Annotated in this window: 146 protein-coding genes and 2 pseudogenes (2 of these 148 cut by a window edge); 126 read left to right on the top strand and 22 right to left on the bottom strand. The window is 67.4% G+C overall.

All coding sequences use genetic code 11. The features are described from left to right. The 34 genes from LR394_RS08405 to LR394_RS08245 form a co-directional block, all read left to right on the top strand. Window positions 1-287, top strand: partial view of a GIY-YIG nuclease family protein gene (locus tag LR394_RS08405; protein WP_231440090.1) — the 3' end only. 310 nt of this gene lie to the left of the window's left edge; the window shows 287 of its 597 coding nt (coding positions 311-597); the start codon falls outside the window, past its left edge; the stop codon is at window positions 285-287. Then, window positions 284-1,252, top strand: coding sequence for a hypothetical protein (locus tag LR394_RS08400; protein ID WP_231440089.1), 969 nt, complete (start codon window positions 284-286; stop codon window positions 1,250-1,252). Before LR394_RS08405 ends, LR394_RS08400 begins: the two co-directional genes overlap by 4 nt. Continuing rightward, window positions 1,249-2,583, top strand: coding sequence for a replicative DNA helicase (locus LR394_RS08395; protein ID WP_231440088.1), 1,335 nt, complete (start codon window positions 1,249-1,251; stop codon window positions 2,581-2,583). Before LR394_RS08400 ends, LR394_RS08395 begins: the two co-directional genes overlap by 4 nt. Next, window positions 2,580-2,936 carry a hypothetical protein gene (locus LR394_RS08390; protein WP_231440087.1) on the top strand — a complete coding sequence of 119 codons (357 nt, stop codon included), beginning with the start codon at window positions 2,580-2,582 and terminating at the stop codon, window positions 2,934-2,936. Before LR394_RS08395 ends, LR394_RS08390 begins: the two co-directional genes overlap by 4 nt. An 86-nt stretch (window positions 2,937-3,022) precedes the next feature. Continuing rightward, on the top strand, window positions 3,023-3,160 hold the full coding sequence (locus LR394_RS08385; RefSeq protein WP_231440086.1) for a hypothetical protein: 138 nt from the start codon (window positions 3,023-3,025) through the stop codon (window positions 3,158-3,160). Then, window positions 3,157-3,483 carry a hypothetical protein gene (locus tag LR394_RS08380; protein WP_231440085.1) on the top strand — a complete coding sequence of 109 codons (327 nt, stop codon included), beginning with the start codon at window positions 3,157-3,159 and terminating at the stop codon, window positions 3,481-3,483. The genes LR394_RS08385 and LR394_RS08380 overlap by 4 nt, the downstream gene beginning before the upstream one ends. 274 nt (window positions 3,484-3,757) lie before the next feature. After that, window positions 3,758-4,111, top strand: coding sequence for an SLOG family protein (locus LR394_RS08375; protein WP_231440084.1), 354 nt, complete (start codon window positions 3,758-3,760; stop codon window positions 4,109-4,111). A 145-nt stretch (window positions 4,112-4,256) separates the two neighbouring features. Further along, the gene (locus LR394_RS08370; protein WP_231440083.1) at window positions 4,257-4,778 is read left to right on the top strand and encodes a hypothetical protein; all 522 of its coding nucleotides are present in this window, start codon (window positions 4,257-4,259) and stop codon (window positions 4,776-4,778) included. Window positions 4,779-5,012: 234 nt separating this feature from the next. After that, on the top strand, window positions 5,013-5,168 hold the full coding sequence (locus tag LR394_RS08365) for a hypothetical protein (RefSeq protein WP_231440082.1): 156 nt from the start codon (window positions 5,013-5,015) through the stop codon (window positions 5,166-5,168). Then, on the top strand, window positions 5,168-5,452 hold the full coding sequence (locus tag LR394_RS08360) for a hypothetical protein (protein WP_231440081.1): 285 nt from the start codon (window positions 5,168-5,170) through the stop codon (window positions 5,450-5,452). Before LR394_RS08365 ends, LR394_RS08360 begins: the two co-directional genes overlap by 1 nt. Further along, window positions 5,449-5,847 carry a hypothetical protein gene (locus tag LR394_RS08355; protein ID WP_231440080.1) on the top strand — a complete coding sequence of 133 codons (399 nt, stop codon included), beginning with the start codon at window positions 5,449-5,451 and terminating at the stop codon, window positions 5,845-5,847. The genes LR394_RS08360 and LR394_RS08355 overlap by 4 nt, the downstream gene beginning before the upstream one ends. Then, window positions 5,844-6,299, top strand: coding sequence for a LexA family protein (locus LR394_RS42780; RefSeq protein WP_231440079.1), 456 nt, complete (start codon window positions 5,844-5,846; stop codon window positions 6,297-6,299). Before LR394_RS08355 ends, LR394_RS42780 begins: the two co-directional genes overlap by 4 nt. Continuing rightward, on the top strand, window positions 6,296-6,418 hold the full coding sequence (locus LR394_RS41350; protein WP_269328786.1) for a hypothetical protein: 123 nt from the start codon (window positions 6,296-6,298) through the stop codon (window positions 6,416-6,418). Before LR394_RS42780 ends, LR394_RS41350 begins: the two co-directional genes overlap by 4 nt. 16 nt (window positions 6,419-6,434) lie before the next feature. Beyond that, window positions 6,435-6,920 (top strand): hypothetical protein, encoded by a 486-nt coding sequence (locus LR394_RS08345; RefSeq protein ID WP_231440078.1) that lies wholly within the window; start codon window positions 6,435-6,437, stop codon window positions 6,918-6,920. 89 nt (window positions 6,921-7,009) lie between these two features. Further along, window positions 7,010-7,285 (top strand): hypothetical protein, encoded by a 276-nt coding sequence (locus LR394_RS08340; RefSeq protein WP_231440077.1) that lies wholly within the window; start codon window positions 7,010-7,012, stop codon window positions 7,283-7,285. Continuing rightward, complete coding sequence (locus LR394_RS08335; protein ID WP_231440076.1) at window positions 7,285-7,818, top strand: DUF7448 domain-containing protein; 534 nt, start codon at window positions 7,285-7,287, stop codon at window positions 7,816-7,818. The genes LR394_RS08340 and LR394_RS08335 overlap by 1 nt, the downstream gene beginning before the upstream one ends. Beyond that, window positions 7,815-8,075: a hypothetical protein gene (locus LR394_RS08330; RefSeq protein ID WP_231440075.1), complete on the top strand. Its 261-nt coding sequence runs from the start codon at window positions 7,815-7,817 to the stop codon at window positions 8,073-8,075. Before LR394_RS08335 ends, LR394_RS08330 begins: the two co-directional genes overlap by 4 nt. Then, entirely contained in the window at window positions 8,072-8,401 is a 330-nt protein-coding gene (locus LR394_RS08325) for a hypothetical protein (RefSeq protein ID WP_231440074.1), read from the top strand. Before LR394_RS08330 ends, LR394_RS08325 begins: the two co-directional genes overlap by 4 nt. Continuing rightward, window positions 8,394-8,600: a hypothetical protein gene (locus LR394_RS08320; RefSeq protein ID WP_231440073.1), complete on the top strand. Its 207-nt coding sequence runs from the start codon at window positions 8,394-8,396 to the stop codon at window positions 8,598-8,600. The genes LR394_RS08325 and LR394_RS08320 overlap by 8 nt, the downstream gene beginning before the upstream one ends. Next, window positions 8,593-8,853, top strand: coding sequence for a hypothetical protein (locus tag LR394_RS08315; RefSeq protein WP_231440072.1), 261 nt, complete (start codon window positions 8,593-8,595; stop codon window positions 8,851-8,853). Before LR394_RS08320 ends, LR394_RS08315 begins: the two co-directional genes overlap by 8 nt. Further along, the gene (locus tag LR394_RS08310; protein WP_231440071.1) at window positions 8,850-9,206 is read left to right on the top strand and encodes a hypothetical protein; all 357 of its coding nucleotides are present in this window, start codon (window positions 8,850-8,852) and stop codon (window positions 9,204-9,206) included. The genes LR394_RS08315 and LR394_RS08310 overlap by 4 nt, the downstream gene beginning before the upstream one ends. Window positions 9,207-9,582: 376 nt before the next feature. Further along, the gene (locus LR394_RS08305) at window positions 9,583-9,783 is read left to right on the top strand and encodes a hypothetical protein (protein ID WP_231440070.1); all 201 of its coding nucleotides are present in this window, start codon (window positions 9,583-9,585) and stop codon (window positions 9,781-9,783) included. Next, complete coding sequence (locus LR394_RS08300) at window positions 9,780-9,986, top strand: hypothetical protein (protein ID WP_231440069.1); 207 nt, start codon at window positions 9,780-9,782, stop codon at window positions 9,984-9,986. The genes LR394_RS08305 and LR394_RS08300 overlap by 4 nt, the downstream gene beginning before the upstream one ends. A gap of 112 nt (window positions 9,987-10,098) precedes the next feature. After that, complete coding sequence (locus LR394_RS08295) at window positions 10,099-10,461, top strand: hypothetical protein (RefSeq protein WP_231440068.1); 363 nt, start codon at window positions 10,099-10,101, stop codon at window positions 10,459-10,461. Continuing rightward, on the top strand, window positions 10,458-10,766 hold the full coding sequence (locus tag LR394_RS08290) for a hypothetical protein (protein WP_231440067.1): 309 nt from the start codon (window positions 10,458-10,460) through the stop codon (window positions 10,764-10,766). The genes LR394_RS08295 and LR394_RS08290 overlap by 4 nt, the downstream gene beginning before the upstream one ends. Next, a complete protein-coding gene (locus LR394_RS08285) occupies window positions 10,756-11,070 on the top strand; it encodes a hypothetical protein (protein WP_231440066.1) in 315 nt (104 codons plus the stop codon). Before LR394_RS08290 ends, LR394_RS08285 begins: the two co-directional genes overlap by 11 nt. Next, window positions 11,070-12,356: an SPFH domain-containing protein gene (locus LR394_RS08280; protein WP_231440065.1), complete on the top strand. Its 1,287-nt coding sequence runs from the start codon at window positions 11,070-11,072 to the stop codon at window positions 12,354-12,356. The genes LR394_RS08285 and LR394_RS08280 overlap by 1 nt, the downstream gene beginning before the upstream one ends. Window positions 12,357-12,358: 2 nt before the next feature. After that, window positions 12,359-12,607 (top strand): hypothetical protein, encoded by a 249-nt coding sequence (locus tag LR394_RS08275; protein WP_231440064.1) that lies wholly within the window; start codon window positions 12,359-12,361, stop codon window positions 12,605-12,607. A gap of 79 nt (window positions 12,608-12,686) precedes the next feature. Then, window positions 12,687-12,875, top strand: coding sequence for a hypothetical protein (locus LR394_RS08270; RefSeq protein WP_231440063.1), 189 nt, complete (start codon window positions 12,687-12,689; stop codon window positions 12,873-12,875). Next, window positions 12,872-13,090, top strand: a complete 219-nt coding sequence (locus LR394_RS08265) for a hypothetical protein (protein WP_231440062.1) — start codon at window positions 12,872-12,874, stop codon at window positions 13,088-13,090. Before LR394_RS08270 ends, LR394_RS08265 begins: the two co-directional genes overlap by 4 nt. Beyond that, window positions 13,087-13,410: a hypothetical protein gene (locus LR394_RS08260; RefSeq protein WP_231440061.1), complete on the top strand. Its 324-nt coding sequence runs from the start codon at window positions 13,087-13,089 to the stop codon at window positions 13,408-13,410. The genes LR394_RS08265 and LR394_RS08260 overlap by 4 nt, the downstream gene beginning before the upstream one ends. Continuing rightward, entirely contained in the window at window positions 13,403-13,789 is a 387-nt protein-coding gene (locus tag LR394_RS08255; protein WP_231440060.1) for a hypothetical protein, read from the top strand. Before LR394_RS08260 ends, LR394_RS08255 begins: the two co-directional genes overlap by 8 nt. Then, a complete protein-coding gene (locus tag LR394_RS08250; protein WP_231440059.1) occupies window positions 13,786-14,202 on the top strand; it encodes a hypothetical protein in 417 nt (138 codons plus the stop codon). Before LR394_RS08255 ends, LR394_RS08250 begins: the two co-directional genes overlap by 4 nt. Beyond that, a complete protein-coding gene (locus LR394_RS08245; protein ID WP_231440058.1) occupies window positions 14,199-14,492 on the top strand; it encodes a hypothetical protein in 294 nt (97 codons plus the stop codon). Before LR394_RS08250 ends, LR394_RS08245 begins: the two co-directional genes overlap by 4 nt. Before the next feature lie 31 nt (window positions 14,493-14,523). Here LR394_RS08245 and LR394_RS08240 read toward each other — a convergent pair whose 3' ends face one another. Continuing rightward, window positions 14,524-14,757 (bottom strand): hypothetical protein, encoded by a 234-nt coding sequence (locus tag LR394_RS08240; protein ID WP_231440057.1) that lies wholly within the window; start codon window positions 14,755-14,757, stop codon window positions 14,524-14,526. 98 nt (window positions 14,758-14,855) lie between these two features. Here LR394_RS08240 and LR394_RS08235 point away from each other — a divergent pair, with 98 nt between their 5' ends. Genes LR394_RS08235 through LR394_RS08190 form a run of 10 tightly spaced genes read left to right on the top strand, consistent with a single transcriptional unit; the run spans window position 14,856 to window position 17,948 of the window. Continuing rightward, window positions 14,856-15,014: a hypothetical protein gene (locus tag LR394_RS08235; protein ID WP_231440056.1), complete on the top strand. Its 159-nt coding sequence runs from the start codon at window positions 14,856-14,858 to the stop codon at window positions 15,012-15,014. Between the two features lie 38 nt (window positions 15,015-15,052). After that, the gene (locus LR394_RS08230; RefSeq protein WP_231440055.1) at window positions 15,053-15,313 is read left to right on the top strand and encodes a hypothetical protein; all 261 of its coding nucleotides are present in this window, start codon (window positions 15,053-15,055) and stop codon (window positions 15,311-15,313) included. 25 nt (window positions 15,314-15,338) lie between these two features. Next, window positions 15,339-15,854, top strand: a complete 516-nt coding sequence (locus LR394_RS08225) for a hypothetical protein (protein ID WP_231440054.1) — start codon at window positions 15,339-15,341, stop codon at window positions 15,852-15,854. 37 nt (window positions 15,855-15,891) lie between these two features. After that, window positions 15,892-16,107, top strand: a complete 216-nt coding sequence (locus LR394_RS08220) for a hypothetical protein (protein ID WP_231440053.1) — start codon at window positions 15,892-15,894, stop codon at window positions 16,105-16,107. Between the two features lie 10 nt (window positions 16,108-16,117). Continuing rightward, window positions 16,118-16,684, top strand: a complete 567-nt coding sequence (locus LR394_RS08215) for a hypothetical protein (RefSeq protein ID WP_231440052.1) — start codon at window positions 16,118-16,120, stop codon at window positions 16,682-16,684. Continuing rightward, window positions 16,681-16,971 (top strand): hypothetical protein, encoded by a 291-nt coding sequence (locus LR394_RS08210; protein WP_231440051.1) that lies wholly within the window; start codon window positions 16,681-16,683, stop codon window positions 16,969-16,971. Before LR394_RS08215 ends, LR394_RS08210 begins: the two co-directional genes overlap by 4 nt. Then, window positions 16,968-17,249, top strand: coding sequence for a hypothetical protein (locus LR394_RS08205; protein ID WP_231440050.1), 282 nt, complete (start codon window positions 16,968-16,970; stop codon window positions 17,247-17,249). The genes LR394_RS08210 and LR394_RS08205 overlap by 4 nt, the downstream gene beginning before the upstream one ends. Continuing rightward, complete coding sequence (locus tag LR394_RS08200) at window positions 17,246-17,596, top strand: hypothetical protein (protein ID WP_231440049.1); 351 nt, start codon at window positions 17,246-17,248, stop codon at window positions 17,594-17,596. Before LR394_RS08205 ends, LR394_RS08200 begins: the two co-directional genes overlap by 4 nt. Continuing rightward, a complete protein-coding gene (locus LR394_RS08195; RefSeq protein ID WP_231440048.1) occupies window positions 17,593-17,745 on the top strand; it encodes a hypothetical protein in 153 nt (50 codons plus the stop codon). The genes LR394_RS08200 and LR394_RS08195 overlap by 4 nt, the downstream gene beginning before the upstream one ends. Further along, complete coding sequence (locus tag LR394_RS08190) at window positions 17,742-17,948, top strand: hypothetical protein (protein WP_231440047.1); 207 nt, start codon at window positions 17,742-17,744, stop codon at window positions 17,946-17,948. Before LR394_RS08195 ends, LR394_RS08190 begins: the two co-directional genes overlap by 4 nt. A 56-nt stretch (window positions 17,949-18,004) precedes the next feature. On the opposite strand, the gene LR394_RS08185 is transcribed toward LR394_RS08190, so the two are convergent. Then, the gene (locus tag LR394_RS08185; protein ID WP_231440046.1) at window positions 18,005-18,307 is read right to left on the bottom strand and encodes a hypothetical protein; all 303 of its coding nucleotides are present in this window, start codon (window positions 18,305-18,307) and stop codon (window positions 18,005-18,007) included. 321 nt (window positions 18,308-18,628) lie between these two features. On the opposite strand from LR394_RS08185, the gene LR394_RS08180 reads away from it, so the two are divergent. Continuing rightward, window positions 18,629-18,877, top strand: coding sequence for a helix-turn-helix domain-containing protein (locus tag LR394_RS08180; protein ID WP_231440045.1), 249 nt, complete (start codon window positions 18,629-18,631; stop codon window positions 18,875-18,877). On the opposite strand, the gene LR394_RS08175 is transcribed toward LR394_RS08180, so the two are convergent. After that, a complete protein-coding gene (locus LR394_RS08175) occupies window positions 18,863-19,111 on the bottom strand; it encodes a helix-turn-helix domain-containing protein (protein WP_231440044.1) in 249 nt (82 codons plus the stop codon). The two genes, LR394_RS08180 and LR394_RS08175, sit on opposite strands and share 15 nt — an antisense overlap. 280 nt (window positions 19,112-19,391) lie before the next feature. Between LR394_RS08175 and LR394_RS08170 the strand changes: the two genes are divergently transcribed. After that, window positions 19,392-19,571 carry a hypothetical protein gene (locus tag LR394_RS08170; protein ID WP_231440043.1) on the top strand — a complete coding sequence of 60 codons (180 nt, stop codon included), beginning with the start codon at window positions 19,392-19,394 and terminating at the stop codon, window positions 19,569-19,571. Window positions 19,572-19,731: 160 nt separating this feature from the next. Here the strand turns inward: LR394_RS08170 and LR394_RS08165 are convergent, their stop codons facing one another. Beyond that, window positions 19,732-20,445 carry a helix-turn-helix transcriptional regulator gene (locus tag LR394_RS08165; protein WP_231440042.1) on the bottom strand — a complete coding sequence of 238 codons (714 nt, stop codon included), beginning with the start codon at window positions 20,443-20,445 and terminating at the stop codon, window positions 19,732-19,734. 171 nt (window positions 20,446-20,616) lie between these two features. Between LR394_RS08165 and LR394_RS08160 the strand changes: the two genes are divergently transcribed. Then, the gene (locus tag LR394_RS08160) at window positions 20,617-20,976 is read left to right on the top strand and encodes a hypothetical protein (protein WP_231440041.1); all 360 of its coding nucleotides are present in this window, start codon (window positions 20,617-20,619) and stop codon (window positions 20,974-20,976) included. Here LR394_RS08160 and LR394_RS08155 read toward each other — a convergent pair. The 3 genes from LR394_RS08155 to LR394_RS08145 all read right to left on the bottom strand — a co-directional run bounded on the left by LR394_RS08155 (window position 20,970) and on the right by LR394_RS08145 (window position 22,247). Further along, window positions 20,970-21,317, bottom strand: a complete 348-nt coding sequence (locus LR394_RS08155; protein ID WP_231440040.1) for a hypothetical protein — start codon at window positions 21,315-21,317, stop codon at window positions 20,970-20,972. The two genes, LR394_RS08160 and LR394_RS08155, sit on opposite strands and share 7 nt — an antisense overlap. Window positions 21,318-21,408: 91 nt before the next feature. Then, complete coding sequence (locus LR394_RS08150; RefSeq protein WP_231440039.1) at window positions 21,409-21,708, bottom strand: hypothetical protein; 300 nt, start codon at window positions 21,706-21,708, stop codon at window positions 21,409-21,411. Window positions 21,709-22,067: 359 nt separating this feature from the next. Beyond that, a complete protein-coding gene (locus LR394_RS08145) occupies window positions 22,068-22,247 on the bottom strand; it encodes a hypothetical protein (RefSeq protein ID WP_231440038.1) in 180 nt (59 codons plus the stop codon). Between the two features lie 439 nt (window positions 22,248-22,686). Between LR394_RS08145 and LR394_RS08140 the strand changes: the two genes are divergently transcribed. Next, window positions 22,687-23,523, top strand: a complete 837-nt coding sequence (locus LR394_RS08140) for a hypothetical protein (protein WP_231440037.1) — start codon at window positions 22,687-22,689, stop codon at window positions 23,521-23,523. 46 nt (window positions 23,524-23,569) lie between these two features. Here the strand turns inward: LR394_RS08140 and LR394_RS08135 are convergent, their stop codons facing one another. Both LR394_RS08135 and LR394_RS08130 read right to left on the bottom strand, forming a co-directional pair. Next, window positions 23,570-23,929, bottom strand: a complete 360-nt coding sequence (locus LR394_RS08135) for a hypothetical protein (RefSeq protein WP_231440036.1) — start codon at window positions 23,927-23,929, stop codon at window positions 23,570-23,572. A 48-nt stretch (window positions 23,930-23,977) separates the two neighbouring features. Continuing rightward, window positions 23,978-24,745 carry a GntR family transcriptional regulator gene (locus tag LR394_RS08130; RefSeq protein ID WP_231440035.1) on the bottom strand — a complete coding sequence of 256 codons (768 nt, stop codon included), beginning with the start codon at window positions 24,743-24,745 and terminating at the stop codon, window positions 23,978-23,980. 173 nt (window positions 24,746-24,918) lie between these two features. Here LR394_RS08130 and LR394_RS08125 point away from each other — a divergent pair, with 173 nt between their 5' ends. The 25 genes from LR394_RS08125 to LR394_RS08005 all read left to right on the top strand — a co-directional run bounded on the left by LR394_RS08125 (window position 24,919) and on the right by LR394_RS08005 (window position 38,057). Beyond that, the gene (locus LR394_RS08125; RefSeq protein ID WP_231440034.1) at window positions 24,919-25,110 is read left to right on the top strand and encodes a helix-turn-helix domain-containing protein; all 192 of its coding nucleotides are present in this window, start codon (window positions 24,919-24,921) and stop codon (window positions 25,108-25,110) included. A 68-nt stretch (window positions 25,111-25,178) separates the two neighbouring features. Continuing rightward, window positions 25,179-25,316, top strand: coding sequence for a hypothetical protein (locus LR394_RS08120; protein WP_231440033.1), 138 nt, complete (start codon window positions 25,179-25,181; stop codon window positions 25,314-25,316). 100 nt (window positions 25,317-25,416) lie between these two features. Then, entirely contained in the window at window positions 25,417-25,704 is a 288-nt protein-coding gene (locus LR394_RS08115) for a hypothetical protein (protein ID WP_231440032.1), read from the top strand. Continuing rightward, window positions 25,701-25,934: a hypothetical protein gene (locus LR394_RS08110; protein ID WP_231440031.1), complete on the top strand. Its 234-nt coding sequence runs from the start codon at window positions 25,701-25,703 to the stop codon at window positions 25,932-25,934. The genes LR394_RS08115 and LR394_RS08110 overlap by 4 nt, the downstream gene beginning before the upstream one ends. 106 nt (window positions 25,935-26,040) lie before the next feature. Then, window positions 26,041-26,532 (top strand): hypothetical protein, encoded by a 492-nt coding sequence (locus LR394_RS08105; protein WP_231440030.1) that lies wholly within the window; start codon window positions 26,041-26,043, stop codon window positions 26,530-26,532. Then, on the top strand, window positions 26,529-26,729 hold the full coding sequence (locus LR394_RS08100; protein ID WP_231440029.1) for a hypothetical protein: 201 nt from the start codon (window positions 26,529-26,531) through the stop codon (window positions 26,727-26,729). The genes LR394_RS08105 and LR394_RS08100 overlap by 4 nt, the downstream gene beginning before the upstream one ends. Beyond that, on the top strand, window positions 26,726-26,875 hold the full coding sequence (locus LR394_RS08095) for a hypothetical protein (RefSeq protein ID WP_231440028.1): 150 nt from the start codon (window positions 26,726-26,728) through the stop codon (window positions 26,873-26,875). Before LR394_RS08100 ends, LR394_RS08095 begins: the two co-directional genes overlap by 4 nt. Further along, entirely contained in the window at window positions 26,872-27,234 is a 363-nt protein-coding gene (locus LR394_RS08090; protein WP_231440027.1) for a hypothetical protein, read from the top strand. Before LR394_RS08095 ends, LR394_RS08090 begins: the two co-directional genes overlap by 4 nt. Beyond that, window positions 27,231-27,686 carry a hypothetical protein gene (locus LR394_RS08085; RefSeq protein ID WP_231440026.1) on the top strand — a complete coding sequence of 152 codons (456 nt, stop codon included), beginning with the start codon at window positions 27,231-27,233 and terminating at the stop codon, window positions 27,684-27,686. Before LR394_RS08090 ends, LR394_RS08085 begins: the two co-directional genes overlap by 4 nt. Window positions 27,687-27,743: 57 nt before the next feature. Then, window positions 27,744-27,944, top strand: coding sequence for a hypothetical protein (locus tag LR394_RS08080; protein ID WP_231440025.1), 201 nt, complete (start codon window positions 27,744-27,746; stop codon window positions 27,942-27,944). Beyond that, the gene (locus LR394_RS08075; RefSeq protein WP_231440024.1) at window positions 27,941-30,007 is read left to right on the top strand and encodes a hypothetical protein; all 2,067 of its coding nucleotides are present in this window, start codon (window positions 27,941-27,943) and stop codon (window positions 30,005-30,007) included. The genes LR394_RS08080 and LR394_RS08075 overlap by 4 nt, the downstream gene beginning before the upstream one ends. Next, entirely contained in the window at window positions 30,004-32,175 is a 2,172-nt protein-coding gene (locus LR394_RS08070; RefSeq protein WP_231440023.1) for a hypothetical protein, read from the top strand. The genes LR394_RS08075 and LR394_RS08070 overlap by 4 nt, the downstream gene beginning before the upstream one ends. A 181-nt stretch (window positions 32,176-32,356) precedes the next feature. Continuing rightward, complete coding sequence (locus tag LR394_RS08065; protein WP_231440022.1) at window positions 32,357-33,295, top strand: hypothetical protein; 939 nt, start codon at window positions 32,357-32,359, stop codon at window positions 33,293-33,295. A gap of 9 nt (window positions 33,296-33,304) precedes the next feature. After that, window positions 33,305-34,099, top strand: a complete 795-nt coding sequence (locus LR394_RS08060) for a metal-dependent hydrolase (protein WP_231440021.1) — start codon at window positions 33,305-33,307, stop codon at window positions 34,097-34,099. 85 nt (window positions 34,100-34,184) lie between these two features. Continuing rightward, window positions 34,185-34,466 carry a hypothetical protein gene (locus tag LR394_RS08055; protein WP_231440020.1) on the top strand — a complete coding sequence of 94 codons (282 nt, stop codon included), beginning with the start codon at window positions 34,185-34,187 and terminating at the stop codon, window positions 34,464-34,466. Further along, window positions 34,463-34,729, top strand: a complete 267-nt coding sequence (locus tag LR394_RS08050; protein WP_231440019.1) for a hypothetical protein — start codon at window positions 34,463-34,465, stop codon at window positions 34,727-34,729. Before LR394_RS08055 ends, LR394_RS08050 begins: the two co-directional genes overlap by 4 nt. Continuing rightward, the gene (locus tag LR394_RS08045; RefSeq protein WP_231440018.1) at window positions 34,726-35,184 is read left to right on the top strand and encodes a hypothetical protein; all 459 of its coding nucleotides are present in this window, start codon (window positions 34,726-34,728) and stop codon (window positions 35,182-35,184) included. Before LR394_RS08050 ends, LR394_RS08045 begins: the two co-directional genes overlap by 4 nt. Further along, window positions 35,181-35,426 carry a hypothetical protein gene (locus LR394_RS08040; protein WP_231440017.1) on the top strand — a complete coding sequence of 82 codons (246 nt, stop codon included), beginning with the start codon at window positions 35,181-35,183 and terminating at the stop codon, window positions 35,424-35,426. The genes LR394_RS08045 and LR394_RS08040 overlap by 4 nt, the downstream gene beginning before the upstream one ends. Beyond that, window positions 35,423-35,872: a hypothetical protein gene (locus LR394_RS08035; protein ID WP_231440016.1), complete on the top strand. Its 450-nt coding sequence runs from the start codon at window positions 35,423-35,425 to the stop codon at window positions 35,870-35,872. Before LR394_RS08040 ends, LR394_RS08035 begins: the two co-directional genes overlap by 4 nt. 31 nt (window positions 35,873-35,903) lie before the next feature. Beyond that, window positions 35,904-36,143: a hypothetical protein gene (locus LR394_RS08030; protein WP_231440015.1), complete on the top strand. Its 240-nt coding sequence runs from the start codon at window positions 35,904-35,906 to the stop codon at window positions 36,141-36,143. After that, window positions 36,143-36,436 (top strand): hypothetical protein, encoded by a 294-nt coding sequence (locus LR394_RS08025; RefSeq protein ID WP_231440014.1) that lies wholly within the window; start codon window positions 36,143-36,145, stop codon window positions 36,434-36,436. Before LR394_RS08030 ends, LR394_RS08025 begins: the two co-directional genes overlap by 1 nt. A gap of 81 nt (window positions 36,437-36,517) precedes the next feature. Further along, a complete protein-coding gene (locus LR394_RS08020; protein ID WP_231440013.1) occupies window positions 36,518-37,156 on the top strand; it encodes a hypothetical protein in 639 nt (212 codons plus the stop codon). Then, window positions 37,153-37,350, top strand: a complete 198-nt coding sequence (locus LR394_RS08015) for a hypothetical protein (RefSeq protein ID WP_231440012.1) — start codon at window positions 37,153-37,155, stop codon at window positions 37,348-37,350. The genes LR394_RS08020 and LR394_RS08015 overlap by 4 nt, the downstream gene beginning before the upstream one ends. Continuing rightward, complete coding sequence (locus LR394_RS08010; protein ID WP_231440011.1) at window positions 37,347-37,541, top strand: hypothetical protein; 195 nt, start codon at window positions 37,347-37,349, stop codon at window positions 37,539-37,541. Before LR394_RS08015 ends, LR394_RS08010 begins: the two co-directional genes overlap by 4 nt. Window positions 37,542-37,742: 201 nt before the next feature. Next, a complete protein-coding gene (locus tag LR394_RS08005) occupies window positions 37,743-38,057 on the top strand; it encodes a hypothetical protein (protein ID WP_231440010.1) in 315 nt (104 codons plus the stop codon). A 309-nt stretch (window positions 38,058-38,366) separates the two neighbouring features. On the opposite strand, the gene LR394_RS08000 is transcribed toward LR394_RS08005, so the two are convergent. Further along, a complete protein-coding gene (locus LR394_RS08000) occupies window positions 38,367-38,684 on the bottom strand; it encodes a hypothetical protein (RefSeq protein ID WP_231440009.1) in 318 nt (105 codons plus the stop codon). Between the two features lie 52 nt (window positions 38,685-38,736). Then, complete coding sequence (locus tag LR394_RS07995; protein WP_231440008.1) at window positions 38,737-38,949, bottom strand: hypothetical protein; 213 nt, start codon at window positions 38,947-38,949, stop codon at window positions 38,737-38,739. 61 nt (window positions 38,950-39,010) lie between these two features. Between LR394_RS07995 and terL the strand changes: the two genes are divergently transcribed. Continuing rightward, window positions 39,011-40,627, top strand: a complete 1,617-nt coding sequence (gene terL / locus LR394_RS07990) for a phage terminase large subunit (RefSeq protein WP_231440007.1) — start codon at window positions 39,011-39,013, stop codon at window positions 40,625-40,627. Here terL and LR394_RS07985 read toward each other — a convergent pair. After that, window positions 40,624-40,782, bottom strand: coding sequence for a hypothetical protein (locus LR394_RS07985; protein WP_231440006.1), 159 nt, complete (start codon window positions 40,780-40,782; stop codon window positions 40,624-40,626). The two genes, terL and LR394_RS07985, sit on opposite strands and share 4 nt — an antisense overlap. Window positions 40,783-41,286: 504 nt before the next feature. Between LR394_RS07985 and LR394_RS43580 the strand changes: the two are divergent. The 4 genes and pseudogenes from LR394_RS43580 to LR394_RS07970 all read left to right on the top strand — a co-directional run. Continuing rightward, window positions 41,287-41,421: pseudogene (locus LR394_RS43580) on the top strand (phage tail protein); the annotation flags it as partial. 200 nt (window positions 41,422-41,621) lie between these two features. Next, window positions 41,622-41,738 (top strand): annotated as a pseudogene (locus tag LR394_RS43970) (head decoration protein); the annotation flags it as partial. A gap of 15 nt (window positions 41,739-41,753) precedes the next feature. Further along, on the top strand, window positions 41,754-42,926 hold the full coding sequence (locus tag LR394_RS07975) for an SGNH/GDSL hydrolase family protein (RefSeq protein ID WP_456238329.1): 1,173 nt from the start codon (window positions 41,754-41,756) through the stop codon (window positions 42,924-42,926). A 315-nt stretch (window positions 42,927-43,241) separates the two neighbouring features. Next, the gene (locus tag LR394_RS07970) at window positions 43,242-44,987 is read left to right on the top strand and encodes a hypothetical protein (RefSeq protein ID WP_231440003.1); all 1,746 of its coding nucleotides are present in this window, start codon (window positions 43,242-43,244) and stop codon (window positions 44,985-44,987) included. Between the two features lie 11 nt (window positions 44,988-44,998). Here the strand turns inward: LR394_RS07970 and LR394_RS07965 are convergent, their stop codons facing one another. Continuing rightward, window positions 44,999-45,175, bottom strand: a complete 177-nt coding sequence (locus tag LR394_RS07965) for a hypothetical protein (protein ID WP_231440002.1) — start codon at window positions 45,173-45,175, stop codon at window positions 44,999-45,001. Further along, window positions 45,172-46,233 carry a hypothetical protein gene (locus LR394_RS07960; protein ID WP_231440001.1) on the bottom strand — a complete coding sequence of 354 codons (1,062 nt, stop codon included), beginning with the start codon at window positions 46,231-46,233 and terminating at the stop codon, window positions 45,172-45,174. The genes LR394_RS07965 and LR394_RS07960 overlap by 4 nt, the downstream gene beginning before the upstream one ends. A gap of 728 nt (window positions 46,234-46,961) precedes the next feature. On the opposite strand from LR394_RS07960, the gene LR394_RS07955 reads away from it, so the two are divergent. The 11 genes from LR394_RS07955 to LR394_RS07905 all read left to right on the top strand — a co-directional run bounded on the left by LR394_RS07955 (window position 46,962) and on the right by LR394_RS07905 (window position 54,569). Beyond that, a complete protein-coding gene (locus LR394_RS07955; RefSeq protein WP_231440000.1) occupies window positions 46,962-47,246 on the top strand; it encodes a hypothetical protein in 285 nt (94 codons plus the stop codon). Window positions 47,247-47,372: 126 nt separating this feature from the next. Beyond that, the gene (locus tag LR394_RS07950) at window positions 47,373-48,305 is read left to right on the top strand and encodes a tyrosine-type recombinase/integrase (RefSeq protein ID WP_231439999.1); all 933 of its coding nucleotides are present in this window, start codon (window positions 47,373-47,375) and stop codon (window positions 48,303-48,305) included. Window positions 48,306-48,478: 173 nt separating this feature from the next. Beyond that, entirely contained in the window at window positions 48,479-51,736 is a 3,258-nt protein-coding gene (locus LR394_RS07945; protein ID WP_231439998.1) for a hypothetical protein, read from the top strand. Between the two features lie 163 nt (window positions 51,737-51,899). Further along, window positions 51,900-52,190 (top strand): hypothetical protein, encoded by a 291-nt coding sequence (locus LR394_RS07940; protein WP_231439997.1) that lies wholly within the window; start codon window positions 51,900-51,902, stop codon window positions 52,188-52,190. After that, window positions 52,187-52,558, top strand: a complete 372-nt coding sequence (locus LR394_RS07935) for a hypothetical protein (protein WP_231439996.1) — start codon at window positions 52,187-52,189, stop codon at window positions 52,556-52,558. Before LR394_RS07940 ends, LR394_RS07935 begins: the two co-directional genes overlap by 4 nt. Then, a complete protein-coding gene (locus LR394_RS07930) occupies window positions 52,555-53,112 on the top strand; it encodes a DUF6221 family protein (RefSeq protein WP_231439995.1) in 558 nt (185 codons plus the stop codon). The genes LR394_RS07935 and LR394_RS07930 overlap by 4 nt, the downstream gene beginning before the upstream one ends. Continuing rightward, a complete protein-coding gene (locus LR394_RS07925) occupies window positions 53,112-53,417 on the top strand; it encodes a DUF6221 family protein (RefSeq protein ID WP_231439994.1) in 306 nt (101 codons plus the stop codon). Before LR394_RS07930 ends, LR394_RS07925 begins: the two co-directional genes overlap by 1 nt. After that, window positions 53,414-53,737 (top strand): hypothetical protein, encoded by a 324-nt coding sequence (locus LR394_RS07920; RefSeq protein WP_231439993.1) that lies wholly within the window; start codon window positions 53,414-53,416, stop codon window positions 53,735-53,737. Before LR394_RS07925 ends, LR394_RS07920 begins: the two co-directional genes overlap by 4 nt. Window positions 53,738-53,773: 36 nt before the next feature. Further along, entirely contained in the window at window positions 53,774-54,139 is a 366-nt protein-coding gene (locus LR394_RS07915) for a hypothetical protein (protein ID WP_231439992.1), read from the top strand. Beyond that, window positions 54,139-54,405, top strand: a complete 267-nt coding sequence (locus LR394_RS07910; protein WP_231439991.1) for a hypothetical protein — start codon at window positions 54,139-54,141, stop codon at window positions 54,403-54,405. The genes LR394_RS07915 and LR394_RS07910 overlap by 1 nt, the downstream gene beginning before the upstream one ends. Then, window positions 54,405-54,569 carry a hypothetical protein gene (locus LR394_RS07905; protein WP_231439990.1) on the top strand — a complete coding sequence of 55 codons (165 nt, stop codon included), beginning with the start codon at window positions 54,405-54,407 and terminating at the stop codon, window positions 54,567-54,569. The genes LR394_RS07910 and LR394_RS07905 overlap by 1 nt, the downstream gene beginning before the upstream one ends. A gap of 153 nt (window positions 54,570-54,722) precedes the next feature. On the opposite strand, the gene LR394_RS07900 is transcribed toward LR394_RS07905, so the two are convergent. Next, window positions 54,723-55,511 carry a helix-turn-helix domain-containing protein gene (locus LR394_RS07900; RefSeq protein WP_231439989.1) on the bottom strand — a complete coding sequence of 263 codons (789 nt, stop codon included), beginning with the start codon at window positions 55,509-55,511 and terminating at the stop codon, window positions 54,723-54,725. A 529-nt stretch (window positions 55,512-56,040) separates the two neighbouring features. Here LR394_RS07900 and LR394_RS42775 point away from each other — a divergent pair. Then, complete coding sequence (locus LR394_RS42775) at window positions 56,041-58,962, top strand: right-handed parallel beta-helix repeat-containing protein (RefSeq protein WP_231439988.1); 2,922 nt, start codon at window positions 56,041-56,043, stop codon at window positions 58,960-58,962. Window positions 58,963-59,491: 529 nt separating this feature from the next. On the opposite strand, the gene LR394_RS07890 is transcribed toward LR394_RS42775, so the two are convergent. Next, a complete protein-coding gene (locus tag LR394_RS07890; RefSeq protein WP_269328785.1) occupies window positions 59,492-60,157 on the bottom strand; it encodes a DUF5662 family protein in 666 nt (221 codons plus the stop codon). Between the two features lie 88 nt (window positions 60,158-60,245). Here LR394_RS07890 and LR394_RS42770 point away from each other — a divergent pair, with 88 nt between their 5' ends. From LR394_RS42770 to LR394_RS07740, 30 genes are all read left to right on the top strand, one after another. After that, a complete protein-coding gene (locus LR394_RS42770; RefSeq protein WP_231439986.1) occupies window positions 60,246-62,591 on the top strand; it encodes a phage portal protein family protein in 2,346 nt (781 codons plus the stop codon). Further along, complete coding sequence (locus tag LR394_RS07880; RefSeq protein WP_231439985.1) at window positions 62,588-62,794, top strand: hypothetical protein; 207 nt, start codon at window positions 62,588-62,590, stop codon at window positions 62,792-62,794. The genes LR394_RS42770 and LR394_RS07880 overlap by 4 nt, the downstream gene beginning before the upstream one ends. Further along, a complete protein-coding gene (locus tag LR394_RS07875) occupies window positions 62,791-63,306 on the top strand; it encodes a hypothetical protein (RefSeq protein WP_231439984.1) in 516 nt (171 codons plus the stop codon). The genes LR394_RS07880 and LR394_RS07875 overlap by 4 nt, the downstream gene beginning before the upstream one ends. Further along, window positions 63,303-63,569 carry a hypothetical protein gene (locus LR394_RS07870; protein WP_231439983.1) on the top strand — a complete coding sequence of 89 codons (267 nt, stop codon included), beginning with the start codon at window positions 63,303-63,305 and terminating at the stop codon, window positions 63,567-63,569. Before LR394_RS07875 ends, LR394_RS07870 begins: the two co-directional genes overlap by 4 nt. Next, window positions 63,569-65,389 carry a peptidoglycan-binding protein gene (locus LR394_RS07865; RefSeq protein WP_231439982.1) on the top strand — a complete coding sequence of 607 codons (1,821 nt, stop codon included), beginning with the start codon at window positions 63,569-63,571 and terminating at the stop codon, window positions 65,387-65,389. The genes LR394_RS07870 and LR394_RS07865 overlap by 1 nt, the downstream gene beginning before the upstream one ends. Beyond that, the gene (locus tag LR394_RS07860; RefSeq protein ID WP_231439981.1) at window positions 65,382-65,756 is read left to right on the top strand and encodes a capsid cement protein; all 375 of its coding nucleotides are present in this window, start codon (window positions 65,382-65,384) and stop codon (window positions 65,754-65,756) included. The genes LR394_RS07865 and LR394_RS07860 overlap by 8 nt, the downstream gene beginning before the upstream one ends. Next, complete coding sequence (locus LR394_RS07855) at window positions 65,756-66,688, top strand: phage major capsid protein (RefSeq protein WP_231439980.1); 933 nt, start codon at window positions 65,756-65,758, stop codon at window positions 66,686-66,688. Before LR394_RS07860 ends, LR394_RS07855 begins: the two co-directional genes overlap by 1 nt. Next, complete coding sequence (locus tag LR394_RS07850) at window positions 66,688-67,071, top strand: hypothetical protein (protein WP_231439979.1); 384 nt, start codon at window positions 66,688-66,690, stop codon at window positions 67,069-67,071. Before LR394_RS07855 ends, LR394_RS07850 begins: the two co-directional genes overlap by 1 nt. 143 nt (window positions 67,072-67,214) lie before the next feature. Further along, complete coding sequence (locus LR394_RS07845) at window positions 67,215-67,745, top strand: hypothetical protein (RefSeq protein ID WP_231439978.1); 531 nt, start codon at window positions 67,215-67,217, stop codon at window positions 67,743-67,745. Window positions 67,746-67,801: 56 nt separating this feature from the next. Then, window positions 67,802-68,341, top strand: coding sequence for a hypothetical protein (locus LR394_RS07840; protein ID WP_231439977.1), 540 nt, complete (start codon window positions 67,802-67,804; stop codon window positions 68,339-68,341). Between the two features lie 20 nt (window positions 68,342-68,361). Then, window positions 68,362-68,721 (top strand): hypothetical protein, encoded by a 360-nt coding sequence (locus LR394_RS07835; protein WP_231439976.1) that lies wholly within the window; start codon window positions 68,362-68,364, stop codon window positions 68,719-68,721. Window positions 68,722-68,871: 150 nt separating this feature from the next. Then, window positions 68,872-69,594, top strand: a complete 723-nt coding sequence (locus LR394_RS07830) for a hypothetical protein (RefSeq protein ID WP_231439975.1) — start codon at window positions 68,872-68,874, stop codon at window positions 69,592-69,594. 140 nt (window positions 69,595-69,734) lie between these two features. Continuing rightward, a complete protein-coding gene (locus LR394_RS07825; protein ID WP_231439974.1) occupies window positions 69,735-70,127 on the top strand; it encodes a hypothetical protein in 393 nt (130 codons plus the stop codon). Next, on the top strand, window positions 70,127-70,309 hold the full coding sequence (locus tag LR394_RS07820) for a hypothetical protein (protein WP_231439973.1): 183 nt from the start codon (window positions 70,127-70,129) through the stop codon (window positions 70,307-70,309). Before LR394_RS07825 ends, LR394_RS07820 begins: the two co-directional genes overlap by 1 nt. A gap of 2 nt (window positions 70,310-70,311) precedes the next feature. Next, window positions 70,312-70,707 carry a hypothetical protein gene (locus LR394_RS07815; protein WP_231439972.1) on the top strand — a complete coding sequence of 132 codons (396 nt, stop codon included), beginning with the start codon at window positions 70,312-70,314 and terminating at the stop codon, window positions 70,705-70,707. Between the two features lie 106 nt (window positions 70,708-70,813). Next, window positions 70,814-71,254, top strand: a complete 441-nt coding sequence (locus LR394_RS07810) for a hypothetical protein (protein ID WP_231439971.1) — start codon at window positions 70,814-70,816, stop codon at window positions 71,252-71,254. A gap of 17 nt (window positions 71,255-71,271) precedes the next feature. Then, a complete protein-coding gene (locus LR394_RS07805) occupies window positions 71,272-72,039 on the top strand; it encodes a tRNA(His) guanylyltransferase Thg1 family protein (RefSeq protein WP_231439970.1) in 768 nt (255 codons plus the stop codon). Window positions 72,040-72,306: 267 nt separating this feature from the next. Beyond that, window positions 72,307-72,753, top strand: a complete 447-nt coding sequence (locus LR394_RS07800) for a hypothetical protein (RefSeq protein ID WP_231439969.1) — start codon at window positions 72,307-72,309, stop codon at window positions 72,751-72,753. Further along, entirely contained in the window at window positions 72,717-73,355 is a 639-nt protein-coding gene (locus tag LR394_RS07795) for a hypothetical protein (RefSeq protein ID WP_231439968.1), read from the top strand. The genes LR394_RS07800 and LR394_RS07795 overlap by 37 nt, the downstream gene beginning before the upstream one ends. 167 nt (window positions 73,356-73,522) lie before the next feature. Next, window positions 73,523-77,533 carry a hypothetical protein gene (locus tag LR394_RS07790; RefSeq protein WP_231439967.1) on the top strand — a complete coding sequence of 1,337 codons (4,011 nt, stop codon included), beginning with the start codon at window positions 73,523-73,525 and terminating at the stop codon, window positions 77,531-77,533. Continuing rightward, window positions 77,530-78,981: a hypothetical protein gene (locus LR394_RS07785; RefSeq protein WP_231439966.1), complete on the top strand. Its 1,452-nt coding sequence runs from the start codon at window positions 77,530-77,532 to the stop codon at window positions 78,979-78,981. The genes LR394_RS07790 and LR394_RS07785 overlap by 4 nt, the downstream gene beginning before the upstream one ends. Window positions 78,982-78,984: 3 nt before the next feature. Beyond that, window positions 78,985-80,817, top strand: coding sequence for a hypothetical protein (locus LR394_RS07780; protein WP_231439965.1), 1,833 nt, complete (start codon window positions 78,985-78,987; stop codon window positions 80,815-80,817). Between the two features lie 73 nt (window positions 80,818-80,890). After that, window positions 80,891-81,031: a hypothetical protein gene (locus tag LR394_RS07775; protein ID WP_231439964.1), complete on the top strand. Its 141-nt coding sequence runs from the start codon at window positions 80,891-80,893 to the stop codon at window positions 81,029-81,031. Next, on the top strand, window positions 81,028-81,765 hold the full coding sequence (locus LR394_RS07770) for a peptidoglycan-binding domain-containing protein (protein ID WP_231439963.1): 738 nt from the start codon (window positions 81,028-81,030) through the stop codon (window positions 81,763-81,765). Before LR394_RS07775 ends, LR394_RS07770 begins: the two co-directional genes overlap by 4 nt. Beyond that, window positions 81,762-81,989 (top strand): hypothetical protein, encoded by a 228-nt coding sequence (locus LR394_RS07765; protein ID WP_231439962.1) that lies wholly within the window; start codon window positions 81,762-81,764, stop codon window positions 81,987-81,989. Before LR394_RS07770 ends, LR394_RS07765 begins: the two co-directional genes overlap by 4 nt. Then, the gene (locus tag LR394_RS07760; RefSeq protein WP_231439961.1) at window positions 81,982-82,566 is read left to right on the top strand and encodes a D-Ala-D-Ala carboxypeptidase family metallohydrolase; all 585 of its coding nucleotides are present in this window, start codon (window positions 81,982-81,984) and stop codon (window positions 82,564-82,566) included. The genes LR394_RS07765 and LR394_RS07760 overlap by 8 nt, the downstream gene beginning before the upstream one ends. Window positions 82,567-82,677: 111 nt before the next feature. Beyond that, a complete protein-coding gene (locus tag LR394_RS07755; RefSeq protein ID WP_231439960.1) occupies window positions 82,678-82,851 on the top strand; it encodes a hypothetical protein in 174 nt (57 codons plus the stop codon). 206 nt (window positions 82,852-83,057) lie between these two features. Next, window positions 83,058-83,396, top strand: a complete 339-nt coding sequence (locus LR394_RS07750) for a hypothetical protein (RefSeq protein ID WP_231439959.1) — start codon at window positions 83,058-83,060, stop codon at window positions 83,394-83,396. Next, window positions 83,393-83,914, top strand: coding sequence for a hypothetical protein (locus LR394_RS07745; protein WP_231439958.1), 522 nt, complete (start codon window positions 83,393-83,395; stop codon window positions 83,912-83,914). The genes LR394_RS07750 and LR394_RS07745 overlap by 4 nt, the downstream gene beginning before the upstream one ends. Next, on the top strand, window positions 83,911-84,102 hold the full coding sequence (locus tag LR394_RS07740) for a hypothetical protein (protein WP_231439957.1): 192 nt from the start codon (window positions 83,911-83,913) through the stop codon (window positions 84,100-84,102). The genes LR394_RS07745 and LR394_RS07740 overlap by 4 nt, the downstream gene beginning before the upstream one ends. A 217-nt stretch (window positions 84,103-84,319) precedes the next feature. Here the strand turns inward: LR394_RS07740 and LR394_RS07735 are convergent, their stop codons facing one another. The 5 genes from LR394_RS07735 to LR394_RS07715 form a co-directional block, all read right to left on the bottom strand. After that, window positions 84,320-86,617: a discoidin domain-containing protein gene (locus LR394_RS07735; RefSeq protein WP_231439956.1), complete on the bottom strand. Its 2,298-nt coding sequence runs from the start codon at window positions 86,615-86,617 to the stop codon at window positions 84,320-84,322. 428 nt (window positions 86,618-87,045) lie between these two features. After that, a complete protein-coding gene (locus LR394_RS07730; RefSeq protein WP_231439955.1) occupies window positions 87,046-87,921 on the bottom strand; it encodes a pyridoxal-phosphate dependent enzyme in 876 nt (291 codons plus the stop codon). Then, a complete protein-coding gene (locus tag LR394_RS07725; RefSeq protein WP_231439954.1) occupies window positions 87,921-94,730 on the bottom strand; it encodes a non-ribosomal peptide synthetase/MFS transporter in 6,810 nt (2,269 codons plus the stop codon). The genes LR394_RS07730 and LR394_RS07725 overlap by 1 nt, the downstream gene beginning before the upstream one ends. Before the next feature lie 77 nt (window positions 94,731-94,807). Further along, window positions 94,808-95,791 (bottom strand): aldo/keto reductase, encoded by a 984-nt coding sequence (locus tag LR394_RS07720; protein ID WP_231439953.1) that lies wholly within the window; start codon window positions 95,789-95,791, stop codon window positions 94,808-94,810. Between the two features lie 22 nt (window positions 95,792-95,813). Next, window positions 95,814-99,041 carry a non-ribosomal peptide synthetase gene (locus LR394_RS07715; RefSeq protein WP_231439952.1) on the bottom strand — a complete coding sequence of 1,076 codons (3,228 nt, stop codon included), beginning with the start codon at window positions 99,039-99,041 and terminating at the stop codon, window positions 95,814-95,816. Between the two features lie 199 nt (window positions 99,042-99,240). Between LR394_RS07715 and LR394_RS07710 the strand changes: the two genes are divergently transcribed. From LR394_RS07710 to LR394_RS07695, 4 genes are read left to right on the top strand one after another with little or no spacing between them, the layout of a single operon-like run. Continuing rightward, complete coding sequence (locus tag LR394_RS07710; RefSeq protein ID WP_231439951.1) at window positions 99,241-100,089, top strand: hypothetical protein; 849 nt, start codon at window positions 99,241-99,243, stop codon at window positions 100,087-100,089. Next, entirely contained in the window at window positions 100,089-101,198 is a 1,110-nt protein-coding gene (menC, locus tag LR394_RS07705; protein WP_231439950.1) for an o-succinylbenzoate synthase, read from the top strand. Before LR394_RS07710 ends, menC begins: the two co-directional genes overlap by 1 nt. Before the next feature lie 18 nt (window positions 101,199-101,216). Continuing rightward, window positions 101,217-102,926: an ABC transporter ATP-binding protein gene (locus LR394_RS07700; RefSeq protein WP_231439949.1), complete on the top strand. Its 1,710-nt coding sequence runs from the start codon at window positions 101,217-101,219 to the stop codon at window positions 102,924-102,926. Continuing rightward, window positions 102,923-104,656, top strand: a complete 1,734-nt coding sequence (locus LR394_RS07695; RefSeq protein ID WP_231439948.1) for an ABC transporter ATP-binding protein — start codon at window positions 102,923-102,925, stop codon at window positions 104,654-104,656. The genes LR394_RS07700 and LR394_RS07695 overlap by 4 nt, the downstream gene beginning before the upstream one ends. A gap of 8 nt (window positions 104,657-104,664) precedes the next feature. On the opposite strand, the gene pdxR is transcribed toward LR394_RS07695, so the two are convergent. Beyond that, entirely contained in the window at window positions 104,665-106,056 is a 1,392-nt protein-coding gene (gene pdxR / locus LR394_RS07690) for a MocR-like pyridoxine biosynthesis transcription factor PdxR (protein WP_231439947.1), read from the bottom strand. Between the two features lie 66 nt (window positions 106,057-106,122). Between pdxR and LR394_RS07685 the strand changes: the two genes are divergently transcribed. Both LR394_RS07685 and LR394_RS07680 read left to right on the top strand, forming a co-directional pair. Continuing rightward, window positions 106,123-107,178, top strand: a complete 1,056-nt coding sequence (locus LR394_RS07685) for an aldo/keto reductase (protein WP_231439946.1) — start codon at window positions 106,123-106,125, stop codon at window positions 107,176-107,178. A gap of 94 nt (window positions 107,179-107,272) precedes the next feature. Beyond that, window positions 107,273-107,323: the start of an aminotransferase class V-fold PLP-dependent enzyme gene (locus LR394_RS07680; protein ID WP_231439945.1), read on the top strand. The gene runs 1,041 nt beyond the window's last position; the window shows 51 of its 1,092 coding nt (coding positions 1-51); it begins with the start codon at window positions 107,273-107,275; the stop codon falls past the right edge of the window.

Genomic DNA, 107,323 nt, shown 5'->3' with positions numbered 1-107,323 from the left:
ACGCGGACGTCGTCGTTGGCCGTCCACCAAGCCTCCCGGGCATCCCCGGTCAGTACTTCCCGAAGGTGGTGGAGATCGAGCAGCGCGAGGAACTCGTGCGTCTTCGGGAGCGCCTGCACAAGGCCGCCGGGGAGATCATTTTCGAGATGTGCGTGCGGCAGGTAGTTGACCACCCGCACACCGGGAACGACTGGCGCCGACACTTCCTCTACCCGAACGCCCCACTGAGTGCGCGAGACAGGTCCCTTGCCGCACTGAAGAAGGCTTTCGCCGAGGCTGTGCGATGAGCCAGCGGAAGGATCGCCGGGAGTTCATCAGTGTCAGCGTGGACTTCCCCAACCACCCGAAGCTGATGCAGCTAGAGGAAGATGTCATCCCGCTGGCCGGGTGGCTTGCGGTATGCGCCTGGATCTACTGCGGGCAGAACCTCACGGACGGCGAGTTCGCGCCGTTGGCGGTGCGTCGGATCGCAGGTGTCGATAAGCAAATCGAGAAGCACTTGCTATCGGTGGGGCTATGGCATGCGCATGGGCATGGTTGCCCGAAGTGTCCTCAGCCGGGTGAGCGGATGTACGTCAGCCATGACTACCTGGAGCACCAGAGAGCCAAGGCCGACGCCGAAGCGTTGCGTGAGAAGCGGCGCCGAGCCGGTGCTGCGGGAGCGGCAAGCCGCTGGTCAAGGGCCACTTCTGGCCTCGCTGAGCCTCCGCCGAGCGATGGCATGGGAGATCCGAAGCAGATGGCATTTGCCATGGCGGGTGCTACCGACGGCGCATGGCAAACGGATGGCAAAGACATGCCAAAGGAAGAGGAAGATAAGAAGAAGACAAAGTCTTCTTCTAGGCGCCGTTCCCCGGAACGGCCTCTCCCCGAATCCTGGAAACCGATCGCCCGCCACAAGGCTGTCGCCGCCAGCCTTGGCCTTGACGTCGATCGAGAAGCCCGCCAGTTCCGGCTCCACGCTGAGGCCAAGGATCGCCGGCAGCGCGACTGGCACAAGGCGTTCGACTTGTGGCTGGAGAAGTCCCTGGACTGGGGAGGCGCCGCAATCCCGAGCCAGCGTCAGTCCACAGACCCAGCTGATCCGGACGTGGTCCTTGGACGCGACAACTGGCAGCTCCCAGCCCCGCCCGATGGCGTTCAGGCGGGCACCCGCGCCTACACCGAGTGGGCCAAGAAGACATCCGCGGACCATTTCGCCGAGCGCCGTCGCCGCGCCGCAGAGGTCCTAGCCGAAAGGAAGTCCGCATGACCGAGCTCATGGATCCCGACCTCGACTTCGGTGGGGAGGGATCAGATGCCGCTCTGTTCGACAACGACGCCGAGCGCTACGTCCTAGGAGCGATCCTCCACACGGGCGGCCGAAGCCTGGACGCCCTGGAGGGCCTGAAAGGCAGCGACTTCTACCGACCCACCCACGAGGACCTGTTCGGCCGTCTGCAGGCCATGTACGGGCGCGGAGAGCCTGTTGAGTTGGCGGCCGTCGCCCGCGGGCTCACCGACAATCCCATCCGCGGATTCCCGGTCCCCGAGATTGCAGGGCTCATGCGAGCCTGCGTCACGGCAGCGAATGCCGACTGGTACGCCCGGACCATCCGTCAGAAGGCGCGTCTCCGGAAGCTGCACAAGGCGTGCCTTGCCGGCCTGAACATTGCCGCCACTTGCTCGATTGAGCGCGTCGACGAGGCGGTCGAGCAGGTCCGCGCCGAACTGGACGCGGCTGGGGACGATCGCAGTCGCAGCGAGCTATCCACCTTCGGCGACTTGTTCCTGGCCGCCATGGACCGATGGGAGTCGAAGGAGGAGGGCATCCTCCCGACAGGCCTCCGCGACCTGGACGACATGCTCTCCGGCGGCCTCCGCCCGGGCCACCTCCTGATCATCGGTGCCCGCCCGGCGGTCGGTAAGTCAGTGGTCGCGAGCGTCATCGCCCACACGACCGCGAAGGGCGGCGTGGGCACGTTCTTCCCCTCGCTGGAAATGTCGAAGGAAGAGCTCACGGACCGGGTCGTCGCGGATATCGCAGACGTCGACCTCGAGAAGCTGACGCGCCGCTGCCTGAACGAGAACGACTGGACCAAGGTCGCCAAAGCCTACAAGCGGTCGTCGCACTGGCCGCTGGTCGTCATCGACAAGGGCAACATGACGATCAACGAGATCCGCTCCCGGGCGCGTGACGTTGCCCGTCGCGATCACAAGCTGGGGCTGATCGTCCTGGACTACCTGCAGCTCGTGAAGCCGGCCGATTCGAAAGCGCCTCGACAGGAGCAGGTGGCTTCGGTGTCCCGCGGCCTGAAGCTGTTGGCGAAGGAACTGAAGGTTCCGATCATTGCCCTGGCTCAGGTGAACCGTGCGTCCACCGCCCGGAGCGACAAGAGGCCCATGATGTCCGACCTCCGCGAGTCCGGGTCGATCGAAGCCGACGCCGACGAAATCGTCCTCCTGCACCGCGACGACAAGGAGAGCCCAGGCGAGATCGAGTTCATTATCGAGAAGAACCGCCACGGCCGGACGGGGACGGTGTCGATGGCATGGGCGCCGCATCGTTCCCGCGTCGTCTCGTTCGGCGGTGATGACAAGTGAGCCCACTCAAGTGGCGTTGCCACCGCTGTCGTTTTGAGATCGCGGACCGTGAGGGCGTCGTCTACTGCCAGACGTGGAAGATCCACAAGGCGTCGACACCTAGGAACTGGGGTGAGCGGACCTTGGCTGCGATCTTTGCGGCGGCCGATGAGGCGCGCTGGCGGGCAGCTCATGTCGCGTGCTTCGCAGAGGGCGAGGGCCAGGGCTATGCGTGGGATATCGAGCGTCTCCGGGATGTCCCGGGCTTGCTCGAGTTCCACTTTCACGTAGCGGAGAAGCCGTGGGCCGTCGGCACGGACTTGAACGAGTTCACGTATGCCGCGGTGAAGCGGTGCTGGGCGGTGGCGTCTTGACCGCCCCGATAACAGCCCGTCGCCCGCGTCATCCTGCGCCAGTACGCCGGCGTGGTCGTCGTGCCGCTGTTCGTCCGGATGGCGTGGTGTCGGTTCCGGCTCTGATGGCGGGTTTCGCGGTGGGCTTTGCGCTGCTGCTGATTGTCACTGCTGGCTGGCTTGGTTTGCTGGCGGTGCTGTCGGTGGCGGCCTTGGTCGCGGGGATGCGGGCGGTGATCCGGTGATGTTCTGGGCTCATCTCTTGTGGTTGATCCCTGCTGCGGGTATCGGTTTTCAGGCGTACGTGGAAGCGCAGCATCACCGGTGCCGTCACGGGCTGACCCATCCGTTCGGCTGGAAGTGGCATGTGTTCCGCGCCAGTGGGATTGCGTATCTGGCGATGAGCCACTTGTCGAAGGCCTACCTGGCGCCGAGTGCGGTGTGGGTGGCGGTCCTGGTGGCTGACCTGTGGATGCTGTCCCGCCACTTGCCGGAGGGCTGGCTCAGCCGGCTGCGGGATCGGGTGTCGGCGCGGTTGCCGAGGCTTGCGGTTGGGGGTGCGCAGTGAGTGATGGCGATGTGGCTGTTCTGACCCTGCTGCTGTGGGGGCTGGTTGTCGGCTACTGGTTGGGCCGTTGGCGTCCCGTGAGGTGGTCGCGGGATGTGACCGAGCGGTGGATTCGCTGGGGGTGGCCGCGGTGGATGCCGTTGTGGCTGGTGGCGTTCTGCTGGGCGGTGTTGCATCCGGTGCGGGCTGTTTCGGCTTGGCGTCACCGTCATGACCCGCCGAAGGTTCGGCCGCGAATGTCGACGGATGGCCTGTTCAAGAGGGAGGGGCCGTGATGCGGATTCTCGTGACGGGCTCCCGGTATTGGTCCGATGAGGACGCCGTGCACCGGGCGCTGGTGACGTACTCGCGGCGGGGCGACGTGATCGTCCATGGTGCGTGTCCGACGGGCGCTGATGCGATCGCCGACTGGTGGGCGATCGGGAACGGTCGCGATGTGGAGCGGCATCCGGCGTTGTGGCGGGTGCATGGGAAGGCCGCGGGCCCGATGCGGAACCGGCAGATGGTCGAGCTCGGCGCTGATCTGGTGTTGGCGTTCCCGTTGGGGCCGTCGACGGGAACTCGTGGGTGCATGGCTGTGGCAGAGGCTGCGGGGCTGCGGGTCCTGAACCTTGGCGATGCTTCATGAACCGGATCTGGGCGCGTCTGGTGTCGCCGTGGCATGCCGGCCCGCACGAGTGCGCGGTGACGAAGTGCGACCTGCCGGGGCGTGGGGCGAAGAGGGGCGTGTGCTGCGTGCATTGCCCGGCTGACTATCGACGGAAGCAGGGGGCGTGACGAGCGACATCCTGGAGGCTCTGGACGCGGTTCTCGCGGACCATGAGGCGACGTCCGAGGAACTCTGCCAGCAGTACTTCACTGAGGCGATGGCGGGCGTACGGGACGCCCTGGACGGGGACGTCAGTAGCCCATGGCGCGAGGGTGCTTCATGGCGCGCGCCGGAGAAGCCTGCGCGCAGCTTGGACTGGGGGCAGACGGGCTGGATTGAGGTCGGCTACACCCAAGAGTCGACGATCGTTCCGCCGTTCGAGTGGGCTGGCTTAGTCGAACGGCTCGCAAATGCCGTGCACCTGGCGGTGCCCGTGGAGGCTGAGCATCCGCTGCTGATGGGGGCGGACGTCCGTGACTTCACCGCTTCGGACCCGCTGGGTGGCCTCCTGGACGTGGTGGAGCCGTCGGTGGTGCACCGTCGGACGGTGGCCTTGGAGGCGCGTCCTCCGGTGATGCCGGCGACTCGGATCCCGCAGCGGGGGTCGGTGTATTCGCTTCCGGTGCAGCAGAGGCGGCGGCGGTGAGGTAGTCCGTTCGACTCATGTCCGATTGCTTCAGACAGACTGATGCGTTCCGCTAGACATCTGCGCCCCCCTCCTCTAGCGTTCATGTTGTTCAAACAAAACGAACTCTGGGGGCAGATAAGTGGACCAGCCAACCTGCGCGAGCTTCCTCCTCGTCAACGGACGCGCTACCGAACCCTGCAACCAGCCCGTCGACTACGACGGCGACAACTGCGCACAGCACGGGGGCTACTGATGACCTGGTGGGAAAAAGCCGAGCAGGCAGCGGCATACGACCCGGAACGCGACTTCATCGACGTCGACGTCCCCGACGCCCGCGACCTCGCCGAAATGAGCGCCTGGAACATCCCCGTCACCCCCGCCAACCAGCCGACCGAGGTGCCGTTCTGATGACCGCAACCACCCTGCGCCGCTGGACCAGCCTCGACGACGCCGACGACCAGTACCTGACCGACACCCTGCAGCTCCCGGCCAGCGTCCACATCAAGCGCGGCACGCACCTCGACATCGTCCACGACGGCGAGATCGTCGGCCGGGTCCGGCAGGACGCCCACCTGTCCTACGGGCACCAGTACGTGTCCGGCACCTGCTGCACCCGGTTCCTCGGAGTGCAGCAGGCCATTCAGACCCGCGGCGTCTGCCGCTGGTGCGACCCGAAAGCGAGCGTGTGGTGACCGAAACACTGGCTGGCCTGCCCGGCCTGGAGTGGTACCCCGAAGACGGGACGATGCCCCTCGGCGAAGGAACCCCGGGCGGGACCGTGATGGACGCCGAGCAGGCCGCCTCGACCATCGCCGGATGGAAGCATGTGCGCCGTACCGCGCGGGTCATCGACGCTTTCACCGTGGAGGCGGCCACACCGAGCGGGGAAAAGTCCCTGTGGCTGGCGCGTCTTCCCGAGCAGGCTGACCGCCACCGGGCCGTGAAGGTAGTCCTGGACCGGTGGGCTGACGCGCCCCTGACGGTCGTGCAGCATCGTCTCCTCGGGATCGTCCTGCGAGCCCACGCCGACGGCCTGGACGTGCGTCAGATCCTGGACCGTCTGATCGCGACGGGGGTCGAGCAGTGAGCCTCGGAGACCGCTACCTCGTGCGGCATGACGACGACACTGTCGCCGCCATGAAGTACGGGAAGCGGACGTACTACTGGCGGCTGATGGAAGCCCTGCCGGAAGACGGTCCCGGCGTCGTCGATGGTGAAGCGCTGACGGATGCTGAGAAGCAGGCGGCTGTCGAGGATTTCGTGTCGATGGGTAATCGCATGGATGGTCCTCCGCTGCCGCCTCGTCAGCGGGCTGTCCTGGATGTGATCCGCGCCTATCACACTGAGCACGGTTCGATGCCGGGGCCGACGGCAATTGCTCGCCTGTCTGGCTTTGGGGCAGGCACGGTGAACTCGTCGTTGAGAGCCCTGGCGAGCGTTGGGGCGTTGGAGGTTCCGGAGGGTGAGCCGTGGTCGACGGAGCGCCTGCGGCTTCCTGCGCCTCGGTCGGCTGAGGATCACGTGAGGGTCCCGAAGTGACCGAGCTGATTGGCCTGCTCTTGTTCGGTGTCGTCGTTTTCGGCGTGTACGCGGTTGGCTGCAAGGCAGCCAGCCTGCCCATCTTCAACGTCAAGTGGCCGTGGCTTGAGGGCCACTGAGAGAACGGGGAATCCAGTGGGTGAGGTTTGGATCAACGGTAAGCGCATCGAGATCGACGGTGACGCCGAGAACATCGTCATCAACTCCGGGAGCGGAATGATCGTCACCGGGAACAACTTTGGGTCGATCTCGATGTCCGGTGGCGGGACGTCGATCACCGTCGGCGGTGGCGAGTCGAAGGTGCACGAGAAGGGCGGCGGCAAGGTCGGCGCTCAGGCACACGTCGATGCGAGCGTGTACGTCGGCCCGGATGCCTCGGTGTCGGGTCAGGCTCACGTGACGGGCAATGTCCGCCTCGAAGGGAACGCGAAGGTATCCGGCCAGGCTCACGTCTCCGGGTCCGTCGTGATCGCGGACAACGGTCGGGTTTCTGGTCAGGCGCACGTGTCGGGACGGGCTCAGGTCCGCGGCAACGCATCCGTGTCCGGGATGGCCCGGCTCGGCGGCGACCACGTTCTTTCAGGCAACAGCAAGCTTTCGGGGATGGGGAACCTCAGCTAGCGCCGGTCTCTCGCCGCCCGGCCGATCTCCGGGCGGCGGGGGGGGGGGTGGTTCTAGACGGATTCGAAGACAAGAGAACGGGGAACGACATGAAGACCGCACGGCACATGAAGACGTTCAACGGCCCGAATCCGGGTCAGGTGAAGAAGCTTTACCGCCTGGACCCGCCCATTGAGGCGGCTGGCTCGAAGCGCCGCTACGTGATCGTGAGCGGCGTAAACGTGCCCTTCTCGGGCGACGAGACGTACATCTTCCCGGCAGACGAGAGCGGCAAGATTGTCGACTTCACCGAACTGGACGGCAGCTTCCGCGGGGCGATCGACCACGAGCGCGCCCTCGCAGGCGCCGGGTACGAGGTGGCCTGATGTACGACCCCGAGAACTACCAGGCACTGATCGGCGCCACCATCGGTGAGATCTGGATCAGCGAGGACCGTCTGACGTTCAACACGGACCGGGGCTTCGTCTCGTACTGGGTCGATGGTGACTGCTGCTCGCACAGCTACTTCTTCGACTTCCATGGCGTCTACCACCTGCTGACCAACGGTCCGGTGACAGCGTTCGAGGCGGTCGAGCTCGGCCCCGGCGATCCTGGCTACCACGTCAAGAACGTCGACAGCTACGAGGACATCAAGGTGTACGGCTACCGGTTGACGACGGATCACCAGCAGTTCGGGCCGGTGTCGTCGGTGTTCTCGTTCCGGAACTCGTCGAACGGCTACTACGGCGGCTCGATGGAGAAGGCAGAGGGTGGGCCGCAGGCGAGTCAGCGACTTCTGGTTCGTGACGTCTTGGATGTCGAGAAGTTCCTTCAGGGGAGCACGATCGCCGGGGAGCTGGCTTCCAAGTCGGTCGGTAGCGGATCGCTCGCCCTGGAGTCTGGCGAGGTGCAGTCGTGAGGGCCCGCATCCTAGTCGTGAAGGCCAGCGACGGCGACCCGTACTTCTGCCCGCATGCGATCGCTGACGAGATCACGCAGGAGAACAATCCGGCGTACCTGCTGGAGCAGGTTGAGGACTTCAAGCAGCGGTACGGGAACGACTACATCTCGCACGGTTTCATCGACATCGAGATCCCCGACAGCGCGATCGAGGCCGTGACCCGCCAGCACGTGGACGCCGGCGTGGTGGACGCGCAGGAGGTGCGGTCGTCGTGAGCGTCCGCCTGATGCAGTGGATCGAGGAGCAGTTGAAGCGTTCGGATCGGGACGCGAGCACGCCGCTGTGGGACCACGGCTACGACTGTGCGCTGAGGTCGATGGCGGGTGTTCTCCGTGAGACCGAGCGCGAGGATGCGAACTGGTCCGAGGCGGTCGACTGGGCGATCAACCATGTGGTCGCTGTCGACCAGGACGACATGGTTCGATTCAACGCTCTCGCCGCAGGTTTGGTCGACCGGAGCGACCTGTTCGGTTCGGAGCAGATCACAGCCGAAGAGTGTCACCGCCGCATTGCCGAGGCGGAGGAGAAGGATCGTGGCTGACCAGAACGAGATCGACGCCTCGCTGGACCGCCTGCGCAGCCTGCGGTCTCCCGCCTACTCGGCGACAGACAACGCGATCGACACGTGCGACGAGTGCGGCCAGGCCGTCGAGATCACTTCGGACGGCAGCGAGATCGAGGTCGGCTCCGACAACGGCAATGGGGGCATCGAGCACGAGTGCGAGGACGACGATGAGTGACCGCATCTGGCGCGCTGGTGACGCCCCTCTGGCGCCGGGCACGAGAGTTCGGGCGCTGGACGTCCCCGACGTGAAGGCTGCCGCCGGGATGTACGGCGTTGCAACCGGTGCCACGAACTGGGACGGCGGAACGGTCGTCGACTTCGGCATCGAACTGGAACCCGACGAGATGGGCTGGGACAGCCTGCTCCTGCCGGACCGGAAGTGGACCACTCACAAGCTTGAAGTTCTCGACGACGGGGGAGAGCAGTGAGCGAGATCTTGACGTGGACGGGCCTTCCGGGTGCTCACCCGCGTGATGGCTGGGAGATGACCGCGAAGGAGGCGGCCGAGATCATCCGGTCGGCGAACCCTGACGCGACGGTCACCGTGGAGGGCCGCTTCGTGAAGTTGGCTCGCCCATCGGGTGGTGGTGGGACGTGGATCGGGCAGCCGTTCCCGTCCGCCTACGGACGGCTGGCGAAGCTGGAACGGTTCGCGGAGCTGGTCGGGCCGATCGTGACCGATCCAGGGTTCATTCAGGATATGGCTTTCGGGGATATCACCGAGGCAAGCATCGACGAGATGTACGAGCTCGCGCAGGAGCTGGGGGTGAAGGCGTCGTGACCCGCGTCCGCCGGCTTGCGTCCCTGGCCCGTGACATCGCTCTGTTCCCGGTGGCTGTCGTGCTGCTGGTGGTCGCGGGCTGGCTGGATCGGAGGGCGCGGCGTGGGTGAGCAGATGGACGGCGACGAACTGTGGGAGATCGGCGTGTGGGGCACTGATGCCGACTGGTTCAAAGCCACCGGTCAGTGCGGGTACTGCGGTCAGGACTGTGGATGCGGCGGATGCGGCGAACCGTGCCGGACCTGCCCTGAGATTAGGGGAGTGTCATGACCCAGACTGCACCGGACTACCTCGACGACTTCGACGAGGACTGGGACGACAGCGACTACGACGATGACGGCGCCGACCTGGCGTACGAGGGGATGGGGTGGGACGGATGAGCGACGCGAGGACTAGCACGTCCAGCGGCGGGATCGGGTTCGTCGGCCTGCTGACGGTCGCGTTCGTGGTCTTGAAGCTGACGGACGTGATCGCGTGGTCGTGGTGGTGGGTGCTTTCGCCGATCTGGATCTCATGGGGCCTCGCGTTCCTGATCCTGATCGTCGGTGGGCTTGTCTTCTGGGCGTTGAAGTCGTGATCATCAACGGCATCGACTACGAGGCTCGCGCCGCCGAACTCATCGCGGCTGGGTCCAGCAATCCGAACGAGGACGACGACACCGTGCTCGGCCGCCTCGTCTACTGCAACCAGCACCGCCGCGTGCACACGACCGGATGGTGCACCGTCAGCAACCTCGAGAAGGTTGCAATGCCAGCCAGTTGGACGGAGGCAGCACTGTGAAGGTCTACATCGACACCAACGACTGGTGGATCGGCTACTACCGAGGCGACACGCACCACTACGTATGCCCGCTGCCAACTCTCGTGATCCGCTGGAACCGGAAGGTCGCATCGTGACCCGCCCGCTGGACCAGGCCGACGTGGATGCCGTGCTGGTGCAGGAGATGGGGCGAGGCCACTGGGATGCACTACCGGACGTCGGCAAGGACTTCGTGCGTGAGACCACCCTTGGCACCCTGAACGCTGCCGTGGCTATCGGGTGGACGCCGCCCGCATGTGACGAGGCCCGGTTCTTCTGGCGCACCCGGAGCAACAGCTACACGTCGAACGAGTGGCAGACGGCAGCGGAGCAGGCTGCCACCTTCACCGAAGCGTTCCCGGAGACAGTCGTCGAGATCGTCGACGAGAGGACCCTGCTCGTCAATAAGCGTGGCGGCACCGAGAAGACCGTGATCGAAGGATGGGAGGAGTTTTGATCACACGAAAGAAGGCTGGCGATCTGACCGTCAACGACATCGGCCAGTGGATTGCCCGCGACGGTCTGGTGCTGGGTCGTCTGAAGTCTTACACGGTGTCCGTGGCTGTGGATGCGCGTCGGGTCGTGCTCTTGGAATGCACCTCCCATGGACCGGTTCGTGCCGAACCGGACGGTGAAGCGATCTGGGCCGAGGATGCCGTCTGGGTCGCCGACGCGATCCTGGATCCTCTGATGGTCGCCGATATGACGGAAGCATTCCTCGATGCTGCACGCACAGGCGAGGAGACGGGCGATGCCCGCTGACGTCGAAACATCAGGCGAGTGCATCTGCGAGACCGATATCGGCGCGCAGGACATCGACTGCGAGAGGCACGGCTTAATGGCCGCCTATCTCGCGCAGAAGGCCGAGAGCGAGCGCCTGACTGCCGAGCGTGATACCCGGGCATCCCAGCTCGAACAGTACCGGGCGTGGCTGGTGGAGATGCTCGACGAGCTCGCGGAAGTCCAGCAGGGCGCCCAGGGAGAGGCTGCGGTCAACTGGGCGCGCGACCGTGACGTGACCAGCGCTTGTCTGGCGAAGTTCGACGAGATCACCGGGAGGAAGTGATGGACGCGGGCGAGATCATCGCGCAGCATCGAGTATGGCTGGAACGTCGCCGTGACGCTGAGAAGGTAGAGATTGCAAGGTATAAGGCCGACGGGAAGACAGCCTACGCAGAGAGCATGTCGCCGGCCGACTCGACCCGCACAAGGTCGCCCGAGTCCTCGCGCAGGTCATCGGGGACTGCAGCGAGGGCGCCTTCGACCTCATGTACGGGCAGACCGACTGACTCCCGTCGCCGTGGAGAAGCGGCGGCGGGGCAACACCTTGGGCGCGGGAAGCGTCTACAGCAGCCACGGACGGCGGCCATCACATCAACGAAAGGCACAATCATGCGCGGAAGACGCGCCATCATCGCCACCACCGTGGCAGCTGTCGCAGTCCTCGGACTCACGGCATGCTCCCCCGTTTCGACGGAGTCCGACCAGGTCGCGCTGCACTACGAGGGCGGCAGCTTCTCCAGCAAGAAGTTCAAGGACTGCGTCGCCTCCGGCATCCGGCAGACCGACGGCGCTGGCGACAAGCACTACGTGTACCCGACCAGCCAGCGCTCGTTCACGACAACACTGGAAGGCGAAGGGTCGGCTGACGCGAAGGCCTTCACTGTCGTATCCAAGGACAACGTGGAGCTGTTTGCTCCGGCGACCGTGACGTTCACGCTGAACACCGGCTGCAGCGAAACCAAGATCGGCGAGAAAACGTACGCCGGCGGCATCCTCCAGGCGTTCCACGAGCGCCTCGGGAACCGGTACAAGGCGTACTGGGGTCCCGACATGGAAGGCGATGCCCGCCCGGACGGCACGCCGGAGGGTTGGACGAGCCTGCTGAACTTCGCCATCGGTACGCCCCTCGACACGTCGTACGACCGGATCGCCCAGGGTTACGAGTGGCGCAAGCTGTGGAACGACCCGACCACGAAGACAGCCGTCGAAACACAGCTGACGAAGGACATTCAGACGTTCGTCGACCAGCAGACCGGGGCGCCTGAGGGGCAGCATTTCTTCACCGGTTTCCGGGTCCTGATCGGGAAGCCCGACCCGGTCAACCCGGAACTGAAGGACGCTGTCAGCGCGGAGCAGACGGCGGTGTCGAAGGCTCAGTCGCAGCAGAAGCAGGCCGAGGCTGACAAGCTCGCGGCGGAGGCTCAGATCGCTGTTGCCGAGGCGAAGGCCGCTGCGCTGGCCGCCGAGAAGAAGGCTGCCGGGGACGACTGGATCCGGAAGTATGCGATCGACAAGGGCATGAATCCGTTCCCGCCGCCCGTGGTCGCTGGTACGGCGGCGGGTAAGTAGTCATGTGGCGTGCACTTCCGCTGATCGTCGTCGTCGCTCTGGTCGTGGGGGGTGTGCTGTTCTGGCTGGTCGTTTCGCCCGCCCTGGATCGTCGGCGGGCTCGTCTCGCCAGGCGTGCCGCGCGTCGCGAGCAGATCGAGGACCTACAGCATGAGTGGGCCGTCGAGAACGTCACGAACACTCGCGAGGACCTGAGGCGCCACCGGGCGCGCCTCGAAGGCAGCCTCGACGACCTGCACGACCCGAAGTAGTCCACCGCTGTCCGGGCGCCCCCTCTGGCCGCCCGGACAGCACCCCATCCCTCCATCCGAAGCCAGCGAAAGGCAAGCCATGAGTGCCGTTACGTACCGCAAGCAGCCTGTCGAGATCCAGGCCATCCGTTACACCGGGACTAACCACGACGAGGTCAACGCCTTCACCGGCCAGCAGGACGGGTTCCACGCCGTCGCCCCGGAGGACCGCAGCGAGTGGGACTTCCTGCACTCGACCTGGGTCGGGGAGAGTCTGGAGCTTCGGTGACCGGGCCCGATGGCCTCGACGTGGCGCTAGGTGCGCCCACGGACGGCCTGGACGTCGCTCTGGGCAACTCCGGTCTTGCCAGGCTGGCCGCCGAGCGTGACCGGTATCGGGCCGCGCTGGTCAGGATCCGGGACCAGGGCTTGCCAACTTACGGGTCCGGCTGCGAATGGGAGCACTGGGCGGCGATCGCAGAGAAAGCTTTGGAGGCGAAGTGAGCGACATCGGCCGTATTTTCGACATCCTGATCCTGGGGCACACGGACCGCGAGCACCCGATCGAGACCGAGATCGCCGACTTCATTCACGAGGTTTGTGAGCGCCACGGGTTCGACCCGACGATCACGTCCGGTGGATACGACGGCGAGCACGGCGGGACCGCTGACCGAAAGCTCGCCGATGCTCGAGCCCAGCGGGACGCAGCCCTGGCCCTGGTCGACGAGGCCTGGCACCTGCACACGTACGGCGAGCGGTCACCGGGCGGCGTGGAGACGTGGGCCGAGTGGGAGCGAAAGGCGAGGGGGCTGAAGCGTGACTGACGAGGCTTGGATCCTTGAGGCTCTGCGCCTGACCGCTGGGGAGCCTGCAGACTCGGTCTTCTGGCGTCACAGTGAGGGTGCCCTCAAGCTGTATTTCCTATGCAACGACGTGTTCGCGTGGGGGTGCGCGGATGCCGAGGAGATCACCGAAGCTAACCTGCCCATGCTGGCCCAGGCGCGGGCCGACCTCGCGGCGAACGGCGACAAGTACGCAGACCACCTCGGCGACCTGTACTCAGCCCGGGTGCGCAAGCTCCGGCCCCAGGGCGCCTGCTACCCGTACTACCCCGAGTTGATCTGGCCGCTGTTCGATGCGTGCGGCCCGGAGCGTGAGGTGGGCATGGGGAACCCGAAACCACGGCCCGAGGAGACAAAGTGACTGACGACCTGGTCGCCCGTATCGCCGACGTCCTCCCGCCCGTCCGGGTTTCCGAGGTGGTCGCGGACTGGCCGGCGGATGAGCGGGAGATCTACCGGACGCCCGACGGGTTGTCGTTGACCGAGACCCGCGAGCGGCTGGACCGGTTGCGGCGGGAGAAGGCGGCGCGGGCGGTGCTGGATGTGCTCGGCATCCCTGTAGCGCCTCGCCAGCCAGGCGCCTGGGACATCGGCGACCCGGAACCCGAGGGCGTCACTGGCTTGGTCGACGAAACGGACGGGTGCGACGGGTGCTCGCCGCACTGGGGCAAGACCGACAGCGGCGAGTACAAGGGTTACAAGGATGGCGGGAAGGTCTACCTGTCGTGGGCTGAACTGGTCCGTCGCTGGGGCCCCCTGAAGGAGGCAGAGTGAGCGCCCTATCCGACGCGGTGGTCGCCGAACTGGCTCGCCGATACTCACCGCAGACCAAGCGGAACCCGGCATGGGATCGTAAGGCCGAGCGTGCAGCATGGGACCGCGACGAGGAGTACGAAGTCCCCGAGCAGATCCCACGCACCGCCGAGGAGATGGCGGGGGATACCTGCCATCACGTTCGCCCAGGCGCTGACGGTTACATGTCGATCTACACGCTGACGTACCGGCAGATCGCCGAGGTCGTTGAAGCGGTCGAGGCAGCACGCGCGGATAGCCCGCAGGGTTGAACGGGGCGGGCTGGCGTTCACGGATAGGTGCCTAGGGTTGAACGCCCTTGGCCGCTGCTGGGATGCCCGCCTCACGTGCAATGCGGCGCACGTAGGTGGGTGACCAGCCTGAAGCGCGGACGAGCTCGGTGGGTCCGATGCCTTGCTTGAGTCCAGCGATGACTAGTTCGCGCATGGCATCGGCGTCCTCGCCGCTTTTCTGGTCGTGGCGTTGCTTGGACTTGGCTCGGGCGGCTAGGGCGCTGAGTGTCTCGTCGGGCGTCATGAGAACAGAGTAGCGCAACCTGGTTGCGCATCGGCAGGCGGGGCGCTACGGTTCTCTTGTAGCCGCAACCTGGTGGCGCAACCTAGTGAGGTACTGACATGAGCGAGAGTAACTGCATCAACTGCACTCCCGGGTGCGCCACCAGCTACCGAGTCCGCCTCCTGATCGAGGGCGACGACTTCCCGCCCCAGAGCATGACCAGCGCCCAGATCGACGAACTCCCCGAGGGAAGCTACGAGATCATCGGCACCGACTGACAGCCTGAACCTCAAGCCAACCGAGCAGGAGGAATGCAATGCGAACTGAGAGCCTGGACGGCAAGTACAACCATCAGCGCCCCAACTTCGTGGTTGCGGGCGAGGCGGTGGGTCACCTCGAGATCAGCACCGTCTGGCTTGGTGTTGACGTTTCCACCGATGGAGACATGTTCGAAACCATGGTCTTCCACGCAGTGACCGGCGACGTGGCAAGTCAGTACACCCGCCGGTACACCACCGAGGGGAGCGCCCTCATCGGTCACGGCGAAATCGTCAAGAGCATTACGTCCACCGACTGACCGCCACCAAGCGAGGGGGAGAACGATGAGCGAGACCACCGAGGTTGAGGCGCACGCCTCCGTGGCGGGTGTCCGCGTCTTCTGGTCGGATCTCGTCTCCTCTCGCGGCTGGGACCTGAACGACGGCTACATGTTCGACCGCCGCTCGGAAGGGCTGGCGAGCTGGGACACGAAGGCTCAGGCTTCCGAGGCCGCGAAGGCTCTCGGCTGGCCCTTGCGTACGGTTCAGAAGGGCATGTGGGTGAGCCCACTCATTCGCCGTCGCCTGTGGGTGCTGCACTGCCCGGGCGGAGGCTTCGTGTCCGAGAGCGGCTATGGGCGCCTTAAGGCGGCCACCCACCGCACGTACGTGTACGACATCGCCGCGCCCGGGATTGCCGCATCCGGATGGTCTCGGCGGACCCGTAACGCGGCTCGTCAGCGCGACATCAAATGGGGCTGTCTCGACTGCGGTAGTAACGGCTACGGCCAGCGTAACGACCGCAAGGCAGCCCGCGTTGCCGGAGAACAGCACCAGGCCAGCATGGCCGCCACCCATTGACCACCCCGGAACCCCGCCCGCACAGGAGGAAACGACGATGGCTTTCGACATGAAGCTCACCATGAAGTCCGACGACACGAACGGTGTAACCCTTGGCGAGCTGGCCGAGTTCGTGCGCCGCGCTCAGGCAGCTGGCGCAAGCGAGCACGAGCGGATCACCGTGAACGCCTTCACCGACGTGAGCGCCTACGACGACGTTCGACCCGAGCACCACTACAGCCTGCTGGTCGCATCGATCAGCATCAACGACTGAGTGAGGACCGATGACCACCACCGCTGACCGTGAGAATGCCGCCAACCTGGCCACCGTGACGCCGCTGGTGTGGCGCGTCGAGAACAAGGGCCGCGTCATGTTCGGGGGAGAAGCGTTGACCCCGGCCGAGTTCGAGAAGCGCATGTGTTTCGACCCGGACGACCCGGAGCACTTCATGCACGCCACCCAAGCCGACGACGACCCGAGCATGGTCGGTATCTATCCCGACACGTGGAACGGGCGCATGAACGTCACGTGGTACCGGGGCACGACGCTCGCGCAGGACCTGGCCGGCGAATCCGAGGACGTCTACAAGGCTGGCGCGCACAGGATCCTGTACGGCGACGCGAACGGCTACCACCACGACGCTCCGACGCGCCGTGAGATCGCCATCCTTGCCGCCAAATTCACGGCGGCCGACGAGGACGGAGATGTCGCGCACATCCTCAACTGGGTCATGGGGTGGGCTGACGCACCGGAGTTGCCGGAGCGAGACGAGGACGACGAGAAGCCGGAGACGCCCGACGACCGGGAAGAGCAGGAATGGAAGATCGAGCAGATGAGGAGGCAGGCATGAGCATCGAGATCCCGGACGCCGCAGTCGAAGCGGCAAAGCAAGCCTCGTGGGGCCACAGCCGCGCCACGTACCAGGAGATCCTTGAGGCCGCCCTCCCGCACCTCCGGGCCGCGATCCTCGAGGATCTGCGGGAACGGTGCGAACAGGCCGACCGCGAGCTGAAGCAGATGGCGGTCGAGCGCAAGGAGCACGGAATCGACCGTGAAGCAGCTCGGATCCACGGCAAGGCCGAGGGCGTCAGGCTGGCGCTCTCGTACATCGGGGACGCGGAAAGGACGGGGCAGTGAGCGAGGTCTGGTCTGAGTTCACCTACGAGGGCCGCCGTCGGTCGGCCTGCTTCTTCGAGCAGCCCCAGGGCCGTGACCTCGAAGCATGGATGCTCTGGCTCGAACGACACGGCATCGACCCCGGAAACACCGCGCTGGGAGCGATCGCAGCTGACGACGAACTCTGCATGGTCGAGTACTTCCCGCGAGGCACTGGCGCCTTCTACGGACCGATCGAGCACGTCCAGCTGGAGGCGCCGGCACTTCCCTTCCCGAAACCCCAGGAGGTTTCAGCGTGAACGCCGCCGAGCACAAGGCGAAGGCCGAGGAACTGCTGGCCGATCTCGCGGAGGCTGGCGAGAAGCTGGACGGTGAACTACTGGATGCAGCATCAGCTCAAGCCTTCGGCGCGCTGATCGATCGTCAACTCGCGCTCGCCCAGGTACACGCCACGCTGGCGACGATCCCGGAGCCCGTCGAGGCCCTGCTGACGCGCGAGGAAATGGACGACTTCCGGAACAGGGACGTCTCCTGGTGGCAGTGCCGCTACTGCGGGCAAGGAAGCGTGAAGCCGCTGCGCACATTGAAAGCCGAAGCGGCGGAGTGTCTCGCACACGAGGCCTCGTGCCCGGAGCGCGAGTCGTGACCCCCGCCGAGTGGGCTGAGCGGTATCTGACCGAACGCATCCGGGGGCCGCTGGCAGGCGCAGCGATCTGGCATGAAGCCGGGGAAGAACTCAGCGAAGGCGAGTACCGCGAGTTCTACCGACTCGTGGATCGGGGGATGTCGGAATGAGCGTGCCACCGGAAGAGTTCGACGGCGGGGCAGAGGAAGACGGGCCGCAGACCGCCGAGGCCATGGCGCTCATCGTCCGCTCACACCTGCGACAGTACGACTGCACCGAGGTCGACGCCGACGGATCCTCTGGCGACTGGACCTTCAACGTCGCCATCGGCGCCAAAGTCTTCGCCATCACCGTCAGCGGGGTGAGAACCTGAGCGCACACGCAGGTACAAGGCAGCCCCGGCTCAGAGTGAGCCGGGGCTGAACTTTGTCAGGTGGTCGGTGCGGGATTCTCGGCGGACCGTCGCTGCGCCGGCACGTGCGGCGTGAAAGCTTCGAGGGATCGCTGTACGAGCTCGGTCCAGGACGCGGCGGGCATTCGGACCTGGCCGACCATCTGCATGACGGCAGGCCCGGTAGGGGAGTCGATGAGCTGCAGGGCGGTCCCGCCGTCCTCGATGACTTCGCTGATGCACCAGTCTTCGGGGAGGCCGCTGCCGTCGTCGGGGGAGCCGATGAGGGCGTGAGCGTCAGGGTCTGCGCAGTATTTGGCGTGCTCGGTCCTGATGGTCATCGGGTCGCCCCCTCGCTCGATCGGCCGGTGTCCGCAGCTCCCCGCCTGCGTCCTGGCGTACGGTGTCTCACCGTTTCGCCTGGTGAGAGACATCCTCTAGGCCGGTGACCTGCGGGTACAAGCAAACTGGTCTACCGGTGTCGAAAAGGTCCGACCGGGCAGTACGGGGCATCCACCAAAAAGACTTACATCGCCCGATGTACGGATGAGATCGACGGAAGGGGGAACTTGCAACTCCACTCTCCGTGGAGTCCGCGCCATGTGGCGCCCAGGAGCCCACTAGGGGGTTCCCCCATAGGCGGCGAACTCTAGCTTCACAGCATGGCCGTCGAAGAAGTCTTCGCACGAGCCATCGCCGCCGAGCGGGCAGCTCACGGCTGGGAGCAAAAAGATCTCGCACAAGCGACAGGCCTCTCCCCATCCATCATCGCCCGCATCGAAACAGCCAAACGGTCCGTCAGCCTCCGCGAAGCCATGCGCATCGCCGAAGCCCTCGACGTCACCATCGACCACCTCCTACGCCGCGCGGAGCCAGAAGACCGCTCCCGCTTCGGGCTACGGCATCTTTAGCTTGCGCCGATCCTCCTCCGACGCCCGCGCGAACAGATCGGCCGGCGCACAATCCAGGGCGTCACACAGTTCGGGCAGGACATCCCACGGAAACGTCCGGTCGCCCGTCTCCCACGACGAGATCGTCCGATCCGACACCTTCAGCAGGGCGCCAAGCTCGGCCTGAGTCAGGCCCGCCGCGGTCCGCTCAACCTTGATGCCACGACCGAATGCCGCCCGAAACGATGACCCCACAGTGCGACGCTGGCACCGAGACGTGAATTTCTCTCAAGAGAGTGCGCTCGCCCCACTCAGCGTGGAATTATTCCACCCATCCGGCCCAGCGGGTCTTCTGCGGAGTCGCACCCGCTGGGCCGGACGCACGATCCCGGGCCAGCCCTGCCCCGCTCGTCGGCCACGACGCCGGCGGGCGCGGCGGGGAAGCTCCAATCGAGGGGGACAGGTGCCGCTACTGCAGGACGGGCCCGCAGCAGGCCACCACATCGACGCTCGCTGGCGCGTCACCCTCGTCCGCATGGAAAACGGGAAACCCGTCCTCGGCGACGACGGCCGCCCCCTGACCGCACCTGTCCAGCCCAGCGCCGCACTCGGCCAATACGAGCCGTACGTGCACAACGCATCCACTGGCGGCTACCGGTGGGCCCGACACCGGCCCCGCCACGTCGACGCGTGGCTCACCCGCGACCCCGACTAGACGTTCCCCTCCCGGCCCGAGGATCGCCTCCCCAGGCCGGGAGGCCGCGGTTCGACCCAGCGGACACCAGCCACCAGCCCAGAGCGGCAGGACGGCCCGTGCGGGAACAGCAGAGCGCCCCGGACCTGACTTGGTCCGGGGCGCTCTGTGCGTTCGGCGGTTAGCTGCTGACGTCGTGGCGCTCCAGGATCGGGGCGAGGTCGATGCCCTCGACGATCGCGGCCAGGTCGAGGTCGCCGTCCTCGGTCACCGGGTAGCCGTCCCAGGCCCGCTCGTGCGGGGCGTGCGGGCCGTAGAACTCGTTCCCGGCGAGGCTGACGCCGTCGGGCAGCGCCTCGTTGATCGCGGCACGGTAGTCCGCAGCCATCGCATCGACGGCGCCGGACTCTTCCATGCGGGCCAGCCAGTCGATGTCGCCGCCGCTGAGATAGGAGGCGATCGACTCCTCAACGGTGAGGTTGGTGGCGTCAGCGGACACCCAGGAACCGAATGAGGTGGTGGTGGACATTGTTTCCCCCTGTGGGTCGTCGGTGTGGAGGTCGGTGCGAGCACCTTGGCCGGGGCGGTCCCAGGCGTCCAGGGTGGCCGTGGTCCAGTAGGGGCGACCGTCGCCGGAGCGTCCGTCCGGTGCAGGGGCCTGCCCTCGGGAGACATAGCCGCGCCAGGTGCCGGATGCGATGCCGAGGAGCTCGGCGACGGCCGGCCCGGGTAGGCGGTCCTCCTCAATAATGGACAGCTCTTCGCTGGCCAAGGTCCAGGCCCCGGCGACGTAGGTGGCCAGCCAGGCTCGGAGAGTCCGCCAGGCGTCATCGTGGCCAGCTTGCACGGCGGCGAGGGCCGCCTCGTGGGTGTCGTGCTCGCCGAGTGGCCGCATTGAGCTGCCGTGTCCGAGGTCGGCGGACCACCGGTGTGTGCCGACGCGGCGGATACGGGCCCGCGTGTACCGAGACGACTGAGCGTGAGGCAGGGGCGGCCGGGACCTTTCAAGGGCGATCTCTTCGTGCCGCGGGCGGTGACGGTGGCCGCGGACTCCGCCAGGTACCGAGTGGGCGATGGCCTGCTGGGCGACGGCCCGCCATTTGCCGTCCGCCTCATCGAGGAGCTGCATGGCCTGATACAGAGTCATGGGTCCGTCGTGGCGGGCTACGTCGGTGGTGTGGGTAAGTATGGACGGCTCGGACGTGACGACTCGGACGTCGTCAGGGTCTTGATTGGTCCACAGCTCGACGATGCCGTCGAGCTCGACGATCACGATTCCCTGGACGGCGTGCCCTCGGATGCTGGTGACACGCACGTATTCGGCGCCAGTGGGGCCGCCGGGGCCCTGGTGGCGGGGCAGGGACTGGGAGGCAAGGACGCGCCCGGTGAGGTGGGCCCAGTGGCTGACGCGGGTGCCCATCAGTAGCCGTCGCAGTCGTGGCCGCCGCAGGAGCTGCCGTTGCCGAAGCTGGAGCAGTTGCCGCCGGAGACGCAGGAGCGGCGGTTGCCGTACCGGTTGCGGGAGGCGTTCGACCAGCCGCTGCGGGGCTTGCTGGGGGTGCTGGTCTGAGCGGTGAGGTAGCCGTACACGTACTGGACGCTGCCCACGGCGAAGGGCTTGCCGATGCTGGCGATGGCGACGTGCTCGACGCTCTTGTTGGCCTTGACGACGGCAACGGTGCGCCCGGCGATGACCTGGCTGGCGGGGCCGTAGACGACCTTCGCGCCGTTCTTGGTGGTGCGGTAGGTGTTGTCGATCTTGTTCATTGGTTTCCCCCGTCGTTTGTGCCGATGGAAGAACCTTACAACGGACGTGCGTTGCTAGGTAGCAGTACCTGAGAGTAGTTGACCGAACGCCCTACACATCCACCGACGGCTCGCCCCACTCCCGAGGCCACACCTCAACCTCCGCCAGGACCACCTCGATCACCTCAACGCCATCCCGCAGGCTGAGACGGCCCTCCACCGACCAGTTCAAACCCAGCTCCGGCATCGGCCTCACCAACGCCCGATACCCCGGATGCCCCCGCAGCGACGACACCTGCAACTCCCACAGGGACCCGAACTCGAGGTCAACGACCGGCTGAGCGCGCGCCAACCACTCGCCGGCCGTCGGAAGACCAGAGCCATCCCGCACATCCGGCAGATCCGCGTCCACCCCGTGCAACGCCCCCAACGCCCACACCACCGGCCGCCTCACGCGCTACGCCGACCCCGCTCCTCCGCCTCAACCAACGCCTCCAGCCGAGCCAGGGACCGAGCCTGCATGCGCCTGCCGAGCTCCCGGGCCTGAGGGGGCACCGACGGGTCATCCCACGGCACCGACACGGCCGGAGGCAACGTGCGACCCGTCTCGACCTCCAGACGGGCCACCAACTCAGTCATGTTCACCGAACCATCCAGCGACGCCGCACGAGCCCGCGACAGAGCCACAGACAACTCCTCCGGCGTGATGTATTCAGGCATCCCAACCCCCTAGCTCGACTCCGGCCAGCGTACGACCGACCACCGACAGACTCACCACTCCCGCCGATCCTCCTGCCACGACCGGATCAACTCGACCCCGATCATCGCCACCGAGAACAGAAAAAAGATCGCCGCGATCCCCGTGACCGCAGCCCCCGTGTCCGGCGGCAGAAGCAACCCGGCCACGTACACGACGGCAGCGATCAGAGCAGTACCCGCGTAGATGCGCATGCGGGCATCGTCGGGGAGACCCGCCAGTAGTGGAGGGCAAACGGTGCAAGACGGCGTCACAGTGCGTCGAACGTTTGTATGCACACGGTAGGCTTAGGCCAAAAGAGCGACGCCCCCAGAGCCGCAAACTCTGAGGGCGTCCACACCGAAACTCCCCGACCAAGGACCAGTTCCGGTGACGTTGTAGAAGCAGTGTCTCACAGCGTCGGCGGTAGCGGGTCCAGACAGGACCGAAGTGCTTCACATCGTCCGCGGCGAGCGGCCCAAGTCCGGAACGACCTGGCTGCCCCGAGAGCTCATCCAAGACCCGCGCATGGACTCCAAAGCACTCGCCCTACTTGTCCGGCTATTGAGCTTCCCTGAGGACGGTTGGCGGACCGACCACCGAACCCTTGCCCGCCAATTCCCCGAAGAGGGCGAGACGGTCTACCGGAACGCCATGAAGAAGCTCAAGGCCATCGGCTACGTCAAGCAGATCAAGCGGCGAGCCGAGCGCGGCCAATGGGTCACCGACACCATCGTCTACATGACTCCCCAGGATCCGACCGTGGACGTATCACCGCCGAGTGTGGATTATCCGCACTCGGTCGACCGCGACTCGGCGCAACCGCACTCGGCCAACCCACACTCTTACAAAGCACTTACCACCAAAGACTTAGACCAGGCAGATCCTCCGGATACTGCTGCTAGCGAGCCCACGACCCACGGCCAAGCGCCGCCCCTTCCCCAACCTCGGGCAGTCGCCCCACAGCCGCAGCAGAAGGAGGAGCAAGCCAAGAAGAAGCATCCCTTCGCCAAGTACATCCGAGACGCGATCCCCGCCATCGCCTCCCGCAAGATCAGCTTCAAGACCATGAACAGCATCTGCCACAACCTCGAAGCCGACGGCTGGACCTGGAAAGGGCTGCACCTCGCCATCCGTTACGAAGAATGGGACGGCGACACCGGGGCGGGCCTCATCGTCGACTGGCTGCAGTCCGTAGAGCGCCCAGACGCAGACAATAAATGCCCTGACTGCAAGGGTTACGGGTTCGTGGCGAAGGAAGCCCACGACAGCACCTACGAACGCATTGAGCAGTGCAAGTGCGTCGACACCGTGTACCAGTACAACGTCCCCGAGGTCTGCACCAAGGAAGCGCCCCCGGAGCCGCGCACCGACGTCGCCGTCTACCAGCCCCAACCGACGGCGAACACGCAGTTCGACAGCCTCCTCGGGAGCCTGTTCGGCACCCAAGGAGACCCATGGGCAACCCAGTCCAGCAGCGCACCCTTCTGACGCCCGAAGGCCCCGCCCGGATCGCTTCCGGTGCGGGGCCGCGTCGCTACTGGGCTTGCTCCTCGGTCCTGAAGTGCCCGCGGTTGTCGTCCCACGTGACGCGGATCCCGGTCCGGTACGTCGGCGCTCCTGGCGGCTCTATGCGTGCCGTGCAGTCCACGATGTCGCCCGCGCGACCCACCAGGCCACCGTCGGGGCCCGGGATGCCCTCGTAATCGTCGCACGACACCTTCGCCGTCGCGCCGTTGGCCTCGATGACCTTCTGCACTGACCGGGCCAGGCCCTTGCCCGACGCCCTAGCCGCAGCGGTCGTCTCCGGTGCAGCAGGCTCAGGCGTCGCACTCGGGGCGCCCGGAGAAGAGCATGCAGCCAACAGGACGACGGCAGCCACCATCAGAAAACGCACCCGCACACCATTCCGGCTACCCGGGCGTAGAGGTTTGGAACGGGTGAACTAGTCGATCGGGATCATGTACTCGAGCTCGTACCGGTCCGCGGCTATCACGATGTCGCACGTCTCCACCGGCATCTCCCCGGCCGTGTACGTCCGCTGGATCACGATGACCCACACGTCCTCAGGGATCGCCAACTGACGGCGCTCCTCGACCGTTGACGGGCGCGTCCGGACGCCCTCCCACACGGTGTCGATCCGGACCCCGATCAAGTCCATCCGAGCAATCACACCCAAGCCGGCGCCCGGCCCAGTCTCTGGCTCTTCCGCCGCTGTCCCGCCGACGATCGCCATCGGTTCCCACGACTCGGAGAGTTGCACGGGCTGACCGTCTGCCACCCACCGGTAGCTGGTGTGCATGACCGGGTCGCCGGGCTCGATCTGCAGGCGGTAGGCGATCTGTTCGCTCGCCCGCTCAGTGACCGTTCGAGGTTCCGGGTCGAAAGCCGGTGCACGTCCAGCGCTGACAGCGTCCCGCCAGAGGGGCGACGTCGGTAGCCCGCCAGGCGCTCCTCGCTTGTACCTGTCCGAGCGCCGGACGATCACCGCGGGTTTCTCCCGTACGTACGTGCCTCGCCCCGGGCGCGTGTCGATGAGGCCGTTGCTGCGAAGGATGTTGAGGGCCATCCGGACGATCGGCCGCGGCCTGCCGAACTCATCCGCCAGGGCCTGCTCGGACGGTATGCGCGACCCCGGCAGTAGCTCGCCGTCCTCTATGCGCCGCTTCAGGGCGTTGGCGATGACTACATGCTGCGCGTCTTCTGGGGCCACGTCTTCAAGTTACTGGCAGTGGTGCGTGCTGGCACTAGCCGGTACTGCCCAGTCTTTGAGATCTTCCGGAGAAATCGTGCTGCCGTATTGACCGGTACTAACCGCAGCGGCTAGCTTCATCGTCACGCAGTGAATGCACTGCATCGACTGCAAGTGACGGAAGGAGGGGAACTGTGGACGACGAGCTCTCCACAACCCAGGTAGCCAGACAGCACCAGGTCCACCCGACCACCGTGCTCCGCTGGATCGCCGCCGGAGACCTCGACGCCCACTGGGTCGGCAAACGACTCCGCGTCAAAAAGTCCGACTCAGACGCCATCCGGCAACCCGTCAGCGCAACCGCCGAACCCGCCCCAGCCCCGTGACCACCAGGCGCGCAAACGCCCGGCCACGGACCACCCACCGCAACTCTCAACCAGAAACGAGACCAGCCATGCGCGGCATCTTCTGCTCCAGCCCGGACCACACCGACATCCAGTTCGCCGACGTCTCCGGAGGCGAGGCCCAGACCCTCGCCGACGCCCACAACACCGTCTGGCACGGCGGCGGCCAGTACGCCACCGGCTCCTGACAAAACGCGAACGGCCGGTCAGGCGCGCAAACACCTGACCGGCCAACGCCCCGCAACTCTCACATCGCAAGACCAGACCAGTAAACCACGGGGGAAACCAATGGCCGACACCAGCAACTGGGTCGTCACCCGCGACGACGACGGACCCGCCATCTACAACACCACCCGCGGCATCGTCGTCACCCACAAGACCGACATCACCCCGAACCAGATCGGCCTCACCGAGCCGTACAAGGTCACCCAGGACGAGATCGGCGAACTCTGGGCTCGCATGACCGTCGGCCTCCCGACCGTCTACCCGTGCTCGCGCAACGACACCATTTACTGCCCCGGCCTCTCCGACACCGAAGGCCGCCCCTGCGACGACCACCGGCAGGTGACGGCATGACCATCACCTGGACCGAGTCCCGCACCACCCCGTACGACACCGACCAGGAAACCCAGGCCGTCACCCTCGGCGCCCTCTCCGTCTTCGGCCTCCGCCGCGAGAACGGTATCCCCACCGCCCGCGCCGTCAACGGGTACACGTCGAGCGACCACACCAGCAACGAACTCCGCGCCTACGCCGCGCAACTCGGCCAGCTCGCCGACGAACTTGACAAGGCAGCCCTCCGGTGAGCGCCCAGACGAGCCCCGCGCTCACCCCCGGCAAGAACACCGTCAACACCACCGGCAAGCCACTCCCGCCCGTCCAGGGCTGGGTTTCGAAGAAAGGCAAGTAGCCGTGAACGCCACCAAGGCGCGCGACATTTCCGCGACCGGTCTCGCTATCACCGGTATCGCTTTCCTTGCTTGGACCGCCTACGACGACTACCGGCGCCGCGACCAGTACAAGGCCACCCCCAAGGAAGCAGCGCCCGTCGGACCGTACGGCGACCTTTACCGGGCTGTCGACGAGTTCTCTACCGGGAAGCCCGTCCTGAAGTATGTGCGTCCCGCCGTGCACGACGAGGCCGCCGCGTCACTGATTTCCGACCAGCGTGGCCACGGTGGCCTTTTCGGCTCGTACACGACCGACGGCGACATCTGCTACGTGATGCCCGACAACAAGGACTTCCAGGCGGGAGCACCCTCCTGGCATGTCGTTCTCGGCGCCCCCGAGGGCATCGACGTGGACGCGCTGGAGGAGGCTGTTGGCGGCAAGAACGTCGACCCTGCCACTGTGGTCCCGTACGGCTGGGACTCCACCGAATTCGATCCGGTCGGTGCGTCGTGAAGCACATCGCCGCCGCGATCGGCTTCGTCGCCGTCGCTTTCGTGTCCCTGGCCGTCCCGGTCTGGATGTGGATCCGCCCCCTCGTCTGCGTCATCCACCTCGTCATCGTTGAGTCCCGCAAGGGCAACGACGACACCGACGAAGACAGCGAAGACGACGACGCGCCAGCCGACGACAAGACCGAGGCCCCGGCATGACCATCGTCGCCGCAGCCATCACCCTCCAAACCGGGCTCGTCGCCTGGGGAATCGCCCGCCTCGTCCCCAAGACCAAGCCCCTCACCATCGGCCGCCGCGATCTACCCGACAGGTGGAGCCAAGGCGAATGGGAGCTCGCAGCATGAGCGCCACCGGACTGCTGGGCCACCTTTTGCGCGGCCATTCGGGACCGCGTCCCCCAGGGTTTTACACCGGCATCGGAGTGATCGCTCTTGTGGCCCTTATCGCGTGGGGTGACGAGATTGAGGCTTCGGCACTGGCAAATGCCGCCGAACCGCAGATCGAGAAGCCGCACGTCCAGCAGGGCCCGCCCGTCCTCGTGAAGCGCCCCGGCCCGTGCCGGGCAGAGCAGCCCGGACCCCACTGCCTCACCCGCGCCGAAGCCAAGCACCTTCTCGGCGACCAATGGCCCGCATTCCTCCAGCAGACCAGCGACCGCCCCTACTACGAGCCCGTCTTCGTCCGCCTCTGGGAGAACCAGTGAACGCCGCCCGCACCGTGACCGCAGCCATCGCAGCCGCCGCGATCACCCTGACCGGTCAGCCCGCCCACGCCAGCGACACCCACCACCTCACCCTCGCCTGCCACACCGGCGGAACCACCGTCACCGTGTCGATCGACTACGCCAGCGACGGGTACAACGCCCGCTACTGGAACGCCCACTGGACCACCACGCCCAAGACGAAGCTCGACCGGATCGACCTCGGCCAAAACCCGTGGCTCAACAACAACTCCTACACCACGTTCTGGGCCCGCGGCGGCAAACCCTCCACCCGCAACGACGTCAAAGCCAAGGGCGGCAAGAACAGCTTCATCGCCGCCGTCCAAGCCGGAAACGACGTCCCCGAAATCCGCGTCCGCCTCCGGGCCTGGGGCGGCAAAGGCAACAGCGACGACTCCTGCGCCACCTCCAAGCCCCTCAAGTTCACCTCCTGAACGTCGTGCCGTCGAACCCTCCAGCGGCGGCACGGCCCCACCCCGAAAGGACCAGCCATGATCACGCCCGGCGGAGTCGTACTCCTCGCCCTCTTCGCGTGGATGCTCTACACGGGCAGACGCGTCATCGCCGGCCTCATCCTCGGCATCTTCCTCGGCTCCACCAAAACCGGTAACTCACTCATGGGAACCGTCAACGAGGTGTGCGCCAGCCTGGCCGAGGCCATCAGCAGCATCTGGGACTCGGTGGTCCAATGACAGCCACCACCGAAACCGTCGAGACGCCCGCTTGCGGCAACCCGCAGGCCGACACTGGCATGCAGGCCGTCCCGGAGCCCGACAACGACGGCGTCCTCGACGACATCGAAGAGATGGTCGAGGGCGTCAAACGGCTCATCATCCAGGGCCCCGTCGCCGCTATCGGCGCGACCAACGCGACAACGATCGCAGGAAGCGCCGCCTGGATGACCGGGGGCCCCGCCGGTCTCGCCGTCGCGGGTGGAACAGCTGCCGCTACAGGCGCCGCCGCTTACGCCGCGCACCGTGCACGCCAGCGCGAGAAGGCCGCCCAGGCAGGCAAGCCCGACCCGAAGACCGCCACGAAGGCACTCAAGGAAGCCGAGAAAGCCCGCAAGCAGGCCGAACGCGCCCGGAAGAAGCCGACCGCCTCACGCGCTGGTGGACGCCCGACGAACGGGGGCCGACACGCGACCCCTGGCCGTGGAGCGTTCACTGGCTTGTCAATGCCGTCCCGGGGAGCCCGCAAGGGCTCTGGTTTCGCGGCGCCGAAAGCTGGCGGTGGCAGTCGGGGAAGCACGGGCGCCAGCCGGGTCGGTGCTGCCGGGCCTGGCCGTGGCGCGGTGCGGTCGAGTAAGCCCGCCTCGCCCCTGTCGAAGGGCGCCGGGATCGGTGCAGGGAAGACCGGGATCGGCAAGCCCGGCACGGGATCGGTCAGGGGTTCGACGGGCGCTGCCTCGAAGTCATCGCCCAAGCCGTCAACGGCCAGCCGCACCGGCGGTATCACCGCGCCGTCGCGTGGCGGTAGCCGCGGCGGTGGATCTGGTCTGCTGTCTCGCCCGGGAACGTCCGGTCGCAGCGGCAGCATCCTCGGACGCAAGACTGCCGCCTCCGGCAGGAGCGCTGGCGGCGGCAGCGGCAAGGGAATCCTCGGTCGACGCCCGAACTCCGGGAAAGCAGGCGGATCCGCTGGAGGCGGCAAGTCCGGTGGCCACGCCAAGGGCGTCGGCGGGTTCGGGTGCCGAACCCGTGGCGGTGGAGCTCACCGCACCGCCCGGGGTCCGCTCGGCCGCCTGAAATCCCGCCTCGCAGGTGGCCAGACTGGCGCCAGCAGGCGCGCAGGATCCGCCAAGGGCGCGGCAACGAAGGGGGCACGGAACGCGCCCGCGAAGTCGTCACGTCTCGGCCGGGCCATGCAGTCGGTCGCCGGATCGAAGGCAGGCAGGCTCGCGGGCTGGGGCGGGCGCAAAGGTTTCGCCGGCCTCAAGAGGGCTGGCGGTGCAGCGAAACGCGGCTACCAGACCGGGCGGGCAGCGATCCGCGGCGCCGCGTCAGCGCGCGGCAAGTCACCTCTGCAGATCGCCCGCGCGGCAGGGTCAGCGATCGCCCGGCAGCAGGCCAAGCACGGAAAGGCGCAAGGCCAGAAACTCGGCCGGCTCGCGAAGTTCCGGCGCCGGATCACCCGCACCGCCCTCGCCCTCGGCATCGCCGGAACCGTCGCCGCCTGGCGCGGCATCCGCACCAGCGGCGCCTGGATCCGATGGCTCGCCGTCGCCGCCGTCCTACGCGCCCTCGGCAAGACGATCCCCGACAACCCCCGCGCCGCCAGAGAAAAGCGAGAAGCCCGCAAGCGCCGCGAGGAAAACGAACTCAACAACCCGACCGTCGCCGACACCGTCACCCCGGGCCCCGGCCCAGACACAGCCCAGCCCGAAAGGAACACCGAAGCCATGAGCCAGTTTGCGCTCCAGCTCAAGTCCAAGGCCGACGAAATGGCCGCCCTCGCCTCCACCTACGCCCCCGAAGGCATGGTCCAGTGGGGCGAAGACATGGCCGGGCTCGAAGAAGTCCTCGCCTCCGTCGCGTCCGTCCTCCAGGTCCTCCAGGCCGGCACCGACCGGCTGCCCATCGACCCCGCCGTCCGCAACGCCATCGAACCCGTCATCGCCTGCCAGATGTCGACCGCCGCGACCGCCGGGGAAATCCGGAACGTTTTCGAGGTCGTCCACGAGAAGGAACTCGAGCGTCTGCGGAACCCGCGGCCCAACGAGGCCATGTGGGACACGGTGAACAACCAGGCATGACCACTGCGACCGAGACCCCGACCCCGGGCGCGGCCACCCCGCCGCGCCCGGCCAAGGGCAAGAAGGAAGAACCGCCAGCGCCCCCGCGGGTCGAGGTCGACTGGACCAGCTGGCGGCACGGACCGATCGCCGCCCCGATCAACGCCGGTGGAGCTCTCGCCGCTACCGCTCTGGTCGGTCACATCACCGACGTGGCACCCGTGTGTGGGATCGGTGTCGGTGTCGCCGCCGCAGTCGGTGTGACCGTCCGCGCCGCGATGAAGGACATCTCCCCAGAAGGGCTCGCTGCCCGGGCCGCGTGCTGGCTCGGCGCGGGCGGGTGGATGACGTGGACCCTCGGTGGCGCCGCGTGGCCGACCGCTTTCGGGTGGCTGATCGCCGGGACCGTCGGCGCCGCCCTGGCCGCACCGGAGATGGCTGACCATGAGAGCCGCGTGAAGGCCCGCGCCAAGGCTGCGAAGGACGAGGCCGCTGCGACCGAAGTCAAGATCGCCGCGAACAAGGCGCTGGCCGAGTTCGGCGCCGAGTGGAACGAGCGGATCGCGCGCGTCTGCAAAGTCCAGGGCGTGACCGTCGTCGGCGTCGAGTACTGGCCGTCCGGTGTCGGGTACACCCTTGAGGCCCGACTGCCCGCCGGGGGTGTGACCCGCCAGCGGCTCGCGAACTTCACGCCCGGCCTCGCCACCGACGTACCTCTCCCCAACGGTTGCGGCGTTGAGATCGAACCCGGCAAGGACCGCGGGCACGTCCTGCTGAAGGTGTCTACCGTCGACACGACCGCCCAAGCGATCCCGTTCCCCGACGACTACTCGCCGATCTCACTGAACGATCTCCTCGCGGTCGGCATGCACAAGGGCGGCGCCCAAGCCCTCCTCGACCTCCTCAACTCGCGGGCATTCATCGCCGGACAGATCGGGTCCGGAAAAACGAACCTGCTGCAGGTCATCAACGCGATGATCGCCCGCTGCACCGACGCCCTGAACTGGCACATCGACCTCAACGGGTCCGGCATGTCGTCGCCGTGGCTCCTGCCATGGCTCGACGGAGAAATGGACGCGCCACCGATCGACTGGGTCGCGTCCACCGTCGACGAAGCCGTCCGCATGATCAACGCCGCCATCCGCGTCGCGAAGGCCCGCAAGCAGGCCTACAAGCGGCTGATGCGCAAACTGAACGTCGACAAGCTCACGATCAGCCCGGAAATCCCGGGGATCGTCATCACCCTCGACGAAGGCGCCGAAGCGACCGCAGCGAACCGCGGCGACACCCGCCTCGCGACCGGCCTCGAGTCGCTCATCACGATCAGCCGCGCCGCGCGTCTCGCGATCGTCCTGTCCAGCGTCCGCGGCACCAGCGACCTCGTACCCGCCGCCATCCAGGCCCAGGCCGGGACGAAGATCGCGATGCGCCCGGCAGACGCCGCCGAAGCCGCATACGTCCTCGGCTGGGACTGCCAAAAGATGATCGACGAAGCCGCGAACCCCGGCACTGGGATCATCCGCCAGCCCGGCGCCCCCATGCGGTCCCTCGTCGCCTACCAGCTCCTGCCGCACCAGATCGAGGAGATCGCCAAGGCGACCCTCGCCCGCCGTCCCACCCTCGACGAACCGTCGGCCCAAGCCGCCGGGGACGACTACAAGAACCGCTGGATCCGCTTCGGCGACTGGCTCAAAACCCAAGGAGAAGAAGCACCGATGCCACCCGCACCCCGTACCCCGTCCGACCCGCAGCCCGAGCGGCCGAAGGCTATCCAGCTGCCGGAGCTCGACGACAGGTACAAGGGCCCTGGCGGCATGGCCCGCGCCCAGCAGGACATGCAGGACGCTCTCGAGAAGGCGAAGGAGAGGGCCCGGGAGGTTCAAGCCGAGCGCGCCGCCGAGGAAGCCGGAGACAAGCCGGCAGTTGAGCAGCGTCCTGCCGCTGACGTGGATGCCGCGTTCAACGAACTGGTCGAGGGCTGGGACGTGAAGCTGTCGGACGTCGACGAGATCACGCGCCTTCTTGCCGAGGCGGGTCCGGCTGGTCTGCCCGTGACGAAGATCCTGGAGGCCCTGAAGGCGGCCGGGTTCGGTATCGAGCGGGCCACCGTGTACCGCCGCCTGGACGCGATGGGCAACGTGAAGAAGCTGCCCGAGGGCGGCTACGCCATCAAGCCTGACCCTTCCTGACAGTCGCCTACACCGGCACGTGTCTCACAGTCTCAACAGTCAACGCCATCGGGGGGTGGCATCCACCGTCAAGCACAGCCACCCCCCTCTGACCTGCTGAGACGGTGAGACGAGACGCCCATGAGACACACCTGAGACGACATTGAGACGCCCCGTGAGACGGGGCCTGAGACGAGGACTCATGAACTCCGGATCGCCCTGGCTGCGACGCGCCTCCCTAGTCGCCACGCTCGCCATGACCAGCCACGCAGAGATCGCCGCCGGAGAAGCCGCAGGCCTACCCATGTGGCACCCCTTCGGCGCGGACAGCATCCCGATCGGCCTGCCGCTGCTCCTCCCGATCGCCATCGACTGCTACGTCGTGGACGCCCTTGAGCGCCGCCACGGACTCGACCGACTCGCCGCCCTCGGCATCCTCGCGCTGTCCGTCATCGGCGGGTCCGCGTACACCGCCGCGGACTCGGCCGAGGCGTACAAGTTGGCCGGCGTCGGCGTCGTCCTGGTCCTCGTCCTCTCCCGCCTCTACTCCAAGCCCAAGCCGTCCAAGAAGGACGCTGAAGACCTGGCCGTCGTGGACGCCGCCGAGCGCGCCAAGGCCCAGCGCGCACTCGACGCAGAAGACGCCCGCGAACGCGCAGCCGCCCAGCGCCGGATCGACGAAGCACGGTCCATCGCCGACATCGCCGCGCGTCAGGCCGAGATAGAAGCTGCAGCTCAGGAGCAGGCAGCTGCTGCATCAGCCGAAGCTTCACGCGCTGCCGCCGAGGCGGAGAAAGCAGCGGCAGACGCCGAGGTCGCACGACATGAAGCAGCGTCCGCAGCAGAGGTCGCCCGCGTCCAGGCCGAGACCGAAGCACGCCGCGCCGAGCGAGCCGAACGGCAGTCCGTGAAGCGTCCGCGGGCAGCATCCACGAACCAGTCCGCGGCACCGTCCAAGACCCCACCCTCGGCCGACGAGGCAGCCCGCCTCGTCGCGTCCGCGATCCGCTCCCACGAGGGCGCCGAGCCCTGGGTCTTCTCGTGGAAGGAGTGGTCCGAACGGCACGGCGGCGGACGCTCGTTCTGGTTCGCCGCCAAGGCCGCCGCGGAGTCCAAGCCACACCTCGCCAAGGTCGGATGACATCCGATGATGACGAAGACCCACGCGCCATGCGGCAGCCTCGCCGGGCTCCTCGCAGCCCTCGCCCTGGACGCTGTCACTGACCCTCGCCCCGCTGTCGTCTTCGCTCTCGTCGGCGGCGCGACAGCCGGGGCGCTCCTCCCGGACACCGACCACCACTCGTCCAGCCCCGCCCGCATGTGGGGCAGAGCAACACAGATCCCGTGCGCGTGGATCGGCCGGCTCGCGGGCGGGCACCGCGAATGGACCCACGACGTGTCCCGGGGAGCACCCCTCGCGTTCGCCGCAGCATTCGGCGCCTGCCTTGTCGCGCCACTCCTCGCCGCAGCCGCCGGCGCCTGGCACTGGCTCGACGTCCTCTCGGACGGGCTCGGCGCTGTCGCGATCGCCCTCGTGACCGGGCTCGCCCTGATCGGCGTCGACGCGTGGCTTTCCTCGCTCCCGACGCTCGGCCGCCGACGCCTCCGGATCGATACGGGAACCAACGCCGTCGTCTCCTGGCTTACCGCGTTGGCCGTCGTCGGCACCTACCCCGGCGGGCTCCCGGCCACGGTCATCGCAGCGATCGTCGTCGGGGTCCTCATCGGCGTCCCAGCAGGCATCGCAGGCGACGCATGCACCCTCTCCGGGGTGCCATGGCGCGGACGAGACAGGCACCTCCTGCCGTACGGGTGGCGGATCCGCACCGGGTCGGCGGTCGAGGCCGCGATCCGCGTCCCAATCCTGATCGCCGTCACCGTGCTGGCTTGGGTGCTGGCTGGACATCCGGGGGCTGAGGTTCTGGCGGATCTACAAGCTCAATAATTTCGTGCGCCCAATATTCTTGCCTTACCAGCCGGTCGGGCAGATGCTTTTCGTGCGCCCACAAATACCGACCACGGGGGAGACCATGAACCAGATCGCCACGAACATCACCGAAGGCACCGTCATCGACCCGGGCGTCTCCATCGAGCGGAAGCTCTGGAACATCAACCAGTTCAAGTACGACGACACCCGCACCCACGGCGTCTTCATGGGCACTGAGGCCGAGGTCATCACCCTCGTGGCAGAACTCAACGCCCGCGACGCGGACATCCGCCGCGCCGACGACGCCTACTGGCACGAGGACATCGAGCCCATCCGCACCGCCGACGACATCCTCAACCCGAACCGACAGGAGATCACGCGATGACCGCCACGACCGAAGCAACGAAGCACACCTGCAACGCCAAGGCCCCCGGCAAGCCCCTCCCGTTCGGGCGTCGTGGAGCTGGGTGCGCCCGGTGCATTGACCTCGAGAACGGTGCCGAGCCAATCCAGTGGAACCAGAGCGCCTCCACCTGGCCCACCGTCCATGACGGCCGTCTCGCGCCCGGTGAACTCGATGCCCACCTCACGAGCGCTCACCACCGTTCCGGCGGCTGCGGAATCGTCTGCACCTACGGCGACTCATGACCGACACCCCCGCACCCCCTCCGCCCAAGCGCGGCAGGGGGCGGCCCGGCATCGGCCCCAAGAAGAACGTCAACCTGCGACCCGACCAGCACGCCGCCATCAAGGCCATCGCCGAACGCGGTGAAGTCGAAGAGGCCGACGTCATCCGCGACCTACTCGACGAAGCCCTCACCCCCATCCCGCGAGAAAGGACTCACGTGGCCGACTCCTACACCGCCGTCTACGACCGCCACCACGAACGCTGCACCGCCCCAGCATTCAAGACCGTCCTCGCAGCCCTCGAATTCCTCATGTACGGCGCCGAGTACAGCAAGCTCGACATGGTCGCCGTCACCGACAGCGAAGGCGAAACCATCCTCGACCTCCCGCGCGGCAGCGACCTGCGAGACGAACTGACCGAAGCCCACGACGAAGAGCGCCTCGCCGAAGAACTCGCCAACAGGGGCATCCAATGAACGCGAAGCTGTTCCGCATGGTGCGCGACCGGGACTTCACCGGAGTATCCGGCACCGGCCACGTCGCCGACGGAGTCGAGTGGCCCGACGGCGCCGTGTCGATCCGGTGGCTCGCGCTACCCGCCGCATCAACCGTTCACTGGGACGCACCGGACGGACTTGAGCACGCGGTCCAGGTCCACGGGCACGGAGGGCTCACACGGTTCGTGTGGGCCGACAGCGGGCAGGAGGTCGAACTGTGAGCGACGAGACCCGCATCGGCGACCTGACGCTCACCCCAGACCCGGACGGATGGCGAGCCAAGTTGAGCAGTCGCGTCCTACCCAGCGTCTACGCCACGCAGGAGGCAGCCGTTGCAGCATCACGGCTGCCCCACGGCATCGCCGTGAGGCTCCCGCTCACCACCGACCCGCCCATCACCCTCACCGACGTCCGAGCCGCCAGCCTCGCCGCGAACGCCACACCCTGGCCGACGAACCCGCCTGACAGGATGCGCGCAAACGTCGAACTCACCGAACCCCTCGGCCCAGCCTGCAAAGGCTGCGGCCACCACGGCGGCGGACACCGGAAAGCGACCACCATCGGCGACCAGACCTTCCCCGCCTGCCCCGGACCCGCATACGACCCCGCAGACGTCGCCATCTACCAGACAGCCAACCCCGACGACACCACCCAGTACCCCACCTAGGCCACGGAAGGCCCACAACGAAAGGCAAGCCGTGAGCGACTTCCCCGAGGTCTTCGGATCGCTGCACCTGCACACCTCACCCGAAGGAACATGGACCGTGGCCGATGGCGGTGGCTGGTATCCAGGCGTGTACGACAGCCGAAGTACCGCGATCGCAGCGACCGAACTCCCGTTCGTTCAACTCGCCAAGCTATGGAAACAGCACGTCGCAGACAACGGGCCCGGACCTAGGCCGTTCACGATCGACGACCTGAAGACCGAGGGCACCTGATGGGCCGCCAGATCATCCAGCAACCAGACGGCCTCTACGCCATCTTCTCAACCAGCGCCGACGCGTTCATCCGCTGGGACGGCACCCGCGAAGAGATCACCCAGTTCTTCGCCGACGAAGCCGCCAACGACGCCCGCCGCTCAGTCGAACGACTCTTCGACAGCATCGACGAAGGCGGACCCCGCCGCGCCTACCACCAGTTCGCGCTCACCTGGGACGAAGCCCTCGACCTCGACCACCAGACCGGCGGCGGCTACTGCGCCGACAAAGGCATAACCCCCCACCCCACCTGACCGCACACTCAACAGACCTGAGCGGCGTACGCTCAACCACATGGCGCTAGGTCATGTCGGTCAACGTTGGGGGTCCAGGTCATGACGAGACAGGGGCCCAAATGCGGCGCAGTCAAACGAGACGGCAGCGGTGACACGTGCACTCAGGCCGCAGGGTGGGGCACCGATCACCCTGGCATCGGTGGATGCAAGCTCCACGGTGGATCAACACAGAACCATCGCCGCGCCGCACGTAACGAGCAGGCCCGCCGCGACGTCATCGAGTTCGGTCTCGAGCTCGACATCAGCCCGGCGGAGGCGCTGCTTCAGGAGGTTCGTCGTTCTGCTGGTGTCGTCGCGTGGCTGGGAGAGCGGATCCGGGAAGTCGTCGGAGAGGACCCGGCGGCACTGATCTGGGGTGCGAAGTCCGAGACCAGGCAGACGGGACGTACCGCTGAGGGCCCGGTCGATACGACCACGACCGCTGAGGCTGCGGGCGTGAACCTGTGGTGGGAGCTGTGGAGCAAGGAACGCGCGCACCTGATCAAGGCCGCTGCTGCCGCTCATGCCGCCGGTGTCGCTGAGCATCAGATCCGGATCGCCGAGCAGTTCGGGGAGCGCATGGGTCAGCTGATGGTCCGCTCCCACGAAGAGGCCGGGCTGCATCTGGAAGTGGATCAGATGCGCCGGCTGATGCAGGCCGTCGCAGCGAACCTGCACATCTTGGAGGGGGCGGCGTGATTGGCGTGCTGCTCGGCTTGCTCGTCCTTGCGGGGTGGGCTCGCTGGTCTTGGCTGACCATGCGGCGGCTCAACCGGCTTGAGTCTGCGCTGATGGTGCTTGCCGACAGGACGGACACGGCCGCTGAGATCGTCCACCGGTGGGAGAGATCGGGTCTGGTGCCGGAGAAGGAAGCGGCGAGGTTGATTCGGTGAGCGATTCGATCCTTGAGTCTGCTGCGTACCGGGAGCGGACCGATGCCCTGTTCCTGGCGGCTGCTCTCCAAACGGATGAGACGCGCGTCCAGCCGAACGATGTACAAGACCTGTGGCCCGCCCTCGGATACAACGACGCCCGCGAGTTCGAGAAGGAAGCCCCGATGAATGGCGAGTGCGGACACCGGTGAAGCCGTGAAGCTTCGTCGCCGGGCCGTCCCCACCCGCCTATGGTCTGAGGCTTCGATCAAAGTTGGCGCCCACCGGGACTGGCATCGCGTCCAGCAGCTCGTCGACCCCGAGGACGCACTCCCGATCGCCGAGAACCCGGACGTCTACTGGTGCGCGCAGACCAAGCGCGTCGAGTGCTCCGACTGCGGCGCCTTCGATACGTGCTGCGCTATGCAGATCCACCGGACGGCGCGATGAACCTCACCTGCCCCCGCTGCGGCGCCCGAGTCCGCATCGAATGGGACTACGAAGGCGCCACCGCCATCTGCTCGAACGGGACCGCGTGCGGTGCACTCTGGGACGACGAAGGCGTCGAACAGGCGCCACCAGACCGTCGGCCGCGGATCTGCGTTGGCGCGCTCGCTCGTCGCGGCGCGGTCGTTCCGACGATGGCTCACACGCTGTCCCCGGACGAATTCCGGCGGGAACTCCGCAAGCTCACTGCTGCAATGAAGGCCGCCAACGGATCAAGGTGAACCCTTGCCGCGCCGATCATCTGCCCAACCAATCTGAGGGGGACAGATGTTCATCGAACTACCGGTCGAGGTAGGCAATCCAGGGCCCGGGACCTACCCGATCCAGGACGGCTGGATAGATCCCGATGCCGTAGATGCCGTCCTACCTCACTCGGGCGACGCCACACGATGCGACGTACACCTTCGCACCGGAGCCGTAGCTGTCGTCGCTAGAGGCGTCCGCGAGACCGCCGAAGAGATAGGCCGACGACAGACGAAGAACTGACCGAGTGCCCCGGCCGCCCACGCCGGGGCGCACTCATGTTCGGGCTACTCGTCGTCCTTGATGGAGACGTTCCCGTAGCGAGACAGGCCGTTCTTGGTCCACTTCGCGATGACGGCCTGCACCTTCGCTGTCACGACAGCGGCCGCCGCCCCTGATGCGAGCGGATGCCCGGCGGCCCACGCCTCGATCGCGAGGTACGTGTCGACGACGGCGCTCGGATCCACGGAGAACCTGTGCTGCAGAGCGGACTCGGGCGCCTCGTACTCGAACTCCAAGCCCTCGTCCCTGAGTTCCTGCAAGAGCAGGCTCAGGTGGATTGAAGAGCCCACGTACTCGATAGTCACACGCTCGCTGTCAGTCACGCGCACAAGCTAGCCGTGCGAGATCATTACCTCGGGGTTCGGCCCGCCGTTCCTAACGCCCGCCGCGAATGGCCTGAAGGCTCCCGGGATGGAAACCCCGCTCGGTATGGCGCTGCTCGCAGTCCGCGCTGTGGCCGAGAATCCCGGACTCGTGGATTTCGTAGCCGCCTTCATCGGCTTTCGAGCACGCCCAGCAGCAGTAGGCGACGCTCGTACTGACGGCTCGACCACAGGCTAGGCCGCTGTTGCACTCCTTGAAATCCATGACCGCAGCGTATCTGGGATAATCATCCCGGGGTTGGGCCCGCCGATCGTGGAGCCCTGCCTTGCCGTACAACGAAGCCGCGTTCCTCGCCGGACTAGAGAGGGGGATGCGCGGGAAGAACTGGCGGCAGCAGCCTTTTCCGGGGCCCCTGGATCTCTTGCTCGCGTTGATGCCGGACTACATCGAGACGCCGGCGTTGCGATGCATCTCGGATGCGCTGGTCGCTCATGAGGTGGCTGCGGAGTCGGAGGAGAACCCGAAGTTCCTGGCGGTGTCGATGGCCCCCCAGGAGGGCAAGTCGACCCTAATTGCCTACGCATATCCCATTTGGCTATGGCTGCGAAACCCGGACCTGCGGATCCTCATCATCAGCTACGACAACGAGACGAGCTGGCGTTGGGGTCGCGCGATCAAGGAGGCGTTGCAGGCGCACTCAGGGGACGACGCGTTGTATGGCGTGGACCTTCAGCTTTCACTGCGGCCTGGATCGGAAGCGGTGGCCCGGTTGCAGCTCGACGGCTACCGAGGCTCGGTCTCGTGCATGTCACTGACCGGTGGCATCGCAGGCAAGCCTGGTGATCGCATCATTTGTGACGATTTGGTGAAAGACCGAAGGACGGCCCGGTCCGGAGCATTCAAGAGACTCTGGAAAGACCAGTGGCAGTCCAACATCCGACCCCGTCTCGGCCCCAAGGCGATGGTCGTCATGGACCACACCAGGTGGACAGAAGACGATCCCATCGGCCAGCAGCAGGCCGACAACGGCGCCGCGTGGGAGTACCTCAACATCCCCGCCCTCGTCGAAGAGCCCCAGTACGCCGGGCCCGCAGGCGCGCCCAACCTTGGGACTCCGAACAAGGCCAAGGACCCACTCGGCCGAAAGCCCGGCGAGTGGCTGAAGTCCGCGCGAGGCCGCACCCCCGAACAGTGGCAGAAGACCCGCGCCGACGTAGGGGAGGCAGACTTCGCCGCCCTCTACCAAGGGCGCCCCATGCCCGCACAGGGCGGCCTGTTCAAGCGCGCCGACTTCCGGTTCTGGCAGCAAGGCGCCGACCGGTGGACCGTCAAGATCCCCGGACGGCCAGGGCCCGACGAGAACCTGCACTACGCCTACCGGTTCATCACCGTCGACCTAGCCGCATCACTCAGGACTTCCGCGGACTTCACCGTCGCAGCGGCGTGGGCCATCGCAGGCACTGGCGAGCTCATCATGCTCGATCTACGCCGCAAGCAAGTCGAACCCGCCGACCACTGGGACGAAGTCGTCGCGCCACTGCAAGCAGCCTGGTCGTGCCCCATCTACGTCGAGGGCTCCCAGTACGGCACCGACCTCGTATACACGGCAGCCCGCGCAGGAGCGATCGTCGAACCCCTCGAAGCTGACACGGACAAGTACACGCGAGCCGTGCCCGCCGCGAAGCGCATGAAGACCGGGATCCTGTTCCCACCAGCCGCGCACTGGTGGACGGACTTCGAAAACGAGATCACCCTGTTCCCCGGCGGCGGCGCACACGACGACCAAGTCGACGTGCTCGCCTACGCGCACCGCATCAGGGGCGCCTACTGGGTTCCGCCCGACAACTCCCGCGGCGGTCACGGCCAGCACTGGACACCGCCGGAGCCATCCCCGATGGACCACCTGGCCGGGGGGACGGACCTGTACTCGGCGCCGCTCTAGTTGTTGATGCGCCGCAGAAGGGGGTAGTTCTTGGGGCGGATCTGGGCGGGTAGCGCCCGGACGTCTTCGCGCAGCCCGCGGATCTCATCGATGAGGACGAGGATCAGTTGATCTGTGTCGTCGTGTCGTTGGGCTGCTTCGTCGTCCTGCGCCATGGTTTCCCCCGTTGTTTGGCTGTCTCCGTGATCGGCAACTCGCGTGTGGCCCTGTAGTCTTGGGGGCGAGGTTGGGGCCTCGCGATCTTGGAGTGTCCCTTGGCCCGTCCAATCTTCTGGCCCGTCGGCGATGACGCCCTGGTGACGGGCATCCCCGGCGGCAATCCTCAGGCTGGTATCCGCGTCCGCATCTACACGCAGCGGACCGGTGGTACCCGCCTCACTGACCTCGTGTACGTCAACGCGGATGGTTCGCTGGGTGCCGCTGTCCCTGGCGGCGACCTGTACTCCGACGGCGACGGCATGATCCCAGCCTTCGCCGGCCCCGATGGCGGTCCCCGCACCGTGTGGGGCGACCACGGGTACTACGGCGCACGCTGGGCCCTCGACGCCGAATCCGGTGCTGGCGGTGGGGGAGGCGGCGGAGGCCTCACCGGGACCGGCGGCAGCACCGTCACCACAACCGCGCAGGTCGCATCAGACGCCGCTCTTAGTGGCACCTATGCCCCGATCAATTCGCCCGCGTTCACGGGCACTCCCTCCGCGCCGACCGCCCCGGCAGGCAACAACTCCGGCCAGCTGGCCACCACCGCATTCGTTGCTGCGGCCATCGCGGCCGCGCTCGGCAGCAACCCCAACCCGAATCCTGGCACCGGATCTGTCATGGGTCCCAGCCTCGCCATGCCCTTTGTGATCGGAGCCTGACCATGGCCTACACCAAGCCCGCCGCCGCCCAGAACGGCACCACTCAGTACGACGCCGCCCGCGACTCCCAGATGAACAACGGAATCGAGGCTGCAGCAGCGGTCGCCGATCAGGCACTGGCCGGCCTCACCGCCAAGGCCAACCTCGCCAGTCCGACGTTCACCGGGACGCCGACCGCGCCTACAGCAACGGCTGGGACGGACTCTACCCAGGTGGCGACGACCGCGTTCGTGGCGGCCGCCTTGTCTGCGGTGTCGCCGAACACCATGAATACGTGGCTTTTCAGCGGCTCGTCCTCAACGGCGGCGACGTACCCCGAGGCTGCGGCCAACTTCGCGAACTCCAGCATCGGGGTTACGCCGATCATCCGGAAGTCTGCCCTCGGTGGGCAGAACTCCGCATGGATGGCGAACAATCTCGCCGCTGCTGTAGCAACTTATCGGCCTGCGATCGTCGTCATCCAGGGCGCGCCAAATGACTCCTCGTCGGGCTCGGCGGGCCTGCCTGCAGGTGGCACTGCCGTCAATATCCGGCGGTGCGTGTCCATCGCCAGGGCGGCTGGCGCCATCCCGGTATTGACCACCGCCACGCCCGTGACGAGTGTGGCGTATGATCAGACCAAAATGTCGGCCAACAATGCGATGATCCGGGCCCTCGGCGACGAACTCGACGTCCTTGTCGTTGACCTGGCAACCATCCTCGCCAACCGAACCGACTATCTGGGCAGCGACGGCATTCACCTGAACCCGACCGGAGAACTCATCGCCGGATCATGTGTTGCCGCAGCCATTCTCGGCCAGGTCAACCCCTACCCGCCATCCACGTACACGGTAACGACCGCCGATACCTTCGACCGGGCCGACGCGAACATCGACGGCCAGACCACCAGCACGGGCGCGAAAACATGGTCCAGTCCGGCCATTCTCCCCGCCGTGGCCGGAGCGGTCGTCATCGGGACGGTCGGCAACGCCCTGCGCAGGACCGCCGGCACCGGCGTCAGCGAGCGTGGACTCGCACTTGTCGACTCCGGCTCCTCGCTCCCGGAGGTCACTGCGACGCTCAAGACGATGCCGTCGACGCTGTCGGCAGCTTCCGGGGGCATCGTGATCGCGGCCACGGCAGACGGCCACCAGTTCGCCTACATCGCCCAGCGCCGAGACACTTCGACTCCGGGACTGAGCCTCTACCAGGTCACTTCCAACGGTGGCGGTGTCGGTACGGCACTTGGGTTCACCACGGAGATCGTTCCCGTCTCCGGCGGCGTTATTCGGTGCGTCAAGAATGCCGGGGGAACCGTCTCGGTCTACCTCAACGGGGTCCTGGCTTTCACCACGAGCGCCTTAGCGCCAGCACTGCTGTCGGCGACATACGTGGGCTTCTACTTCGGGGGTGGCGCGGCGCATGAATGGGAGAACCTGTCAGTGGCCACGCCAGCCTGACGCCTTTCACTATTGGAGCCTGACCATGGCCTACACCAAGCCCGCCGCCGCCCAGAACGGCACCACTCAGTACGACGCCGCCCGCGACTCCCAGATGAACAACGGAATCGAGGCTGCAGCAGCGGTCGCCGATCAGGCAGCCGCGGTCGCCGCAGCAGCAGCTCCGCTAACCAGTCCCGACTTCGCCGGGTCCCCGACTGCCCCCACTGCCGCGCCTGGGACGAGTAGCACACAGCTAGCCACTACAGCGTTCGTCGCCGCAGCCGTCGCCGCAGTGAGCCCCGGCCCAGGTGGATACGACGGAGGTGTCTGGTAATGGCTGCGCCATACCAGTTCCGCCGTGGCACCCGGGCCGCTGCCGTCGCATCGGCCCGGGTGCTACTGGACGGCGAGCCAGCCATCACCCGGGACGGCGGAGTTTCCCGGCTTCTACTGGGCGACGGCACGACCCCGGCAGTGAACCTGCCCTGGCTAGCCTCGGGACCGCCCTCGATTGCCTACGCGGACGACCCCCGGTTTGGGGCGTCGAAGAACGGTCGGCGGGTCTCCGGCGGCGTAACCACGGCCGGATCGACCACCTTCACCACGTCGGGCACCAACCCGTTCAATGCCGCTTCGGTCGGCTCCATCATCGTGATCCCGGGCGCCGGGCCTGGCGGAATCCCGCTGGTCACGACCATTACGGGATTCGTGGGGGTCAGCCAGGTCACGCTGGCGGCCACCGCCTCGACGGCCGTCTCAGGTCAGCACTTCTTCCTTGGGCACGACGACTCACCCGCCCTGCAGGCCGCCATCAACGCAGCTGGCCAGGGCGGCACCGTCATCCTGGGCGCCGGGACCTACATGCTCGGATCGATGGTCACGGCGCTTGCTGGCCGGGTGAAGATCCTGGGCGGCAACGCCAACCTCGGCACCGTGCTCCTGGCTGGCGCGATCGGTATGACGATGATGAAGGTCTCCTCGTCCACAGTGGTCGAGGACCTGCACTTCGACGGCTGCCGGATTGGCGCCTACGGTCTGCAGACCGTGCACCAGGCGAACAAGATTCATTTCTCCCGGGTGCGTGCGGAGAACTGCGAGGCGGGCTTCGTTTACGACGGCACGCAGAATTCGATCACGATCGACTGCTTCGCAAATTACTGCACCTACTCGGGCTTTTTCTTGGTGAACGGTGTGATGAACACAAAGTTCGTCAATATCAACACCAACGCCGACGTGAGTGCGGCAGCCTCCTACCGGGGCATTCGGATCGATAACAGCACCGACCCCCGTCTCGATGGGGGCGTCGTCTCGGCCGGGAACCGGGAGATCTCGATTTGGGGTGGCATCCACGAGCGCGGGTCCGCCGACCACTACCAGATGGAAATCGCGGTCTCGACCGGCTATGTCACCGTACAGGAGGCTGAGTTCACCACTGCCAAGACCAGCATCTTGACTGGCCCTGGTATGCACGGCGAACTTTATCTTGAGCGCGTTCAATTCAACATGTCCGCGATGGAGAATCGGGCGGTCGAGATCCAGTCGTCACCCGGTCGCGTGCACGTTGACGGCGTGACCTACCACGGCACCAACGGCCAGCATGAGGATGTCTTCTACTTGGTGGCCGAGGACGGCCGTCTCACCTTCGCCTCGAAGTCGACCGACATCCCAAGGAACCTCTTCGGCACCCACAGCTACTTCACTTACGGCAAGGGGAACTGGCAGGCCGCGGGGAGCGGCACCGCAACCTGGGACGGGTCGGGGCCCGGGCGACTTGCCCTCACCTCGATCGGTCCAGGCCACGGCGCACGCTGCTTCTGGCGAGGCACCGGAGCAATCCGAGCCGGGCAGCAGGCCAAGATCAGCTTCTTCGTCGAGTCGATCACGGGCGGTGCACAGGTCGGCCTGCGCATGACCACCAACTCCGGGAGCAAGGCACTGGCGACGACGGGCTCGTACGGGGCTGGCGAGCACACGGTCATCACCCGCCTCGACGGCGACGAGACGGGCATCCTGATCGGCGCAGCTACCTCCACATCGATCAGCGCGGTCATCGGGTACATGACCATCAGCGTGTTCTGAACTGGGGCAGCTTACTGGGGTCCGGTCCAGCGGGCAGCGAGGATTCCAGCTACAGGCAAGAAAGAGAACAGCGCCTGCATGCCGGGGTAAGCGATCGGTTCGCCCTGCATGGTCAGCGCAGCGAGCGTACTGGCCATGCACAGGGGCAGCGAGACCACCTTGCAGAAGTTGAGTTGCCGTTCGGTCACGAGGCGAGCCCGCCGGGTCTTTCGATCTTTGGCTTGCCGCCGTATTGCAAGCCTGCAGCGACGACGAGAGGGATCAACATGTACTCGCTGTTGAAGGAGCTGACCGAGATCGCGTTGGCGACACCGATGCCGATCAGAGCCAGGCGGTCACGGGTCGAGGCGCCCGAGCGGGCCAGGCAGAACCAGAGGCCGCACAGCAGGAAGATCCCGCCCACGATGCCGAAGTCGAGGACGATCCGGGAGACGTACATGTGCAGGATCGCGGAGTAGCACTGGCCGGGATTGGCTGACGAGAAGAGGCCGGCCCAGGCCGAGAGCGTGTCGCACGAGCCGACGTGCAGCGGGGTGAGCACCGGGCGGCCGAACAGCCACTGGGCGATCGTGAAGTCCTGGAGTTCACGCTGGAAGACCTCGAAGAACAGCTCGCGGTCCGACCGCTTACCGGTGGAGCGTTCGGCGAACACCCGTCCGGACGCCCACCACACGACGACGCCGGCGAGCAGGTAGCCGATGAACTTCGGGTCGCGGGGGCGCCACAGCAGGATGGCGAGCATGATCCCGAACTCGGCCACGCTGGAGCGGGACCCGGACAGCCCGAGGACGATGACGCCGAGCAGGACCATCCACCAAGCGCGGTTCTTCCCAAGGTGGGGCCAGGCCAGGTAGGTGAGGCCGATGACCGTCATCAGCTCGAAGTTGTTCTCGGTCCAGATCGCGCCTCGTCCGCCGCCAGCGGTCGTCAGCGCGGTGGTCGCGGCGTAGTCGATGAACACGATTGGCAAGAGGATCTTCATGGTCCGGGCCAGGCCGGCGCCCGTGAAGCATTGGCGACCGACGAACAACGCGACCACGATGAGGAAAATGAACGCCTTGTGGGCTTGCAGCCAGTCAGCCAGGGCGACCTGAGTGCCACCCCAGTAGCCGGCCGCCGCGCGCCAGGCGACGAACGCCGAGGCCATGGCCACCCAAGTGGCCCGGGCGACGGGCACTCCGCGCTGCGGGCCGAGGATGAGGCATGCCAGGAGCAGGAGGACGAGGGCCAGCCAGATCGTGGCCATTGGTAGCCACGACCAGCCGGTGATGTTGACCCAACCGGCCAAGGCGGTGCCTACAGCCACACACCGCAGTAGTCGGTCAGCTACCGTCCCGTGCTTGCCATGCCTCTGGCTGGCCTGAGGCTCGAGGTTTGGCCAGCGCCCCGATCGCAGCTGTTCCGTGGTCACGGTCGGCGGCCTACGAGTTGCGGCGGTCACCATGATGCGTCGTAAAGAGATCGGCAAGCGTTGTCGCAGAAGGCGCGTTGGGGCGTTCGGTCGTGGCATGGCGTGCTGCAGAAGAAGAGCTGCCCACTTTGGATTGCGTCATCGGCCAGCGGGTTCCTGCAGGTGGCGCGGCGCTCAGCGCGTACCTGATCATCGGCCTGGAGCGCGGCAGCGCGATGCAGGCGGAAGTCGTCAGCAAGAGCGGCCGGGCGCCGCGCTGCCCAGGCATAGAGCGGTGCAATACCTACTGGCATAGATGTTTCCCCCGGACCCCGTGCGATCCCCGCGACCGCAACCACCCAGGGTGCCCGCGCAGACTGCCAAACCGTTTGCTACTGGCGAGTCGTGGGACGTTTGGCTGACGCCCACTGCCGCGGTACTGCCCTGTCTGCTCGTAGGCTCGACCAGCTGGCGTCCGCGGGGTGACCTGCTGCGGATGCGGGGGCTGTGGCCCACGGGAGCGCCACGGCATCGCGGGCGCCAGCTCGGGGCACAGCTGCCAAGGCCCTGGAAGGATGCTGTCCATGGACAGGACCGAGGCTCAGGCCATCCTTGATGAGGACTGGATTCCGGCAAACTCTTGGGACGGGCTGCAGTTCGACGGCACGCAGATTCGTTTCTACCGGCAGCCGGGCGGATGCGTAGAGGCCGTCGAAGAAAGCCTGGATGGCGACAGCGACATCTTGCACTTCTGTGATGACGACGCAGCAAAGGCATTCACGGCAAAGTTCGTCGAGTTCATCGACCAGACCGCGCCGAACTATGCCCGCCGCGAGGCCGCCGCGGCAGTGGTCTACGGACGGGCATAGCTGCAAGTCAGGGTGTCGAACTCGCCGGTAGTCGAGTGGGTCCGCCAAAATGGGGTCAGGCAGGTGCGCCAACACCTGCCTGACCAGCCGGACCCCAGAATGACGCCAAGCCCTCTGGAGCACGACATGACCGACAGTACTCTCGCGGCCCTGCCCACGGGCATGGACGCCATGGACCCCGCACAACTGTGCGCCGTGTCCTGGCTCAGCGAATACCAGCACCCTCACACCCGCTACCTGTACGGCCTCGACCTGCGCAACCTCTTCGAATGGTGCGCCGCCAGGGACCGGAACCCGCTGCACCTGATCCGGATGGAACTCAACGCGTACCGGGCCTACCTCGAGACCGAACGCCGCCTGTCCTCGTCGACGGTGTACCGGCGCTTGAACGCGGCCCAGCTGTACTACCGCCACGCGGTCGACGAGGGATACCTGGAGAAGGATCCCAGCGCCCGACTGAGGCTGCCCGAGGTGCACTACGGGGACGAGCGGAAGGTGTGGCTCTTCCCGAACGAGGTCCAGGCGCTCCTGGCCGCGGCACGGGCAGCATCACCGACGGACTGGTGTCTGGTATCGCTGCTGGCGATCCTGGGCTTGCGGGTGACGTCCGCGTGCGACATCGACATCCAGCACATCGTCCGCGACCGGAGCGACGCCACCTGGCTGCACACGGTCGGGAAGTTCGGCAAGCGCAAGACGCGCCCGGTCCCGGGGATCGTGCTCGAGACGATGGAGATGTCAGCCGCCGGCCGGGATGCGGGCCCGCTGCTGTTGCGGCGGAACGGGACGCGGATGACACGCCGTTCGGCGACGCAGGTCGTTAAGCGCCTGGCTAAGGAGTGCGGCCTTCCGGCGGCAGTGTCCCCGCACGACCTGCGGCGCTCCTTTATCGCGAACGGTCTGGCGGCTGGGAAGACGTTGCGGGAGATGCAGTTGGGCGCCGACCACAACGACGTTCGCACGACGGCGAGCTATGACCGGGCTGAGTTGGCGGCGGATCGGCACCCGTCGATGGCGTTGGCGGATTTGTATGCGCCGAAGGCTGTCGCGTGTAGCTGACGGCGTTGCGGGCCCTGGCCGTTATGGCCGGGGCTTTCGCATGCGTACATCGTTTAGCTGAGACGCGCTGTAGTCCTTTCGCCGTCGCACTGTCTGCCGCCCGTTGATGGCAGACTTAGGTACTGCCGGGTTGGGGCCCGCGTCCCCGGGCAGGGGCCACGCTCGGAGCCCTCGTGCCGTACGCCCCGTACTACCCCGCCGGCTGGCGGGACCTCCCGAACACGTCGACGCCGATTGTTGCGGCGGCGCTCGATCACATGGACGCCGGGATCGCAGCCGCGCAGACGGCCGCTGAGACGGCTCTCGCTACGGGCGGTAAGGGTGGCGGCGGGTACGTCGTTGTCCCCGGCCTGGCCCTGAATGGGCTGTTGGCGACGCCGACGGATGACGGTCTCGCGATCCAGGCCGCGCTGGAGAAAGTGGAGGACGGCGAGACTCCGGGGCATCTTTTTGTCACGGGCCCGGCAGGCAGTAGCGGCTACCTCAACTCCACGATCACGATCGCCAAGAGCGGGTGCATCCTCGAGTTCGATCCGGCGGTGCAGTGGTACGGGGGCCCGGACCTGCGCATCCGCCCGTGGGGTGTCATCCCGGAAACCCCGGTCGCGAACCCCGACAAGCCCGCGCTCACTGAGGACGCGCCGATGGGTGCGACGGTCCTGAAGGTGACGACGATCCCTGCGGACTGGACGGTCGGGATCTATGTCGGTCTGCGGGGTAAGCGCACGGCCAGCGGGTCGGTCCCGAACGCCGAGATCTTCCACAGCTACGTCACTGGCCTGAACCGCGGCGTGACGCCGATGCAGATCACGTTGGCCGACCCACTCCCCAAGACTTTCCTCGCGGTCAACGACACGACCTGGAGCAACAAGCTGTCCCAGGTGACGATGGTCAAGCAGATGCGTTTGACCGGGACGCCGGATGCCGGGGAAACGATTATCTCGGTGGAGGATTCGTCGATCTTCCCGGTGAACACGACGATCCAGATCCAGGACAACGTCCACACGATCGACGGCGACGGCACGATCCGGACAGGGAACTTTGCGCACAAGGAAGTGAACGTCGTCGCCGAAGTGGTCGACGGGACCAGGATCAAACTCGCGGCACCGCTCCAGCATTCGTACGTGGTCGCGGAGGACGGCCGGGTCACTGTCCTCTCGGCGTTACATGACGCGCAGGTGCGCGGCCTCCGTCTGAAGTGGCGGGCGCAGCAGGCAGACGGGCAGCATGCGATCGAGGTCCGGTACGCCGTCAACACGCACATCGTCGACACCAGGATCGAGGGCGGCGGCAACGGGGGAGTGTCCTGGTCGGGGCACGGGATCCGGTTCACGGACTCCCTTCACTGTTCGGCGCAGCGCGGTTTCATCTCCAACCCGAGTCTGCTGGTCGCTGGCCGCGGGTACGGGATCAGCTTCTACGGCAGTACGGGCTGCTGGGTGCAGGACTTCGCCGTCAGCGGGTGCCGCCACTCGTACCTGTGGTTCAACGGGAGCTCGGCATGCGGTGTCGTCAACAGCCAGTCCGAGGACTGCCGGATCAGCGACTACGACTGGCATGGCGCGGAAGAGAACGGCAACTGGACCCACAGCTGCGTAGCGAGGGGCGGCACCCGATCCACGGACGACAGCGACGGCCGCACCGCGTGGAAGTTCGGAAACCCCAGCCAGTGCAACGGAGCCCGCGGCAACACGGCCACCGACTCGCTGGTCCTCAACTATCACGGGACTGCGATCGAGGTACTGCCGCAGTGCCGGGACAACTCGTGGCAGGGCGTCGTCCGGGGTGCACGCGTCGGTTTGAAGCTCACGCAGACGCCCGACAACGACGAGTACGAGATCAACGGGTTCACGTTGCGGGACTCTGAGTTCTACGACGTCCGCGCCCCATTTCACATCGACGGCGGCGCAACGAAAACCATCTCCGGGCTCCTCGTCGAGAACGTCACCTTCACTCGGTGTGGGCCCTTGCAGATCGCGAACATCCCCGGCGCCCGGCTCTTCCGCCTCACCGTCGAAGAGCCCACGGGAACAGGCTGGCAGGTCATGGCGTGGGGATCCGACGCCATCCGCATCAACAACTCGGACCTGTCGTGGACACCGAAAGGGATCGCGCTCACGTCGTGCCCACAGGCCAGGGTGGTCCACAACGTCCTGCACGACCTCACCGGACCAGAGCTTCACGACGGCGGCGGGAACACAGGCCTCCTCTTCCGCTCCAACGAGATCTTCCCCGACGCCGGTAGCTTCACCCGCACCGGGACGGCCTCGACCGGAACCACCCTCCAAGCCGGACTCACAGACGCTGGCACCGAATCCATCGGCGCCGCAACCACAGGAACCGCCTGGGTTGACCCGGAGGACGCGCTCGGCGACCCGGGAGACGTCCCACCCGGCGGTGGTGGCGCCCCGGTCGACCCGGAGAACCCTGAGGAGCCGGGCGGGGGGACGCCTCCTGGTGCGGGCGTCATGCCGCTGGTCGGACGCAGTGGGAAGGCGTGGAACTCGGGGACGGCACGGTGGGAAGGCCACGGCACGGGCACGCCGGCGAAGGCGGATGCTTTCGGTTCGTGGCGTGGCAAGCCTGTCGATGGGTTCATGAATTTCCATCCACGGCAGACGTGGTCGGACCTATTCGTCATCCCCAGCGACTGGCCTGCATGGGTTTCCGCTGGCCGGTACATCGTCAATTCGCTGCCGCCGCAGCCGGAGACCGAGGGCGGCGGGTCGAATGCGGCTACGGCTGCGGGGAGTAACAACGCCCGCTGGGTGAACTATGGGAGTGCGCTGGCGGCTGCGGGTTTGAACTCTCCGCTGTACGTGCTGCGCCTGGGGTGGGAGTGCAACGGCTACTGGTTCAAATGGTCGTACGGTGATGAGGGTGGCATGCAGACGCCGAAGAACAGCGTGGCGTCGTTCCAGCAGGCCGTCATCAACGTCAGCCAGTCCATCAAGAGCACGGCCCCTAACGTCCTCATCGACGTCACTCTGAACAGGGGCTCGAACCGTTCCGGGATCACGTTGCAGCAGGTTATGGAACCTCTCGTCCCGCACATCGACATCGTGGGACTCGACCACTACGACTGGTACCCGGGACAAACCAACTCCGGGTCGTGGAACTCGGCCCGGAACCAGCAGCCTGGTTTCAACGACCTGCGCCCCTGGCTGCAGGACAAGGGTCTGCAGTTGGGTGTCCCGGAGTGGGGTCTCGTCAACGCGGCGGGTGGTTCGGCTGGTGGCGCGGGTGGCGACAACGCCTACTACATCACGCAGATGCACAACGAGTTCGCTGCGTTGGCTGGTCTCGGGTTGCTGGCCTATGAGGGCTACTACGAGGACATCGGGGCGCCTGAGACCTTGGATCACCGGATGATGACGGGGCAGTATCCGAGCGCGCAGTCGGCGTACCGTAACGGGTCTCGCTGGGGGTAGCCTCCATGTGCGGGTCGTCGCTTCGTGAGCTGACGAGCCACGGCCCGCACTTGTCGTAGAGTGGCCCCATCCTGTGTGGGGATGCCGGTCGAGGGCGGCGATCTGGGTCGAACTGCTGGAGATTCCAGATCGCCGCCCTCACCTTTGCCCAGATGGTGGAATGATGGATGCCATCAATCAACTGGGGGTTGGAATGGCTGGCAGCTACAAGCATTGCGTGGACGACGACGGGCGACTCCTGGACCCACAAGCGCTCAGGGGAATGCTCGAGAACGGCGGCGACGTCTGGGAAGCCGTCGAAGAGCTGTATGGGATGGTGTGGCTTCTCGCCACGATCGGCCCGTCGGACATGACTCCCGCCGAGAAGGTCGAGTTCGCTCGACGGCGATACACGGCGGGACTGAGCTACGCGGACGAGTACGCTGAGGCGCCGGGCGAAGGGTACGTGCCGTGAGCGACAACCCGCGGACAACGGTGACGATCGAGATTAGGACGCTCGGGAAGCCAGCCCGAACCATTCACGCGTCTGGGTGCGCCCTGCCCGAGCTGTCGATCACCGATGGCGTACCGAGCGATGTCGAGGGCATGACGCTTCGCCTCTGGCCGCACCTTCCCGGAGGCACTCTGGCCGTCTCCCATGTCATCGCCCGCGACTCGATCGAAGAGCCGACCGCGATCCCCAACGACGACGTCGACAGGATGCGCGCCTGCCCGCACCCGACCATGCGGATCGAGTCCAACGCACCGCCAACCTGCCCGGACTGCGGCGCCGTGCAGGCTCCCGCCATCTGGCTCGACCCCGAAAGCGGGCTGCGGCTATGACCGATCCCAACTCTGCCCCGCGAAACTTGGAATCTGCGGGCGAGAACCCAAGCCTCGTTGAGTGGCTGCGCGAGTGTCTCGATCAGGACGAGCTTTTAGCGAAAGAGGCCGGGCGGGTCCGCGGCGAGCTCACTGGAGCCCATTGGCACTGGGAGGACAATGGCAGCGATGAGCCTCTCTCGGTCGACTTCGGCCTTGAATACCTGAACTTCGACGACAGCAGCAGTTGGGCGCGGAGCGTATCTTTGCGCAGCGTCGAGGAGGTTCCAACTACGTCAGTCGGGCCTCTCCCCGAGTTCATCATCCACGGCGAGGATGAGATGAAGTCGGTCCACGCGGCCCACATCGTCGCCTGGGATCCCGCCCGCGTCCTGGCCGAGATCGCGGCGAAGCGTGAGTTGTTGGACCTACATCGGGCCACTGCTCGATCGAACTCCCGGGGCAGACGCGAGTGCATCACGTGCTTCGAAACGGAAACCCCTTGCCGGACCCTCCTTATTCTCGCCCAGCCGTACCGGAGCCGCCCGGGATTCCGTAAGGAGTGGTGGCGGTGATGAGCCCCGACCGCTGGTCCCGCGCGAACGAGCTGGCCGACTGGATGCAGGTGCAGATCGCCGTTGACCGCCTCGCCGTCGAACAGGCCCAGGACCCCGAACGTGCCCTTGCCGAATGGGCCAGCAAGCGCACCATCCTGGGTCTCTGTCATCAGACGCTGGACATGTTCGAGAACTCCAACGGATCGGCCCTATACAGGGAAAACTGCGACTCCCAACTACAGGCCCTCCGGTTCGTCGTGGCAGCGATGGCGTTGCCGTACAAGAAGACCCGCGAAGGCTGGCGAGAAGAATGGGTGCTGTGAACGGCCGCGTCTACGTCGCCCCGTTGGGTACGCAGCCACCGCCGTCGCCGAAATGGGTACCCGTCGGCTTCTGCACGGACTTCGCGTTCGAGCCCGTGGAGCCGATGGTGGCGTGGGAGCCGTTCAGCTTCGCCCGCGAGTACGCGTTCACGGTCGAGCTAGAGCCACCGAAGACCCGCCGCGAGATACGGAACCAGGAACAGTTGTGGGCCGTCTTCGCGGGCGTCAAGCACTGGCGGGCATGGCAGGCAAGACGCCGGCGGATCGCCACCCAGCAGCGGCACGTGGAACGACGAGCGAGGAAACGACATGGGTCCTGAACGGCTAGTGACGTGGATCGGGCTGGAGGCGGTCAAGTGACCGCCTACGACAACGCCCAGGTCTTCGGGTGGAGGGACGTGCCGCTCTACCCCGAGTCCTACGTGCCGTTGCGTGGCGCGCAGGCGATTCCGCCCTTGAAGTTCCCGGAGGGCTACGAGGCGCCGTCACCGTCCGCCCGGCCAACGCCTGACATCGGCCGTGCGCTCAGCGAGCGAATCCAGCAAGACCGGATCGAACTGGCCCAGCGGGTTGAGCAGAAGCTCCGCGAGCTGGAAAGGCTCGGCCTCCTCGACCAGGTTGAGGGCGTGGACTACGTGCTCGACACCAACCGGGGCGACCCGTGGAGCGCGACGCTGCGGGTACAGATCCGATTCAAGCCAGCCGCGAAGGAGATCGACTGATGGCCACCTGCAACCTGTGCCCCGAGACGCCGCTCGACGACGAGATCCTCGACCACATCCGGGTCATGCACCCGGAGCAGTGGGAGGAGCCCCAGCGTTGGCCTGATGGCGGTTTCGTCTTCACGGACCAGACCGACTACACGACAGCTGACATCGCCGATCCCTGCCCGGAGATGTGCGAGCACTGCAATCCCGAAGCGATCCACCGGTGCCAGTTGGGCAAGGGGCACGAGAGGCGGGACCACAGTTGCGAGGGGATGGGCTGATGGAGCGAAGCCGGATCGACCTGGTGCAGGCAGCCGTACTCTTCGCGTCGATTGTGCTCGTGGCGCTGACCTTGATTGGCGTGGCCAAGTACGACAACTCTCCACTGACGGTCGCGCTGCCAACGGCGGCCGGAATCTTCGCCATCCTCAACATCCGGGAGTAGCGCCTACACTCGACCTGCGACGGTTTTCGTACCCAGCTTCTACTGGGGGATCCCTCTCTTACCGGCGGGACGGGCCCGCCGTCGCACTGGCCCGGAGGCGATGCCCCGCAGGGGCTGAGAAGGCGCACACGCGTCGAGCCTCCGGGCCTTAACTCAGACGGGTTCGTTGAACGAGGGCGTTCGGTGTTCCCCGAGGCCGACGCGGGCACAGAAGCCATCCCAGGTCCCATCGTCCATCTTGGCCTGAGCCCACCTGTCCGGCTCGTAGACGCCGTGGTCGTGGAACAACTCAAGGAAGGCGGCTCCGCGAATCTCTCGGTCGTCTTCCAGGTCGCCTAGGTCCATGGCTGAGAAGCGCCGCCATGAAGCCTGGTACTCGGCTTCGGTCAGTCCCTTGCGCTTGCCTCGCTGGCGAGGAACGTCAGCGACGGTTGGCGCGACCCGGTCTTCGTTTTTCGGCCGTGGGGCCGTCCGACTGACGCGAGGTCCAGAGTCAGCGGTCTGACCAAAGTCATGGGGATGACCAACTTCTTCTCGGTAGTTCGTCTCGGTCGTTCTTATAGAGCCTGAATCCTCGACGACTGGTCCACCGACGCCTGGTTTTCCGTTCTGGTTCTGACCTGCGGAAACGGACTCGCGCGGCACTGGCGTCTCGTGGACAAGGCTCTCGGTGGTCCAGCGCCCGCGTTCGTCGCGGACCTTCCGGCGGGTGATGTAGCCAGCCTCTTCAAGCTCGGCGAGGGCCTTGCGAATGGCGTCGCGACCCTCGTGCTTGGGTCGCTGCCGGGCGAGCGTGACCGCGTCGGTGCGCCAGTTGTCTGGGCGGCTGAGGATGTCATGCAGGACGCCCGAGGCGCGGTAGGAGAGGTTCTCGTCCCGGACGATCTCGTTCCTGAGGGTCAGGAATCCGCTCTCGGGACGCGGGCTGCGAACGATTGGCACGGTGGTCCTATCCGGACCCTGGCGCGCATGCGAAGATGGTTCCGCAGCGATCCCAGGTCCTTAGACGGCGATGGGTGTTGCTGTCGCCCGCGAAGGCCCCAAACCTTCGCGGGCATCTGTATTTCTACCCCGAGGTCATTCTACAGGTCGACCGCTATCCTGACCGTGGCTCATCGCATGGCCTGCCGTGAACCCGCTTGGACTGACCGCCTCGATAGGGGCCGGGCGCAAGGGCGATCGGCCCCTATGGGGAAGCGAGGCCATGCGGGGATTCGAGGCGATCCCGGGGTGCGGGACTTGGGCTGCAGGCTGACCCGCACCCCGGGGCATCCGGGCATAATCGTTGTCGGGTTGGGGAACCCTGCGGCTGAAGGAACCCCCGATGGCGAGACCGGTCTACTGGCCCACGAACGATTCCCTGGTCGCGAACACCTACGGCTTCCCGGTGGCGAACGTCCCGGTGCGTATCTGGTCGGCTCGTCATGGCGGTGTGCGGCTGCTGGACCTGCAGTTGGTCGACGAGGCTGGGGTGCCGGTCGCCGCGGTCCTGAACGGGGTCCTGACGTCCGATGCGGACGGGATGATCCCGGCCTTTGCTGGGCCGGACAACGGGCCGTCAACAGTGTGGGCGGACCACGGGCACTCCGGGACCAGGCTCGCGTTGACGGCGGACCCGAAGAGCACCGGGGGCGGTGGCGGCGGCGGTGGAGTGTCGCCCGGGGAACTAGCAGCGGCACTGGCGGTGAAGGCCGACAAGACCACCAGCATCACCGCCGGGACCGGACTTGCTGGCGGGGGAGACCTGACCACGTCCCGGGCCCTCGCCGTCGTCTACGGCACCACCGCGGGCACAGCGACGGCGGGGAACGACTCGCGGATCACCGCGATCCCCGGACTGCTAGCTGGCAAGGCGGACGTGTCTGCGCTGGCCACGAAAGCCGATCTGGCGCTACTGGCGTCCAAAGCCGACCTCGTCGGCGGCCTCGTCCCCAACTCGCAGATCCCGCCGCTGGCCATCACCGACGTCTGGCCCGTCGCCAACCAGGCCGAGATGCTCGCCCTTACTGCCCAGCGCGGGGACGTCGCCGTACGCGCCGACAACGGGCGCACCTACATCCTCCGCTCCAATACGCCCACCGTGCTGGCGGACTGGCTTGAGGTCCAGGCCGTCGGCGCCGTCACGTCTGTTGCGGGCAAGGCGGGGAACGTGATGCTCGTCGCCGCAGACATCGCCTCCGGGGTGTTCGACGTGGCCCGGCTCCCCGTCGGCACAACCACGGGCACCGTCGCATCAGGGGCCGACCCCAGGTTCGCAGCGCTGGCCGCAGCCGATGGCGAGCTCGCCGCCGCTGTCCAGGCTCTCGAGCAGGCCGACACCGAGCACGCTGCAGCCATCGACGCCCTCACCCAAGCTGACGCAGAGCTCGCCGCCGAGGACGGCATCCTGCACGGACGCATCGACGACCTCGCCGCCCGCGTCACCGCATTGGAAGGATCAACACCACCAGCGGCCGAGCCACCGGGGGCGCCGACGAGCGTGGTTGCGCAGCCGGGAGTGCGCCGGGCCGGGGTGTCGTTCAACCCGCCGGCAGACAACGGCGGGGCCGCGATCACCCAGTACGTCGTCCGGGCATCCACTGGCCAGCAGGCGACCGGGAGCAGTTCGCCGATCCTCGTTACGGGCCTCACGGAGGGCGTAGCGGTGACCTTCACTGTGGCCGCCCGTAACAGCGCCGGGGAGGGCCCGCAGTCGACCGCCAGCGCCCCCGTGACGCCGATCGCGCCCCCGGTGACACCCGACCCGCCTCAGTACGAGCACGCGCTTGGGCAGGCGTCGTTCACGTCGTCGTCGGACACGCTGACCCTCACCACCACGCAGGCGGCAGCGGCAGGCGACAGCATCATCCTGGCGATCGTCTGCAACGGAAACCCTGGCTCGATGGCCGTCGTCGACTCTTCCGCGAACGTGTACGGCGCGGACGGGGCGCCGGTCACGAACGGCACCGCCACCGCCGTCATGATCTACAGCAGCCTGCTCGTCAACGCGCTCCCGGCCGGGTCGACGATCACCATCACCTTCGCCACCGCCCGCAACCTCGCCGCCGTCCAGGGCCACGTCTTCTCCGGCCTCCCCTCCACCAGCGTCGACGGGATCGGCGTCGGCACAGCCAACTCCACCGCAGCACTGAGCACCGGGCCCGTCACCACGTCCTACGACGGGGACCTCATCTTCGCCGCGTGGGCCATGGCCGCCGGAGACGAAATCCCCGACTTCGAGGCAGGGGACGGGTGGACGGCGGCCGGCGCATCCGGTGCCGTCGGTGGCTCGTCCCGCGTGCTCTTCACCCAGTACCGGATCCTGCCCACGGCGGCCACGATCGTCCCCGAAGCGGAAGTCGACTCACCGAAGAACTGGGCGGGCATCGCCCTCGCCTACCCTCCCGTCGACACGTCAGATCAGGTCGGGTCCGGCGCCACCGGTACCTATACGACTCTTCTCGAACTCCAAGCTGCTGCGTCGATCGCGATCCAGGGCGACGTCATCTCCCTCGCACCGGACACCGTCTACAGCGGCAAGCTTCAACTGGCCGGGCTCCGGGGAACGGCTGCTCATCCGATTCTGATTCAGGGTTCGGCGACGTCCATCATCGACAACGGTTCCCCGTCGAACACGGGGTACCCGCTCCACCTGGACGACTGCCACTACGTGCATGTTCGCGGCTTCCAGGTCCGCAACTCACAGAAGGGCATCATGGTCGACCGGTCCCTGAACTGCGTCCTCGAAGACCTTGAAGTGTCCCAGATTGGCCATGAGGGCATCCACCTCCGCAACGAAACCAGCTACTGCATCGTGCGTCGCTGCCACGTCCACCACACCGGCCGCATCGACCAGCGATACGGCGAAGGGCTCTACTGCGGTACCGCACAGTCGAACTGGGGCGCGGTCCAGCGTGTCCCCGCAGCGATGCGCGGCTACCCCGACGTGTGTGTCGGGAACCAGTTCATCGACTGCAACATTCATAACGTCACCGCCGAGTGCATGGACTCCAAAGAGGGAACCTACGGGTGCGTCCTACGCGGCTGCACCTTCGACGGGACCGAGATCCAGGGCGCGAACTTCGCCGATTCTTGGGTGGATATCAAGGGTGAATCCTGGGTCGTCGAAGGCAACACCGGGAACGTGATCATGACTAACGCGTTCGAAGTCCACGAGATCGACAACTTCCCCGCCCAGTTCCGCAGCCCCTACGTTGATGGTCTCGGCAACTCACACCCGGCCGTCCGCAGTGGCCGCGCCAACATCTTCGACGGCAACACCGGCAACGCCGCACCAGCCACCGGATACGGGTTCATGGTCTCCCTCGGCGAAGGGAACGTCGTCTACGACACGAACAACATCATCGGCGCCGCAGCCGGCATGTCCGACGTCGCGCTCACGCCCAAGCCGTAATGCGGTCCGCCCCGCCGGATTGATCAGTCCAGACGGGGCGGGGTTGGTCGTTCGCCGCGGTGCACCACGACCGGCATGACGACCATCGCCGAGCAGACTGTAGGCGCACCGGTCTGCCAGCAGTGCCACAGCCAGGATAGCGAAAGCCCCGGCTCGGTAGAAGCGAGCCGGGGCAGGAAGCGCCTCGCCGGGGCATCGGGCCCGGGCCAGCACTTGCGGCCAGTCTAGAACCTGTCGCCAGCATCTCCGCCCGACCACGAAGCGTCCGCGTCGCACGTGAAGCACCCGACTTCGGTTCGCGGGTGCCGCCGCATCGCGTCCAGATGCTGCCTGCAGACCGGAACCCGCGCCGAATGGCCCGCTGTGCACACAACGCGGACGAGTGCGTGGGCAGGACGCTGGCACGCGCCCCGCTTGAACAGCTGGAAACCGAACACCACGACACTGGTCCGCCCGACAGCGCACTCCCGGTCGCCGTCATCAAGCAGCGCCTCAAGGTCGACGTCGACACTCGCGTCCGTTGCCGTCGTCATCGTGCGGCCAGTTCCGCGCGCAGTCGCTTGACCTCTTCCAGCAGTGGGGCAACGTCCCGCTGGGACTCGTCGAAAGCCTTGAGGCGGTCGTCTTGGTCCCAGCCTTCAAGTTCGGCCTGCCCGGCCGTGACGGCACGGTCGTGGATCGCGGCCAGATCAGCGTCCATGAGCGGAGGCTCGACGCGACGAGCCTGTTCGGGGATCCACCCGAAGTGCGCGGCCGTGTTGCTGAGGATCTGCGTCAGCTGCCACGTCATCGCGAAACGGCCCTGCTGGATCCGCAGGCTCTTCACGAGGTCGCCGTCGTCGTGGCGCTCGGTCGCGGCCTTCCAGTCCGAGAGCATCTCCACGAGATCGACCAGCGTCATGCCGTTCACGCCGTCCGGGTGATGCTCCGGGTGGTGAGCATTCTCGGCGTAGTGGTGGGCGAGCGCCTCGCCCATCTCCGCGAGGCTCGCCTTGTACTCGTCCGACCCGTACGTGAGCGTCTTCAGCCGCGGGCTTACGACATCGAACACCTCCACCTCAGGCGGCAGAGTCTTGCTGCGGTCGTGGCAGGTCGACCGGTCCAGCACCTCATGCACTAGCTGGACCATCAGTTCGCCCACCCGCTGCGAGTGGATCAGGGTGTCGACGCGCGGATCGTAAGCGGCCTCAGTCATAGACCAATGATGACGCACATGCGCGCGGCCGTGAGAGGATGACCGCGGGGTTGGGACGTCCTAATGGCGCGTCTCAAGGGTGGTAGCGGTGGCTGAGTCTCTGCCGACGGCTCCCCTTGGCGTTGTCTCGAACAGCATCACCGGGTCCTGGTGGGGCTCCGGGATGGGCGCGATCGACGACCAAGAACACATCCCGGACCTCCTCTTTCCGCGATCCGTGTCGACGTACCGGAAGCTCCGCACGGACGCGACGGTCTCATCGAACCTGAAGGTCTACAACACCCCGCTGACGAAGCTGAAGTGGCGGATCGACCCCCGCGGTGCGTCCGACGAAGCGGTTCGCGTCTGCGCCGACTCCCTGGGGATGCCGATCCTCGGGATGGACCAGGAGCCGGGCGAGTACCGCCGCAAAGGCGTCCAGTGGAGCGAGCACCTACGGCTCGCGCTGCAGTACCTCGTTTACGGGTTCATGCCGTTCGAGCCCATCTACGAGGTCCGCGACGACGGATACGCCTACCTGGCAGCGCTCCCCGAACGCCTGCCGTCCACGATCACTGGCATCGAGGTCAACGACGACGGCACCCTGAAGCACGTCACCCAGGCCGGGCGGCCGGGCGACAAGCGGTACGGACCGCAGGGCATCGAGATCCCCGGTGCGCGGCTGCTCTGGTACGTCCACGAACGCGAGGGCGCCGTCTGGACTGGGCGAAGCTTCCTGAGGGAGTGCTACTCGCCGTGGACGTTGAAGTGGGAAGTGCTCCGCGCCGACGCCATCGGGCTGCGCAGGTTCGCCGCCGGGACTCCCGTCATGGAGCCGAACGCGGGCACGAACCCGTCCGAGGCGCAGATCCGAGAAGCGCACAACATGGCGAAGGCCATCCGGGTCGGCGAGGAAGGCGGCGCCGCCACCCCGGGTTTCACGCTGCGGATCAAGGGCGTCGAGGGAACCCTGCCGGACGCGATGTCCCGGATCCGCTACTACGACGAGCAAATGGCTCGTGCGGTCCTGGCGTCGGTGCTCGACCTGGGCTCGACCAACTCCGGGAATCGCGCGCTCGGGGACACGTTCTCGACGCTCCTCGCCGACGGGGTTCAGGCCATCGGCGCGGCCATCGCCGACACGGCAACCGAACTGTGCCGCAGGCTGGTCGACTACAACTTCGGCCCGGATGAGCCTGTCCCCACCATCGTCGCCTCGGACGTAAAAGATGACCCGCAGATCATCGCGGGCACCATCGGATCACTCGTCTCCGCCGGCGTCATCACTCCGGGCCCTGAGCTTGAGGCGTACGTCCGTGAGGCGTACGGGCTCCCTCCGGCGCCGGGCGGCATGGTCGGTTTCGAGAACGAGCCCGATCCCGAGGCGCCCCCGGTCGAGGCAGAGCCGGAGCAGGTCGCTGCCGCTGGCGGCTTGGACCGGAATAGGGGCAACGCCGAGAATCTGCGCCGCGCCTACCTGACGGGTGCTCTGGCTGCCCGGATTCGCTGGAACTCTTCCGGGGACTGGTCCAGGTGTGTAGCGATCGCTGCCAAGCACATGACCAAGCGTCAGGCCGAGGGTTTCTGCGCCAACAGACATAAAGAGGCCACCGGGCAGTGGCCGGGCAAGGGTCGCGTGCACGCTGCGGAGGGCGATCCGTACCGTGAGCCGACTCCCGCCGAGCGGGCTGCGGGGATCGATCCGGCGGCGATCGACGAGGACCACGACGCGCTGGTGGCGTTGGCAGAAGCGGCTGTAGCGGCTGCGGTTGCTGCGTGGGTGGCGGCGTCTGCTGCGGCCTTGTCTGCGGCGGTGGGCGGCGGCCTCCTGGCCCTGGCGCGCGTCACCCTGGACCTGGCCCCGGAGGGCGTTGCTGAGGCGCTGCGGGGTGCGATGGGGCTCGCACGTCGGGCCGGGGTAGAGCAGGCGCTCGGTGAGGCGCGACGCGCTGGCGGACCCCGCATCAACCCGGACAACGCCCCCGACGGTGGCGCGGCCGAGGAAGACGCCGAATGGGCAGACCTCCTGGCCGAGCGAGGCGCTGGCGCATTCGAGGCCATGGCGAAGCGTGCGGCGCAGCAGGCCGATCCGGACGCGATCGAGCAGGCACTAGAAGACGCAGCGCGCGGCCCCTGGTTCGACGCCCTCGTCTACGACGCCATCAACTACGCCATGCTCGGCGGCAGGTTGCAGGCCATGCAGCACGTCATCGACGCGACCCCGGGCACGACGTGGACGGTGTTCCACAGCGCGCTTCGTGACAGGTCCTCATGTTCCGCTTGCCTTGAGCACGACGGCACCCAGTACCCCGACATTGTCGCGGCACTCGTCGACTTCGGACTGGGCCGGTACCGGGCGTGCGAGGGCTGGTCCCGGTGCCGCTGCATTCTGGCAGCCAGTCCGATCGGGCCGCTACAGCAGGGCGATCCAGCGTTCTTTAGGGGGCCGTTGTGAAGTTCCCCAAGATCCGGTTCAAGACGTCCCTCGACATCGCTGGTTTCGACCTGTACTTCAGCGCGGGCAACGACTCCGAGGCCGAGCGGGAGCCGCAGCAGCAGGGCTCTACATCCGGCGATCTGTCGTTGGCGCCGCACTGGGACCACGACACCCGCGAGCCCGTCGCTCGCATCGGATTCACCGCGAAGGAATCACCGTGAACATCTTCAGCTTCGACGCCGAAACGAACGGCCTCTACGGGAGTCACTGGGCGATCGGCGCGGTCGTCCTGGACGAGCAGGGCGAGGTCGTCGACCAGTTCGGGGAGATGGTCGACCCGGACATCTGGGTGGACGACCCGTGGGTGCGGGAGAACATCGTGCCGGTCGTCGACCTGCCGCGCGTGGACACCAACCAGCAGCTGCTCGAGAACTTCTGGCAGTTCTGGATGCGGCACCGCGAGACCAGCCTGTGCGTCGCTGACTTCGGGCATGTGGTCGAGGCGCACCTGATGCGGTCCTGCGTGCAGCTTGACCACGAGGCCAGGCAGTGGAAGGGCCCGTACCCGATGCACGAACTCGGGACCGCGCTCCTGTTCGCGGACATCGACCCAGACATCAACCGCCGCGAGTTCATCGGGCGTCCTGACCTCGTCCAGCACGAACCCGTTCACGATTCGCTCGCCGCCGGGTTGGGCTGGCTGAAGGCACGAGCGATGGTGGAGCGGCCATGACGCGGACCGCTGTGGCCGCTGGCAACGAGATGCCCTTTATCGGGCGTCAGGGCAAGCCGTGGAACTCGGGCGCGCGGCCCCCAGTCGGCGCCCGCCTGGAGCACCTCTGCGAAGTCATGCACGACGCATACGAGAAAGCCGCTGCAGGGAACGGTTGGGAAACCCAGGCAGCCAGTCGGAAGCCGTGGACGGACGTCCCGGAAGCCAACAAGGCAACGATGCGGGCCGCAGTCACGGCGCTGCTGAAAGAACTGGAGTCCTAATGCCCCTGGTCAATCGTTCCGGGATAGAGCTGGCGAGAGTCGGCTCGTGGTCGGCCAGCACCGGCCCGTGGAACTGCACGCGGTCCCAGCTCGCTGACGCTGTACGCGCCTACCAGTCGGGGCACTTCCGTGCGCCCGTACTGAAGCGCGGCCACACCGATGACCGTTTCGCCGGCGACATCCAGGCCACCGGAGATGGCGAACCCAGCCTCGGGGTCGTGAAGAACCTCCGCCTCGCGGATGGTGGCGACTCCCTGATCGGTGACCTTCTGGTCCCGGAGTGGCTGGATGAGGAACTCCCGGCGGTCTACCCGTCGCGGTCGATCGAGGCCGACCTGGGCGTCGAGACGAGCGACGGGCAAACCTGGGGGATGGTTGTCACGGGCCTCGCACTGCTAGGTGTGACGAAGCCTGCGATCCAGTCGCTCGCCGAGATCCCGCAGGCCGCCTCGGAGCCCATGCAGTACCTGGCCGCGATGAGCCTGGCTGCGAGCATCCCGCTTGAGGCGAAGTGGAACGTCGTGTTCGACGAGAGCAAGCACAAGCGGGAGGGCGGCAGGTTCGTCTCCAAGGGCTCGGGCTACTCGGCGAAGAAGGATCAAGCGCCGCAGGTCCGGGCGCTCCAGAAAGAGTTGATCCGTCTCGGTTTCCTGGACGCTAAGTCTGGGAAGAACGGCGGGATCGACGGGCTCTTCGGTCCGGCGACTGAGGCTGCAGTGAAGGCGTGGCAGCGGCAGTCGGGAAACATGGCGACGGGCCGCGTGACGCCGGCGCTGCTGTCGACGCTGAAGTCCGCGAAGAAAGGCGGCAGTCCGGCGAAGCTTACGTCCGACCGGAAGGCCGCACGGAAGGAAGCCCAGCGCAAGGGCAAGAAGTTCGACCCCTCCGACGAGCGCGTGAAGGCCGACCTGCGTTCCAAGAAGCAGAAGGTGAAGGCCGCCGCTGAAGAGCAGGTCGAGGGCTTGGATCTGACCGTCCGGGAGGTCCTTGCCGATGACGTCGTGTACCTGGACCCGGATGGCCTGTCGTGGGTCGCTGATGTGGACGAAACCGACGACGGGGGAGTCGAGATCGGAGAGCTCGCCCCGGTCGCCGTCACGTACACGCCACTGGCTGCAAGCGAGTCCGCGCTGGCCGCTCACCGCATGCACAACTCGGTGGTAGCATCGGCCGTGGGGTTGGGACATCCAATTGGATCGTCCCTAGGAGCAACAGCAGTGGACATCACGCCGCAGATGCGTGAGGCCCTCGGCGTCGACGAGCAGGCTGACGAAGCGGCGATTCTCGCTGCCCTCGAAAAGCTGAAGTCCGCCGCTGGCCCGCCCGTCGAAACACCCAAGGATTCGACCGTCGTCGAGACGCCCGCAGTTCCGGCTGTCGTCGAGCATCAGAATGATCGAAGCTTTGGTCAGACGGATCGAATCGAGGCATCTGGCGACCTCGAAGCGCGACTCACCGCGAAGTTCGAAGCGAAGCTCGCCGCATCGGTTGGTGTGCTCGAGAAGACCAACGCGACCCTCGCCGACGAGCTCGCCAAGGTCACCGGGGAGCTCGCGACTCGCAAGCAGGCCGAGGCCGTCACCAAGCGCGAGACCCTTCTCGCGTCCGCCGTTCAGCAGGGGAAGATCACCCCGGCCGACAAGGACCACTACGGCGCGATCTACGACACCAGCCCCGAGGCGGCCGAGAAGCTGCTCGCTTCCCGGGCTCCCGGGTCGGCGGTGCCGCTGTCCGCGATCGGGCACTCGAGCGACGTGCAGCAGGACGACGAGTTCAAGTCCCTGATGGACGCGTGGAACTCGGGGGTTGGCAATGCCTGAGTACACGCCCACCTACCTGCCCGGCACTGAGGTCACCTTCACTGCCGGAGCTGACATCGTCGGCGGTCAGGTCGTGGTCCTGTCCACGGACAACACCGTGATCCCGTCCGCGGGCGGCAGCAACAAGGTCGTCGGGATCGCCACGAACGACACGAAGGCCGGTGCGCGCCTCACGGTTTCTCGAGGCGGCGTCCAGAACCCGCTGACCACGGCCGCGATCGCCGCAGGCACCAGCTTCAAGTCCGCTGCCGCGGGGAAGATCGCCGCGTGGGTCAGCGGTACCGACCCCGCCGACCAGCTCCTCGGTTTCACCCTCACCACCGCCGCAGCGGCAGACGCCCGGCCCGACGTTTCCTGGAGGGCCTGATGCCTTACCCCGCAGCACCGCCCACCCTGGCCGGCGAAATCATCACGATCAACCGGGCACTGAAGAACCCGACCGTCGTGCAGAAGCAGATCGAGACGATCGCGGACCAGCAGATGGTCGGCGAGAAGCTCCTGACCGGGCGCGTGACCGCGCAGGGCGGAACGGTCCTGTACGGCGTGGACACGTCGATGGACCTGGACCGCGGCCCGCGTGCCGTGTCGGCGGGCGCCGAGTACCCGCGGGCGCTGCCGAAGGAAGACGTTGACGCGATCGTCTCCACCACCAAATACGGTGAAGACGTCCCGCTGACCGACGAGAAGATCTCGCGGGAGCAGTGGGCTGGCGTCAACCAGCAGATGGCCCTCAGTGTGAACACCACGGTCTCGTTCGTGGACTCGGTGATCCTGTCGGTGGTGTCGGCTGCGGTCACCCAGACCCACGCGGCGACCGCCCAGTGGTCCAACGCGGCCACGGCGAACACCTTCCGCGACGTGATGCTCGCGGTCGCGAAGATCCGCAACCAGGGCGGGAAGACAGCCCGGTACAACCCGTCGGTGCTCCTCACGGACTTCATCTCGGCGGCGTACCTGACGTCGGATCAGAAGATCGTGCAGAACATGCCCCGCGAGTCCGGGAACAACATCATCCAGTCCGGGTACTTCGGCCGGCTGGGCGGTCTCGACATCTGGGGCGTCCCCGAGGACTCGATGCCCGCCGGCGTCGACGCTCTCGTGGCCGACCCGAAGCAGCTCGGTTTCATCGCGAACGAAGACATCCAGAGCCCCGAGTACCAGGGCGCGTACACGGGCATCCAGTCGTACGTGCGGCGGGACCCGAAGGCCAACGACCAGTACCTGATCCGGACCCGCCGCGTGTTCGCTGCCGCGGTCAACAACCCGTCCGCCGCCATCAAGATCACCGGGACGAAGTGATGACCGACGAAACCCCGGACACCAAGCCGGACGACAAGCCTGCCGCGACCCGCAAGCCTCGCCGGACCACCCGCGCGCAGGCTGCCCGGGCCGAAGCGGCGAAGGCCCAGATCGACGTCGAGAAGGTCGCTCTCGACGCGGCTGAGTCGTTCCAGGTCGTCTACCCGACCGGCTACTCGTGGCATGTCGGCCCGGACGAGGACGAGATCTCGTACGAGATGGGCCCGGACACCGTCTGGGTTGACGTCGTCGACGAGCACGTGACCGTCCCGAAGCACGGCCTGTTCCGGGCCACCAGCTTGAAGCAGCTGGAAGAGCTTCGGGTTCTCGCGGGTCAGGGAATGCTGGCCCGCACGTTCGTGCCGCAGAAGGCGGCCGAGTAAAGCTCCTGCGTCTCGCGCGGCTGTGGCGGCCTCCCAACCCCAACCTCGGTTGCCGACCGCAGTGCCAGTTATGGAGCAGGGCTGGCGCCGCGCGAGACGCAGGGAAAGACCAAAACGTAGGCCCGTGATGGCGGGAGGGCAGCATGTCAACGGCGTACCCACACGCTGTGGACGTGTTCCCCGACCGGCATGACGGGCCTACGTCTGTGATCCGGGCCGGACACATCAACGACCTCCAGGACGCCATCACGGCCGTACAGGAGACGTTGGGTGTGAACCCTGCCAACGGGTCGGCGTCCGTGGCTGATCGGCTCTCGCAGATGGGTGTTATCCACGCGACCGCCGACCAGCCCCTGTCGTCGCCTCTCGCGGTCACGTTCACTGAGACTGGACACGTCAGGCCCATCTCGGCGTTCGACCCGGCCGATGCGGGACAGCTCGTCATGGTGACGTGGACCGCCGCAGCGGAAGCTGGGGATGAGGTCGCGCTCATCACTGGTGGATCGCTTCCCTGGCCCGCTGGTGGTCTCACACCGGGGCAGGCCCTGTACCTGCGCGACGCCGGGCAGCTCTCGCCGCTCCCACCGATCGGGGCCGCGTTCCTGCAGATCATCGCCGTCGCTCTAGAGCCAGACCTGGCCTGGGTCGCACCCCAGGCCCTCATCTTGATGTGACCAATCGAAAGCCTTTCCAGCCGCGCTTGAAGCGCGCGTGAAGTAGGGGGACTCCCATGCCAGCGAAGACATACCTGCAGCAGGTCGCCGGACGACTCAAGCAGATGCCGTTCACGACCGTCTCGACCGGCGCCGCGAATGGCGGCGACGGTGTCGGTCTCGGTGATGACGGCAAGCTTCACCAGAGCCTCCTGCCGGACGGGTATGCGCCGGCGACGTGGACTGGCGTCGCGTCGGAGGCGATTGCGGCCGGGCGCCTGGTGAACATTTACCCGGACACTGTTGGCGGGCAGCCGGTTACTCGGGCGCGTCTGGCTGATGCTTCGGCTGCTGGGAAGCGGGCGTGGGGGTACGCGCAGCAGGGGGCGTCTGCGGGCTCGCCGGTGACGGTGTGGTTCGGGGGCGCGAACTCGGCCGTTTCGGGTCTGACGCCGGGCGGTGATGTGTTCCTGTCGGCGACGACGCCGGGCGGCGTCACGTCGACTGCTCCGTCGGGTGCGAGCCAGGTTGTGCAGCGGGTCGGCGTTGCTGGTTCGGCCACGGCGTTCATGTTCTCGGCGGGCTTGGAGATCGAGCTCGCCCCGGCTGCGGCGTAGTGCCTGATCGTCGGGTCCGGATGACGGCCGCTGGCAGGTTCCGGGCGGTCCCGGACTCGTACGCGTACCAGGATGGGACGCCGATCCCGGGGAAGGACTGGTGCGGGACCGCGGTTACCGATGCGTCGGGGGTCGCAACGTTCACTCTCCCGGCCGGCTACTTCGCGGCGGTGCATTGGGTGGGTCCGACGGTCGTGCGCAACACCGCATCCCCGGCACAGTTTCCGGCGCCGTTTGTGCTCTCCTACTCGACGTCACAGGTGAAGGTTCAGGTGGGGGAGTCGAGGACGACGGGCGTTCTCCTGCTCAACACACAGGTGGAGGGCCTCGAAGCGTCACCGGCCGGGATCACGGTCCTACTCAAGGTGCGTGGAGTGTGAAGCAGTGGGTGTCCGACAGTGGCCGGTCAAGCGTCGACGAGGGTGGGTTCGCTGGGCAGGACGGGGCCGTGTACGGCGAGTCCGCCTATGGGCAGGTCGCGTACGGCGCAGAGCCGATGCCGCCCGCGACCGTGGATTGGAGTGTGACTCGTGATCGTTGACGTGGGCGACACCCCGACCCTGACGTGGCGGCTGCGGGATGATGATGGCGAACCGATCGTCCCCACCCTGGTCGTCGCCGATGTCCGCGATCCGGCGGGGCAGATCACGTCTCTGACTGTCGGATCCGATGGTCCCGGAAACTTCAGCGTCCAGCCGCCGATCACGGTGGAGGGCGACTGGCGGGTGACGTGGCGGTCCGTCGGCCCCGACCAGGTCGAGGTCGTCGGCATCCACGCGTTCCCGGCCGGCGAGGCCGCAGTGTGGGCGCCGACGCTCCGGCAGGTCGCCGTGCACATCCCGTCCCGGACAAGGTCCCAGGACTCGTACGGCGACGACGTCAACCGTCCGCTGGGGACGTTCACGGAGGACACGTACCCGACCGGGGATGACGTGTCCCGGCTGATCGGCGCCTCAGTGGCGGTCGTTTCGGGGATGGTCGGCCGCCCCGTGGTGACGCCGGCTTACGGTCTGGCGTCGGCGGCAACAGCGTTGTGGGCGGCGTATTGGGCTGAGCTGTCTTGGCCTGAGCGGGACGCTGACGTGAGTCTCGCGCAGCGGCTGCGGGAGGATGCGCTGCTGCTGGTCGAGCAGGCAAAGGCAGTGAATTTGGGTGCGGGTGGCGGTACAGAGAATCAGCCGGACCCGGATGGCTTGCCTGATCGCCTGGTCTCGTTCAGTTTTCCGGCGCCAGGGCCGCCGCTGATCCTGTAGCCTGATGCTGGTTCGACAAGGTGGCTCGACGCTGGGCATGGACGCCCGGAAGCCCCGACCTCCCCCGTGGGTCGGGGCTTCCGCTGTTTGCGGGCTACGATCTACGTGGGGTTGGGATTCCTTCGAGCAGGGGAGTTCCCGTGGCAGAGCAGCAGCAGGCGCCAGTGGATGATCGTCCGGCGACTTTCGCGGAAGGCGTGCCGGTTCCGACGGTGGTGCCCGAGACGCCGGGCGCGGTGTCGGTTGAGGCGCCGACCGACGAAGAGACCTGGATCGAGTTCAACACGTACGAGGTGCTGGCCGATCTGTACGTTGATGGGGCCCGAGCCGTGAACAAGGGTGGAAAGGTTCCCGCTTCTCACAAGATGGTCCCGATGTGGGAAGCGCATGGCCTGATCCGCCGCATCAACCACGCCCCGGCACCCGCACCCGCAGCCGAGGCCGGAAAGTCGACCCCGACGGCGGCCGAGGAGCCCCCGCAGCCGGCGAACCCGGAGGCGGCGCGTCGGGCCCGCAGGGAGCGCGACTCCTGATGGGTGACGTGTGGATCGTCTTCTGGATCGGCTTGTTCGCGTACCTGATCGCTGCCGAGGTGCTGAGCTACCGGGCGCGGGTGAAGAGGATCGAGGCTGGGTGCGTCTGCAAGGAGGCGGACGGCGGCGCCTTGATTGACGTCACGGTTGAGCGTCGTGGGGCTGGATCCGAGAGGGTCTGATCGTGGCTGAGGTTCTGGTCATTGTCGACGAGGCCGTCTACCAGTCGCTGTTCTCTCCTGCGGGGCCGGTGGCGGCTTTCGTCGCTGAGACGACGGAGAAGGTGTACGACCGGGCCCGTGAACTGGCTCCGGTCGGCAAGCCGTCGAAGACGCCTGAGGGGCATCCCGCGGGCTGGCTGAAAAGCCAGATCGCGTGGGCGTTCGTTGGCGACCTTGAGGGCATGGTTTCGACGTCGGCCGTGTTGAGTAAGGCGTCATCGCGTCCAGGCGACCCGTACGCGCGCTGGATCGAACGCCCGGAAGAGCGACCGTGGGCGCCGCCGCCGTTCGCACGGCAGGACAAGCCGTATTTGATTCCTGCGCTCACCGATGTCTTCGACGCACTGGGGGGACGATGACCGAGGACCGCATCGACTGGCTGGCCGTCACGAACTGGGTGGCCCTGCGATTGTGCATCGCGTACTTCGTCGTTGAGGGCGTGGCGGCGCTTCCAGCGGTGTTCCCGTGACCACGGGCATCACTTTCGACGCTGAGGGCGTCGTTCTCTCCTGGGCCCGCAGTCTTCCGGGTCTGATCGGGAAGGGCCGCCCGCTGGTCGGTGTGCACCTGTCCGAGGTGCGGTCGCCTCAGATGGGTGCGATGGCGACTCTGCGGGTGAGTAACGCGGACGTGGACCAGGACGGGCTCGGGCATTCGGCGCCGATCACGTTCGAGGTGAGGGCGAACGGGGGCCAGGACGGCGCACGTCGTGAAGCGCAGCAGGGCGCCCGCGCTCTCGCCGTAGAGGTCCGTAAGCTGACCGGGCAGCCCGTCATTGTGCAGACCCATGAGGGGTCCGTGAAGATCCGGTGCGCGCACACCGTCCAGGGGCCCCTGTTCTCCGGGCAGATCGGCGGCGAAACCGCTTACCGGATGTCCGCCGTGTTCGTCATGCAGGACGTCTGATCTGAGAGACTGGCCGCATGGTTGGGGATTCGCTCGGCGACCGCATGAAGGCATACGAGGCGGAGCAGCGTTCGATGCTGTCTCCGCACTCAATCTCCGTGCTGCGGGTTGATGGCCGCGCCTTCCACAGCTGGACTCGTGGCCTGCCGCGCCCGTTCGATATGCATCTCGCCGAGACGCTGGACGCCACAGCGCGGGCCCTGTGCTCGGAGATTCAGGGCGCCGTGCTCGCCCACTCGCAGTCTGACGAGATCAGCGTCATCTTCGCTGACCTGAACCCAGAATCGCAGCCGTGGTTCGGTGGCGTCATTCAGAAGCAGGTGTCGATAGCCGCTGCGCTGGCATCGGTGACGTTCAATGCCCAGTACCCGCGCGGCATGGCGTCGCCTGCCCTGTTCGATGCCCGAGTCTTCACCGTGCCGAGCGCGGTAGAGGCCGCGAATTACCTGATCTGGCGCCAGCGCGACTGCATGCGGAACTCGGTGTCGATGGCCGCGCAGGCGGCGTTCTCGCACAAGAAACTGCAGGGCAAGGGCACACGCCAGATGCGCGCAATGCTCGACGAGGCAGGCAAAGACTGGGGCCGACACCCGCAGCGCTTCCGGATGGGCGGCGTCACAATGAAGCAGGCGGGCGAGCAGGAAGTCACGTACGTCGACAAGCGTGACCAGCAGGAGAAGACGACGACCGCGATGCGCTCATGGTGGGAGACGACTGCAGCGTTGGAGTTCTCGGTGCAGGGACTACTGGACGTGTTGCCGGACCGTGAGGCCATAACCGCCTGACAGCGGGTACTCTGTGCGTGGGAACGGCATCTAGGTGCCGCAGAGGTTGGGCCGTAGTCGGCCAGCACCAGCACGACGGGAGTAGCTCCCGCCGGGGTTGGAGCGCAACCTCTGGAGGCACCCTTGCCTGCCGCAGTCGTCCCTCATGCCACAGCCGTCGGTCCCGGTTACTTGTACCGGGCTGTTCTCGGCTCCACTCTTCCCACGATGACCGCCGCTGGCGGGGTTTTTACTGACGCGTGGCCGGTCGCGTGGCAGTTGTGCGGTGTGACCCGCGACGGATCCCAGTTCAGCTACGAGGTGACGTCTGAGGGCATCACCGTGGCCGAGTACCTCGACCCCCTGGATGAGGTTGAGGTCAGCCGCGCGATTGGTTTCGCGTTCGACCTAGCCCACGTCACCGACCGAAGCTACGCCCTCGCGTTCAACGGCATCTCGAGCACGACCGTCAGCGGTACCGGTCCGACGACCGTCACCAAGCTCGGCCCGCCCGCCCTCGGTGCCAGCGTGAAGACCATGCTCGGCTGGGAGTCCCAGGACTTCACGCAGCGGTCGATCATGTACCAGTGTCTGCAGTCCGGCAACATTCAGATGAGCAACCAGAAGGCACCGAACTGTCAGTCGCTGCCGCTCACGTTCAAGGTCTCGCAGCCCAGCACCGGTGACCCGTTCAACATTTGGCTCGCGGGCACCGGTCGTCTGGCGGCTGCCTGATGCCGAACCTTGGTGACTTCACCCCGGACATCCGCACCGACATCGCAGACGACCCGGACGTCTTCACGTTCTGCGGTGAGGAATTCGAACTCCCCGCCACCAGCGGCGCAGGCTCGTTCTTGCAGTTCGCGCACAAGATGAAGCTCGCCCAGGAGCAGGCCGAACGAGGCGACGCCGCGGAGAAGCGCGCCCGGACCGAAGAAGGCCGCGCCGCAGCCAGGGCCGAGAAGGTCCAGTCCGACATGAACGCCATGTCGGCCGTCTACTCCCTCTTGGAGGGCGTACTCGGCGAAGGACAGATGGACCGGTTCACGCGCGCCGCGGACCGGTACGGCGTCCCCTCCGAAGAGATCTTCTCCATCGTCAACCGCCTCGAAGCGGCGGTCGCCGGACGCCCTACGAGACGGTCCAGCGACTCATCGGCTGGGCCATCGACGACTGGGCCAGGCTCAACGGACGCTGGCTCTGGGCGCACGGCCCCGGGCACCGAACTCCTCACCGAGCCGACGGATTCGTTTCGGCCGTTGACGCCGGCGGAGCAGCAGCGGGCGAACCTGCAGAAGCATCTCGTGGCCACGGGTCAGCTGGCCTCGCAGATCTGACCCTGTCTGCGTTTCTCGATGTCGTCTACGCCGCGCTGATCGAAGACCTCCCCCCGGAGGTTCGAGCGCAAGTGGACGAAGAACTTGCCCTGCCGCTCGGCGTGACGGGCAAGGCCATCGAGGACGCGCACAAGGAGTGGATCGCCGCACAAGGGTGGTGATGACGCATGGCTGAAGCCGTGCCCCAGGTCGCAGTCGCCTACATCCTCGTCAAGGCGCGGGATGCTGGCGCCCGCGAAGACATCCGCCGGATCGGTGAACAGTACGGCGAAGACGCAGGCAAGGCTGCCGCGAACCGGTTTGGGAAGTCTTTCGCCGCGAACTTGTCTGCCCAAATGCCGCTCATCAAGGCGGCGATGGCGAAAGCTGGGCAGGAGGCCGGGCAGGCTTTCGGTGATGCCGCCGGGAAGCAGGCAGCCCAGTCGATGGGCGACAAGCTTCGGGAAGCCGCAACCCGGATCACCGTCACCGCTACGGATCTGGGGCGCGGGTTCGGCCGGAACTTCGGGCAGATCGCTGGCCGCCAGTCGGGGCTGGCTCTCGAGGCGGGGATGGGCCGCGCCCTGTCTGCCGGTGCACTCCGGGCTCTCGGGCAGCGCGCGGGGGTCGAGTTCGGGGATTCGTTCGCTGAGGCTGCGGGCCGCCAGCTGATGGACGGGATGCGCCGGCAGATCGAGGCGCAGGCCGCCCGGATCACGGTGACGGTCCAGGATCTGCCGGGTCTGGCGGTGGGTGCCGGGCAGGCGGGCGAGGCTGCCGGGCAGCGGTTCTCGGACACGTTCAGGGCGACGGTCCGTAACGCGATGCGGTCTGACGATTCGGGCGGCGCGTTCGCCGTGTACGGGCAGGGCGGCGCCGACTACTTCCTGCATGGGCTGCGGTCTCGGCTACGGGGGATGCGGGACGCGTTCACGAGCGGACCGTCGGCGTTCCGGGACGTGTACGGCATGTACGCGACGTACGGCCGAGGATCCGCGCAGGCATTCCGGGACGGCTTCAAGAACTACGGGCAGGCTGCGTTCCGGCTGCTGTGGGACGACCCGCGGGTCATGGCTGGTCGGACGTACGCGCGAGCCGGGGCGTATGCGGCTTCCCGGTTCGCGGATGCGTTCGTTAAGCCGGTCAGCCGGGGCGCGGAAAAGATCCTCGAGTCGAGTATCTACAAGGGCGTCAACGGCGGAATCGCGAAGGCCCTGGCTGGGGTTGGCGGTGGAGGCGACGGAGGCGCCTTCAAGCGCATCTTCTCAGTGTTCGGGATTGGCGCGGGTGCGGCGGCGATCGCCCCGGTCGGGCCTCTGCTGGCGGGGACTGCTGCTGCGGCGGTGGACTTGTCGGGCGCGTTGGGTCTGCTGCCGGGCGCTCTGGTCGCGGTCGGTGTCGCTTCAGCGACGATCAAGGTTGGCGTTTCCGATGTCAGCGAAGCGATCGAGGCATCATCGGGGAAAGCGGAGGAGTACCGGGAGGCATTGAAGGGTCTGTCGTCGTCGGCGCAGCGGTTCGTGAAAGCCGTTGTTGCGCAGAAGGACGCGGCGAAGGATCTGCAGCAGTCCGTGCAGAACCGCCTCTTTCTCAATCTGGGCCAGGACGTTCGAGCACTGTCGGATCGGTACCTACCCATCCTGCAGAAGCGCCTCACCGGTACAGCGGGAATCCTCAACGACGCCACCCGCACCGTCGCCAAGTTCTTGGACTCGGGGGACCGCGGCACCCAGCTCGACAAGATCCTCGTCAACAGCAACCGCGCTATGCGGAACCTGCTGCAGTCAACGCGTCCTGTCACCGCGGCACTGCTCGACATCACACAGGTCGGATCGAGCTTTCTTCCCGACCTCGCAGAAGATGCCTCCGCCTCGATCACACGGTTCGCTCGAAAGATTCAGGACGCCAAAGACTCCGGGGACTTGAAGGAGTACTTCCGGGAGGGCATCGACGCTGTCGGCGATTTCGCGTCCGCGCTGGGTGGCGCCGGCCGGATCATCTCGGGCGTGTTCGCTGCTGGTGGCGGGGCATCATCGGCGCCTCTCGAAACGCTAGCCCGTGGATTGAATTCCGTCGCGGACGTCGTGAACACGCCGGGCTTCCAAGCAGGCCTGTCTAGCTTGTTCTCGGCGATCTCGACAGGCGCACAGTCGGTGTTCGATGCGATGCCCCGGGTGGGCGACGCCTTGGTGGCCCTTGAGCCGGCGATCTCGTCGATAGTCCGTGGCTCGGGTGCTGCTCTTGGGTCGACGCTGGAGACGATCGCCGATGCTGCTATCGCGGTCGCCCCCGCCATCGAACGCGCGGCCGGAGTTTTCGAGCAGGTCGCCCCGTCGCTAGGGCCAGCGATCGCCGGACTCATCGGCCTCAAGGTCGCCCTCGCCGGTCTGGCGAAAGTCCAGGCGGGCGTTTCGTTCCTTCAGGCTCTCCCGGACCGTTTCCGCAGGACGGGCGACGAGGCCGAGAAGGCCGGAAAGAAGGTCGGCCGTTTCGGTGGGGCGGTGGGCGCCGTAGGGAAGGCTGGTGGCGCCCTCGCTGCAGGGTTCATCGGACAGCAGATCTTCGGGGCATTCGCCGAGGAAGCTGACGCTTCACGTACCCAGATCACGGGCCTGACCGGCGACTTGAAGAACTTCAGCGAAGGCATCGACGTGGGCAACGTCGGCATCCTTGGAGAGAACTTCTCTGATCTTGGGAAGCAGCTACGGGAGGCATCTGACCCGTCGATCGGCCGCCAGTTCACCGACCTTCACGGAAAGGTCGCATCGTTCCTGACGTCGACCCTGACGGGCGGCAAGAGCGACGGGTCCAGCGCCCCCGGGTTCTTTTCGCTCGGCACTGGCGTTTCGGGCGACGGCGGGAAGCAAGCCACGGAACTTGCGAAGGCTCTCCGGGAGACGGACGCGGCGCTCGTGAGCATGGTCGAGGGGGGCGACGGAGACGCAGCCGCCGCCCTGTTCAACCGGTTGAACACTGAAGCCATCAAGGGTGGCAATGGCGTCGGCGATCTCGCAGCAAGGCTCCCGAATTTCACGGCCGCACTGCAGGCTTCGGGTGGGTCCGTGGATGAGACTTCAGGGAAGGTGAAGTCTCTCGCGACGTCGCTGCAGGAGCTTGCGCAGAAGACCACCGACTATGCGAGTGCTGCGTTGACAGCGCGTGGTTCGGCGCGGGACTACCAGACGGCTCTGTTGGATGCGCGGGATGCGGCGAAGGCCAACGGAAAGACCTTGGACGACACAACACGGGCGGGGATCGCCAACCAGGCTGCGCTTGACAACATCGTCGCTTCCGGCATCGCGATGGCGAACCAGTTCAAGGGAGAGGGCGCGGGCGCTCAGCAGAAGTTCGCTGACTCGTTGAAACAGACGCGGGCCGACTTGGTCCTTGCGGGGACGCGCTTTGGTCTGACGCGGGATGCGGCACTGAAGTACGCCGACTCGGTCCTGGCGATCCCGAAGCAGTCCCGGACCGACATCCTGGGCGACATCACGGATCTTCAGCGGAAGATCGACGACGCCAAGCGACGCCTGAAAGACAAGGATCTGACTGACCCTGAACGCACGAAACTTCAGGCAGATCTGGCTCGGTTCCGTGAACAGATCCGGCAGGCCAAGAGCTACCTCAAGTCGATCCCAGACGAAACGGTGAACCTGTTCATCTACTCGAACCGGATCACGAGGATGCGGGAGGAGGCTGGGGGAGGCGTCCCGCAGGGTTCCATGATTGGTGGCCTGATCGACAGGCAGACGCTGCAGCGGCGGTTCACCGGCGGCCTCGTCAATCCGCGCCTCGGTGGCCCTCGACAGGACAATGTGCCGCTGCTGGTGTCGGGCGGCGAGTTCGTAATGAACGCGTGGTCCACCCGGCAGCCGGGCGTGGAGCCACTATTGAGGTACATCAACACGGTCGGCAGGCTTCCCGAAAAGATCCGGAAGATACAGGGGTACGCGTCAGGCGGGAAGATCGCCGCTACCGGTTCGGCTGGGATGTTCGACCTGACCCGCAGCCAGCCGCAGCGGATCGAGCGGACGATCGTCGCGCAGGGCGGCCAGCGGCAGGGGTCGGGTCCGTCGTTCTCTCGGATCCACCCGGACGACCTGGCGGTCCTGGCGCGTCTGGCTGACCGGCCGATCTGGGTGCAGATGAATGACGGTTCGATCGCCGGGCAGGTTGTCCGAGCGGGAGGTTACTCGTGACCGCGATCCTGCAGATCGTCGACGGGCTGAATGGTCCGCTGGTGATGGAACTCAACCGTGTGTTGAACGGGCAGGGTGGCCTGATTGGTCGCGGCCACAACTTGGCCGAGGGTCAGTTGGCGGGGTTCGTTCAGGGGGAGGCGCAGTGGTCTCCGCTGTCTGGGCAGACGGCGTTGGGTAGGCGGACGATCTCGATTCCGGTGACGTTGTGGGAGCAGTCGCATGACCTGCTCGGGCAGCGGGTCTCGAAGCTGATGCAGTGCACCAGTCAGCCGTGGTGGTTGCGGATTCGCCGGTCGGGCGGGACGCAGAATTCGTGGCTCAGGTGCTTCCCGTGCACCCCGCAGATCGAGACAGTGATCTCGGCATCGAATTCGGCGCCAGTGGCTCGAGGTCAGATCGTCGCGGAGACAGACCCTTACGCGTACGGGGCGCGCGTTGATGGGGGCGAGGTCCTTGTACCGCAGGACCCCCTGAATTCGTCCGCGTGGAAGCGCGACATCCTCGACGTGCCGGGCGATGCGATCACTCCACTCCTGCTTCGACTGAACGACGAGGCCGCATTCAGTGCGGCTTTCGGCGCGTTCGTTTCGATGCGACGCAGGCAGACCCCAGCAGAGGTGTACTCGTCGAAACTGATCCGGCAGGCAGAGTCGTCAGCGAACACGCGGGCCGGGACACCGGGTGAGATCACATTCACCACGCTCACGGGCGACGCCGCACTATCTCAGGATGCTGGGGTGCGGGTGAACTTCCTGTCCGGGTATCCGGCCGGGCGGTCGGGTTCGATCACGTTCGCGGAGCCGACGTTGACGGGCGCGAATGCCGTTGGCACGTACCGCATGTTCGTCCGGGTTCGCCGGAACGGGAACGCGAACAACCAGCACTTGGTGATGCGCGCGTTCACGAACAACTCGAACCTTGCGCCGGACGAAGTGGTTGTCCCGGCCGGTGGTGCCGCTACTCGACTCGTGGACCTAGGGCTCGTGCAGTGGCCTTCCGCGCAACCGGCAACGATCATGGCGCCGATCCCGACACCGAGCAACGCCGACGCCACCCCCGTCACCCTGCAGATCTGGCGACGCTCTGCCGGTGCTGCGACCGTCGACATCGACTACATGATCTGGGTTCCGGCCGACGAGGACTCCGGCTACCTGGAGACCGACAGTGCCCTGCTGCAGCCGGCCACCCAGTTTGTGAACGTGGACGGCTTCAGTCATCAGGCGGTCTTGACGTCGTCGGACCCCCGCGGCCCGCACGTGATTGTCGGTCAGGGCTACGGGGCTAATACTCCGACTCCTCGCTGGGTTGGGGGCGCGCCGCATGTACGCCCGGGCAACAACAGGTTGTTCATCGTGGCGGGGACGACAGCGTCATCTGTTTGGCCGAAGGGTCGTGACATTTCGGTGCGGTACTCGTACTGGCCGCGTTTTGCTTGGCTTCGGTGAATCATGGCGCATGTTGGTAGCGGTACGAACCCGAGTACGTCCACGTTCCCGGGGTTCGCGACCGACCCTGGAAGTCTCGGCGAGGGGCCGGTTCCGGAGCCGCCGGGACCGCCGACGGGGATCCCACCACAGAGCGCGCTGATCGTGGTGGTGAATCCGCCGGCGGGCAAGGGTGCACCGATCGTCCAGGAGTGCCCGGCCGATTTGCAGTTCACGAACACGGCGCCGGGGGGGTTTGAGGCGATGAACTGCACGCTGGACTGGCCAGATAACACGCCCCCGGTTGGCTTGTACACGGCTGCGACGGCGGCTGTCATCGACCGTCGGACGGGCGAATACTTGTGGTGGGGGCATGTTGTCGACCCCGGCTACACGAAAACGGGCACCGGGGCGAGTAGGCGTATCGCCTGCCAGGGCTTCCAGACAGTGTTGGACACGCAGGCTGGCGCGGTCGGGTACATCGACCGGGACCAGTCCCAGTGGCGCCTCGCACGTGACTACAAGGCCGGTTCGGCGCAGATCGTGGACGACATCAGCCTGCCCCAGCACCCGCAGGATTGGGCGGACCCGTCGCTGTCACTGATCGAGATGGACATCCCGGAAGGGTCGCGCCTGTACGCGTCGCCGACACGGACCACGATGACGATGACGTACCGGCCGCCCAAGTTCTCGGCGAACAAGCAGGACATTGTCTGCATCCAGGGGACTTTTGACGGAACGAACGACGCCGCGTACCGGGTGAAGGTCCGTGTAGCGACGCAGGCGGGGACTGTGCAGACGGTCATGGACCGCGACTACGGCGGCAGCCCAGTGCATTTCCGGCTGCGCCTGGGCGCTGGGGACTGGACTCAGGTCGGATCACGGGTCGGGCAACTGCAGTGGGTGTACGACGGATCTGGGGCAGGGCTCCCTGCCCCCAGGGACTATTACCTACGCTTCGGCAATCTGGCTGTCGTGTTTGACCGCGTGAACGCTTCCGGTGCGACCGTAATCGACCCCGGGACGGACGTCACGACCGGCGATATCGTCCACGACTTGTGTGGCCGGATTCTCTTCGGTGACCTCTTCATTGACGCCGCCCCGTCCGCGATCGCGAAGCCCGACACGAAGGTCGAGCAGGCCACGTGGTGGGACGGCGCGACAGTACGGCAGATCATGGAATGGGTCGGGGAGATCGAAACCGACTACTACTGGGCTGTGTGGGAGCCTAGGTATGGGGTGAAGGGACCCGACCCGGCGCGGTTCGAGTACCGCAGTTGGCTGACCGCGCCCCGGTACATCATCCCGCCGGGCGCCGCGAAGGTCGAGCTTGCCGGTGGCGCCGACGACCTCGCCACCCACGCTCTCGTCACGTACCAGACGTCAGCGGATGTGCCGGCGTCCGTGGTGGTGGCCGGGCAAGCTCCGGAACTGGAGGCGGCTGGGGTGAATAGGATCGCGCATATCGACTTGACCCCTGAGGGTGCCCTGACGGAGCGGACCGCGAAGTCGAAGGGCCTCAGTGCGCTACGGGCCCGGAACGACCAGCGGACCAGCGGGACGGCTCTGGTGACGTCTCCGGTGATGGATGTGCGGACGGGCCGGATGATCGAGCCTTGGGAGATCCGCGCGGGCTGGAACGTGGTGATCGCTGACGGGAACTTTCGCGCGGACGGCGGGCACCCGTACTCGCTCACGGGGAGCAGGGACGGGCGGACCACGTTCCGGTGCACGTCCGCCCAGTACTTCGTGTCGTCCCGGGGCATGGAGCTCGCCTTGGACGGTGGTGGGCGCAACCTGTTCCGGCGGACGAGGATCCCTCTGCCACGGTTGAGGCGGCCCGCCCGCAAGCGGTGACCTGCGGCCGTACACTTGGCGGTGCCGGGTTGGGGCCCTGCGCCCCGGGCTGGGGTTGTCGAAAGGCCGTGCCATGGCGCACGCACCCGACCCTGGCTACCAGGAGCCGTACGTCGAGCCCGACCCGGACCCGACGACCACCGAACCCGAGCCCGGCGACGACCAGGTCGAGCCTCCCCTGTACCCGGGCGGATTCCCCGGCGGTGGCTCGTGAGCGCCCCCACGAAGCCCGGGCGCGGCATGTGGTCGACCACCGGTGGACTCCTGCCCGCACGCCCCGGATCCAAGGGCGGCTACTACCGGGCCGGTGAGCCCATGGTCGGATCTGCCGGCCTGGAGGCTGACGCGACCTACAACGATCTCGTCGTCACGGCCGCGGTGAAGGCTCTGCAGCGACGCCTGGACGAGCTGTACCCGTCGCTGGGGATCCGCCCGTCGGGGATCGTCGGACCACTGACTGTCCGCGGTTTCGCCCTGGTGCAGCGTGACAATGGCCTGACCGTGGACGGCATCTGCGGGCCGCAGACGGTCCGGGCGATGATGATGTCGCTGATCCAGTCGACCGCGGCCATGTATGGCATCCCTGTGTGGCCGCTGATCGGGATCGTCGGGGCCGAATCCGGCTGGGATCCGGGGGCGGTCGGTGTCGGCACCCCGTACGACACGGGCCCTTGCCAGATCAATCGGGATGCGCACCCGGCGGTCACGCTGGAGCAGGCGTGCGACTGGCGGTTCGCGTTCGGGTGGACGGCCCGCGAATTCAAGACGCAGCGGGATCGGATCGCTCAGATTGCCCGGCCCGGAATGGATCTCGATGAGCTAGCTGTGGCCGCTCACAACTCGCCGAAGGCCGCGCGGCGGTGGGCCGAGACAGGTCGCCCCGGAACGAGCCCGAACCCTGAGGCGTACGTGGCGAAGGTCCGCAAGGCATGGAAGGAAGCGCCGTGAGCGACGAATACGGAACCGACACAGGATCACTCGTCCCCGCGAACCTGGACCCGGAGCCCGACGACTACCAGGAACCCGACGAGGCAGGCTCGGGCGACGTGATCGCGCCGACTGCCGTCGACTTCGGCGACCCGATCGAAGACACAGACGAGACCCTGGCCGACGACGACTTCGATGCCGCCGGCGACCTGGCGTGGCTGATGTCGGAGGGCGACCGTGACTAACAACCCCCCGAAGACCCTCACACAGAACCAGGCCATCACGATCCTCAAGTCGCTGGGCTGGCGGATCCGGACCGCAGGCGAATACCGGCAGGCCCTCGCCCATTTCCAGGGCGGATGGAACCTCGGCCCCGCGTTGAAGGTCGATGCGAAACTCGGCCCGTTCACGTCCGCCGCGCTGCGGATCAGTGAGGCGCGCCGCCGCGCAGGTCTGCCCACCGCCAGCGCGCACTTCAGCTTCACGGAGGTCCGCTGCAAGTGCGGCGGCCGGTACTCGACGTGCGCCCGCATCTGGTTCCAGCGCGGCGCATTCAGGGAACTCGAGCGGTACCGGAAGTCCCTCGGTTCGGGCATCAGCATCATCTCCGGCTGCCGCTGCCGAGGACACAACCGGGCCGTCGGCGGCGCATCGCAGTCCCGGCACATGGCAGGTGACGCCGCTGATTTCGCCCCCGTCCGACCCGTCTCATGGTTCGCCACCCGCAACCTCTTCCGAGGGCGCGGCTGGAACAAGTCGCCCGGCACACACCCGGTCCGGCATGGCGATCTCGGACCGCGGCGACAGTGGATGTACGGATAGCCGAGAGACGTGACACATGCACTCACCATCGCTGCTACTGCCACGAGCGGCGCAGTCCAAGGGGTCACGACCTCATTCATTGGCCAAGGCATCCTCGGGACGCTTGCGCTGGTGGCCATCGCATTCTTCTTCTTCGCGTGGAAGCGGGAGGCCACACGTGCCGACGCCGAGCGGGCAGCGAAAGACGATCTGGTCAAAGAGTTTCTGGACAAGGTTGTTCCGTCGCTCACCGAGTCAACGCGCGCGATCAGGGAGTTCCTGGACAGGACCCGAAATGATCGGTAGCCGCCCACGGCCAGCACGGACCGCGCCCACCGTCGCTGAGGTGATCGCGTTGATGACGCAGCGCGCCGCAGAACTCGACGACGTCACACATCAGCTACAGGCGGAGATTGACCGCAGAAAGGGGACCAGCGATGACCCACCTACCGACGGACCCCGGTGATGACCTCGAGGGGGCAGTCCGCGAACTCGTCGACCAGGGGCGGTCGATGAGCGCACAGATCGACGCCCTGAAGTCGCAGCTGCGCAAGCGGACGATGGCGTTCTTCTTCGCAGTGTTCGTCGGCGTCATCGTCCTTGCCGCCATCACTGTCGCCGCCTATCAGGTGTCCCTCAACAATCGGGCCGCGATCAAGGAGTTTGGGCGGAAGTTCTGCACGTCGACCGCCGCGCAGGCGGCACCCAATCCGAAGCCGTCCACGGCGCGCGGCGAGGCATTGCAGGAGTCCGCTCAGGATCTCCTGCAGGACCTTGACTGCACGGCCCGGGCGTCCGCTGGGATTCCGCACCCCGAGACCAACAAACCGATCGGAGAACCGACGCCATGACCACCACTACTGTGCGACAGGAGGCGCTGCAGCGCCTCGTCGTCGACCGGGCACGTGACGCCCTGTCTCGTGCTGTCCGTCAGGCGCTGCAGGCGCTCGTCCCGACGCTGGTCGTCATAGCGGGCGGGTCAAGCCTGCGAGGCGTCGACCTGACCGCCGTCGGTTCGCTGGTGCTGGTGACCGCGTTCGTCTCGGTCGCCAAGAGCGCAGCCAACCTCAAGCTGCCCGCGACCGCCCCGATCGCCTGGCAGCTCACCGAGCGCGCCGTCGTCGCCGCGGGTGGCACTGCTGCGGGCCTGGCGGTGGCCGGACTAGAGTCGGGGACGTCGATCGCATGGGAGGGCCTGACTACCGCGTCGGTCGGCGCCGCTGTCCTGGCGGTCGTCATGTACTTCACCAACCCGCCGGTCGTCCAGGGCGAGATCATCGCCCCTCCCGTGGAGGCCCCGAGGATTGAGCCGGACCGGGAGCCGTCGGCCGTCCCGGTTGCCGACCCGGAAGAGTCCCGGCCGCTGTGAGGCAGACGAGCGAGGAGCGGTGGGCTGGCTACGACCCGGACTACCGTCCTCGCCCGCTCGGCCGGAGGTGGCGGCGCGGGTACCGGCGGACAGCGCGCAGGCTGGGCGGGGCGGTGGGCGTGTACCTGCTGCTGATGGCAGTGGTGGCCTTCGGTGCATGGATGTCGCTCCGGCCCTGGATGGGCTGAGACTGCTAGATGCGGGTGCTAGACCAGAAAAGTAAGAGCGCCTCTGAACTGTCGGTATGTCACTTTCGAGCGAGAAACTGCGGTCACCTTGCGTGGACGAGGCGGGGGTGTTGCAAGTGGGTAAAACAAAGGACGTAGTGCGCGCCGAGCGCGGTCCGGCCCGGTTCCCGAGATGGCTTGGGAACCGGGCCGGACGGACGGGGCGGGTCAGGACGGGTCAGGACGGGTAGGCCTCCAGCTCAGAGAGCTGGGCGGCGGGCCAGGCGGTGTTGGCGGTGAAGGTCAGGCGTAGGTAGCGGGTCTGCGCGCTGGAGACCGGGATGGTCACGGTGTTGGCCTGGGCCGGGTCGAAGCGGTACTGGGCGGCGGCCTTGATGCTGGAGAAGTTCTGCCCGTTGGCCGACGCGGAGACGGCGATGGTCTGGGTGCGGGCCTCCCAGGCGGTGGGCGGGGGCAGCTTCAGGACCAGGCGGGAGATCTGACGGCTGGTGCCCAGGTCCACGGTCAGGGTCTGGGGCCAGGCGTTGTTGGTGCTTTCCCAGTAGGTGGAGGCGTTGCCGTCGACGGCGTTCGTCGCCTGGTAGACGTCGGTGAAACTGGATGCCTGCACCGGTTTTCCGGCGGCCAGGTTGCCGGTTCCCGGGTCCTGGGTGGGGGTGACAGTAGGAGTGGCGGTGGGAGTGGCGGTGGGCGAGGGGCCGGGACCACCGCCGCCGTAGACCGGGCTGGGCCAAGGTCCGCAGTACGGGGTGCCGTTGAGCCAGGTGCCGTTACCGCCGGCGTTGTTGATCGTGAAGTTCGCCCCGGTGCAGCTGTAGACCGGGTTGGCGTAGCCGATGCCGGTGGCGGTGACGTTCTTGAAGGTGGCCGAGCCGGGGGCCTGGATCTGCAGGGCGAAGGTGCCCGCCCCGTCGATCTTCACGTTCTCGAAGTTCACCCCGCGCACGCTGCCCTCGATGAAGCTGATCGCCGAGTACGAGCTGTCCAGGATGTCGGTGTCGCGGACGTTGATCGTGGCGTCGATCGGCTCGTTCAGGCCGTTGAACCAGATCGCCCCGACACCGAACTGCCAGTTGTAGTCGGAGTTCCCGGCCCGGATCAGGGTGTTGCCGCTGAGGTCGAAGGTTCCCTGGACGGCGGTGTTTCCCTGCACGCCGGGGTAGCGGTTGCCGACGTGGATGCCGCCGCCGTTGGTGACGGTGTCGGAGACCACGTTGTTGGTCACCGCGATGTCCTCGCCGCCGTAGATCGCGATGTTGTTGGCCAGGACCGGCACCACCACGGTGTTGCGGGAGAAGGTGTTCTTCACGTTGTCGTCGCGTTCGGCCCACATCGCCAGGCCGTCGTCGCCGGTGTTACGGACGAAGGTGTTGGTCACGCTGGAGTTGGTGACCCCCTGGTGGAAGTTCACCCCGTCGGCGGTCTGGTCCAGGATCCGGCTGTTCCTGATGTGGAAGTTCGTCATCGGGCCGTCCATCCAGGCCCCGACCTTGGTGTGCTGCATCCAGACGTTGTCGATGCTGGAGTTGCTCATCGCCCCGCCGAAAGCGTTGACCTGCGCGGAGTCGTTGCGGTCCTCGACCTCGCCGAGAACGGCCAGGTCCTTCACCGTGACCCCGGTGCTCGGCCCGCCGTCGGCCACGTACTTGCCGTAGATGCCCACGCCGTCGCCGGTGAGCACGCTGTGCCAGGGGCCGGCCCCAGCGATGGTGACCCGGTCGGCGATGATGTGCCCGGTCACCTTGAACGTGCCCTTGGGGATCCAGACCGGCTTGTTCTGCGCTGCGCCGTCATTCACCGCCCGCTGGACGGCGCTCGTGGCGTCGGCCGAGCCGGTGGCATCGGCGCCGTAGCCGGTGACGATGTTCAGCGCCCCGGCCGGAGCGGTGCCGGCGGCCGCGACCTGCTCGAAGTCGGCCAGGTCGATGGTGAAGGTGGGCGAGGAGGCGGTGGAGGTGACCTTGACCCGGACCTTGCTGCCGGCGGCCAGGGTCTGGCCGAACAGAGTGCGGCTCTCGTCGTAGAAGTGGTGAGGGTTCGAGCCGGGGGTGTTGGTGAACGGATAGCCGCCGTAGAACCAGCTGTAGCGCGAGGTCAGCGGCAGATCGGTGAGCTTCTGCCCACCCGCCTCGACCGCCACCGTGGCATCCCGGCCGGTGCCCGCGGCATTGTCCGGAAGGCTGTAGCGCAGCACCATCGAGTTGGCGGCGGCCGGCAGGGTGAACTCGACGTACTCGTTGACCGCGTCGAGCGTGACCGCCTTGCGGCCGGATGCTTCGGACGGCAGCTGGCCGTAGACCCGGTCCGGGCCGATCACCGTGCCGTTCGTCGCGGCGTCCTCGGCCTCGATCTCCTGGAACGGAACCGTCGCCCCGCGCCCGGGGATGCCGATCGGCGAGACAGCGCTCCGGACGGATACTTTCGCAGGTTCGGCGGCCGCCGTCACGGTGGCTACGCCGCCGGTGAACAGGGCGGCGGCGCAACAGGCAGCCAGAACACGTCGATCGAGTCTCATCGGTCGATTCCTCACGTCGGGACTTCAGGGGGAGCGGAGGTGATTCCGCAGTCGCCGGCAGTGATTTCGAAGGTAGCTCCGGATTCGGAGCGGCTGCAAGAAATGGACCGATGAAAGAAATACCGCAACAGGACGTCGGCGGCTGACGGGTGGACGGGTCGCCTCCGCGACCGGAAGAGTCGATAACGGCGCCCGGAAAGCGCAAATTCACGCAAGCCGTTTGCGCTGGTACCGCCGCCGAACCGGGCTACCAGGACGAGCGTCCTCAATTATGCTCGAGAACGCAGCGCCGAACGGTCAGCTCACAACACCTGGCTGCACGTGGACTTTGAAGCAGGCCTGGAGGCGTTCTACCTCCAGGCCTGCGGTTTCCGGCCCACGTCGGCCGGCCTGCTTCGGCTTCGGGCCTAGGGCGTCTGACTTCGGGCTTAGAGCGAGCGCCCGGTGAGGATGACGATCTGGGTGCCGGTCAGGCTTCCGGTGTGCTGGAGCAGCCCGGCCAGCCCAGCTGCACCGGCCGGGCTGGGGCGCAGGCCGTAGCGAGCCAGCAGAGCCTGAGCGGCGACCAGCTCGTCATCGGTGGCGGCGTGGGCGGCGCCGCCGGATTCGGCCAGTGCGGCCAGGGCGTCCGGGCCGTGAAGGGCGTGCCAGTTCACCAAGGGCTCGTTGTGCTCGGTGGTGATCACCGCGTCGCTGGGCAGCACCTGGTAAGGGCCGGGCCAGCTGGTCAGGATGGGGTTGTTGCCGGGGGAGCCGACGCCCTGCACCGCGACCGGCCAGCCCAGCGCCTGCAGACGGCGGTGCAGAGCGACGATGGTGGTGCCGTTGCCGATCGGCACCCAGACCGTGGCCGGGGACGAGCCGAGTTCCGCGTGCAGCGCGTCGATCACCCGGCCGTGGCCCGCGAGGACGGCGTTCTTGTACGGGCCGTCGACATTGCCGTCCGCGCAGCCGGTCTCCTCGGCCAGGCGCCGGGCTTCGTCGACCGCGTCCTCGTAGCCGCCCTCGGCGAAGCAGATCTCGGCGCCGGTGCTCAGCGCGAACTCGCCGCTGTCGCCCCAGCCCGCGGGCAGGACCACCGTGCACTTCAGGCCGATCTCGGCGGCGGCCTTGGCCATCGCCCGGCCGTAACTGCCGCAGGAGCCCACGAAGACCCGATCGTGGCCGTCGGCCCGGGCCTGGGCCGCCACGGCGTAGGCGGCCGGCTCCTTGTGACTGCCGGAACTGTAGAGGGACTCGTCCTTGATCAGGATCCGGACGCCGGGCCGGAGGTCGTCCACGACGGTGAGCGTGCTGGTCAGCATTACAGCGCCTTCTTCTGGGCCGGGAGGTGGGCGGCGAGCAGTTCGTCGGCCTCGCGCTGCAGGTCGTCGCGGGTACCGATGCGGTCGGGGCGGATCGCGTCGGGCAGTTCGTCCTCGATCAGCCGCAGCCGGGGGTTGCACCAGCCGCGGATCGCCCAGGCCAGCTGCAGCACCCCGCTGATCACGATGAGCAGGCCCAGGCCGCGGCCCTCGGAGTCGAACAGCGGCTGGACGTAGCGCTCGGCCAGCGGCCCGACCACCAGGTAGCCGATCGGGACGGTGAGCATCATCAGGGTGATGAACAGCGAGAGCACCCGGCCCTGCAGCTCCAGGTCGACCTTGCTCTGCAGGACAGCGATCCAGTGGCCGTCGGCCAGGGACTCGGCCACCCCGACGAAGAACATCCCGCCGATGATCAGGGCTGGGCTGGTGCTCAGGCCGACACAGAGCATGGCCACACTGCCCAGGCCCATCGCCAGCAGCATGCCGTTGCTGCGCCGGGCGGTCCCGCCCCAGATGCCCATCAGCACGCTGCCGGAGAGCACGCCCACGCCGGCCGCGCCCAGGGCCATGCCCATCACCGAGGCCGACTGCTCGATCAGCAGCATCGGGGTGATCACGGCGAAGCCCAGCACGTAGAAGATGTGGTCGACCACGAAGAACCGGACCGCGGCGACCAGGCCGGGCCGCCGGGCGATGAAGTTCCAGCCGTTACGGATCTCGGCGACGAAGGTCTCCTCGCGGCGGCGGAAGGCCAGGTTCGGGAAGCGGACGAACAGCAGGGTCAGGGCACCGGCCACGAAGGTTGCGGTGTCGACCAGCAGCACCCCGCCGATCCCGATCGGGCCCATCAGCGCGGCGCCCAGCAGCGGCGAGAACACCTGCCCGACACCGAGTCCGAGCTGGCCGATACCACCGGCGTGGCCGAGGTAGCGCTTGGGCACGAGCTGGGAGACGGCGGCCAGATAGGCCGGGCGCTGGAAGGCCCCGGCGATCGAGGTCACGGTCACGGCCAGGTAGATGTGCCACAGATGCAGGCCGTCGGTGAACATCAGCGCGGCCAGGCCGGCCATGGACGCTCCGGCGGTGACGTCGCTGGCCAGCATCACCCGGCGCCGGTCCCAGCGGTCGGCCACCGCTCCGGCGACCGGGCCGACCAGGATGCCGGGCAGCAGGCCGATCGCGTTGACCAGGGAGAACGCAGTGATCGAGCCGGTCTCCTGGAGCACCCAGATGCTCAGCACCAGGGTGCTCAGGCCGGAGCCGATCATCGAGAGGAACTGCCCGAGCGCCACGATCGCGAACCGGCTCAGGTCGGCCTCGTTCTTCGGGGCGGGCTCGGTCTGCGGCGGCCGGGTGCCGGAGGCGAAGCTCCTCAGCGCCTCGGCCAGGGGCTCGGCATGGCTCTTGACGAAGAAGTGCCCGGCCTCGGGCAGGACCGTGACATCCACGTCGCCCTCGGTGAAATGCCGCCATTCGTGTTGACGTTCGTGGTAATGCTCGGTGACCCGGTCCCGCTCGCCGACCACGGCCAGCACCGGGGCCTTCAGCTGCTCGTACGGTTCCCGGTAGGCCGCGGTGAAGTACTCCTCGGCGTCCCGGGAGTCGTGCCGCACGTTGCGCAGCACGAACTCCTTCTGCGCCTCGTCCTGGATGTCGGTGAAGCCGCCGCGCGAGCGCAGGTAGGCCAGGTACTCGCGGTTGGAGGTGAGGCGCTCGGTGGGCAGGTTCCGGTAGATCCAGTCGAAAACCTTCCCCGGAAGCCGGGCTTCGGGGAATCCGGCGCCCAGCCCGACGCCGGTCACGTCAACCCCGGCGGCCTCGGCCTGCCGGGCCACCTCGACGGTGAGCGCGACGCCCTGGCAGTGGCCGTAGAGCATCACCGGCCCGTCGATGGCCTGCAGTTCGCTGACGATACGAGAAGCCACCACCGCGGCGGTCTGCAGTTCCTCGTCCGGTCGGGACTGGTCGTGGCCGGGCAGCTCGACTGCTTGCAGTGCCCAGGTCTCGGGCAAGGCGTCGGCCAAGGACTGGTAGGCCACCGCGCTGCCGCCGTTGTACGGGATCGCCACCACGGTCTGCCCGCCGGCTCGGGCATCGGCCTCGGTCAGCCGGTTCAGCAGCCGCCGTTCCGTTGCGACAGAACCTTCCAGCAGCACGGCCAGCCGGCGAATCGTGGCGTGCCGGTAGAAGTCGACCAGGCTGGGCATCGGCTCCAGCTGCCGCACCACCTTCAGCGCGGCGAACGAGTCACCGCCCAGCGCGAAGAAGCTGTCGTCGATGCCGGGCTCGTCGACCCCGAGCACCTGCTTCCAGACTGCCGCGATGGCCTTCTCGACCGCCGTGCGCGCAGCGGGTCCGGCCGAAGCAGCCAGTCCTTCCGGCGGTTCGGGCAGGGCGCGGCGGTCCAGCTTGCCGTTGGGGGTCTGCGGCAGAGCCGGGAGCAAGAGGATCCGGGCCGGCACCATGTGCGCCGGAAGCCGCACCGCCAACGCGTCCCGCATCGTCGCCTCGTCGAAGTCCGAGCTGACGACATAGCCGATCAGCTGCGTGAAACCGTCGGCACGCCGGTGCGCAGCGACCGCGGCCGCAAGCACCGAAGGCTCGGCAGCGAGCGCGGCCTCGATGTCACCGAGTTCGATCCGGTACCCGTTGACCTTGACCTGATCGTCCAGCCGGCCGAGGAAGTCGACCGTGCCGTCGAACCGGAACCGGGCCGAGTCGCCGGTGCGGTACATCCGGGCGCCCGGCAGGCTGGAGAACGGGTCCTCCACGAACTTGTCCGCGTTCAGGTCCGGGCGCTCGTGATAGCCCGGCGAGACCCCGAGGCCACCCAGGTACAGCTCGCCGGTCACTCCGGCCGGTACCGGCCGGCGCTCGGCGTCCAGCACGTAGACCGTGTTGTTCGGGAACGGGCGCCCGATCGGCAGCGGCGCGTCGCGGGGGAGATGCTTGACCGATCCCTCGAAAAAGACGTTGTCGACCGTGACTTCGGTGACGCCGTAGGAGTTCACCACCCGGTTGGCCGGGCCGACCAAGGCCTGGGCGAGCTCGTACTCCTCGACGTGCCACTTCTCGCCGCCGCCGATCAGCAGGTCGACGAAGCTCAGATCGGCGTCGGCCTGGCGCACGTGGTTGAGCAGCTCGCGCAGGACCGCGGGGACGAGTTCGGTGCAGCTGACCTGCTCGGCCTTCATCAGCGCGTAGAGATCGGCCGGGTCGAGCAGGGTTTCGCGGGGTGCCACGACCAGCCGGCCGCCGCTGGTGTGGGCGCGCATGGTCTCGCCCACGAACATGTCGAACGAGGAGCTGGCCGCCTGCAGGAAGGTCCATTCCGGGCGTAGCCGGTAGGCCTCCTGCCACATCCCGGCCGCGTGGACCAGGTTGCCGTGGGTGATCACCACACCCTTGGGACTGCCGGTCGAGCCCGAGGTGTAGATCACGTACGCCGGGTCGTCGGCGCAATTGCAGTTGGGCAGGTCGGTTCCGGATTCGTCCGGGTCGGCGGCGGCAATGTAGGACGGGTCGATCACCACCGTGGGCAGGCTGTCGGACAGCATGTGGTCGAGTCGGTCCTGCGGGTAGCCCGGGTCGAGCGGGACGTAGGCGCCGCCGGACTTCAGTACCGCCCACATCGCTACGAAGAACGTTGTGCCGCGTTCCAGATGGATGGCGACGCGGTGCCCAGGGAGAACGCCTTCGCGGCGCAGGCGCCGGGCCAGCCGGTTGGCGCGGCGGTTGAGTTCGCCGTAGCTCAGGGTTTCGCCGGAGACGGTGAGCGCAGGGGACTCGGGTGCCGACGCGGTACGGCGCTCGAACAGCTCGTGCACGGTGGTGGCGTCGGGCACCGGGATGCCGAAGTCGTTCCAGTCATGGACGATTCGGTTGCGTTCGCGTTCGGAAAGGAGCGGTAGGTGGGTGATCGGCTCGGGCTGGGCCGTCGCGGTGGCGGCGTCCAGCAGGGTGATCAGGTGGCCGAGGAGGGCCTCGATGCGCTGGGCGTCGAACAGTTCGGTGGCGTAGTCGGCGTTCAGAACAGCGCCGTCGGCGGGGAAGTCCAGCCCGATGGAGAGGTCGACCATGGTTGCCGAGGGCTGCATCTCGCCCACGTAGCTCAGGATCGAGCCGTCCGGGGCGGGGGTGTTGTGCACGGTGAGCATGACCGGGCTGACCCGCTTGGCGCCCGGCCGCTGCAGTGCGGCCACCAGGTCGGGCAGGGCCAGTTCCTGGTGGTCCAGGTCGGCCAGAACCGAGTCGCGGAGCTGGGCAACGATTTCGGCGAACGTGGGCGCTGCGCTGAGGTCTGCGCGCAGGGGCAGCACGTTCAGGACGGGGCCGATCAGCTGCGCCAGTTCGGTGGTGGAGCGCGCTGCGGTGGGGGAGAGCACGGTGATGTCGGTCCGGCCGGTGTAGCGCCGCAGCGCTACCTGCAGGCCGGCCAGCATCACGGTGAACAGGCTGGTGCGGTGCTGGGTGGCGTACGTCCGGAGCCGCTCGAGCAGGTCGGCGTCGAGGCTGCAGACCACCCGGTCGGCGGCGTAGGAGCGGGCGATCGGGGCCGGGCGGTCGGCGGGCAGTTCGAGGTCGAGATCTGCCTCGGAGAGCCGGTTTCGCCAGTATCTCAGCAACTCCGGGTCGGCCTGGGCCCGATCGGCGCGCTCGGCCAGATCCGGTACCGCAACCGCGTCGGGCAGCGAGTGCCCCTGGTACAGCGCGGCGAGTTCCTGGCCGAACACTCCGGCCGACCAGCCGTCGAAGGCCAGGTGGTGCACCCGCAGGGTGAGGTCCTGGTCGTCCAGGTAGGCGTGGGCGATCGGCCCGTTGCGGTGGTCCACGCCGGCCGAGGTCGGCGCGCCGATGGTCAGCGGGATCGTGCCGGCCGGGTCGATCACCATGCTGGGTTCGGCGTACTCGTCGGGAAAACGAGCACGCAGCAGGGGATGCCGCTGAGCCATCGCGGTCAGCGCCCGGCGAAGCTTCTCGGTGTCCACGGTTTCGCCGAAGCGGTAGCGGATGCCCAGGGTGTAGGCGGGCCGGTCTCCGCACACCTGCTCGGCGATCCAGTAGTCCCGCTGCATCGGGTTCAGGCGCTGGGGGACACCCTCCACCAGTTCGGGCAGCTCACGCGCCTTCGGTTCGGAAACCGTACCGATGGCGGCCGCGAGCGCAGCCACGGTGGAGTTCGAGTACCACTGGGCCAGGGTGATCTCGGTGCCGTGCTGCTGCCGGAGTGCGGCGATCAGCCGCACAGAGTCGAGCGAGTCACCGCCCAACGCCAGGAAGTCGTCCGTGGTGCTGGTCACCACCACGCCGAGCACGGATTCGATCAGGGCGGCCGCGGCCTGCTCATTCGCACTGAAGCCGGAGAAGTCGCTGACGGCCACCGGCTCGGGAACCAGCGCGCCCAGCGTCTTCTTGTCGATCTTGCCCTGCGGTGTCAGCGGGAACCGGTCGTGCCGCACGAACAGGCTGGGCACGTAGGCGGCCGGAAGCGTGGCCGCGAGCTGGTCCCGCACGGCCGCAAGGTCGGTCGTGGTGGCAGTGACCAGATGCCCGACCAGACGCGGATGTCCGCCCCGTTCATCCACCAGGACCACAGCGTCCGTAATTTCCGGAAGCTCACGCAGCGCCGCCTCGACCTCACCGGGTTCCACCCGGTAGCCGCGGATCTTGACCTGGTCGTCCAGCCGCCCGAGGAACTCCAGCTGCCCGTCGGCCCAGCGCACCCGGTCACCGGTGCGGTATTCACGGCCGTGCCCGGGCGTGGTGATGAACCGCTCGGCGGTCAGCTCGGGCCGGTTGAGATAGCCCTGGGCCACTCCGGTTCCACCGACCAGCAGTTCGCCGTCCTCGCCGATCCGGCAGGTGATGCCGTCCAGCGGGATGCCGATCGGGACGACCTCGCCGCTCCACTCGGTCACGTCGGCGGCGGTGGCGCCCACCGTGGTCTCGGTCGGGCCGTAGGTGTTGTACAGCCGCACCGGCGAACCGGCGGTGGCCTGCTGCCAGTCCCGCACCGCGTCCGGCCGAGCGGTCTCGCCGCCGACGATCACGCAGCGGATGCTCGGCGGGAGCTGGGCCTCACCCCGGCTCAGCGCCGCGACCAGCTCGTGCCAGTAGGCGGTGGGCAGGTCCAGCAGGGTGATGCCGAGCGCGCCGCAGCGGTCCAGGAAGAGGTCGGGGCGGCTGATCATGTCGTCGTCGCGCAGGACGACGGTGGCGCCGCGGGTCAGCGCCGGGAAGATCTCCTCCACGCTGACGTCGAAGCTCAGCGACGCGAACTGCAGGATGCGCTCACCCGGGGCGAAGCCGAAGCGGGTGCCGAACGCCCCGGCGAAGTCCCGCAGCGACTGCCGGCCGATCAGCACACCCTTGGGCCGGCCGGTCGAGCCGGAGGTGAAGATGACATAGGCCGGATCCTCGCGCGGCACCGCGTCTTCCAGCGGCTGGACGCCTTCGGCGGTGACCAGTGCGCGCGGCTTGGTCTCCTCCAGCATCAGGTCCAGGCGAGCTTGCGGGTAGGCCGGGTCGAGCGGCACGTACCCAGCACCGCAGCGCAGCGTGGCCAGGATGGTCACGACCGCCTGACGGCCGCGCGGCAGGCGGACCCCGACCAGGTCACCGGTCCGCACGCCCGCCTCGGCCAGTCGCTCCGCCTCCGCGGCGACCAGCTCGACGAGCCCTTCGTAAGTCAGTGCGCCGTCCGCGTCCAGCAACGCCACCGCGTGCGGGGATCGGACTGCCTGCCCGGCCACGGACAGCCAGACGTCGTTGTCCGGCAGCGTAGGCGCCTGAGGGGTAAGGGTCACCGTGGTTCTCTCTCTGAGCTGATCGTCGCGAAGGGCTGATCGTGGTGAAGGGCTGATCGTGGTGAAGGGAAGGGGGACTACATCGACCAGTGCGTGGGCCTGCGGTCCCAGCGGTGGGCGCGCAGCGCCTCGACGAGGTCGGCCGGCAGCGGCCGGCCGTCGGAGACCGCCAGGTTGGAGCGCACGTGCTCGGGCCGGCGCATGCCGGGGATCACCGTGGAGACGGCCGGGTGGTGCAGGATGAACCGCAGAACCAGTTCCGGCATGGTCATGCCCTCGGGCACCAGCTCGCGCAGCGCCTCGACCCGCTCGATCGTCGGCGGCAGGTTCTCCGGGCCGAAGTAGGTGGCCCGCCAGTCCTCGGCCGGGAAGCTGCTGTCCAGGCTCATCGTGCCGGTCAGGGCACCCTCGTCGAACGGTACCCGGGCCACGATCGCGATGTTCTCCTCGATCGCGCGGGGGAACAGCTCGTCCTCGGGGGCCTGGTCGAAGACGTTGTAGATCACCTGGATCGCGTCGACCAGGCCGGTGTCCAGGGCCTTGAAGCAGTTCGTCGGCTCCCAGCGGTTCACGCTGATCCCGAAGCCGTCGATCAGGCCCTCCTCCTTGAGCCGGCTGATCGCGTTCTGCCAGCCCGGCTCGGCGGCCCAGCGGTCCTCCCAGACGTGGAACTTCAGCAGGTCGATCTTCTCGACGCCGAGGTTGTCCAGGCTGCGCTTGGTGTACTCGACGATGTGCTCGGCGGGGAAGACGTCTTCCAGGGTGTCCTGGGGGCGCGGCGGCCATTCCCGGTTCAGCGGCGGGATCTTGGTGGCCAGGCGCAGGCCCGCCTCCGGCCGGCGGCCGCGCAGACCGCCCAGCAGCTGCTCGGACACACCCCGGCCGTAGACCCAGGCAGTGTCGAAGAAGGTGCAGCCGAGGTCCACCGAGAGGTCCAGGGCGGTCGGGGCGACGTCGTAGTCCCAGCCGGTGAAACCGCCCGGACCACCGCCGATTCCCCACATGCCGTAGCCGATCTCGCTGACGTCCCAGCCGAGCCGGCCCATGGTGCGGTGCTGCATGAGAGTGCCTTTCGTTCGGTGCTCAACGGTTGAGGGCCGGTTCTGCGGCGCGCTCCTCGAAGCCGGCGCTCACTGACCGGTCGAAGTGCAGGGGGTTGTCCTGCAACAGGTTCTCCAGCGTGGCGCGGGCGCTGGCTTCTTCGTCCAGTGCTCCGGCGGCGCGGTGCTCGATGATCGCCAGCAGGGTGCTCAGTTCCTCGGTCTCCCGCAGCCGCTCGATGAAGGCGGTACAGGAGATTCGGGCCGCACCAGCGGGAATCTCGTCGAAAAGAACGGTGCCGGGCCGGAAGACGTGCAACGCCCGGCCCCAGACGGCCTGCTCCCGAACGGACCGGACGACCACCCGAGCCGCCTCGTCCACCGGGGTGAAGTCCGAGCGCAGCTGCGCCATCGGCACAGCACCGAGCCGCTCGAAGGCACTCAGCAGCAGGTGCGTCACCGCGCTGGAATTCTGCTGCACCGCGCCGGCGGCGGGCATGATCTCGCCCAGGCGCAGCACGGTCACCGGCAGATCGCTCGCGCTCTGCAGCAACCGCTCGGCCACCCACTTGGACAGGCTGTAACCGCTGGAAGGCGGAGTGATCTCGGCCGGATCGACATCCTCCGGCAGTCGGCCGGGGCTGCGTACCGCGTGGTCGTGCAGCACGCCCAGCGACGAGATGTAGTGCACCGGAATGCCGCCCGCCTCCCGGGCGAACCGGATCACCTCGGCCGTGCCCAGCACATTGGGCTCGCGGTGCATCCGGTAGTCGTACAAGAAGTTGACCATCGCGCCGTTGTGCAGCACCAGATCGCACCCGGCCACCAGCGAAAGCCAGCGATCGGCCGACAGACCCAGCCCGCTGCGTCCCAAATCTCCGGCAACCACCCGGGTACGGTCGGCCAGCCCGGGGTGATCCAGGCCCTGCGCAGTCATCGCCGTACGCAGGCGCCGCTGCGCCTGCCCGTCGTCCTGCCCGCGCACCAGGCACACCACGTTCAGGTCCGGCTCTTCCAGCAGCTCGAACAGCAGCCGGGCGCCGACAAAACCGGTTGCTCCAGTCAGGAGAACGGTCTTGACCGGTCGCCGGGCAGACCGTTGCGGGCCAGGGCTGGGCACCAGGGCCAGGTCGGCGGAAACCAGTGCAGCCACGTCAGGTACGGCGCCGTGCTCCCGCTCCCGCCGGGCCACCAGTTCACGCAGCCGGGCCGCGGTCGGGTGCTCGAGGAGGTCCTTGACCCCGAGCTCCACCTTGAACCGCTCGGTGAGGGCGACCACGGCCGCCACCGCCTGCAGCGAGTTCACGCCTGCGGCGAAAACGTCATCGCTGGAGTTCAGATCGGGACGCCGGAGTGAGGAGCGCAGCACGTCCAGCACCGGATCGGTGGTTTCGGTGGACTGCCCGGCCAGTTCGGCGCGCAACGCCAGCTGGCGGCGGTCGGTCTTCCCGGCCTCGGTCAGCGGCATTTCCTCGACCACCACGCAGCGCTGCGGAACGCTGTGACGCGGCAGCCGAGTTCGCAGATGATCCAGCACTTCTCGGGAAGTGGCCGGTCCGGTGGTGATCAGCACCAGCTCGCGGCCGGTGGCCGGACCGACCACCAGGGCCACCGCCTGCCGCACACCCGGGAAGGCCAGCGCGGCCGCCTCGACCTCGCCGGGTTCGATCCGTACCCCGCCGACCTTGATCTGGTGGTCGATCCGCCCGGCGAAGTGGAACCGGCCCTGCGCGTCCAGGTGCCCGAGGTCGCCGGTGCGGTACATCCGCCCGGTCAGCACCGGACCCGCGGTGGGCCAGGGGCATTCGAAGAACCGCTGGGCCGAGCGCTGCGGGGCACCGTGGTAGCCGAGCCCGATGCAGGCCCCGCCGATCACGATCTCCCCGGTGGCGCCCGGGGGTAGCGGCTTGCCGTCAACGTCGACGATCACCGCCGCGCAGTTGTCGATCGGCCGGCCGAGCGGCACGTCGTCGCCGTCGGCCGCACTCACCTCGTGAAAGATCATGCCGATGGCGGCTTCGGTCGGCCCGTAGCCGTTGCTCACCCGCAGGCCCGGCAGGAGCTGCTGCATCCGGTGCACGTCGTGCGGGTTGATCTGCTCGCCGCCGACCACCAGATGCCGCAGTGAGCGCAGCTGCCCGACCAGGGCCGGGCGCTGCTCCAGCAGCGACAGCAGGGCGTTGAGCACTCCGGGCACGAAGTCGGTCACGCTCACGCCGTGCGCTTCGATCAGGTCGATGGTGTGTTGCAGGTCGAGATGCTCGCCGACGCTGGGGATCACGGTGGCGCCGCCGGTGGTGAGCGGCCAGAAGATCTGCCAGAAGGCCGAGTCGAAGGTGTGCCGGGTGTTCTGCAGCACCACCTCCCGCTGCGGCGGCGGGCCGAACCAGCGCGACATGAACTTCAGCCGGTTGGCCACGCCCCGGTGCTGGTTGACCGCGCACATCGGGGTACCGGTGGTGCCGGAGGTGAAGACCCCGTAGACGATGTCGTCCGGGCCGACCGGGACTGCGGCGGGCGAGATCTCGGCCTGGTCGATGACGACGGCCCGGTGAGTCTGCGGCACCGCGGCGGGATCTGCGCAGACTACTGGCGCGGCGCCGAGCAGATCAAGAACGCGTTCGATCCGCTGGGTGGGCCAGCGCGGGTCGAGCGGGACGTAGCCTGCCCCGGCGAACATGACGGCGGTCCAGGCGATCGGCAGGGCCAGACCCTCGGCCACGAGAACCGGTACCAGAGAGCCCGGCTCGACCTGCAGGCGGGTGGCCAGGGCGCTGGCCCGGGAAACCAGCTGCCGGTAGGTCAGCGTGCCGTCGGCCGCGTAGACAGCTACCGCATCGGGTGTGGTCCGGGCACTGGTCAAGAGTCGTTCGGGCACACTGGCCAACGGCCCGTGATCCACGGCGAGCCCGGCCAGCGGCCCGAGCACCTGCGACTCGGTGGCCTTGGACAGCGCCGGGACGGTGGTCAGATCGACCTCGGGGTCGGCCAGCAGAGCGCTCAGCAGCTCGGTGCACATCTCGGTCACGGCTGCCGCGGCCGGTGCCCACAGGTCGTCGTCCGCCACCGTGAGATCAACTGCTACACCGCCACAGTCGTCCATCTGTGCATGGACGACCGGGCCGGCGACACCCGCCGCGAAGGTGCTCGTGTGGAGCACGAACGCGGCGGCCGGTGGCCGATCGAGGGTCTCGATCGAGGTGGAGCCGACGACGAGGTTGCGGTCCAGCCTTCTGGCCACCTCTTGCAGTGCCCGGACGGCAAAGGTCACCAGTGTGTCTTCGGGGGGAAGTTCTCGCTGGAGATGCCGCCGGGGGATTTCACCCAGGCTCATAGTGCTGTAATCAAGCGAAGTCGGACAGACGTACTAAAGACGCAATGTGTCGCGAATGCGAACGCCAGGCGAAGGATGACAACGATGCAAGCTTTGCGGGCCGGACCGGCTCCGCGAGTGGTCGAAGATGCCGGATGTGGAACGCAGCAAGGGAACAGCGGACGCCCGCCGAAGCGCGCAGCGGGCGGCGGCGCGAGCCGGAGTATCGGTACGGGCACTGGGATCGACGGCGGACTCGTTCGTCTGCGAGCGGTTCCTGGCCGAGGTGTGGCAGACCGAGCCGGGGGCTCCGCCGCTGGCCGCGGACGTGATCAAGGCAATGGCGGACGCCGGTGCCTACGTTGCCGGGGCCTTCGACGGGGAGCAGTTGCTGGCCGCCTGCGTGGGACTGTGGGGCCCGCCGGATCATCCGGAGATGCACAGCCACATCGCGGGTGTGCTGACCTCGGCCCGGCGGCGTGACGTCGGGTTCGCGCTGAAACTGGATCAGCGGGCTCACGTGCTGGAACACGGTGCGCACGAGATCACCTGGACCTTCGACCCACTGATCGCCCGCAACGCCCACTTCAACTTCCGCAAGCTCGGCGGGGGAGCGCAGCAGTACCTGATCGACCACTACGGGCAGCTGCCGGACGGCCTGAACGGCGCCGACCCCAGCGATCGGCTGCTTCTGCGCTGGGAACTGCTGGGCGAGCGGGCGCGGGCGGCCTGTGATGGTGACGGGCGGCTCTCGACAACGCCGGATTTGGCTCTGCTGCTGGGTTGTGACGACGAACGGCCGGTTTCGCACACGACGGATGCTCAGGTGGTCGTCGTGGCGGTGCCCTCGGACATCGAAGCTCTGCGGCGACAGGATCCGGCTCTGGCGGCCGAGTGGCGGACGGCGTTGCGTGAGGTGCTGGGCGGGCTGCTCTCCGCGGGGGCCAGCTTGATCGACTTCGACCGTACGGCAGGCGGTTACGTTCTGGTGCGAGGCGAACGCTGATGCGCATCGAACGGGTGGTGCTGCGCCGCGTCAATCTGCCGCTGGTCAGCCCGTTCCGGACCTCGCTGGGCATCGAGTACGACAAGCCCGCGGTGCTGGTGCAGGTGATCACCAAGGATTCCGAGGGCTGGGGTGAGTCGGTCTCCGGCTTCGACGCCAGTTACTCCTCCGAGTACATCGAGAGCACCCTGGACGTGCTGCAGCGGCATCTGCTGCCTCCGCTGCTGGCCGCCGAGCAGGTCACCGCGAGTACCGTCGCCGGGCTGATGGGCGGGGTCAAGGGGCACCGGATGGCCAAGGCCGCGGTCGAGATGGCGGTGATGGATGCCGAACTGCGCTCGTACGGGATGTCCTTCGCCACCTCGATGGGCGCCGTCACCGACCGGGTGGCCAGCGGGGTCTCGGTCGGCATCATGGACTCGGTCCCTGAACTGCTGGACGCGGTGACCGGCTATCTGGAGCAGGGCTACCAGCGGATCAAACTCAAGATCGAGCCGGGCTGGGACCTGGCCCCGGTCCGGGCGGTCCGCGAGCGCTTCGGCGACGACCTGGTGCTGCAGGTCGACGCCAACGCCGCCTACACCCTGGGCGACGCCCGCCACCTGGCCCGCCTGGACGCCTTCGACCTGCTGCTGATCGAACAGCCCCTGGACGAGGAGGATGTGCGCGGTCATGCCGAACTCGCCCGCCAGCTGGTGACTCCGATCTGCCTGGACGAGTCGATCGTCTCGGCCCGCTCGGCGGCCGACGCGATCGCCCTGGGCGCCTGCCGGATCGTGAACATCAAGCCCGGACGCGTGGGCGGTTACCTGGAGGCCCGCCGCATCCACGACGTCTGCGCCGCCAACGGCATCCCGGTCTGGTGCGGCGGCATGCTCGAGACCGGCCTGGGCCGGGCCGGCAACGCCGCTCTGGCCGCCCTGCCCAACTTCACCCTGCCCGGTGACGTCTCGGCGTCCGACCGGTACTTCGCCACCGACATCACTGAGCCGTTCGTGCTGCGCGACGGCTGCCTCGACGTGCCCTCCGGGCCCGGTCTGGGCGTGAGCCCGCTCCCGGATGTGCTGGCGGAGGTGACCACCGCGGTACTGGAGCCGGCTGCTGGTTAGGTTAACCTAACCAGCATTGTGAACAGCCCTGACCTGCACCTCGAACCAGCTGACGGCCGCACCCTGCTGCGGCGGTCCATCACCTCCCAGTCCCGGCGGATGCTCGGGGCCGGTGCGCTCACCTGCGGCCATCAGGTCGGCGAGGCGGCCGTGCCGTTGCTGATCGGCGTGATCATCGACCGGGCGGTCGCCACCGGCGACACCGTGGCCCTGATCACCTGGCTCGGTGTGCTGATCGCGAACTTCGCCATGCTCTCGACCTGTGGCCGGCTGGGGTTCCAGGTCGGCTTCGGGGCCAGCGTGAACGCGGCCCTGGACCTGCGGGTCCGGATCGCCCGGCGGGCCCTGGACGCCCGGGGCAGCAGCCAGGCGCAGCTGCCCGGCGCGATGGTCAGCATCGCCACCTCGGACGTGCGCCGGCTGACCGCGGTGCACTACCAGCTGGCCCAGGGCCTGGCCGCAGTGGTGGGCGTGATCGTGGCCGGCGTGGCCCTGCTGGCGGTCTCGCTGCCGTTGGGTGGGCTGGTCCTGATCGGCACACCGCTGTTGCTGCTGGCGGTCCGGGCGATCAGTTCCCCGCTGGAGAAGCGCAGCTCGGCCCAGCAGGAACAAGCGGCCCGGGCGGCCGGGGTGGCCACCGACCTGGTGCGCGGGGTGCGGGTGCTGAAGGGGCTGCGGGCCGAGCGGGCGGGCAGCGCGCAGTACCACCGCGCCAGCCGCCTGGCCCTGGGCGCCAGCGTCCACAACGCCCGCACCGAAGCCGTCTACTCGGCCTCGGTGATCGCGATCAACGGGTGCTTCCTGGCCCTGGTCGCGCTGGTCGGCGGCCGGCTGGCGATGGACGGGCAGATCACCGTGGGCCAGCTGGTCTCGGCGGTGGGCCTGGCCCAGTTCCTGCTCGAGCCGATGGCCACGTTCGGGGCGGTGTTCGCCACCCTGGCGGCCGGGCGGGCCTCCGCCGTCCGGATCGCCGAGTTCCTCAACGCCCCGCCCGCGGTGACCGGCGGCTCGGCCGCACCGGCGAGCGCGAACCCGGGCGCCATCGTCCTCAATGATCTGCACGGACCCGGTCTGAACGGGGTGGATCTGAAGATCGACGCCGGGCAGTTCATCGGCGTTCTGACCACCGAGCCGTCCGCCGCGGCCACCCTGTGCCGCTGTCTCGGCCGCGAACTCGACCCGGAGCAGGGCGAGGTCGTCCTGGACGGGCAGTCTCTGCGTGACCTCGATCCGGCCCGGTTGCGGGAGGTGGTTCTGGTCTGCCCGCACGATCCGGACCTGTTCACCGGAACCCTGACCGACAACGTCCTCACCTCCGCCGAGCGCGACGAGGACGCCCTGCACAGCGCCCTCGCCGCCGCCGGCGCCGACCAGGTGGCCTCGATGCTGCCGCACGGCCTGGACTCCGAGGTCTCCGAGCGCGGCCGTTCACTGTCCGGCGGTCAGCGTCAGCGCATCGCCCTGGCCCGGGCCCTGGTGCGCGATGCCCCGGTGCTGGTGCTGCACGACCCGACCACGGCCGTCGACACCGTCACCGAATCCAGCATCGCCGAAGGCCTGCGCCGCAACCGGGCCGGGCGCACCACCGTCCTGCTCACCTCCAGCCCCGCCCTGCTGTCCGCCGCCGACCGGGTGATCCTGCTGCACGAAGGCCGGATCGTGGCCGACGGCACGCACGCCGAACTGATGGCCCAGCAGAGCACCTACCAGGAAGCAGTGCTGTCGTGAGCGCCAACGTCCTGCCCATCAGCTCACCGCAGCGCAGCCGACGGGTGATCTGGCAGGAGATCCGTCACCATCGCACCGCCGCGATCATCGGCCTGAGCGCGCTGATCGCCGCGGCCGCCGCCAGCCTGGTCACCGCTCCCTTGCTGGGCAGCATCGTCGACCTGGTGGTGGCGCAGGAGCCCGGGCCGGTCGGCGAACGCGTGCTGGCGCTGGCCGGTGCCGCTCTGGTGCAGGCCGTGCTGGCCTGGGTCGGGCTGTCCACGATCGCCCGGCTCGGTGAGGAAGTGCTGGCCGCGCTGAGAGAATCGTTCGTCCAGCACGCCCTGGCCCTGCCGCTGGAACGGATCGAGCGCGGCGGTTCCGGCGACCTGACCTCGCGCGTCACCGAAGACGTGGCCATGGTCAGCGACGCGGTGCGCACCGCGGTACCCCAGTTCGTGCAGTCCGCCCTGGTGATCGCCCTGACCGGGGTCGGCCTGATCGCCCTGGACTGGCGCTTCGCGGTAGCCGCGGCCCTCGCCGTCCCGGTCCAGGCCGGCACCAGCCGTTGGTACATGCGCCGCTCCGGGCCGGTTTACGCGATCAGCCGCAAGGCCTCGGCCGCGGAACAGCAGCAGTTCCTCGAAAGCATCGGCGGCGCCGCCAGTGTGCGGGCCTTCGGCCTGGCCGGGGAACACGTGGAACTCGTCCGGCGCCGGGTGGACGCCAGCCTTCAGCACATGGTCGGCATCGTCCGCCTGCACATGCGCTTCTTCGCCCGGCTCAATCTGGCCGAGGCGATCGGGCTCTCGGCCGTGCTGGTGGCCGGGTTCTGGCTGGTGCGGGCGGATCAGGTCACGGTCGGCACGGCCAGTGCCGCCGCCCTCTACTTCGCCAACCTCTTCGGCCCGATCAACGCCATGCTCTTCCTGCTCGACACCCTGCAGTCGGCCACCGCCAGCCTCTCGCGGATCGTCGGGATCAGCGAAATCCCTCTACCGGCAGCGATCGGTGCGGACAGCCCGCGCGACGGTCTGGTCGAGGCGAACGGTGTGCGCCACGCGTACGTCGAGGGGCACGACGTTCTGCACGGTCTGGATGTCACGATCCCGGCCGGGGGCACGGTCGCCCTGGTCGGCGGTAGCGGTGGCGGAAAGAGTACCCTGGCCGCGATTCTCGCCGGGATCCGGCAGCCCGACCACGGCAGCGTGCGGATCGGCGGCGCCGAGATGAACGAAGCCGTCCAGTCCCGGGTCGTCCTGGTCACCCAGGAAGTGCACGTCTTCGCCGGACCCCTGGCCGAAGACCTGCGTCTGGCTGCTCCGAACGCCGATGAGAACCAGCTTTTGGACGCTCTTGCGCAGGTGGGTGCCGCCGGTTGGGTGGCGGCCCTCCCGGAGGGGATCGAAACCGTCGTCGGTGAAGGCGGTCACGATCTCAGCCCGCAGCAGTCGCAGCAACTGGCCCTGGCCCGGGTCCTGCTCGCCGACCCCCTCGTCGCCATCCTCGACGAAGCCACTGCGGAGGCGGGCAGCACCGGTTCGCGCGAACTCGACGCCGCCGCCGAACGGGTCCTGGCCGGCCGCACCGGCGTTCTGGTCGCCCACCGCTTCTCCCAGGCCGCGCTGGCCGACCAGGTGCTGGTGATGGAGGGCGGCCGGGTGGTCGAACAGGGTCGCCACGACGAGCTGGTCGCGGCCGGCGGACGCTATGCCAAGTTGTGGTCAGCCTGGTCGGCCGGACGTCATTAGGGGAGCGTTCAGGGGTGGACCGCCCGGGCCAGGCGCCGTACTGCCTCGTCCACCCGGTTGTCCCGCAGATTGCCGAAACCAACCACCAGGGCTGGGTTTTGATCGGGACGGATCCGGTAGCGGTCGGCGTCGGTCAGACCCAACTGGAGACGGTTGGCGCGCCGGATCACGTCTTGGGTGACGGTTGCGCGGGGCAGACGTAAGGGCAGGTGCAGGCCCGCCGCCAGGCCGGTGATCTCGGCGTCGGGCAGGTACTGTTCCAGCGCCGTGATCAGGTGCTCGCGGCGGGCCCGGTAGCGCAGCCGCTGGGTGCGCAGATGCTTTTCGTACCAGCCACGTTCGATCATCACCGAGAGCGCCTCGACGGTCAGCGGGGACGGGCTCACCACGCGGTCCAGGTCCAGGCCGAGCAGGGCCAGGATGAGTTGCTGGGGCATGATCATCCAGCCCAGTTCCATCGCCGGGGAAAGGGCTTTGGACAACGACCCGAGCAGGATCACCCGGTCGGGAGCCATGCCCTGCAGGCTGGAGACCGGGCGCCGGTCGTAGCGGAAGTCGGCGTCGTAGTCGTCCTCGATGATCAGGCCGTCCACCCGCTGGGCCCAGTCGATCAGTTCCCGGCGCCGGGCCGCGGAAAGCGCTACACCGACCGGGAACTGGTGGGCCGGGGTGACCAGGGCCAGCCGTACGTCGCGGTGGTGGTGCAGTTCGTCGACCACCAGGCCGTGCTGGTCCACCGAGATCGGGACCGGCTCCAGGCCACCGCGCCGAGCCACCGAGCGCAGTCCGGCCCACGACGGGTCCTCGACCGCGATCCGGGTGTGGCCGAGGCGCACCAGCAGGGCGGTCAGCCAGCCGATCGCGGCCGATGAGCCGGTGGTCAGGCTGAGCTGGGTGGGATCTTCCTGAACCTGGCGGGTGCGGCGCAGAAAACCGGTGAGGGTGGTGCGGGCGGCGGTGGTGGCGACCAGGGCGCGGCCGGCCAGCAGATCGTTGGGCAGGTCGAGAACAGCCCGGCGGTAGGCCTCGGCCCAGCGGGAACGGGGGAACGCGGCAATGTCGGGCACGCCGGGGGCCAGGTCGAAGCGGGGACGTGGTGGGGGAGAAAGGTTGTGGCCGGCGGTGGTTGCGGCGGGGGTGACGGAACCGCGCACGCGGGTGGCCGAGCCGGTGGTGGCCTCGAGGTATCCCTCGGCGACGAGTTGCCCGTACGCCTCGGTGACCACCCAGCGAGAACAGCCGATGTGAGACGCCAGTGCCCGGCTCGGGGGTACAGCGGTTCCGTCGGGTAGGCGGCCGGTTTGGACGGCGCGCCGCAGGGTGGCGGTGAGCCGGTGGGTCAGCGAACCCGGCCCGGGCGGCAGGTCCAGTTCGACGTCATCCACGGTGATCACAGACATTGGTCCGGATTCTACGGGCTGGATTGGCCCGGGAGGCCTGACCAATATCTCCGTAGCGTTCCGGGCATGACAGAGATGAAGACCAAGACCCTGCGCAGCGGCAGCAACACCCTGGAAGTCAGCGCCCTGGCCCTCGGCGTCATGTATCTGGGCGTCAAGCTGGACAAGAACGAGTCCTACGCCCAGATGGACCGCTACTTCGAGGCGGGCGGCCGGTTCTTCGACACCGCCAACAACTACGGCACCTGGACCGAGAAGGAGCTGGGCACCCGCTCCGGCGACAGCGAGCGGATGCTGGGCAGCTGGATCGCCGACCGGGGGGTGGCCGACGAGGTGGTGGTGGCGACCAAGTGCGGCGCCGACCGGCTTGACCAGAGCAAGATCATCCTCGGCGAGGCCCCGACCAACTTCGAGGGCCTGAGCCCCGAGGTGGTGCGCACCCAGGTGCAGATCAGCCTGGAGCGACTGGGCCTGTCGCGGATCGGCGTCTACTACGGCCACGTGGACGACCGCAGGCTCCCGATCACCGAAATCGCCGACGCGTTCTCTGCTCTGGTGGACGAAGGCCTGGTCGGCATCCCGGGGATCTCCAACACCGCCACCTGGCGCCTGGCGGTCGCCCGCGAGCACAGCCGGGCTCACCAGCGTCCGCAGTTCGGGGTCTGGCAGCAGGAGCACTCGCTGTACTGGCCCAGGCCCGGGCGCCCGAGCACGTACCGGGTCGACCCGGACGCGATCGACTACGCGACCGAGGAGAGCGACCTGACCATCGTGTCGTACTCGCCGAACCAGCAGGGCCAGCTGGTCCGGCCGTGGATGCCGCTGCCGGACCCGTACGACCACCCGGGCAGCCTCGACCGGCTGCGGATGGCCCACCGGATCGCGCACGAGCTCGGAGTCACCGCCAACCAGGTCACGCTGGCCTGGCACCTGGCCGGCCCGGCCAGCCGGATCGAGCGCCCGGCCGGCAGCGACGTCGCGGCCCTGAGCGAGCTGCCGGTGCGCCGGGCCTCGGTGATCCCGCTGGTCGGGGCCAGTTCGGTGGCCCAGCTGGACGAATCGCTGGGTGCGCTGACGGTCGAGCTGAGCCCGGAGCACCTGGCGCTGCTGGACGGAGCCTGAGCTGAACCCGGTTCGGGCGTGGGAGGGGCACGCCCGAACCTGATCAGTAGTCTGGTCGCGGCCGACAGTTGATCAAGCACAAGGTGTGAGTTGGTTGGACGAGTACCGCGCAGCCTTCCGGGAACCCCAGGGGTATCTGAACTTC

Origin of the sequence: Kineosporia babensis, from assembly GCF_021129305.1 — a bacterium.
Lineage (GTDB): Bacteria > Actinomycetota > Actinomycetes > Actinomycetales > Kineosporiaceae > Kineosporia > Kineosporia babensis.
Note: the sequence above shows the minus strand (reverse complement) of the source record. Positions and strands in the feature narration are given on the sequence as shown.

Excerpts from the sequence above, each read along its gene's own strand:
- LR394_RS08315 (WP_231440072.1), top strand. The coding sequence starts at position 8,593 with ATGAGTGACCGCATCTGGCGCGCTGGTGACGCCCCTCTGGCGCCGGGC.
- LR394_RS08065 (WP_231440022.1), top strand. The coding sequence starts at position 32,357 with ATGAACTCCGGATCGCCCTGGCTGCGACGCGCCTCCCTAGTCGCCACG.
- LR394_RS08280 (WP_231440065.1), top strand. The coding sequence starts at position 11,070 with ATGGACGCGGGCGAGATCATCGCGCAGCATCGAGTATGGCTGGAACGT.
- LR394_RS07745 (WP_231439958.1), top strand. The coding sequence starts at position 83,393 with ATGACCACCACTACTGTGCGACAGGAGGCGCTGCAGCGCCTCGTCGTC.
- LR394_RS08110 (WP_231440031.1), top strand. The coding sequence starts at position 25,701 with ATGACCATCACCTGGACCGAGTCCCGCACCACCCCGTACGACACCGAC.
- LR394_RS08145 (WP_231440038.1), bottom strand. The coding sequence starts at position 22,247 with ATGCGCATCTACGCGGGTACTGCTCTGATCGCTGCCGTCGTGTACGTG.
- LR394_RS07820 (WP_231439973.1), top strand. The coding sequence starts at position 70,127 with ATGGGTGACGTGTGGATCGTCTTCTGGATCGGCTTGTTCGCGTACCTG.
- pdxR (WP_231439947.1), bottom strand. The coding sequence starts at position 106,056 with ATGTCTGTGATCACCGTGGATGACGTCGAACTGGACCTGCCGCCCGGG.
- LR394_RS07720 (WP_231439953.1), bottom strand. The coding sequence starts at position 95,791 with ATGCAGCACCGCACCATGGGCCGGCTCGGCTGGGACGTCAGCGAGATC.
- LR394_RS08305 (WP_231440070.1), top strand. The coding sequence starts at position 9,583 with ATGAGCGACGCGAGGACTAGCACGTCCAGCGGCGGGATCGGGTTCGTC.
- LR394_RS07850 (WP_231439979.1), top strand. The coding sequence starts at position 66,688 with ATGACCGACGAAACCCCGGACACCAAGCCGGACGACAAGCCTGCCGCG.
- LR394_RS08165 (WP_231440042.1), bottom strand. The coding sequence starts at position 20,445 with ATGCGGCCACTCGGCGAGCACGACACCCACGAGGCGGCCCTCGCCGCC.
- LR394_RS07775 (WP_231439964.1), top strand. The coding sequence starts at position 80,891 with ATGGCGCACGCACCCGACCCTGGCTACCAGGAGCCGTACGTCGAGCCC.
- LR394_RS08115 (WP_231440032.1), top strand. The coding sequence starts at position 25,417 with ATGGCCGACACCAGCAACTGGGTCGTCACCCGCGACGACGACGGACCC.
- LR394_RS08395 (WP_231440088.1), top strand. The coding sequence starts at position 1,249 with ATGACCGAGCTCATGGATCCCGACCTCGACTTCGGTGGGGAGGGATCA.
- LR394_RS08140 (WP_231440037.1), top strand. The coding sequence starts at position 22,687 with ATGAAGAAGCTCAAGGCCATCGGCTACGTCAAGCAGATCAAGCGGCGA.
- LR394_RS07685 (WP_231439946.1), top strand. The coding sequence starts at position 106,123 with ATGACAGAGATGAAGACCAAGACCCTGCGCAGCGGCAGCAACACCCTG.
- LR394_RS07870 (WP_231439983.1), top strand. The coding sequence starts at position 63,303 with ATGACGCGGACCGCTGTGGCCGCTGGCAACGAGATGCCCTTTATCGGG.
- LR394_RS07955 (WP_231440000.1), top strand. The coding sequence starts at position 46,962 with ATGGACAGGACCGAGGCTCAGGCCATCCTTGATGAGGACTGGATTCCG.
- LR394_RS08335 (WP_231440076.1), top strand. The coding sequence starts at position 7,285 with ATGTACGACCCCGAGAACTACCAGGCACTGATCGGCGCCACCATCGGT.
- LR394_RS07860 (WP_231439981.1), top strand. The coding sequence starts at position 65,382 with ATGCCTGAGTACACGCCCACCTACCTGCCCGGCACTGAGGTCACCTTC.
- LR394_RS07805 (WP_231439970.1), top strand. The coding sequence starts at position 71,272 with ATGGTTGGGGATTCGCTCGGCGACCGCATGAAGGCATACGAGGCGGAG.
- LR394_RS07750 (WP_231439959.1), top strand. The coding sequence starts at position 83,058 with ATGAGCGCACAGATCGACGCCCTGAAGTCGCAGCTGCGCAAGCGGACG.
- LR394_RS07925 (WP_231439994.1), top strand. The coding sequence starts at position 53,112 with ATGAGCCCCGACCGCTGGTCCCGCGCGAACGAGCTGGCCGACTGGATG.
- LR394_RS07970 (WP_231440003.1), top strand. The coding sequence starts at position 43,242 with ATGGCTGCGCCATACCAGTTCCGCCGTGGCACCCGGGCCGCTGCCGTC.
- LR394_RS08340 (WP_231440077.1), top strand. The coding sequence starts at position 7,010 with ATGAAGACCGCACGGCACATGAAGACGTTCAACGGCCCGAATCCGGGT.
- LR394_RS07780 (WP_231439965.1), top strand. The coding sequence starts at position 78,985 with ATGGCGCATGTTGGTAGCGGTACGAACCCGAGTACGTCCACGTTCCCG.
- LR394_RS07865 (WP_231439982.1), top strand. The coding sequence starts at position 63,569 with ATGCCCCTGGTCAATCGTTCCGGGATAGAGCTGGCGAGAGTCGGCTCG.
- LR394_RS07845 (WP_231439978.1), top strand. The coding sequence starts at position 67,215 with ATGTCAACGGCGTACCCACACGCTGTGGACGTGTTCCCCGACCGGCAT.
- LR394_RS08060 (WP_231440021.1), top strand. The coding sequence starts at position 33,305 with ATGACGAAGACCCACGCGCCATGCGGCAGCCTCGCCGGGCTCCTCGCA.
- LR394_RS07960 (WP_231440001.1), bottom strand. The coding sequence starts at position 46,233 with ATGGCCACGATCTGGCTGGCCCTCGTCCTCCTGCTCCTGGCATGCCTC.
- LR394_RS08040 (WP_231440017.1), top strand. The coding sequence starts at position 35,181 with ATGAACGCGAAGCTGTTCCGCATGGTGCGCGACCGGGACTTCACCGGA.
- LR394_RS07735 (WP_231439956.1), bottom strand. The coding sequence starts at position 86,617 with ATGAGACTCGATCGACGTGTTCTGGCTGCCTGTTGCGCCGCCGCCCTG.
- LR394_RS08190 (WP_231440047.1), top strand. The coding sequence starts at position 17,742 with ATGAGCGTGCCACCGGAAGAGTTCGACGGCGGGGCAGAGGAAGACGGG.
- LR394_RS07910 (WP_231439991.1), top strand. The coding sequence starts at position 54,139 with ATGGCCACCTGCAACCTGTGCCCCGAGACGCCGCTCGACGACGAGATC.
- LR394_RS08230 (WP_231440055.1), top strand. The coding sequence starts at position 15,053 with ATGCGAACTGAGAGCCTGGACGGCAAGTACAACCATCAGCGCCCCAAC.
- LR394_RS08270 (WP_231440063.1), top strand. The coding sequence starts at position 12,687 with ATGAGTGCCGTTACGTACCGCAAGCAGCCTGTCGAGATCCAGGCCATC.
- LR394_RS08400 (WP_231440089.1), top strand. The coding sequence starts at position 284 with ATGAGCCAGCGGAAGGATCGCCGGGAGTTCATCAGTGTCAGCGTGGAC.
- LR394_RS08020 (WP_231440013.1), top strand. The coding sequence starts at position 36,518 with ATGACGAGACAGGGGCCCAAATGCGGCGCAGTCAAACGAGACGGCAGC.
- LR394_RS07985 (WP_231440006.1), bottom strand. The coding sequence starts at position 40,782 with ATGGCGCAGGACGACGAAGCAGCCCAACGACACGACGACACAGATCAA.
- LR394_RS07730 (WP_231439955.1), bottom strand. The coding sequence starts at position 87,921 with ATGCTGACCAGCACGCTCACCGTCGTGGACGACCTCCGGCCCGGCGTC.
- LR394_RS08050 (WP_231440019.1), top strand. The coding sequence starts at position 34,463 with ATGACCGCCACGACCGAAGCAACGAAGCACACCTGCAACGCCAAGGCC.
- LR394_RS07940 (WP_231439997.1), top strand. The coding sequence starts at position 51,900 with ATGGATGCCATCAATCAACTGGGGGTTGGAATGGCTGGCAGCTACAAG.
- LR394_RS07905 (WP_231439990.1), top strand. The coding sequence starts at position 54,405 with ATGGAGCGAAGCCGGATCGACCTGGTGCAGGCAGCCGTACTCTTCGCG.
- LR394_RS08070 (WP_231440023.1), top strand. The coding sequence starts at position 30,004 with ATGACCACTGCGACCGAGACCCCGACCCCGGGCGCGGCCACCCCGCCG.
- LR394_RS07950 (WP_231439999.1), top strand. The coding sequence starts at position 47,373 with ATGACCGACAGTACTCTCGCGGCCCTGCCCACGGGCATGGACGCCATG.
- LR394_RS08360 (WP_231440081.1), top strand. The coding sequence starts at position 5,168 with ATGACCGCAACCACCCTGCGCCGCTGGACCAGCCTCGACGACGCCGAC.
- LR394_RS07855 (WP_231439980.1), top strand. The coding sequence starts at position 65,756 with ATGCCTTACCCCGCAGCACCGCCCACCCTGGCCGGCGAAATCATCACG.
- LR394_RS07890 (WP_269328785.1), bottom strand. The coding sequence starts at position 60,157 with ATGACTGAGGCCGCTTACGATCCGCGCGTCGACACCCTGATCCACTCG.
- LR394_RS08285 (WP_231440066.1), top strand. The coding sequence starts at position 10,756 with ATGCCCGCTGACGTCGAAACATCAGGCGAGTGCATCTGCGAGACCGAT.
- LR394_RS07840 (WP_231439977.1), top strand. The coding sequence starts at position 67,802 with ATGCCAGCGAAGACATACCTGCAGCAGGTCGCCGGACGACTCAAGCAG.
- LR394_RS08215 (WP_231440052.1), top strand. The coding sequence starts at position 16,118 with ATGACCACCACCGCTGACCGTGAGAATGCCGCCAACCTGGCCACCGTG.
- LR394_RS08075 (WP_231440024.1), top strand. The coding sequence starts at position 27,941 with ATGACAGCCACCACCGAAACCGTCGAGACGCCCGCTTGCGGCAACCCG.
- LR394_RS08095 (WP_231440028.1), top strand. The coding sequence starts at position 26,726 with ATGACCATCGTCGCCGCAGCCATCACCCTCCAAACCGGGCTCGTCGCC.
- LR394_RS07790 (WP_231439967.1), top strand. The coding sequence starts at position 73,523 with ATGGCTGAAGCCGTGCCCCAGGTCGCAGTCGCCTACATCCTCGTCAAG.
- LR394_RS08045 (WP_231440018.1), top strand. The coding sequence starts at position 34,726 with ATGACCGACACCCCCGCACCCCCTCCGCCCAAGCGCGGCAGGGGGCGG.
- LR394_RS08185 (WP_231440046.1), bottom strand. The coding sequence starts at position 18,307 with ATGACCATCAGGACCGAGCACGCCAAATACTGCGCAGACCCTGACGCT.
- LR394_RS08235 (WP_231440056.1), top strand. The coding sequence starts at position 14,856 with ATGAGCGAGAGTAACTGCATCAACTGCACTCCCGGGTGCGCCACCAGC.
- LR394_RS08375 (WP_231440084.1), top strand. The coding sequence starts at position 3,758 with ATGCGGATTCTCGTGACGGGCTCCCGGTATTGGTCCGATGAGGACGCC.
- LR394_RS08120 (WP_231440033.1), top strand. The coding sequence starts at position 25,179 with ATGCGCGGCATCTTCTGCTCCAGCCCGGACCACACCGACATCCAGTTC.
- LR394_RS08225 (WP_231440054.1), top strand. The coding sequence starts at position 15,339 with ATGAGCGAGACCACCGAGGTTGAGGCGCACGCCTCCGTGGCGGGTGTC.
- LR394_RS07835 (WP_231439976.1), top strand. The coding sequence starts at position 68,362 with ATGACGGCCGCTGGCAGGTTCCGGGCGGTCCCGGACTCGTACGCGTAC.
- LR394_RS08170 (WP_231440043.1), top strand. The coding sequence starts at position 19,392 with ATGGAAAACGGGAAACCCGTCCTCGGCGACGACGGCCGCCCCCTGACC.
- LR394_RS08210 (WP_231440051.1), top strand. The coding sequence starts at position 16,681 with ATGAGCATCGAGATCCCGGACGCCGCAGTCGAAGCGGCAAAGCAAGCC.
- LR394_RS08080 (WP_231440025.1), top strand. The coding sequence starts at position 27,744 with ATGATCACGCCCGGCGGAGTCGTACTCCTCGCCCTCTTCGCGTGGATG.
- LR394_RS08180 (WP_231440045.1), top strand. The coding sequence starts at position 18,629 with ATGGCCGTCGAAGAAGTCTTCGCACGAGCCATCGCCGCCGAGCGGGCA.
- LR394_RS08240 (WP_231440057.1), bottom strand. The coding sequence starts at position 14,757 with ATGACGCCCGACGAGACACTCAGCGCCCTAGCCGCCCGAGCCAAGTCC.
- menC (WP_231439950.1), top strand. The coding sequence starts at position 100,089 with ATGCGCATCGAACGGGTGGTGCTGCGCCGCGTCAATCTGCCGCTGGTC.
- LR394_RS08220 (WP_231440053.1), top strand. The coding sequence starts at position 15,892 with ATGGCTTTCGACATGAAGCTCACCATGAAGTCCGACGACACGAACGGT.
- LR394_RS08275 (WP_231440064.1), top strand. The coding sequence starts at position 12,359 with ATGTGGCGTGCACTTCCGCTGATCGTCGTCGTCGCTCTGGTCGTGGGG.
- LR394_RS08365 (WP_231440082.1), top strand. The coding sequence starts at position 5,013 with ATGACCTGGTGGGAAAAAGCCGAGCAGGCAGCGGCATACGACCCGGAA.
- LR394_RS08025 (WP_231440014.1), top strand. The coding sequence starts at position 36,143 with ATGGGCCGCCAGATCATCCAGCAACCAGACGGCCTCTACGCCATCTTC.
- LR394_RS08090 (WP_231440027.1), top strand. The coding sequence starts at position 26,872 with ATGAGCGCCACCGGACTGCTGGGCCACCTTTTGCGCGGCCATTCGGGA.
- LR394_RS07975 (WP_456238329.1), top strand. The coding sequence starts at position 41,754 with ATGAATACGTGGCTTTTCAGCGGCTCGTCCTCAACGGCGGCGACGTAC.
- LR394_RS07995 (WP_231440008.1), bottom strand. The coding sequence starts at position 38,949 with ATGGATTTCAAGGAGTGCAACAGCGGCCTAGCCTGTGGTCGAGCCGTC.
- LR394_RS08155 (WP_231440040.1), bottom strand. The coding sequence starts at position 21,317 with ATGAACAAGATCGACAACACCTACCGCACCACCAAGAACGGCGCGAAG.
- LR394_RS07930 (WP_231439995.1), top strand. The coding sequence starts at position 52,555 with ATGACCGATCCCAACTCTGCCCCGCGAAACTTGGAATCTGCGGGCGAG.
- LR394_RS08055 (WP_231440020.1), top strand. The coding sequence starts at position 34,185 with ATGAACCAGATCGCCACGAACATCACCGAAGGCACCGTCATCGACCCG.